This window comes from Aeromonas veronii, from assembly GCF_040215105.1.
Taxonomy (GTDB): Bacteria; Pseudomonadota; Gammaproteobacteria; order Enterobacterales; family Aeromonadaceae; genus Aeromonas; species Aeromonas veronii_G.
In genome coordinates this window covers 2288302-2399846 of record NZ_CP157875.1, presented here as the reverse complement: position 1 = coordinate 2399846, position 111545 = coordinate 2288302, and the positions used below count along the sequence as shown (strand labels likewise).

Sequence of the window (111545 nt, the reverse complement as noted above, 5' to 3'; positions counted from 1 at the left end):
CAAGCGCTCGGCCGCCGAGCTGACGCCCCAAGAGTTGGACAAGGTGCTGGTGGCCATGAAGGTGGCGGGTTTTAAACCAACCGTTAAACGCCCCGTTAAAGAGATTACCAGCAAGCGTTTAAGCCCTGCCCGTGGGACCCAGGTCAAGACGGCAGAGATAGGGGTGATCCGGGCAGTCTGGATCACCATGTATCGCCACGGTCTGCTGCGCGATGGCAGCGAAACTGCGCTCAATCACTATGTGGAGCGTCAGACGGTGCGGCTGAACAAGGGGATCGGGGTGGCCGAGGTGGCCTGGCTCAGCGAAGAGTTGGCTTACCCGGTGCTGGAGTCCCTCAAGAACTGGCACAAGCGGGAGATGGTCGAGGCGCTGCAGGCAGCCAAACGGCCCGTCCCCCTCAGTAGGATCGGGGCGAAGGTAGCAGGCTATCAGGCCGTGCTGGCGGCCTTCGAGCAGATGCAAGCGGAGGTGCAACATGGATAGCAACCAGGAGAATCTGGATCTGTTCGCCGAGGACCACGAATCGCTGGGTCAGTTGGTGGATCGGCTGGATCAGATCCCGACCAGCGAATTGACCGCTAAGTGGCCCAAGGCGCTGGCCGAGCTGGTGGACGTGCTGGCCTGTGAACTGGGTCGAAGTGGTATGTCAACGGAGCAGGCCATGGCCCAGGCCCGTAAGTTGGCGCTGGTGCAGGCCCACTATATGGGTGGGCGTGCCTACTACATTCCGACCGGGGAACACCTCAAGGCGGCGTTGCGTGACCGGGCCATCTGGGACGAGTTCAATGGCCGCAATATCGATGCGCTTGCCCGTAAGCATGGCCTCTCGGTACCGCAGACTTATGCGGTGGTGGCGGAGCAGCGTCAGTTGACGAGGCGACGTCATCAACCGGACTTGTTTGGACTGTAACGAAAGACCCCGCCTTGGCGGGGTCTTTCTATTTCGCCCGAAGGGTTGCGGTATGCCGATCCGATAGTATGTATCTGCTCACCCTCTCAATCAAATTGTTGAGGACTGTTGTTCTGAGGTTATGCACGTAGGCCCGTAATACCAATAACACATTGAGACACTGAATTTTTTTTGTTACAACAAAGGTCAATAATTCAGGCTATGCGGAATACATCCGTCGTAGGTAAACGGTTAGATTGCAGAGGGTGACCTAGTTGGAAATCGCAAAGCTGGTTCTCGAATTTCTAAAGGTTCTTGTGTGGCCCTCCGTCATATTCACCCTAGTACTGCTGTTTCGCCCCAACATTGAGCGAATCCTTAGGCAATTCAGTGAGCGGTTAGGAACCGCCGAAATGTTGAAGTTGGGTGTAATGGGCCAGGAGGTACAAATCTCTGGAACAGCCAAGGAGCTTGCGAAAGAAAGAGCCCTGTTGGCTCAGTCCCAGCCGTCGGATGTGTCACCAGAAAAATTGCAAGCAATCGATCGTGCTGCACGTGAGTTAAACAACTCATTTGCAGACCTTGTTGGGCTGAACTTATTACAGTCAACAACCCCTGTTAGGCTCGAGAACATTGCTCACCGCATTATAGGGGCCATGAGTACGGGTACAGAGCAGCCAAAGCATCCGCCAGTGCTAATCTTGACATTAACTCGCGAGATCGAAAAGTTGCTTACTACGCTGCAGACTATAGGGTATGTAGAAGCAGATGAGGGTGAATACAAACTCAGCCCCGAGGGGCAGCGTTTTTTCCAGCGCGTCGCGGACCAGCAGGGTGAGTTACTGGCTCGATTCTATGCATTGACCTAAGGCGCGTAACACAAAAAACTAAGAAACGAAGATCTAACCCTTCTCTCAGGCGAATGTGCCACTGAGGGTTACCCCACCGCGCCTTCCTATCATGTCAAACATTATATTCATTTGGAGAGAGTCGAGTGTCTGTCAGTACTCTGATATCAAGAATTGGGCAACTTCAAAGGGAACTTGCCGACTTGCAGCGTAAACTTACGCAAGAAACTAAAGCAGAAAATGATAAGTCGAAAAGAATTCTTCAGATTCAGTCGTCGATAACAAAGACAACCAGCGCATCCACGATTCAAAGCAAATTGAAGGATATTCAGCGTTGTTCCGATGAGATTGCAAGGATACAGGGTAAGAAGGCAAATATATCAAGAAGAGTTGCCGATAAAAACAATCAGTTGATGAAGGCCCAGGCTGACCTTCTGCGCGAGCAAGGGGCTGAACGTCGCCGTGTAGAACAAGCACAGCGACGCCGAGAGAGTGAAGCTCTAAGGCATCAGCGGCTTATTACTCAAGAATTGGTTCTTCAGAAAGAGATTGTACGTGAAGTCGAAAGAGTATCTGAGCATCAGGCTTCAGATGTTGAGTTTGACGTTTTCATATCCCATGCCAGTGAAGATAAAGATGATTTTGTTCGTCCGCTGGCAGAGGAGCTCTCAGGGCGTGATGTTCGTGTCTGGTATGACGAATCAACGCTTAAAGTGGGCGATAGTCTTAGGCGTAAAATCGATCAGGGGTTGGCTCGTTCCAGATATGGGATTGTAGTTCTGTCAGGAGCTTTCTTTGTGAAAAACTGGCCTCAGTATGAGTTGGATGGAATGGTCGCCCGCGAAATGGATGGTCATAAAGTAATACTTCCAATTTGGCACAAGGTATCGAAATCAGAAGTCATTCGCTTTAGTCCAACTCTTGCCGACAAGGTTGCAATTAACTCTTCTCTGAGCAGCATTGAAGAAATCGCAGATCAGTTGATGGAAGTTATCGGTACAGTGTGAACAGAATCATTCGTTTTAGCTGTCCCATAGCATTAGCTCAAGCGTTAGGCTTTTGTATTTCAAGTAACCTACCATAAACCCGCCCCATTAAGGCCCCTCGGTACGCTGCGATAACGCAGTTCATCGAGAGGCCTTTTATGTTGCCTGACACCTTTCCTATTGCACTCACCTGGTTGCTTCGTCCCGATGTGGAAGGGGACGAAGTCAACCATCCGGCCGACCGGGGTGGTCACACCAAGTACGGCATCGCCGATGCTGCCGATGGCAAGAAAGATGGCATGACCGATCTCGATCGGGACGGTCAGCCGGATATCGCCATCTCGGCCCTTACTCCTGCTCATGCCGGGCCCTTCTATCGAGCCAACTACTGGTTGCCCGCTCGCTGCGATCGGGTCGAGAGCGTCTGCCCGTTGATCGCCATTGCTCTGTTCGACGGGGCAGTGCATCACGGCCCAGGCCGCTCGGTGCGTCAGCTGCAGCAGGCACTCGGCATCATGGCCGACGGGGTGCTGGGCTCTCAGACCCTGCGGGTGCTGGCCGCCAAGACAGGCCGGGACGGTGGCCGCGCCCTGCTGCTTGCCCTGCTGGAGGTCCGAGCCAGTTTTCTGCTCGGCATCGTGCGCAAAGACCCGAGCCAGTGGGTCAACGCCTGGGGCTGGATCAACCGCCTGCTGCGTCTGCAGAGCTACCTGCTCCCCCAGTTCGAAGAGGTGGCGCCATGAGCAGCGCCAGCCTCACCAACAAGCGCCAGCGGGCGCAGCAGCGGATCCAGGTGGCCGGTTACTTCGGCATCCCCGAGCTCAAGAACCCCCGCTATCTGGTCTGTTTCAAGGATGGGCGCCATGCCCATCTCAAGGCCTGGCTGGCCGACCCACTGACCAGCACCGACCCACAGGCGATCCCGCTTTACAGCCATCACGCCACCCGCCAATCCCTGTTTGCCAAGGGGTGGCAGTCGGTGACCGAGTTGGATCGCCTGCGGGCCCGTGCCCGTCGTTCCCAACCCCAAGAGAAGGAAAACCATCATGCCTGATTCCCTGTTACCTCAAGCAAAGCCGGCACTCAGGAGCCGCACCGTGATCGGCGGCGTCATCGCCGTGGGGGCCGGTATCGCCGGCCTGTTCGGCATCGACGTGGATGCCCAGACCCAGAGCACGATCGCCACTACTGCTATTGATGTGGCCAGTGCGGTGGGCGGCTTGCTGGCTATCTGGGGCCGCCTCAAGGCGACTCACATCATCAAATAACCGGTTCGCAAGGAGACGGCTTTGAGCGATCCCATAGACCGCGCCCAGCAGCTCGACGCCGAGCGAACCGGGCGCCTTATTGCAGCCCATCGGGCGCGAGCAAAACCCATCGGTGATGGCATCTGCTGCGATTGCGATGAGCCCATCCCGGCGGCTCGGCTCAAGGCCGAGCCGGACGCACCGCGCTGTATCGAGTGCCAGACCCTATTCGAGCGCAAGGAGGCTGTCCGTGTGGGAATTCATCGTTAAGAACTGGGGGCCGCTGTACGCCCTGGCCAGTCTGGTGGGGCTGGTGGTCATCATCTTGCTCTCCAAGACCTACGCCAAACGGGAGGATCTCACCGCCCTGGTACAGCGGGTGCAGCGAGTAGAGCAGGTGCTGGCCGATCTGCCGAGTGAGAAGGAGCTGCACAAGCTGCAGCTGGAGATAAGCGAGCTGCGCGGCGAGCTGCGGGAGGTCAAGCCGGAGCTGCGCCAGGCGCGCCGGCTAGCCGACATGCTGCTGGAGAACGAGCTGGCATCGGTACAGAAGGAGAAGGCATGAGCATTCAAGGAATATTGGACGCCCAGCAACGCCTGGTGATCTTGCGCTCCCTGCTCGATATCGGCGGTGCGGCCAACGAGTCGATCCTCAACGATTGCCTGGACCAGCTGGGCACCGGCCGGGTGACCCGGGATCGGGTCAAGACCCTGCTGGCCTGGTTGGAAGAGCAGGGGCTGGTGCGTATCGAGCGCCTCGCCCAGGTGCAGGTGGCTCACCTCACCGGCCGGGGTCAGGACGCGGCCGAGGGGCGCGCCTCGGTGCCTGGCGTCAAGAAGCCCAGGGCGGAGGATTGACCATGGCCGAGAAACCGACCCGGGGTCGTGCCAGCAAGGTGTGGCTGCTGCCCGAGTCTATCCGCAACGCCCTCAACGAGCTGCTGCGCGACAAAGCCAACAGCCAGGCCGCCATCCTGGATGAGATCAACGGCCTCATCGAGGAGGCGGGGCTGCCGGACGATCTCAAGCTCTCCCGCTCGGGTCTCAGTCGTCACGCCAGTCAGGTGGAGCAGGTGGGTCAGCACCTGCGCGACCTGCGGGAGACCACGGCGGCGCTCACCTCCCAGCTCGGTAACAAGCCGATGGGGGAGACCACCAAGCTCATCCTGGAACTCGGCCGCTCCCAGTTGTTCAAGGCGATGCTGGCCCAGGTGCAGAACCCGGAGGAGGCGGTGGATATCGACATGCTGAAAAACGCCATGCTGGCGGCACAGCGCCTCGAATCCACCGCCATGCAGAGCCACAAGCGGGAGAAGGAGATCCGTCAGGCGTTCGCCGAGGAGGTGGCCGCCAAGACCGAGGTCATCGTCACCCAGGCCGGGCTGAGTGGTGAAGCCGCGGCGGCCATTCGTCGTGAAATCCTGGGGATCGCCTGATGACCACGATCGCTCAGCAGTTAGCTCAGGCCCTCGGTACCGAATACAACCCCGATGAGGTACTGCTGCCGTACCAGAAGATTTGGATAGCCGACGAGAGCCCGCTCAAGATCGCCGAGAAGAGCCGCCGAACCGGCATCACCTGGGCGGAAGCGGCCGACGCGACCCTCACTGCCTCCAAGGCCAAGAACGCCGGCGGTGGTCACCACTTCTACGTGGGCAGCAACAAGGAGATGGCGCGCGAGTTTATCGACGCCGTGGCCATGTGGGCCAAGGCGTTCAACAAGGCGGCCGGCGAGATCCTGGAGGAGGTGTTCACCGACGACGAGGACAAGGCGATCCTGACTTTCGTGGTCTATTTCGCCTCGGGCTTCAAGGTGCAGGCGCTTTCCAGCAATCCTTCCAACCTGCGGGGGATGCAGGGCAATGTGACCATCGACGAGGCAGCCTTCCACGACCGGCTGGCCGAGGTGCTCAAGGCCGCGCTGGCGCTCACCATGTGGGGGGCCAGGGTGCGTTTAATCAGCACCCACAACGGCGTCGACAACCTGTTCAACCAGCTGATCGGCGACAGCCGCGCCGGCAAGAAACGCTACTCCATTCACACCATCACCCTGGACGACGCTTGTCGGCAGGGGCTCTACCAACGCATCTGCCAGGTCAAGGGTATGCCTTGGTCACAAGACGCAGAGGACGCCTGGAAGGCGGGCTTGCTCAAGGACACCGCCACCGAAGAGGACGCGCTGGAGGAGTATTTCTGCGTGCCCAAGCAGAGCAGCGGCGTCTATATCAAGCGCACCCTGATCGAGCGGGCCATGCAGCCGGATATCCCCATCCTGCGCTTCACTGCGCCCAAGGATTTCGAGCTCCAGAGCGAGGAGACCCGCAAGGCGGTGGCGGAGCTCTGGTGCGAGGAGCACCTCAAGCCCTGCCTGGAGGCACTCGATCGCACCTGCCGCCACGTGCTCGGCGAGGACTTCGCCCGCAAGGGGGATCTCTCGGTGTTCGTCCCGCTCTCCATCGCAGCCAACCTACGCAAACGGGTGCCCTTCGTAGTGGAGCTGGTCAACGCCCCCTATGAGACCCAGCGCCAGATCCTGTTTTACCTGCTGCAGGGGCTGCACCGCTTCACGGCGGCGGCCTTCGATGCCACCGGCAACGGCGGCTATCTGGCGGAGGCCGCCCGGCTGCGTTGGGGCGCCAGCATGATCGAGTGCGTGATGCTGAGCGACCCCTGGTATCGGGAGTGGATGCCCAAGCTCAAGGCCGAGCTGGAGGATGACAACCTGGTGATCCCACGCCATGCGGACGTGCAGGACGATCTCGGCAAGATCCAGGTCATCAACGGCATCCCCAAGATCGACAAGGGCAAGAACACCGGTCAGGGCGGCCAGCAGCGTCATGGCGACTTTGCGGTGGCGCTGGCCATGGCGGTGCGGGCCAGTTGGATGGAAGGTGGCGCCATCGAGTTCACTCCCTTGCCAGGCAAGCGGGGCGAAGGGCGGCACGACGACTACCACCAATTTGAACGAGGGGGCTGGTAATGGCTGAACTGATTGATATTCATGGCAACTCGCTGCGCCTGCAGAAGGAGCCGCAGACGGAGAACGACGCCAAGCTGGCCCAGTTGCGTCGCCACTACAGTGAGCACCCGACGGTGGGGCTCACCCCAGGCAAGGCGGCCGCCGCGCTCAAAGAGGCGGAGGAGGGGAGCCTCATCGCCCAGTGCGAACTGGCCGAGGACATGGAGGAGAAGGATGCCCACCTGCAGAGCGAGCTCGGCAAGCGCAGGCGCGCCCTGCTCGGGGTGAGCTGGACCATAGAGCCGCCGCGCAACGCCAGCGCGGCCGAGAAGCGCGACAGCGACATGATCCGCGAGCTGCTGGAGGACTTCACCTGGCTGGACGATGCCATTTTTGACGCCACCGATGCGGTGCTCAAGGGGTTCAGTGCCCAGGAGTTCAGCGGCTGGGAATTGGTGGAGGGGCTGCAGCTCCCCAAGGGCATCATCTGGCGCGATCCCGCCTGGTTCCAGACCCACCCGGATGACTGGAACCAGCTGCGACTGCGAGACGGCAGCAAGGAGGGGGCAGGCCTCAATCCGTTCGGCTGGTTGGTTCACAAAGCCAAATCCAAATCGGGGTATCTCGCCCGCACCGGTCTTATCCGCACCCTGATCTGGCCCTTCCTGTTCAAGAACTACAGCGTTCGGGACTTGGCCGAGTTTCTGGAGATCTACGGTCTGCCGGTGCGCCTCGGCAAATACCCGGAAGGAGCCACCGAGAAGGAGAAGGCGACTCTGCTGCAGGCGGTGCTCTCCATCGGCCACAACGCCGGCGGCATCATCCCCAGGGGGATGGAGATCGAGTTCCAGAACGCCGCCAGCGGCCAGGCCGACCCCTTCGTGGTGATGATGGACTGGTGCGAGCGCTCCATCAGCAAGGCCGTCCTAGGCGGTACCCTTACCAGCCAGGCCGACGGCAAGAGCTCGACCAATGCGCTCGGCAATGTCCATAACGAGGTGCGCCAGGAGGTGCGGGACGCAGATCTCCGCCAACTGGCCGCGACCCTGACCCGGGATCTGGTCTATCCGCTGTTTGCCTTGAACGGCAAGAGCTTCCAGGGCCCGCGCCGGGCTCCCCGGCTGGAGTTCGACGTGACCGAGCCGGAGGACATGCGCGATCTGGCCTATCCGCTGCGCGCCCTGGTGGGGATGGGAATGCAGATCCCGGCGCAGTGGGTGCGGGACAAGCTGCAGATCCCGGTCCCCAAGGATGGCGAGGAGGTGCTGGTCATCGTCGACAAGCAGGTGGGGTCAGGAGAGGCAGCGCTCAAGGCGCAGGGCTTGGCGGTGCTGGCAGCAAAGCACCCCACCCAGGGCGATAACAACGACGCCCAGCTGGCCCGGCTGCAGGCCGAGGTGGCCCCCTTGCTGGCGGGCATGACCGACGCCGTTCAGGCACTGGTCATGCAGGCCACTACCCTGGAGGAGATCCGGGATGGCTTGCTGGCACTGGAGCCCAACCTCAGTCATGACGAACTGGGTACCTTGCTGGCCCAGGCCATCGCCGCCAGTGAACTGCTCGGGATGCTGGAGATGGAGGAGGGTAACTGATGCCCGTTCGTTATGGCTCGCTCCCCTTTGCCGAGGCGATCGCCTTCTTTCGCCAGAAGCTCGATATGCCGAGCGAGCGTTGGGCCGATGTGTGGCGGGACGCCCATAACCGCGCCTTTATGGTGGCGGGGGCGACCAAGACGGACTTGCTGGCCGATCTGCGCGGGGCGGTGGACAAGGCGATAAGCGAAGGGCAGTCGCTCGGGTCCTTTCAGAAGGCGTTCCAGGACATCGTAGCCCGCCACGGCTGGGCGCATACCGGCCCGGCGTCGTGGCGCTCCCAGGTGATCTTCGAGACCAACCTGCGCCAGAGCTACAACGCTGGCCGCGAGGAGCAAATAGAGCGTATCAAGCACAAGCGCCCTTATGCCCTCTATCGCCACGGGAACTCGGAGCACCCCAGGGAACTGCACCTCAAATGGAACAACCTGGTGCTGCCGGTGGACCATCCCTGGTGGGGTACCCACAGCCCCAGCAACGGCTATGGCTGCAAGTGCAAGAAGTTCCTGCTCTCCGAGGCGGACCTCAAGGGGCGCGGCCTGACGGTGGGCCAGGCGCCAGACGATGGTGACTATGAGTGGGTGGACAAGGCGACCGGGGAGATACACCGGATCCCCCGTGGCATCGACCCAGGATTTGACTACCTGCCGCAGACGCCGGCCTCCCTGACCGAGGTCATGGCCAAGCGGGAGTCCGCCAAACCCGCGCTGGCCGAGCGTCTGCCCGAGCGCATGGTGGAGAGCGCCTATTCCAGCGCCAAAGGGGTGACGGCCCAGGGACTCAGCGATCTGCTGGCCCAACTGCCGGCTCCACAGCGAGAACCGCTGGCAGCCTTCCTCAAGGCACACCCGGTTAAGACGCTGTTTATCAAGCAGACCGAGATGGGGAAGGGGGCAGCCGGGCTCAAGGTGGCGCCGGCCATCGCGGAATATCTTGGTAAAGATGCTTACCTGGTACGTACCCTGTATCACTCACGCCGGGCCAATATGACCAATGGCTTCACCGCCAAGAGTTGGGATCACCTGGTTATCAAGGTCAAGGCGGGTGATACGTTCAAAACGGTGGATATGCAGGCGGTACGGGCAGCGGCGGCCGAGGTGGTGGCCGATGCCAGGCACAACAGCGGTCCGCGCCAATGGCTGCCGCGAGGCACCAGCGGCGAGACCCTGCGACGTCACTGGAGCGTATCGGCCAACGTCGGCGGCAAGCAGGGGGAATCTGCGCAGCGGCTCTCTACCTGGTTGCACGAGCTGGGCCATCAGGTTCACTTCTGGGCCGGTGAACCGGATCTGACTGGAGTCGGTCTGCTGACGGAGTACGCAGGCAAGACCAGAATGGAGGCCGCCGCCGAGGCCTTTGCTGCCTGGGTGCTAGCAGGTGAAGAAATGGCACTACACTTTCCCGAATTGGCAAAACGAGTGAAAGACATGATAGAACGGGCCACAGCAGTGGCTACCAAAGGAGATAAGCCATGAGAGGGACCTTGCTGGAACAAGCCAGCCAGTTACTGGAGACTGAAGGTGCTTTTACCTTGGCGCAAGCCAAGGCCCTTGATGCCTTGTGTGAACAAGCGACGGAGCATGAGGCTGAGCTGCTGGCTGACTTGTGGGAAGCCGCCATGCTTGCCGCCGATGCGGAGGCCTTGCACTTTATGACCACCTTTGAGGATAAGCACTGATGGCGGGCAGCTTTATCGCCATCAGCCACCATGGGGTGGTCGATGCCTATCAACTGCTCGACCAGCTCTATCGGCGCTCAGGTGATCTCAGCGAACCGCTGGCGGATATCGGCGAGGGGTTGGCGCTCTCCCACCGGGATCGCTGGGATGCTCAGGAGACCCCGGAAGGGGAGGCCTGGACCCCGCTCTCGGATAACTACCGCGCCCGCAAACCGCGCCATGCCGACGAGGTGCTGCGCCTCAACGACGATCTGCGCGATACCCTCAACTACCAAGCCGACCCCCAGACTCTCTACTTCGGTACCCCGCTTGAATATGGCGCGGCCCACCAGTTTGGCCGCCCCGAGATCAACCTGCCCGAGCGCCCCTATCTGGGGCTGTCGGAAGCAGACCAGCAGAGCGTGCTGGAGACCCTGGAAGGCTATCTGACGGCGGGCGCGCCCTAAGCCTCTGAGCGCGTTTACAGGGGGAGGGCCGGTGCGATGGCATGGCCCGTCCGTTTCCCGCACTGCAAAACCGCGTTTAAACACCGTTAAACAGCACCACCCCCTGTTGTTGCAGTAACCCACCATAAACCCGACGCCCCTTCTCGCTCCCTGACACTGGCCGCAGTGATGTTTTGCGCCCAGCGCCGGAGTGAGAGTGATGCCCCAATTTGCCATTGCCCAGGCCATTCTGACCGCCCGCCCCACCGTCCTGGGATTGGCAGTGCTCGATGCTGCGCTGAATCCCGGCGCCGATGGTTGGCACCAACTGCTGCCGATGGGCCCCTTCAAGGCCAGGGATGGTCGCCCCTTCGATGTGCCCGGCGGCCATTGGCAGCTCGACAAGGCCATCGCCACCACCCTGCTTAACCGGGTGCGGGAGCAGGGGCAAGACATCCTCATCGACTACGACCATCAGACCCTCAAGACCGACCAGAACGGCCAGCCCGCCCCGGCGGCCGGCTGGTACAACGCCGACGAGATCGAGTGGCGAGAGGGGCAGGGCCTCTTTATCAAACCGCGCTGGACCGATCGCGCCGCCGCCCTGGTGGCGGCCGGTGAATACCGCTTCCTCTCAGCCGTCTTCCCCTATGACGCCCAGGGCCGCCCTCTGGAGCTGCGCATGACCGCCATCACCAACGATCCCGGGGTGGTGGGCATGCAGGCGCTGGCGGCCTTGAGTGCCCACCCTGTTCAACCCGGCCAGCCGGCCACCCCCGCCCATGTGGCACAGAAGGAGAACTCCATGAATGAACTGCTGAAAAAGCTGCTGGCCAAGCTCGGCATCGAGCTGACCGGCGACCCGACCGACGAGCAACTGCAGAAGGCGCTCACCGAGCTCGACAGCCTGCAGGCCAGTGCCAAGAAGGCGCCGGAGCTGGAGGCCGCGCTCTCGGCTGAAAAGGCCTCGTTGGCTGCTCTCAAGGCGCAGCCGGGTGGTCAGATTGACCTGGCTCAGTACGTGCCGGTGGCGACCTATAACGCCCTGGTCACCCAGGTGGCAGCCCTGACTGCCCAGGTCGACACCACCGACGCCGCGACCCTCATCAAGGAGGCTCGCACCCAGGGCAAGGTGGTGGCGGCCGAGGAGGAGTACCTGACCGCCTATGCCTCCCAGAAGGGGGTGGCAGCCCTCAAGGCGCTGCTGGCCCCGCGTCCGGCCATAGCGGCGCTCGCCGCCAGCCAGACCGCCGCCGTCACCCTGCCGGAGAAGAAGGGCGATGCGGTGCTCTCGGCCGAGGACAAGTACGCCGCCGACCAGCTCGGCATCAGCCACGAGGACTTTGCCAAGGCGAAAGCCTAGGCAAGCGCCTCCCGTTTCACGCGAAGGCAGTTCTGTTTAACCAGAGAAGGAATAAACCATGGCCATTGTTACACCCGCGCTGCTGCAGGCCCTCTTCACCGGCTTCAAGAAGAACTTTGAAGACGCGAAAGGGGAGGCGCCGACTCAGTACACCAAGATCGCCACCGTGATCAAATCGACCACCAAGTCCAACACCTATGGCTGGCTCGGCAAGTTCCCGACCCTGCGCAAGTGGATCGGAGACCGGGTGATCGAGTCGATGAAGGCGCACAGCTACCAGATCGTCAACGAAGACTTCGAGGCCACGGTGGGGGTGGATCGCAACGATATCGAGGACGACGAGCTGGGCATCTACGCACCTCTGTTCGCCGAGATGGGACGCTCGGCCGGGGTGCATCCCGACGAGCTCTGTTTCGGTCTGCTCGGCGCCGGCTTCAGCAGCCCCTGCTATGACGGCCAGTACTTCTTCGACACCGACCACCCGGTCTACCCCAAGGCCGATGGCACCGGCACCGCCGTGGTGGCCGCCAACCTGGTGGTGGATGGCGCCTATGTCGGCGAGCCCTGGTTCTTGCTCGACACCAGTCGCGCCCTCAAGCCGATCATCTTCCAGGATCGCAAGTCGCCACAGCTCATCGCCATGACCAAAGCCGATGACGAGGCGGTGTTCACCTCCAAGCAGTTCCGCTACGGGGTGGATTGCCGGGATGCCGCCGGCTTCGGCTTCTGGCAACTGGCGTTCGCCAACAAGCGCGCCCTGACCCCCGACAACCTGTGGGATGCGATTACCAGGATGCGCGAATTCAAGGCGGATGGTGGCCGTCAGCTTGGCATTAAGCCGACCCTGTTGGTGGTGCCGCCCTCCTTGGAGAAGCTGGCCACCCAGATGCTGGAGCGCGAGCTCTCCGAGAGCTCCAGCAACGAGCTCAAGGGCAAGCTGGAACTGGTGGTGGCGGATTACCTGTAACGCCGAGGGCGGTAACCCCGTGGGCCCGGTGCTACGGCGGGGTTAAACGGCCACAGTCTGACCGTTTAACCCCGTTTAAACCGGCCCCTGGATTGAACGAGATAGAGGGAAACATGAGATGGCTATTCGAGTGCTCGTTATATCGAAACTTCATCAGGGCTATCACCGGGCGGGCCAGGCGATTGCACCTGGCGAGTCTGAGCTGGTTGTCTCGGATGAGCAGTGCTCGGCTTTGGAAGGCGATCCGCGTCTGTCGGTCTTCCGCTTGGCCGTGGAGGTGGAGGAGCCTGCGCCTGTGGCGGATACCAAGCCCGCGCCGGATGCACCGCCGGCGGCGGGGGATCTGGACGATGCAGCATTGGGCGAGCTGAGTCAGGCCCCCGAAAGCCTGGTCCCTGAGGCGGTAGAGCCCGCCGTCAAACCCGATAGCGGCAAGGGTAAGGGCAAATGAGTTACGCCAGCGTCAGCGACATGGTGACCCGCTTTGGTGAGGCGGAGCTGCTGCGCCTCGCCATGACCCCGGCCGGCGAGCTGGACAGTGCGGCCATTGCGCTCGCCCTGAGTGACGCCAGCGCGCTGATCGACGGCTACCTGGCGGGGCGCTACCCGTTGCCGCTGGCCCATGTCCCAAGCGCCCTGGTGCCCATCTGCGCCGATATCGCCCGCCACCGCCTCTATGGCGAGCAGGCGCCGGAGCAGATCGCCAAACGCAACGAGGCGGCCCTGGCCTTCCTCAAATCGGTGGGCAAGGGGGAGCTGGCGCTGGGGCTGGCGGCCGACGGTGAGCAGTTGGAGAGCCAGAACCTGGCCCAGCTGCAGTCCGATGGCCGGGTGTTTGGGCGGGGCAGTGGGGGCTTCCTATGAGTGAGCCTGAACTCGACTACCTGGCTGCAGGGGAAGCCCTCAAGGGGTTGCTGCTGCCGCTCAAGGGGCAGGGAGTCAAGGAGGTGTTTGTGGCTACCGACCTGGAGGCGGTGGCCAACCTGGGCCAGCACCACCCGGCCATCCACATCATCTACCAGGGGGAGCGCCCGCAGGAGGGCAATCAGTCTGGGCGGGTGAGCTACTTCGAGCAGCTCTGGCTGGTGCTGCTGGTGCATCGCGCCACCCCAAACCAGCCGAGTGCCGGGGTGTGGATGGGACGCATCCTGCAGGCCGTGGCAGGTCGGCCCTATGAGAACAGCGTGTTCAGCCGTGGGGCCAGCCCGGCCCGGCCGAGCTACAAGGGCGGGGTGGCCTATCTGCCGCTCGCCTTTACCGTGACCGTGAAATTCAAAGGAGAGCGATGATGAGCGAAACACTGCACCTGGAAGGGGATCTCTATATCGAGACCTTCACCAACAACGTCTCGAACGGGGTGATCGGCCCGGTGGACGTCAACAGCCTGGAGGTCAAACCGGACAGCGAGAAGATCAGCATCCCGAGCAAGCGCAAGGGCAAGCTCGGTCAGGCGCGCGAGACCTACTTCGTACCCAAGCCCGCCACTGTCAGCATCAAGACCAGCGAGATCCCGCCGGTGCTGCTGGCTGCCGCCTTTATGGGGCTGGAGAGCCCCATCAACCAGGGCGCGGGGACGCTCACCGATCTGCCGGTGACGCTGCCGGCGCATCCCAAGTGGGTGAGCCTGGGCAAGACCAATCTGTCGGCCACCGGCCTGGCGGTGAAGGAGGGCACCACCCCCTTGGTGCTGGGTACCGACTTCGAGATCAACTATGCCCTGGGGCTGCTGCGCGCCACCAAGGTGGGGGTGGTAGCAGACGGCGGGCCCGTGACCGTCAGCGCCAGCTATAACGCCGTCACCGGCACGCGCATCGCCGGCAACGTGCAGCCGGAGGTAAAGGCGAAGCTGACCCTGGACGGACGCAGCGTGATCGGCGGGGAGTCCATCGTGCTGACGGTGCCGCGTGCCTCGCTGGCCCCCAAGAAGGCGGTGGACTTCCTCAGCGACAAGCCCATCGAGATCGAGCTGGAGGGGGAGCTGCTGGCCCTGGATGGCGAGACTGCACCCTTCTATGTGGATCGACCAGAAACGGTGTAAGGCACTGGATTGCAGAATGGCGGGGAAGACCCGCCGTTTTTTCTTAGCTATCGCCAATGCTTACTCATAAACGAATCTGTCACATGGATTTGTTATCAAAAACACCTTCACTTGCTAGTTCCCCGAATCGCACAGCAAGTTCAGTAATGTCATAAAAATATTCTACAGCTTCACGCATAGTTGGTGGTTGGCATTCATCCTGATGGGTTAGTTCATTTCGTCTCTTAACAGCAGCCACTAAGCGCTCCAGAAGAGTGTCATCAACAATGCCACGGAACGTCTTTGCTTGCTTAATATTGAATGGGGCTTTGAAAAGAACACATATTTCCTTGAATAATTCGAACTGTTCAATTATCGCCGCCTTGGCAATGTAGGGGGCCACTCTGGAACCATCAACCTCAGGGAGATCTATCCTACGCATACCATTCTCTGGCTCACGTTTAAAAACAACATCTGCTCTTGCAGCAATAACTCTAGATTCGATGCTTGTTTTTACAATGTAAGGAAAACTTCTATCAATTTTAACTTTGTTTGCAGGGGCTTCAATCAATGGCCCTTCAAGCCAAGCGTCATTGTCATTACCTATATTTTTCCATTCACACATTTTTTCAGCAGAACGAGCCAGATCAAACACAATTGCTACTTGGTTCATAGCCATATGGGCTTTTAGTTCGTATTTTATGTATGAATTAAACATTGTTTGTTAACCTATGTGTTTGTTCATTGTAGCCGGGTTCGCAATGTAAATACATTGCTATTCGGATGGTTGTTTGCTGTTTATTTCAACAAGTTCCACAATGAACTCTGCATATTCTTCATAACCTTGAAGGATTTCATCCAACTGTTCTTGAGTTAATTCTCGCACAACCTTTTTGGGGTTTTTAACGTATGGGGTTATCGATGTAAGTCGATACCTTTTTTTATAATAATAGTCATTGGACTGCTCGGGCGTAATTATCTCTTCGAGAACCACAGTTCCGCCAGATGCCTGCATTCTGGCAAGCCAATACAATTCTTCGAGTAAATTTATACCCACATCAACAATTGTTCTTGCACCTTCTTCAGATATGCTTTCGCCATGAATTGCACGGTTGCATAAAGCAATAACTTCTCGTAATGCTTTTCCTATGTCATGGTTGATTATTTCTTGGTTGGTGAGTTGGTTTACGAGAATTCCAAGCGAGAAGTTTTTAACGGTAATCGAATTATAACGAGCAAGTTGCCCAAGGGTTTTTTCAAGCTCAATGCGGATTTTTGCCAAAGCTATTACTGGGTCTGATTCTGCTAATGCCTTGATTGCATCACTAGTAGCATATATTTCAGCTTGTTCTTCACGAGTCTCTTGGGTTTCATTGAGTGTTTTTTCAGTTTCCGATTTTATCTTGCGGATTTCATCAATATCTATTTCAGCTTCAAAGTCCCCGAATTTTATTTTCTTAACTGCGGCCACGAAAGGGCTGAGAAGCATAACGACTAATAAGAGAATTGAAGTCGTATCAACGGTTAGATTTACAATTTTTAAGCTATGGTCAATGAGTAAAATGAAAGCAACCCCAAATGCAATCCACCAGAGATTTCGCAAGACCGTTTCTTTCATAACACCAGAAGCTCATATAATTGAAAAATACAGACGACATTTTGCCATTGGGTTCCAGATTGTGCCATGCAAAGTTATCTTCCTTGTGACATGTATCTGTAATTTGTCGTAAACCCCTCAACTTTGTCATCTCTTTACCATGAGGCATCTCCTACTTGTTCGGAAATGTCCATGTCCACCTCTTCCACCTTAAAACTAGCCCTGGAGCTGGCGGCCAAGGTCACCGGCCGTGAGGATCTGGCCGCGCTGGCGGGGCAGGTGCAGGAGCTGGGGCCCCTTTCTGACGAGACCGCTGCTGAAACGGCACGCCTTGCCACTACCTTGGAAAACCTGAGCCAGCAGCAGGAGCTGATCAATCAGTTCGAGGCCAGCGGCCGCGCCCTGAGCCAGCTGGAGCAGGCCACTGTCCTCTCCCGTGACCGCCTGACCGAACTGCGCCGCGAGCAGCAGGGGGCCGCAGGTAGCGCCCGTCAGTTGACCGACCAGGAGCGGCTACTGGCCTCCGAGGTCAAGCAGCTGGAGCGCCAGCTGATCGCACAGTCTGCCAGTCATAGCCGTCTGCACGCCGGTCTCACCCAAGCCGGGGTGGACACCCGCAACCTTGCTCAGGAGCAGACCCGACTGCAGCGAGAGCTTCGCGAGAGCGCGGTCCAGACCGAGCGGCTGGGTCGCTCTTTGGCTCAGAGTGGCCAGCAATCCAACGGCTTCCAGGATGCCATCGGCAGCCTGACCGGTCGCTTGGTGGCGCTGGCCGGTACCTGGTTCGGTATCCAGACCCTGACGACCCAGCTGATGGCCATGTTCCAGACCGGCGATCAAGCCGAGCGGCTCAGCGTGCAACTCAAGGCGGTGATGGGCTCCATCGAAGGGGGCAAGCAGGCCTCAGCATGGATCCAGGACTTCGCCAAGAACACCCCGCTGCAGCTCGACGAGGTTACCCAGGTCTTCGTGCGCCTCAAGGCCTTTGGCATCGACCCCATGGACGGCGCCATGCAGGGCATCGTCGATCAGGCCTACAAGCTGGGCGGCGGCTTCGAGGAGGTGCAGGGCATCTCCCTGGCGCTCGGTCAGGCCTGGGCCAAGCAGAAGCTGCAGGGGGAGGAGATCCTGCAGTTGATCGAGCGTGGGGTGCCGGTCTGGCAACTGCTGGAACAAGTTACCGGCAAGAACACCGCCGAGCTGCAGAAGCTCTCGGAAGCCGGCAAGCTCGGCCGCGACACCATCCAGGGGCTGATGAACGAGATCGCGGCCCAATCGGGAGGCGCGGCCGCCAACAACATGGGCCTGCTGTCCGGGCTGATTTCCAACGCCCAGGACAACCTGGCCAAGTTCTACCACATGGTGAGCGAATCGGGCGCTCTGGACTGGCTCAAGAATCAGCTGGCCCAGCTCAACGCTGAGTTCGACCTGATGGCCAAGGATGGCCGCCTGCAGGCGTGGGCCAAGCGCGTCTCAGACGGCATAGTCTCGCTCGGTGAAACCCTCAAGTCCTTTATCCAGACCGCCGCCCAGTGGCGCGCCGAGCTGGTCATCATGGCCCAGGCCTGGTTTGGCCTGAAGGTCGCCAACTGGATAGCCGATCTGCGCGGCCTCTATGGCCAGTTCATCGCCCTGCCGGCCGCGACCGCCACGGCGGCGGGGGGCATGACCACGGCAGGCACGGCCGCCGCTGCTGCCTCTATCGGGGTGCGGGCGTTGGGGCTGGCCATCAGGGGGCTGCTGGCCGCCGTGACGGTGGAGGCGGTGAGCCAGATCATCCGCATGAGCGCGGCCCTCAAAGAGTGGATGCAGGCCGAACTGGCCCTGCGGGACTCCCAAGCCCTGCGCTCACAGACCCAGGCCCAGCTCAATGGCCAACTGGCGGCGCTGTCGGCCGAGCTCGGGATCGCCATCACCAGCGTGGAAGACCTGGATCGAGCCGTTCGTGATGGCAAGGTGCATTACGACGAGGCCACCGGCAGCTGGCGCCAAGGGGCGGCAGCCGTCCAGGAGCTCGGTACCGAGGTCAAGCAGACCCGTGACTATCTGGACGAGATCAACGCCGTGGCCAAGAAGACGGCGGCCGAGGGGCCCGCCGCGCTCGCCAAGGCATTCGATGAGCTGGGGCTGGACTTCGAGCGGGCCAATGGCCGCATCGGGGCCGGCTTTCAGAAGACCCTCGGCGCCCTGGATGTGCTGGTGCAGCACACCGGTGCCAGCAGCGCCGCCATCGAGGAGGCGCTGGCCAGCGCCTACAACAGCGCCAAGACCAAGGCCGAGATCGACGCGGTGATCGAGCGCCAGAAGCAGTTGGCCGCCCAGGGCAAGATCACCGGTGAGGCGCTGGCCCGCTCCATATCCATTGCCGCCGCGGCCATGGACAAGGTGAAGGGGGGGAGTGGGGAGGCCAAGCAAGCCGTGGCCGCCATCGGCGATGGCTTCGATGAGGCGGCCGCCAAGGCCAGGAGCGCGACCGATGCCATGCGCTCCGGTCTGCAGGGTGTCAAAGACCAGGCCGACCAGACCGGATCAGCTGTGGCCTCTGCCGGAGGCAGTGGTGCGGGTGGGCGTGGCAGCACCCGCACCGAGACGGTGGGCGGTTTCTTCTACAAGAGCGTGGATATCAACGGGCTGCGCGGCAATGCCGATGCGCTGGCCAACACCTTGGCAGGGGTGGAAGAGGAACTGGCCCGTTACAGCCAGAAGGTCAAAGACATTCCCGCCTACAGCGAGTGGAGCAAGTATTACGGCGAGAAGTTCCAGAAAGAGATGGAAGCCATGCGCGCCCAGCTCAAGGCGGAGCTCAGCAAGGCCCAGGCCAAGGAGGCCGAGAAGGCACAAGCCGCCAGCCCATCGGTGTCAGGGCCGAGTTCGCCTACCACGTCACTAGGCCATCAAACCCCGGGTCAACCCGAGCGGATCATCATCGAGCTGCGCGCATCGAACGGTGCCCGGGCCGAGGTGCAGGCCGACGAGGCCAACGCGCAGGCCTTTATCCGCCTTCTTAAACAGCAGGGATTGCGCTCATGAACGTGACCTTAAACAGCGTGCTGCTGCCCGACGATCTCGTCTGGCGGGACGAGTTCGACTGGGCGCCGGTCGAGCAGGTGGTGACGCCAACTCTCTCCGGTGCGCTCCTGGTGGAGGAGACCGCCAGACCCGAAGGCCGCCCCCTTACCCTGGTGGGCCACTGCAGCCGCGCCACCGTGCTCGCGCTCAAGGAGCTGGAGGCACAGGTGGCCCAGACCCTGACCTTGACTCTGCTTGATGGGGTAGGGCGCACCGTGATTTGGCGGCGGCCCGGGGTGGTGGCTACCCCCCTTATCGAGATGGCGGACCCCGAGGCGGGCTCCCCCTATGCCCTGACCCTTAACCTGACCGAGGTAAGCTGATGACCATTCTCGCGGGCGATATCAAGCTGATGGCCAGTCAGCGCATGACTGACACCACGGACGGCGGGGGTCGCCTCACCGGCCACGAGATCCTGAGTGGCGAGCATAACGCCATGTTCCCCGACATTTCGGATCTGGACCGGGCCTATGGGGTGGTGAACCTGCGCAAGGGGTTCCTGGCCGTCCAGACCGACAACACAGACACCTATTTCGGGGCCAACGTCACCGTGCTGCTGCCGCCGACCGATCCCAACGTCGGCCTGTGCATGATGACTACCAAGGACCACCACGACACCCGTGACGCGGCCCGGGATCGGGTCGAGCGCTATCTGGCCCGTGGTCCCAAGTGGCAGGGCTTCCTCTACGACACCCAGCTGGAAGGGCAGCGGGCGATCCGCTTCTTCCAGCGCAAAGAGCTGCGCATCCCCGAGATCGGTGAGGTGCTGTGTCTGGTGGGGGACGAGGCCAAGTCGACCGAAACCGAGCAGTATGTGCGGGTGCTGTCGGTCAGCACCCAGCTGCGCAAGTTCCTCATCGCCGGCTACGGCAACGAGTTCGAGCGCCTGGTGGTGACCTGCGAGCTGGCCGACCCCCTGCGCTACACCTTCGAGGGGGAACAGCCTACCCCCTATGACACCATCACCAACCCCAAGACCGCCCTGCGCGAGACGGTGGTGGCCGATGGTTCGCAATATTTCGCCACCACCGGGCTGGCCGAGAATGCGGCCTTCGGGGCTATGCAGGTGAAGGCCAACACCATTTTTACCCAGCTGGTGCCGGCGGCGCGCAGCGAAACCCCGGCAGTGGATTTGACCGCTGCCGGGGAGCTGGCCGCCCTGGTGGACTCGGGTCGCCAAAGCGTCACCCTGAGCACGGTGGCCAGCATTGCACCCAGCAAGAGCCTGTTTCTCGGTACCGGCGCCAAGCCGGGCAGCGTGTCGGTCACCATCGGTGCCGCCGTCATCACCGACCGGGGCGGCGAGCTGGTGCTGGGGGGCTCGGTGATCGGTGCCATCGACTACGGCCGGGGGCGGCTGGACTTCAACAATCAGTGCCCTAACTACGGCACCGCAAGCAAGAGCGTGGTGTTCTGGCCGGCGACCAGTCCGGCGCGGATCGCCGATACGGCCCAGATCCCCATCAAGGCCAACAACCGGGGCTATGCCTACGTGACCACCCTGCAGCCGACCCCGGCACCGGGGACGCTCACCATCAGCTTTATGGCTCAGGGCAAATGGTACGACTTGAAGGACAACGGCCGGGGCGAGTGCAAGGGGATGGATAGCAGCTACGGCTCGGCCACCCTCAACTATGCCACCGGCTCTGTGCTGTTGACCCTTGGCGCACTGCCGGATGTGAACACGGCGATTATGTTCAGCTGGGGTACCCCGGTGAACTACACCAACCGCTCTGGCCAGGCGATCTCCATCGGCAAGAGTCGCTGGCAACTGCCCCACACCGGCGTTACCCCCAAGAGCCTGGTGCTGACCTGGGGGGGCAACAAGACCGCCAACGACACCGCCGGTAACGGCACCATCGCCGGGGATATCGTCGGGCGCATCAACTACGCCACCGGCGAGATCGAGCTGGACCATGTGACCTTGCCGGCGCTGGGAGCACAGTTCACGGCGGCTTACCAGTACGGGGAACCGGTGACCGAGCGCCATATCGAACCGGGGCGCCTGAGCACCCCCGGCCAGGTGGGGCACCTCTCCATCACCCTGGACGGGGACGGTGGCGGGGCGCTCAACCTCACCCCGGGTTCGGTGCGGGTCAAGTTCAACGCTCTCTATCACAAGTTTGATGCGGTGGAGGAGCAGCTGGTGATCGAGACCAAGGATCCGATCATCACGCTGCAGGACGATGGCCTGGGCAACCTCAAGGATGCCAGCGGGGTGACACTCGGGGCCATCAACTATGCCGCCGGTACCCTGCACTTTATGCCGGACGGCACGGCCCCCTTGCCGCGTCCCCGTTATGGCTGGGTCACGGTGGGCAGCCAGTGGGTGGGTAACCAGCTCATTGAAACCAAGCGCTGGGCCATGCTGGGTATCGACTACATCACTACCGCCTACACCTTCCCCGATGGGGAAAACGGCTGGGTGGATGTGACCTACCGCAACAACAACAGCGCCCAGGCCATCAATGCCACCCTGACCACCAACGCGCTGCAGATCGACGTCACCCCCGGCTTTGCCGAGGCGATCCTGGAGGGCTCGGCCCGCTTCACCCTCGGCGGCTCTACTTACGTGGACCGGCAGGGGCTGCTCTACCGCGACCCGGATCCGGCGACCGGCAGCGGCATCCAGGCGGGAACGCTCGACTACAGCAACGGCGTGGGCACCCTGTCTGACTGGGCGGCCGGGGCGACTGCCCAGCCGGTGCTGCTGAGTCTGGCCACCTCGTTCACCGCCCAGTCGGTGGACCGGGTGACCTTCCGCACCCCGGGGGCGCCACTGGCGCCGGGCAGTCTCTACATTGCGGCCAACACCGCCACCGGCCGGCGCATCGAGGCGACGGCGGACGGGGATGGCTTCTTTACCACGGTGGACATGGACGGCCAGGTGGATCACCAGACCGGCATCGTCAGCATCCGCTTTGGGCGGCTCATCACGGCGGCGGGCAACGAGAGCCAGCCCTGGTATGACGCCGAACAGGTGGACGCGAACGGCAAGATCTGGAGGCCCATCAGCGCGGTGGCGGACTCCATCCGCTTTAACTGCGTGGTCTATTCCTATCTGCCGCTCGATGCAGACCAGATCGGGCTGGACCCGGTGCGGTTGCCGTCAGACGGGCGGGTGCCCTTCATCCGCAAGGGCAACGTGGTGGTGGTACACAGCACCCTGAAAAGCGCCTTCCCGCTCGGGGTGGTGGCGGGGCAGACCCTCAACACCGGACGCACCCGACTGGCTTACGCCCATGTGGAGGATCACGACGGCAAGCTGCTGGCCGCGAACCTCTACAGCGTGAACCTCGACAGCGGGGTGGTGACCATGGCCAGCCCCCTCTCCTTAACCGGGTACGTGGAGCCGCTGGCGGTGGTGCATCGCATCGAGGACATGAGCCTGGTGACGGACGTGGAGATCTCGGGCCGGCTGACCCTGGCCAGACCGCTCTCTCACGCCTACAGCGCGGCGGATACCCATGTGTCGAGCGCGCTCATCATCGGGGATCTGTGGACGCGCTACACCGGGCTGTTCGACCAGAAAACCTGGACCAACGTCTGGAGCGACACCCTGATCGGCGATGCGGCGAGCCCGACGTTCAACGATACCGACTTTCCTCTGCAGGTGACCAACCGGGCCACCATCGAGGAGCGTTGGGCGATCATCTTCCAGTCCAGCACCTCCTTTGTGCTGGTCGGGGAGCATGTGGGCCAGATAGCCCTCGGCGATGTAAACACCGACTTTGCCCCCATCAACCCCAACAACGGCCAGCCTTACTTCCGGCTGGACAAGCGGGGCTGGGGCTCAGGCTGGGCGGCCGCCAATGTGCTGCGGTTCACCACCAAGGCGGCGAACTATCCGGTGTGGTTTATCCGCACCATCCTGCAGTCGGTTGCGGCCCAGGAGTCGGACAAGTTCGAGATCCAGCTGCGGGGCAACGTGAACCGCTAACCGGGTGGGGCAGATTGCCCCACCCACATTGAATCAACAGGAGATCACCATGGCCTATCCCGTGAAATGGTATGCGAGCCAGATGCAAGGCGCCCCCAGCCTCGGCGACACCGCCGACGGTGCCCTGACTGCGCTGCTCAAGGCAGTGCTGGTGACCGGCTTTGGTACCCTCACCCTCAACAGCCTGGTATGGGACGCCACCGAGGGGGCCGCCAAGGCCACCATCGCCGCCGGCCACGCCTACCTGCCGGATTCGGTGGTCGAGGTGAGCGGGGCCAGCCCGGCCGCCTATAACGGCGAGCACAGGGTTAAGAAGGTGAGCACCACCGAGGTCTGGATCGAACTGGACGGTGGCAACCCAGGCAGCGCGGCCAGCGGCACCATGACCATGAAGGTGGCCCCGCTCGGCTGGACCCAGACCCACGAGAGCAGCGATGGCAAGGTGGCGATCTATCGTCCCACGGACGTCTCGGCTTCTGGCAACGTCAGCCTGCGCATCGACAACACGGCGTTTTCTGGCTGGACCGGCACAAATGGCTATGGCAGTAACCAGTACCTTGCCAAGGTGCAGATGGTCGAGGATGTGGTGGATATCAACACCTACACCCTGATCTACGAACATCGCTGGCCAGCCACCCAACGCTATAGCAACAAGACATGGGATTTTATCGGTGATAGCCAGTTGTTCTATTGGGTGCAAGCCATCAGTGTCGTCAGTTATCCGGCCATCTACTGCTTTGGCTACCTCAAGTCGGTTCGTCCTGGTGATCGCTACCATGCCGTCCTCTGTCACTACAACGTAACCACCACCAACGACAACAGCCACACTTGGTCACAGCGCGATACAGGGGCAAACGTCAACTACTTGGGGACCACCCTGACCACGTTCAGCGAAGGCAGCAACAAGGCGTTAGCGAGGCCATACACCCAGTTGTTTGGCACTACGGGGTGGTCTACCAGAGGGGTGTTTACCCGCTTTGGTCAGGGTCTGAACGTTCCCAATGGGCCAGATAACGCGTTCTACATGAGTGCGGATCCGGTCATGATCATAGAAACCGGTAACCATCTTCGTGGCTACCTCCCCGGTCTCATCGCTCCATTCGGGGATGTGGTTGCGTGGGATCGTAAGAACTTTGCCAACCTGCCCGCCATGCCGGGCAAGACTGTTCGCTTTATCAGGCCTATTTACAACCTGAGTATTTTTGGCGGTGATTACCGCAGCTTGGTTGGCTTCGATCTGACCGGCCCCTGGAGGTAAGCCATGGCAAGTGATCAAGCGCTGCGGGATCTGATCTTGGCCAGCAATCCTGTGGGGTATTACCCCCTGGATACGCCCGCCAGTTTGGGAACCGACATTTCCCCTTATGCCAATCACGGCAGCCAGAGCGGCACCTTTCGCCAGGCTCTGAACACCGTGGCTGGTATGGATATTTTGATGACACAGGGTATCAGTTCACCCTTGGTTGCCATCCCTGACCGGGCCGAGTACAAGGGGCGCACCTTCACCATGGAGTGCATCATCAGCCATAGCGAAAATGCCAATCTGGTGATTGCAGAGCGGGGCGGTGATAACCAGAACTGGTCGTTGCAAAGTGTGGGTTCTGGACTAGGTATGCCAGTGCCCTCCTATCAATTCGCGTTGGGAGCATCAACTCAAGCAGCCAATGGCCGCGCAGGCCCTGCCTTTCTCGGGCATTTGGTCTTTACCAGCGTTTTGGGGATAACCAAGATTTACTGGAATGGTCAGGTGCTACTGGAGGGAAGCAGTGCCACTGGCAACGGCACCCAGGGTAATCAGGGCACCCTGCCTATCCATCTGTTTTCCCGAGGCGGCAGTGCTAATACCTCTGCCTTTTTGGCCCATGTGGCGTTCTATAACCGTGAGCTGTCGGCCGCAGAGCGCAAAGCCCGGGCAGATATGTTTGCCAATCCCTATGAGTTCAAGCTCCAACCCATCAAACCGATCCCCGCCAACCAGGAATCCCGCAGCGCGTTCCAGCCGCAGGATGTGGCTTGGCGAGGCAGTCCTGGTGCAGTCTACTCAGGGCCAGTGTTCAGCAACAAGGTGAAAGCCACCATGCTGTGTGCCGGTTACTCCATGCAGTGGATCCGGGATGGGGTGCAAAACGCCCTGCAGGGCTATATCGAGAGCACTGTGACCATCAGCGGGATCGGGGTGCGCCGCCGGGTGCTCTGCTTCGACCAGGCGGGCAATTTGGAAGGGGAAACTTACAGCCGAGCCTCTGACGGCAAGTACCGGTTCGATCTGCTCTGGCTGAACCGTCGTTACATGCTGGTTGCTCAGGATGAACCGGCATTCAGCCCAGCCGATTACAACGCGGTAGCGGCCGACTACCAGCTGCCCACCGCCTATGCCCCCGGTGAGGGGGTAGGCCTGACCGGAGGTTAACCATGCTGACCTTTGCCAACGCCCTGCGCACGGCCCGCGCCCAGTTGCTGGCCGATGCCATTGACGCCGGCTCGGCCGGCGCCGCCACCCTCAAGCTGTATGGGGGTACCCGCCCGGGCAGCGGGGACAATATCAGCGGTCAGCCGCTGCTGATCACCCTGCCGCTTGCCAACCCCTGCGCCCAGTCGGTGACCGGCGGGGTGCTGACCTTGAAGGCCATCGCCGAGGCCATGGTGACCGGGAACGGGACCATCACCTGGGGGCGCTTATCTAACCGGGACGGCGCCTTTGTAGCGGATCTGGATGTGGGACTGCCGGACAGCGGCGCGGATCTGGAGATCCCGGTGCTGGAGGTGTACCAGGGCGCCTATATCCGCATCAACAGCCCCACCGTGACTGAACCCTGATCCACCCATTGACGGGAGCCTCCCATGGCCAGACCCACCAACGCCAATCTGGAGCTGCGCAAGGCGCGCAAGAACGATGCCGCCCTTGAGCTGAACCAGGCTCAGGTGGTGCGGCTGCTAGGGGTGCTGCGAGGCATCGTGGCCAGCCCGATGCTGACGGCCGAGGTGGCCTTTATCCACCCGGCGACCCTGGCCAGCACCCCACCCCCCAGCCTGCAGGCCGAGGTGATACTGGGGCAGGATGCTGTGCTGGCTGCCACCGCGCCTGCGCCGGTGGCGGTCATGCCAGCCAGGCTGGTGATCGTGGCCAACATGGCCAGCACCCTGCACCCGGTCATCCCGCGCCTTGAGGCCGAGTACGATATCAACGTGTTCAGAGGGCCGAGCCATCAGGTCGAGGATGACTGGCAGCGGGCCAGCCTGTTGACCGACGTGGTAGCAGAAGGGTGGGAGGTCGCGGCCGACCAAGTGGTGACGGTGGCGGCCGATTGGCAGGAAGGGGCGGCCTATCACACTCAATCGGGCTGGGGCATCGACCAGGCGCCGCGCTGCTATCAGCTGACGGCGGCCGACTGGCAGGAGGGGCAGGGGTTCGGTACCGTCCACGGGCAGGGCATGGATAGCCTGCCCCCGGGCCATGCTCGCGTGGTGGGGCTCTGGGTCGAAGGGGCGGCCTGTGGCCAGTGGCACCTCTCTGGTTACACCCACCCACCCCGGGGCGACAAGGAGTGGGCTGCTTGCTGGCGAGAGGGGACCAAGCTGTCGCTGCAGCTGAGCAGCGACTGGGATCTCGGTGCCCTGCTGCTGCTCAGTTGGTTGGATGGCTGGGACGAGGCCATCTGGCCAGCGCTCGGTACCAGCCCACCCCCTAAGCCGCCCATCACCCCGGATAAGCCGGATAAGCGCAAGCTGCGCCTGGCGTTCGGCCGGCCCCGGGGGGATGCCTCCCTAGAGTTCGTCTGGTTCGGCCAGGATGCGGCCTATGTCATCCCAACCCGGAGGGTCTATCTGGTGAGTAACACAGCAAGCGTGGTGCGGGTACGCGATGGGCTCGATATTCCCGCCACCGCCGTCAATATCGAGCTCGACACCGACTCCTGGGCCTGGCAGTTCAGCGCCCAGATCCCGCGCATCGCGGCGGCAGCCCTGACCGATGACGAGGAGGTGAGCATCCATATCAACGGGGAGCAGTGGGACTGCGTGTGCGATGGCTGGCAGTCGAGCGAGAGCTTTGGCCGGCAGTCGGCGACCCTTACCGGGCGCTCGCGCACGGCCTACCTGTCGCCGACCCATGTGCTGCCGCAGGCGGTGGGCGAGGGGGCGGCGGCGACCATGCAGCAGTTGGCGGCCTCCTTGCTGCCATACGGCTGGACGCTGGAGTGGCAGGCGGCGGATTGGTTGGTGCCGGGGGGCTTCTTTAGTCTGGATGGGCAGACTCCGATCGAGGCGATCAAGTACCTGGCCGAGGCGGCCGGAGGATTCGTGTTACCGCACCAGCGCAACCAGCACCTGGTCATCAAGCCGCGCTATCCCACCGTACCCTGGCAACTCGATACTGCCCAAGCCGAGGTAGCCATCCCGCGCGCCATCATCACGACGCTGGGCAGCGACTTCCAACCGGGTCAGGCGGCCAACGGTATCTGGGTCAGTGGTGGCCATCAGGGCATCACCGGGCGGGTGCTGCGCCAAGGGACGGCGGGAGAGCGGCAGGCTGCGACCATCACCCATCCCCTGGTGTGCGACGTGTTGGCCGCCCGCGCCCAAGGTGTGGTGGGGCTGGCCAAGACCATGCCGAGGCGTACCCAGACCATAGAGTTGCCGCTATCCGGCGACACCGGACTTATCCTGCCCGGAGCACTGCTCGCGGTGGACAACTGGAAGGGCTACAACCGGGGTGTGCGGGTCTCTGCTGCGCTGCAGAACAAGGCCATGACAGTGCGCCAGCAACTCAGTGTGGAGCGTTTTGTATGAACCTGTTTAAGCAGTTTCTAGAGCTGGTGCCTGGTGAGGCTCCTCTGCTGGTCGGTACCGTCACGGCTGTGGGGGCGACCAAGACCACATTGCAGACGTTGGGAGGCGGTGTGGTAGTGGTGCGAGGGGGAGGGGTGGCCATCGGCCAGAAGGCATTCTACCGGGCCGGGGCCATCGTGGGGCCTGCCCCGAACCTGCCGACCTATGAGATCGAGGTTTAATCCCCTGTTAAACGTCTTTCAAACTCGGTGATTTCTATGCCGCCGAGTTTGAAAAACATCCACGGGGCTCTGTTAGTCGTTTTCAGCGCAAGGTTTTTTCATTTTTCGCGGCGGGCTACAGGTGCTCGCGTTTGGCGAGCAACAGCTCGGCGCCATCGTGATCCTGTTCGTGCTCTCCAATCTGCTGCACTTCTCGGTGGGGATCTTCCTGCTCTCGGCCAACGCCTCTCGTTGGCTCTGGCTGCGCAGCCCCATGCTGTGGGCGGCGCTGGCGGGGTTGCTGGTGGCCAATCTGCAGATCTCGCTGCCGGCCTATGTGGTGACCAGCGCCTCCCTGCTGGGGCAGCTGTCGGTGCCGCTGATGCTGTTTGCCCTCGGCATCCGGTTGCTGGAAGGGGAACTTGAACACCTGGGACTGGCGCTCAAATGCAACCTGCTCTATCTGCTGGCCGGGGGCCTGTCGCTCTGGTTCGTGGTCTGGCTGTTGCCGCTGGATCCGGCGTGGATCCCATTGCTGACCCTGTCGGTGGCGCTGCCCCCTGCGGTGCTCAACTACATGCTGTGCGAGCAGTACCAGTGTCAGCCCGAGAAGGTGGCCAGCATAGTGCTCGGCGGCAACGCGCTCTCGGTGCTGGTGATCCCGCTGGCGGTCTGGCTGGCGCTGCATCTGGGTGGCTGACGCCCAATGCTGAGAGCATCGAAAATGGAAAAGGCCCACCATCCGGTGGGCCTTTTTCATGGCCGGGCGCTCCTAACGGAGTATCAACCCTGCACGTTGCTCAGTACCAGCTTGCCATCCTTGACCGGAATGGTGTTGCCGGGTTTTTGTTCCATCCGCACCACCCCTTCCTGGCCGGCGAGACGATAGGTCACGTCGTAACCCAGGGTGCGGGTGCTGCTGTCTTGTACTGTCTTGCAGCGCTGCTCGGTGGTGGTGTAGGTATCACCGGCCTGCATGTTGCCCTGCACCTGGTTGCCTGCGTAGCCACCGGCCACGGCTCCCGCTGCGGTGGCGACCTTCTTGCCGCTGCCGCCACCGAACTGGTGGCCGACGACGCCACCCAGGGCTGCACCGACCACGGTCCCCAGGATCTTGTGCTCATCCTGCACCGGCTTGCGGTGGGTGACGGTGACGTTGCGGCACTCCTGACGCGGGGTCTTGATGGTTTCGGTCACCGGCTTGCTGGCCAGCACCTCGGCAAACTGGGGCTCGGATGAGAAGAGGGATCCGCTGGCTGCCGCCGACAATGCCAACGCAGCGGCAATCCCGATCCCGACACCTGCCAACATGGATTTGTTCATCTCTTTACTCCTGTCTACTGTGATTGCCCGCTCTCTGGGCTTGTGGACATTCTTGTCATTTTGTCTCTCCCGCTCAAGCAAAGGAGCCCCTGTCTGCGACAGGGGCTGACTGCGCAAAAAATGACCGCATCAAAAAGGCGTCTGTGTTTGGCGACAAAACGGGGCAGGGCCTTCGCCGAAGGCAACCTACTACGTTTTGCTAATATCTGGGACCCGGCCCCCTTGATACCCTTTGCCAAGAACCGCAACGTCGCCACCGGCATGAGGCCAGGGCGCGTTCCCGGCACGGCTTTGTACCCGACAAGGAAGGATCCGATGACGAGCCAGAACATCTATGAGACAGGTCTTGATAAAAATGGCGCCAACTTCGAGGCGCTCACCCCTTTAAGCTTCCTCGGGCGGGCGGCGCGGGTCTATCCCGACTACCCGGCGCTGATCCATGGCGCATTGCGCCAGAGCTGGGGAGAGACCGAACGGCGCTGTCGCCGTCTCGCCTCGGCCTTGCGCCAGCGTGGCATCGGCGAGGGGGACACGGTGTCCATCGTCGCCCCCAATGTGCCCGCCATGTTCGAGGCCCACTTCGGGGTGCCCATGAGCGGCGCCGTGCTCAATACCATCAATACCCGCCTCGATGCCGAGTCCATCGCCTTCATCCTCCAGCATGCCCAGAGCAAGGTGGTGCTGGTGGATAGAGAGTTTGGCGCCCTGGTCCGCCAGGCACTGACCCTGGTTGAACACAAGCCACTGGTCATCGCCATCGACGATCCCCTCTATCGGGACGGGGAGCTGACGGGGGATCTCGACTACGAGGCCCTGCTCGCCAGCGGTGATGAGCAGGCGTCCGGTTGGCTGCCAAGAGACGAGTGGCAGGCCATCTCCCTCAACTACACCTCCGGTACCACCGGCAACCCCAAGGGGGTGGTCTATCACCACCGTGGCGCCCACCTCAACGCCATCAACAACGTGCTCTCCTGGGAGCTGCCCAAGCATCCCGTCTACCTGTGGACCCTGCCCATGTTCCACTGCAACGGCTGGTGCTTCCCCTGGACCCTGGCCGCCATTGCCGGGGTGAGCGTCTGCCTGCGCCACGTGCAGGCCAAACCTATCTTCGAAGCCATGCACGAGCACAAGGTGAGCCACTTCTGCGGCGCGCCCATCGTGCTGAACATGCTCAACAACGCGGATCCGGCCCTCAAGGTGGGGCTCACCCATCCCATCAAGGCGATGACCGCCGGGGCGGCGCCACCGGCCACCGTGATTGCCGGCATGGAGGCCATGGGCATCGCCGTCACCCACGTTTACGGGCTGACCGAGACCTATGGCCCCTGCGTGGTGTGCGAGCCCCAGCGACATTGGGAGGGGATGGATGCCACGGCGCTGTCCCGTCTCAAGGCGCGTCAGGGGGTGACGGCTCCCCTGCAGGGGGAGATGATCGTGGCCAACCCCGTCAGTGGCGAGCCCGTGCCCCAGGATGGCAAGGCCCTGGGGGAGATCTTCCTGCGCGGCAACGTGGTGATGCGGGGCTATCTCAAGAATGCGGCCGCCAGCGAGGAGGCGATGGCACAGGGGTGGTTCCGAAGCGGGGATCTCGCGGTCTGGCACCCGGACGGCTATGTGGAGATCAAGGACAGATCCAAGGACATCATCATCTCGGGCGGGGAGAACATCTCCAGCCTGGAGGTGGAGGATGTGCTCTATCGCCACCCGGACGTGGAGGAGGCGGCGGTGATCGCCATGCCGGACGAGAAGTGGGGGGAGGTGCCCTGTGCCTTCGTCAAACTCAAAGAGGGCAGGGAGCTCAGCCAGGCGGAGTTGATTGCGTTCTGCCGCGAGCAGATGGCTCACTTCAAGGCGCCCAAGCGGATCATCTTCACCCCGTTGCCCAAGACCTCCACCGGCAAGGTGCAAAAATTCATGCTGCGCCAGCAACTGGTGTGATGGGCAATGCTGGCAATAAAAAAACGGGCGCTGGCCCGTTTTTTTATGGGTTTAACGCAGGGTAACGCGCGGCAACCCTCAGCGTGGGTGACTCGTTCCCTTCAGCCGTTTGCCGATGGACTCGGCAATCCCGGTGAGGAAGTAATAGAGCCCCCCTTCCTCCGTGGCCTTGGTGTACTCGGTGAGGGGCTCAATCATGCCGCTTCTGAACTTGGCGATGGCCTCTTCATCATTTGCCGCGTCGATATAATCCCCCACCACCTCGAAGCCCTGTTCGAGCAGCTGCTCCTTCTCGGACAAGAAGGAAGGGGAGGACATCAGCAGGAAGGTGACGCTGGCCGCATCCTGCTCCTGGCGAAAGAACTGGTATTTGCTCATAGGACCTCTGGCGCTGGGGGTATGTCGCCATTATCGAGGTCGCATGGCCTGCTGGGCACCCCCCATCTGCGGCGTCAAAAGACACTGTTGTGCAGGCCGGTTTCAGCTAGCGCTTGGTGGCTCCCTTCTTGCCAAACAGCCTGGGAGCGTGAAGCAATATGGTCTTGAAGAGGCCTATGGTGCCCGGCCCGCCATAGGGGCGGCTGGGGTCGGCGAGGTTGAGCTGATGCTCGTGGGCCGCGGTGTCGGCATCCTGGGCCAATATGGGTTCGCCTATGACCTCAAAGCCCTGATCGAGCAAGAAGGCCTTCTCCACAAGGAAGTTGTCCGCCCCCATGTCGAGCAGGGTAAAGGCGGCGGGGGCATCCGGGGTGGCAAACACCTGAAACTTGCTCATAGGGTCCTGCAAAAAAATGAGGAAATGTGGGCCATTATCGCGACTCATCCCGCGGAGGCGACTCCCTGAACGGGGGCTTGGCTGTGTTGGATTATGCCGAGGAAGGGTGGCGCCGAGGGCTTGCTGCTGTAAGCGGAACTGCGCTGATTCGTAATGGGATGGACTGCTATCTGACGTGGTTTTGGTAGAATGAATCGCTATCAGTTCCACTTTTCATAGAGCATTGGTAAAGCAACGGGCCATTGGGCCCGTTGTTTATGTCATTGCATGTTATTTGTTGTGCCGCTCATAGAGCCGCTGTACCACGTCTTTCAGCCCCAGTCCCTCGTTTTGCAGCAAGACCGTGAGGTGGTAGAGCAGATCCGCGGACTCGTTGATGAGCTCTTCCCTGTCTTTGGCCATGGCAGCCAGCGCCACCTCGACCCCTTCTTCACCCACCTTCTGGGCGATGCGCTTGGTGCCCCGGCCATAGAGGCTGGCGGTGTAGCTGGTGGCGGGATCGGCGCCCTTGCGCGCCGCCAGGATCTGCTCGAGTTCGGCGAGGAAACCGAGCGGCGGCACCGGGTGGGCGTCGAAGCAGGAGGGGGTACCCAGGTGGCAGGTGGGGCCGACCGGCTCGGCGGCGATCAGCAGGGAGTCCTGATCGCAGTCGGTGCTGATGGCGACGAGTCTGAGCACGTGACCCGAACTCTCTCCCTTGGTCCAGAGCCGTTGCTTGCTGCGACTAAAAAAAGTGACCTGACCGGTTTCCTGGGTCTTGGCCAGGGCTTCCTTGGTCATGAAGCCCTGCATCAGTACCTGACCGCTCGCGGCGTGCTGGACGATGGCGGGGATCATGCCCTCGCACTTGGCCCAGTCCAGGCGTTCGATCAGCGGGATATCGTTGTTTACGGCTTGATTATTCACGGATGGCAACTCCTTCGTTTTTCAGCCAGCGTTTCAATTCGGGAATGGGGATAAGACCCTTGTGGAACACGGACGCCGCCAGGGCGCCGTCCACATCGGCCAGGGTGAAGGCATCGCGAAAGTGTGCCATGGTGCCAGCGCCGCCGGAGGCAATCAGCGGCACCTTGCACAGGGCCCGCACCAGTTTGAGCTGCTCGAGATCATAGCCCTGGCGCATGCCATCCTGGTTCATCACGTTCAGCACTATCTCGCCTGCGCCGCGCTTTTGCACCTCCCTGACCCACTCCATGGTGGTCCAGGGGGTGGTACGGGTGCGACTCTCGTCGCCGGTGAACTGCTTGACCTGATACTCACCGGTTTCGGCGTCGAAGTAGGAGTCGATGCCCACCACCACGCATTGCACGCCGAAGCGCTCCGCCAGCGCCGTGATGAGGGTCGGATCCGCCAGGGCCGGGGAGTTGATGGAGACCTTGTCGGCGCCAAACTCCAGGATCTGGCGGGCGTCCTCCACGCTCTTGATGCCGCCGGCGACACAGAAGGGGATGTCGATGACCTCCGCCACCCGGCTCACCCAGCTCTTGTCCACCACGCGGGCATCGCTCGAGGCGGTGATGTCATAGAACACCAGCTCGTCGGCCCCTTGTTCGGCGTAACGGCGGGCCAACTCGACAATGCCCCCCATTACCTCGTGATTGCGAAACTGTACGCCCTTGACCACGACACCATCTTTGACGTCGAGACAGGGAATAATGCGTCTTGCCAGCATCAGTTGTCCCCTCTTGTCGTCTCGGATGCCGCTTGCGGCTGATCTGCCCAGCAGGCGATGGCGCCCGCCACATCGAACTTGCCCTCAAGCAGTGCGCGGCCGAGGATGATGCCCTTGACGCCGGAGCCCTTGAGAGCCTCGATATCAGCAAGAGCGCCGATGCCGCCGGAGGCCTGGAAGGCCACGGTGGGGAAACGGGCGCACAAGTCCCGATAGAGCTCGACGTTGCTGCCGGACAGGGTCCCGTCACGGCTGATGTCGGTGCAGAGCACGTGCCTGAGGCCCGCGGGGAGGAAGCGCTCGATGAGCGCCTCTATGGTGACGCCGCTGTTCTCCTGCCAGCCCGCTACCGCTATCTGGCGCTGGCCGTCGCTGTCTATGTTCACGTCCAGCGCCAGCACGATGCGCTCCGGACCGTATTTTTCCATCCAGCTCGCTACCAGCTCCGGGGACTTGACCGCGGTGGAGCCGATCACCACCCGGTTGGCACCGGCGGCCAGCAAGTCTGCCACGTCCTGTTCGCTGCGCACCCCGCCGCCCACCTGCACCGGGGCGCCGGTGGCGGCGAGCAACCGGGTGATGAGGGCAAGTTGGCGCGCCTTGGCGTCCTTGGCGCCGTCCAGATCCACCAGGTGCAACTGCGCCGCCCCCTGGGCCACATAGTCATCAAAGCGTGCCTGGGGCGCGTCGCTGTACGCCGTCTTCTGGCCGTAGTCCCCCTGATAGAGGCGCACTACCTGACCGTTAATCAAATCAATGGCTGGAATAATCATTCGCGGTTCCTTGCCTTATAAGTCCAGAAAGTTTTGCAGCAGGCGGGCACCGGCCGGGCCGGAGCGCTCCGGATGGAATTGGGCGCCAAAGAAGTTGTCCCGCCCCACGATGGCGGTGAAGGGACTGCCGTAGTCGCAGGTAGCGAGCGTGGCATCCGTCACCTCCAGGGCGTAGGAGTGGACGAAGTAGAAGTAGCTGCCGCTCGGGATGCCCTTGAGCAGCGGGTGCGTCTCGTCGTGCGCTATCTGGTTCCAGCCCATGTGGGGCAGGCGCAGATTGCCCACCTCCATCAGCCGGATCCTGCCGGGGACTATGCCAAGGCCCTCGATAAGCGCACTACTGTTGTCATCCTCGCCGGTCATGGTCTCCTCGGAGGCCTCGGCCAGCATCTGCATGCCGAGGCAAAAGCCGAGCAGCGGCTGCTTGGCATTGCGAATCAGCGGCACCAGACCCCGTTCGTTGAGGTTCTTCATGGCGGCGACGGCGGTGCCGACGCCGGGCAGGATCAGCTTGTCGGCCTGCTCGATGTCGGCGGCTTCGCGGGAGACCTGCGGCTGCACGCCGAGGCGCTCGAATGCCATCCGCACCGAGGCCAGGTTGGCACAGCCGGTGTCGATAATGACAAGGTTCTGTGCGCTCATCACAACACTCCCTTGTTGCCGACAAAGATGGGCAGTTCGCCCAAGACAAGATTTTGCTTGGCCATCACAACACTCCCTTGCTGGAGGGCAGTTCGCTCCCCTCGACCCGGATGGCCTGGCGCAGGGCGCGGCCGAAGCCCTTGAACAGGGCTTCCACCTGGTGGTGGGTGTTGCCGCTGCCGACCTTCATCTGCAAGGTGATGGCCATGGCGTCCGAGAGCGATCGGAAGAAGTGGGGCACCATCTCGGTGGCCATCTCGCCGACGCTGTCGCGGCCAAAGCCGCTCGGGCAGTCGAACACGAAGTAGGGGCGGCCGCTCAAATCCAGCGCCGTGGCCACGTCCAGTTCGGTGAGGGAGGGCGCCGCGTCGCTCTGGCGCGGACGGCCGTCGATCACCGCCTGCACCTCGTCCATGGCGAGCACGAAGCCGAAGCGGCCGATGCCGCGCTTGTCACCGAGCGCCTGGCGCAGGGCCTGACCCAGGGCCAGCCCCACGTCTTCCACCGTGTGGTGATCGTCGATGTGCAGATCGCCGCTGACTTTCAGCTTCAACCTGAAACCGGCGTGGGTCGCTATCTGATCCAGCATGTGATCGAAGAAACCGATGCCGGTGACGATCTGGTTGCCACCGCTCTTGTCGAGATCCACCGCCACCTGGATGCGGGTCTCCTTGGTGTAGCGCTCCACCTCGGCGATGCGTCCCCGGGAGAGCAGCTGATCACGGATGGCGATCCAGCCGTGATCTTGCGGGTGATAGCGAATGCCGCGGATGCCCATGTTCTCGGCGAGCTGGAGATCGGTCTGGCGATCCCCAATCACGAAGGAGTTGGCAAAGTCGATGCGACCGGAGGCGAGGTACTCCTTCACCAGGCCGAGGTGAGGCTTGCGGCAGCTGCAACCGTCGGTGGGGAAGTGGGGACAGATCAGCACCTGCTCCCACTGCACACCTTGGGATTCGAACAGGTGCATCATCAGATCGTGGGGAGGCTGGAAGTCCTCGAGGGGCAGGCTGGCCGTGCCGAGCCCATCCTGGTTGGTCACCATCACCAGCACGTAACCGGCGGCCTGGAGCTCACGCAGCACTGGGATCACCATGGGCTCGAAGCGCAGCTTGGCGAGGCTGTCCACCTGCTTGTCGGTCACCGGCTCTTCGATCAGGGTGCCGTCACGGTCGATAAACAAAAACGGGGTCTTCATCTGTTACGTCCTTATACGTTGGCGGCGGGCTGGTTGCTGGCCGTCAGGCTGGCGTCCTTTGGCAGGGTGCGCAGCACGGCCAGTACGGCGTCCATCTCTCCCTGATAGCCGATGGTGATGCGAATGCTGTTGTCGAGCCCGGGTTTGCTGGAAAAATCCCGCAAGATGATGCCAGCGGCCTTCATGGCGGCAAAGACGGCGGCGCCATCCTTGAAACGCACCAGCACGAAGTTGCCCTTGTCCTCGAAGATCTCCTGCACGCAGGGGAGGCGGGTGAGCTCGGCCTTGATGAGGGCTTTTTGCCTGTTGAGCTCCAGTACCCGCTCCTGCATCAGTTCCAGCCCGATGGAGGAAAGCGCCAGGCTCGCTATCTGGGCGATGGGGTCGGGAATGGGGTAGGGGGCGATCACCTTGGCCAGCATGGCGATGACCTCCGGATTGCCGAGGGTGAAGCCGCAGCGGATCCCGGCGAGCGCAAAGGCCTTGGAGAGGGTGCGGGTCACCACCAGGTTCGGGAAGCGGGCGAGCAGGTCCACCACCGAAGCCTCGGGGCAGAATTCGATATAGGCCTCGTCCACCACTATGATGGCGCGATCCTGAGCCTTCTCCAGCAGCTTGACGAGCCCCTTGCGGCCCACCAGATCCCCGGTGGGGTTGTTGGGGGAGCAGAGGAACACCAGTTTCACGTCAGAGAGGCGATCCTGGATGGCGGGCCAGTCCGGCTGGCGACTGGCGGTCAGGGGTTGCTCGACGATGCCGACCCCGCAGGTCTCGGCGCTGATGGCGTACATGCCGTAGGTGGGCGGGCAGATGAGGATCTGATCTTCACCGGCCTCGCAGAAGGTGCGAATGAGCAGCTCGATGGCCTCGTCGGCGCCTCGGCTCACCAGTACCTGATCCGGATTGACCCCCGCATAGGCGGCGTAGCTGTTGACGACCTCTGCGGGCTGACACTCGGGGTAGCGGTTGAGGCGGCTGCCCTCGATGGTGAAGGGATAGGCCAGGGGCGCCTCGTTGGCGTTGAGCCAGACGTTGCCCTTGCCACCGATGCGGCGGGCAGACTGATAAGGGGTGAGGGCCCGCACCACGCGGCGAGCCAGATTGGCGATGCTCATGACAAATCCTTCTGCAGTGCTGTGAGTTTCAGGGTGACGGTGCTGTCTGGGCGGGCAGCGAGGCCCGCTGGGGCTGTCATCTTCATGACTGCCCCTGCTGCAGTGCCTTCAGCCTCAGGGTAACGGCATTCTTGTGGGCATCGAGCCCTTCCGCCTCGGCGATGCGCTCAACGATGGGGCCAAGCCCCTTGATCCCCTCCGCGCTCAGCTCCTGCACCGTGTAGCGGCGCTGGTAGTCGGCGAGCCCCAGGCTCGAGCAGGTGCGGGCATAGCCGTAGGTGGGCAGGGTGTGGTTGGTGCCGCTGGCGTAATCTCCCACGGATTCCGGCGTCCACTGCCCGAGGAAGATGGAGCCGGCATTTTCCAGCCTGTCCAGAAGATCCCGCGGCGCCTCGGTCTGCACGATGAGGTGCTCGGGGGCATAGGCGTTGGAGATGGTGCAGGCCTCGTCCAGATCGTCGCACAGGATCACCAGGCTGGCGCCGAGGGCCTTGGCCGCGATGTCGCGGCGGCTGAGCCTGGCCAGCTGGGCCTTGATCTCGCCGCTGATGGCATCGGCCAGACGGGGCGAGGTGGTGACCAGTACCACCTGGCTGTCCGGGCCGTGCTCGGCCTGGGAGAGCAGGTCGGACGCCACGAAGGCGGGGTTGGCGCTGTCGTCGGCGATGACCAGCACCTCGGAGGGGCCGGCCGGCATGTCGATGGCGGCGCCACGCCAGTCCCGGGAGACCTGGCCCTTGGCCTCGGTCACATAGGCGTTGCCCGGGCCGAAGATCTTGTCCACTTTCGGGATGGACTCGGTGCCATAGGCCATGGCGGCGATGGCCTGGGCACCGCCGATGGCAAACACTTGCTTGACGCCGCAGGCGCGGGCGGCAAACAGGATCTCGTCGCTGGCGGGGGACGGGGTGCAGAGCACCACGTCCCGGCAACCGGCTATCGCAGCAGGGATGGCCAGCATCATCACGGTGGAGGGGAGTGGCGCACTGCCCCCCGGCACATAGAGGCCGACCCGGCCGATGGGCTGGGTGCGCAGCTCACAGACGACGCCGGGCTGGGTCTCTACCCGCACAATCTGCTGCTTCTGGGCGCTGTGGAAGGTACGAATGTTGTTGATGGCTGCATTGATGGCATCTTTGATGTCAGCGCCGAGGCGCGCGCAGGCGGCATCCGTCTCGGCCTCGCTCACTCGCAACTGCTCGCGGGGCGCACGTTCGAAACGCTGGCTGAGTTCACGCAGGGCGGCATCTCCCCGGCTGCGGACGGAGGCGATGATGTCTTGCACCACGGCACCGATATCCGCCTCGTCGCCAAGGGCAGGCCGGGTCAGTACGTCGGCTTGCTGGGTGGGGGAGAGGGTCTTCCAGATCAGGGTCTGCATGGCGCTCTCCTTATTCCATCATCTTCTCGATGGGCAGCACCAGGATGGAGCTGGCACCCAGGGCCTTGAGCTGTTCCATGGTTTCCCAGAACAGGGTTTCGCTGGAGACGACGTGCAGGGCCACCTGGTTGGTGTCACCGGCGAGCTGCATGATGGTAGGGCGCTCGGCGCCGGGCAGCAGGGAGGTGATGGCATCGAGTTTCTCTTTCGGGGCGTGCAGCATGATGTACTTGCTTTCGCGCGCCTGCTGCATGCCCTGGATGCGGGGCAGCAGCTTGTCGATGATCTTCTGCTTGGCCTCGTTCAAGGGATTGGGGGCCTGCACCAGCACCGCCTTGGAACGGTAGATGACTTCCACTTCACGCAGACCGTTGGCCTCCAGGGTCGCGCCGGTGGAGACCAGATCGCAGATGGCATCCGCCAATCCTGCGCGGGGGGCGACTTCCACCGAGCCTCCCAGCATCACGCTCTTGAAGCCAAGGCCCTGCTCGTCGAAGAAGCGTTTGAGCAGGCCGGGGTAGGAGGTGGCGATGCGCTTGCCGGCGAGGCTCGCCGGGCCCTGGTATTCCACGTCATCGGGGACGGCAAGCGACAGGCGGCAGCCGCCGAAATCGAGCTGTTTGAGCACCTTGACTGCCGAGGGCTGGCCCTGGGCGGCGCGGATGAGCTGCACCTCTTCCAGCACGTTCTCGCCGATGATGCCAAGGTCGACCACCCCTTCCATCACCAACCCGGGGATATCGTCATCGCGCACCCGCAGGATGTCGATGGGCATGTTCTCGACATGGGCGATGAGGCGCTGTTCCCGCAGGTTGATCTTGAGGCCGCAGCTCTTGAAGAGGGCCTGGGAGTCCTGGCTCAGGCGACCGGACTTTTGCATGGCGATGCGCAGACGTTGTGTTTCCATTGCTCGATTTCCTTCTAGTCAAAAACGAAAAAACCCTCGGAAGTGTGTGCTTCCGAGGGTTTATGAATCTTGCGGTCCTTTTGGAAGTCACCAGTTAAGTGTCTTCCAGCAGTCAACCTCCTGAAAGACTATTCGGGATGATGATGGTGGTGATGAGTCTTCAGTTGGCTGAACTTCATGTATTGAATCCTTTACAAAAAAGATGTCGTAAATGACGCCCGATTTACATTACCGACCTTGACGGAAATTGCAACCCGAGAATGTGTCTTGATGAATTAAAATCAAGAAAGCGATTTATTGGTCGATATCCAATCAATCAACCCAATCGGAGTCGTCCCATGCCAAGCCAGGATCTGCTGTTCCCCATCTTGCCGCGCGCACCAGCGGCCCCGAGCCCCGATGACATCAAGCGGGAGGTGACAGAGATAAGCCAGAAACACAAGCTGCGCAAGACCAGCGCCGATGGTGGTACGGGCGGTGACAGCGGCTCGGAGCAGGCTCCCCATTCCCAGGGAAGTCGTGATCAGAAGGTATCCAAAGATGACGATCACAAGCCCGATCCAGAGCACAAGATTGATATCTTCGTCTGACCCTGTCACGCCGACCGCAGGCCCGGATTGGTGGCATGGGAGGGCGGGGCCAGATTTAGCGATCCCGCTTTGCCTTCAGGTTTGGCATAATGCCCGCTTTTGCGCGGGACTCCCCTTTGACCATACAGACCCTGTTCAAGCCTGACGGCCCGTTGGCCCGTCATATCGATGGCTTCAAGGCCCGTGCGCCCCAGCTGGAGATGGCACAAGCGGTGGCCAGCGCCATCGACAGTGGCGGCCGTCTGCTGGTGGAGGCGGGAACGGGGACCGGCAAGACTTACGCCTACTTGGTGCCGGCGCTGGAATCCGGCAAGCGGGTGGTGATCAGCACCGGCTCCAAGAACCTGCAGGAGCAGCTGTTCTACCGGGATCTGCCCACCATCACCGAGGCGCTCGCCTATACCCCGCCGGTGGCCCTGCTCAAGGGGCGCAGCAATTATCTCTGCATCGAGCGGATGAACCGCCTGCTCAGCGAATCCCACCTGCAAAAGCCTGAGGTATTGAGCGATCTGGTCAAGGTGAAATCCTGGTCCACCGCCACCCTGACTGGCGATGTGGGGGATATTCCGGAGCTGCAGGAGAACGCCGAGATCCTCCCCCAGGTCACCAGCACCAACGACAACTGCCTCGGCCGTGACTGCCCCTATTATGACGACTGCCACCTGGTGGTGGCCCGCCGCAGGGCCATGGAAGCCCAGGTGGTGGTGATCAACCATCACCTCTTCTTCGCCGATATGGCGGTAAAAGACACAGGATTCGGCGAGCTGGTGCCAGAGGCCCAGGTCTATGTGTTCGACGAGGCGCACCAGTTGCCCGAGATCGCCACCAACTACTTCGGCAAGTCGGTGGGCAGTCGCACCATCCAGGATCTGGCTCAAGACATCCAGCTGGCCTATCGAGCCGAGGCCCATGACATGGCCCAGCTTGGCAAGGCGGCGGACCGGCTTGCCATCGCAAGCCAGGACTTGCGTCTGGCCTTCGGGGTGGACGGGGGCCGCGGCAATACCCGCGACATGCTGCGTCTGCCACTGTGGGCCCAGGCGCTGGCCCGCCTCAACGATGCATTGGGTTTGTGTTACGAGGTGCTCAAACTTGCCCTCGGGCGGGGCGAGCAGCTCGATCACTGCTTCGAGCGCATCAGCGAGCTGCGCACTCGCTTGGGCGAGGTGCTCGCCGTCAACCAGAGCGGTTTCTCCTACTGGTATGAGTGCTCGCGCCTGCACTTTACCTTGAGCCTCACCCCGCTATCGGTGGCCGAGCGCTTCGGCGCCGAGGTGCTGCGACCCGAGGTGACCTGGGTCTTTACCTCCGCCACCCTGACGGTGGATATGCGCTTCGACCACTTCAAGACCGAGCTGGGGCTGGCCGGCAGCGCCGAGCTGATCCTCGACAGCCCGTTTGACTATGGCGAGCAGGCACGTCTTTGTGTGCCCCGCTATCTGCCCGAGCCCAATGCCTTCGGGCGGGGTGAGCAGCTCGCGACCTTGATGATCCCGCTCATCAACAAGACTCCGGGAGGCTGTTTCTTCCTCTGTACCAGCCACCAGGTGATGCGCCAGGTGGCGGAGGTGCTGCGCCGGGAGATAGGCCGCACCGTCTTGCTGCAGGGGGAAGACAACAAGCAGCGGCTGCTCAAGACGTTTGTCGAGAACGGCCGCGCCGTGCTGGTGGCCACCAGCAGTTTCTGGGAGGGGATAGACGTGCGAGGGGCCGCCTTGTCCTGTGTTATCATCGACAAGCTGCCGTTTGCGAGCCCTGACGACCCCCTGCTCAAGGCGCGGGTCGACGACTGCAAGCTGAAGGGGGGCGATCCCTTTGCCGATATCCAGCTGCCCAAGGCGGTGATCGCCTTGAAACAGGGGGTGGGACGGCTCATCCGTGATCGCAGTGATCACGGCGTGCTGGTCATCTGTGATCCACGCATGGTCAACAAGCCCTATGGCGCCACCTTCATCAAGAGCTTGCCCGCCATTCCGCGCACCCGCGATCTCAACGGGGTAGGGGCGTTCTTCCAGCGCAGCTGACGCTTGAACGGGGCGAGCTCGCCGCTCTGGCGTGTTGCAAAAACGTGTTGCAGAAAAGAGGGGCGAGGGAGGATCTGTTGGTGATAGATCTCCGGATTGCTGCGAGGGGCCCTGGCGCCTCGCCGAACATGAACAGGGCAGGTGAGACCTGCCGATGACTTAACTGACTGATGTGAAGAGCATAAAAAGAATGGATGAGTTGAAGATCCTGGCCGTTGATACCGCCACCGAAGCCTGCTCCGCCGCCCTGCTGGTGGGGGACAAGGTGTTCTCCCGCTGGGAAGAGGCGCCGCGGGATCACACCCGCAAAATCCTGCCCATGGTTCAGGCTGTGTTAGAGGAGGCCGGTTTATCGTTGGATCAGCTCGATGCCATTGCCTTCGGTCGTGGCCCCGGCTCTTTCACCGGGGTACGGATCGGGATCAGCGTGGCTCAGGGGCTGGCCTTTGGGGCCGGTGTGCCGCTTATCGGTATCTCCACCCTGGCGGCCATGGCCCAGGGCGTGCATCGGCTGGAAGGGGCGGACAAGGTGCTCAGCGCCATCGATGCCCGGATGAACGAGGTTTACTTCGGCCGCTTTGATCTGCAAGAAGATTGCATGGTACTGGTGGGGGACGAGGTGGTGAGCGAACCCCTGGCGCTGGCGGGTGAGTTGACGGCAAACGGGGCGCTCGCGGGCAACTGGTTTGCGGTCGGCACCGGCTTTGAAACCTATGGCGAGGCTCTGGGAACCCTGGCGCAGACACAGGTATCGAGTCAGCAGGTTCGTTTCCCGGCGGCCCTCGACATGTTGCCGCTGGCACGCCGGGCCTGGCTGGAGGGTGAAGCGGTGCCGGTGGAGCAGGCGACCCCTGTCTACCTGCGTGACAAGGTCACCTGGAAGAAGCTGCCCGGTCGCGAGTGATGAATGGGCCTCGCCCAGAGGCACGACATCTATTGCGGCAAGGGGGATTGCCACCTCGGGCATGAAGAGTCAATTCGGGCATGGCCCGGCATGAAGGAGAGCGAATGATGAAACGCATGATAGTGCTGGGTCTGATGGGGCTGCTGCTCAGTGCCTGCAGCTCCGTGCCCAAGGAGCTGGCCTATGAACCCGAGAGTGCCCTGGTGGCCTATCAGCCCGCCCTGGAGGGGATGAACGGCAAGCCCGCCCGCTGGAGCGGGGTGATCGCCGCGGTACACAACGAGCAGGATCAGAGCATCATCGAGGTGGTCTACCTGCCGCTGAAAAGCAACGGGGTACCCACCCAGACCGAGAAAAGCCCTGGGCGCTTCCTCGCCATCATGAAGGGCTTTGCGGATCCCGGCCTTTATGCCAAGGGCCGCAGTCTGACGGTGCTCGGCACCCTGGAGTCACCGGAGGAGAGCGAGATAGGCAAGCACAAGTACCGTTTCTCCGTGCTCAAGGTGAACGCCAGCAAGCTGTGGCCACCGGTCAAAGAGGTGGAGATCCGCTACGCGGATCCGTACTTCTACGACCCCTTCTATGATCCCTTCTGGCCGAGACGGCCCTACCACCGTTACTGGTGATGAGCCAGGCGCCGCTGCAAGCGCGCAGCCTCACCCTGGCAAATGGCCGCCGGGTTGCCCTGCTGGATAATGGTCAGCAGGGCAAGCCCCTGCTGATCGCCCTGCACGGCTGGCTCGACAACGCCGCCTCCTTCCTGCCCCTTGCCCCTCATCTCGAGGGGTTTCACCTGATCTGCATCGACTTGCCGGGACACGGCCATTCGGATCACAAGCCGACCCCCTATGTGTTCGTCGACTGGCTGGACGATCTTCATCAGATTGTCCAGGCGGCTGGCTGGCCGCCGTTCATGCTGCTGGGCCACTCGCTGGGGGCGCTCATCGCCTGCGCCTATGCCGGTGTCTTCCCGGATCAGGTGAGCCGGCTCATCCTGCTGGAAGGGATCGGGCCACTCAGCCAGCCGGACGACGAGGTGCCGGATCAACTGCGCCGGGCCATCCTCAACCGCAGTCGCACCCGGGAGCGGGCTGCGGCCGGCTTTGCTTCCGTCGAGGAGGCGGTGGCGGCTCGCTGCAAGGTGGCGGATATCGGCGTGGATGCCGCACGCCTCATCTGCGAGCGCCAGCTCGTGGTGCGGGAGGGGCGCTGGCACTGGCGCAGTGATCCGCGCCTGCGGGATCTCTCACCCCTACGCATGAGCGAGGGGCAGGCCAGGGCGCTGATCCGCGCCATCCGCTCTCCCGTGCTCTTCATCCGCGGCGAGCAGGGATTTGCTGCCTTGCAGACACAGTGGCAACAGCGGGCCGGGGCATTCAGACAGATAGAAATGGCGGTAGTGGCAGGAAATCATCATTTTCATATGGATAATTCAGCGCAAACCGCCGTTTGTATCGAAAGTTTCTGCCAGATCCGGTAGGATCGGCGGCTTTGAATCCTTTCAGGTTTGCTTTCTCCCTCACACTTTCTCGTTGTTAATATGCTGTTAATCGATGTTGCCTTGTGTAACTATGGCGACGTTAGAGCTTGAGCTTAAAACAACTGATTGAAAAGATGTGGAACAGGGACGGAGGCAACACAGTGAGTGCACAGGTGCGAGTTATGCAGGAGAAGTTCGTGGAAAAAGTCTGGCTGAAGCGTTATCCAAACGGGGTTCCCGCCGAGATCAATCCAGACCAATACGGCTCTCTGGTCGAGATGTTTGAAGAGTCGGTGACCCAGTTCGCCGATCAGCCCGCCTTCGTCAACATGGGGCAGACCATCACCTATCGCCGGCTGGAAGAGCAGTCCCGCGCCTTTGCCGCCTACCTGCAAAACGAGCTGAAACTGGCCAGAGGGGACAGGGTTGCGGTGATGATGCCGAACCTGCTCCAGTATCCCATCGCCGTGTTCGGCATCCTGCGCGCCGGCATGACGGTGGTGAACGTCAATCCGCTCTACACCCCGCGCGAGCTGGAACATCAGCTCAACGACTCCGGCGCCCGTGCCATCATCATCGTCTCCAACTTCGCCCATACCCTGGAGAAGGTGGTCTACAACACGCCGGTCAAGCACGTGATCTTGACCCGGATGGGGGACAACCTGGGACTGGCCAAGGGGACCCTGGTCAACTTCGTGGTGAAATACGTCAAGAAGCTGGTCCCCAAATACAACCTGCCCCACGCCAGCACCATGCGCCAGGCCCTCGCCAAGGGGCGCTACCTGCAGTACATCAAGCCGGAGATCAGCAACCAGGACATCGCCTTCCTGCAATACACCGGTGGCACCACGGGCCTCTCCAAGGGGGCCATGCTGACTCACCGCAACATGATTGCCAACGTCGAACAGTGCCTCGGCGTCTACGGCCCCGTGCTGGAGCGTGGCAAGGAGTTCGTGGTGACCGCGCTGCCGCTCTACCACGTGTTCGCCCTGACCGTGAACTGCCTGCTGTTCATGCGCCTCGGGGGTTACAACCTGCTCATCAGCAACCCCCGCGACATCCCGGGCTTTGTCAAAGAGATCAAGAAATACCCCTTCACCTGCATCACCGGGGTCAACACCCTGTTCAACGCCCTGGTCAACAACGACGAGTTTCGGACCATGGACTTCTCTCGCCTCAAGCTCACCATTGGCGGCGGCATGGCGGTGCAGCGGGCGGTGGCCGAGCAGTGGAAGGGGCTGACCAAGACCCCGCTGCTGGAAGGCTATGGCCTGACCGAGTGCTCACCCCTGGTGAGCGTCTGCCCCTACGATCTGGTGGACTACAACGGTTCCATCGGTCTGCCGGTCTGCTCCACCGACATTCGCCTGGTGGACGATGATGGCCAGGTGATCCACGAACTCGGCAAGCCGGGGGAGATGCAGGTACGCGGCCCCCAGGTGATGACCGGCTACTGGCAGCGCCCGGAGGCCACCGCCGAGGTGATGCAGGATGGCTGGCTCTGTACCGGTGACATCGCGGTGTGCGACGATCAGGGCTTCTTCAAGATCGTGGATCGCAAGAAGGACATGATCCTGGTCTCCGGTTTCAACGTCTATCCGAACGAGATTGAAGACGTGGTGGCCCTCAATCCCAAGGTGCTGGAAGTGGCGGCGGTGGGCGTGCCCCACAAGGTATCCGGCGAACTGGTGAAGATCTTCGTGGTCAAGAAAGACGCAAGCCTGCGGGAGGATGAGATTATTGCCCACTGCCGCAAACATCTGACTGCCTATAAGGTACCGAAACTGGTAGAATTTCGTGACGAACTTCCCAAGACCAATGTGGGCAAGATCCTGCGCCGCGTGTTACGCGACGAGGAGATTGCGAAGCAGTAACGGGCAAGACACGATATCGTGCAAAACCGTGGGTCAACCCACGGTTTTTTCTTTTTGGGGCTCCGGACTTCGACCCTTATCTTCGACCAAGGTGCAGGTAAAGATGCAATATCAACTCATTTCACAGCAAGCCGAACTGGAACAGTATCTCGCCGCCCTGGCAGACGTTCCGTTGGCCATCGATACCGAATTCGTTCGCACCCGTACCTACTACCCCCAGCTCGGTCTGTTCCAGATCTACGACGGTCATCAACTGGCCCTGCTGGATCCCCTGACCCTGGATTTGTCCGGCCTCTGGCAACGTCTGGGCCAGGCAGGGCAGGTCGCCATCCTGCACGCCTCCGGTGAGGATCTGGAACTCATCCAGCATCAGGCGGGGCATCTGCCGAACCTGATGCATGACACCCAGCTGGCGGCGGCCTTCCTCGGCCATGGTGTCTCCGTGGGCTTCGGCGCCCTGGTGAAGGAGTTCCTCGGGGTGGAGCTTGAAAAGGATCAGGCGCGCACCGACTGGCTGGCCCGCCCATTGACCGCCCGTCAGCTCGAATACGCGGCCGCCGACGTCTTCTATCTGCTGCCCCTCTACGACAAGGTGATGGCCCAGTTGCGAGAGAGCGGCAAGCAGGCATGGTTCGAGCAGGAGTGCCAGAACCACTGCGCCCGCAAGACCCAGAGCAGCGATCCCCGTCAGGCTTATCTCGAGATTATCAACGCCTGGCAGCTGGGGCGCCGGGAACTCGCCATCCTGCGGGAACTGGCCGCCTGGCGCCAGCAGGAGGCGGTGCGCCGGGATCTGGCCCTGAACTTCGTGGTCAAGGAGCTGCACCTGTTCAAGGTGGCGGAGCGCAAACCCGTCTCGCTGCGGGATCTCAACGAGCTGGGGCTGGCCCCCATCGAGATCAAGATCCACGGCAAGCGGATGCTGGACATCGTTGCCAATGCCCAGCAGAGCGCGCCGGAGAGCTGGCCCGAGCCCATTCGCCGACTGGTGGATTACCCCCAGTACAAGGCTGAGCTCAAGCGCATCAAGGGCATGGTGGAAGAGAAGGCCAAGGCCAGCAATGTTCCCCCCGAGCTGGTGGCGAGCAAGAAGATCATTCACCAGTACTTCACTTGGAGCTGGCGCATGAGCGACGAGGAGCGGGCCCGGGCCGACAAGCCCATGCTGCTGCAGGGCTGGCGCCATGAACTGGTGGGCCACCTGCTGGCCCAGTGATGCCGGACCGCTGACACAGTCGAGATGACAAGAGGGGAAGCTAATGGCTTCCCTTTTTTATGGTGGCGAGCCTGCCGGGTAGAGAAAGATGCTGCCAGGGTAAAAACAGGCAGACAGAGGTGCTACCCCATGAGGGGCGACGGCGTTATCGGGAAGAGGTGGGGAGGGCTAGGCAAACAGAGAGGGGCACAGGGCGTCCCCTCTTCATAGTTCGTGTGCGTGGAACCCTTTGCGGTAGCGGGTTTCGCAGGACGGGCAGCGTTGCAGGCTGGGATCTTGCGCCAGCTGGGCGAGGGTCAGTGGCTCCTCGCAATCGGAACATAAACCATAGAGGTCGAGATCCATCTGGCAGAGGGCGGCATCGATGCGCTTGAGGCGGGCGATCAGCAAGTCCACCTTGGGTAGCCGCAGGCGGGTGATGAGATCCACCAGCTGGTCGCGTTCACAACCCTCGATCTGCTCTGCCCAGTCGCTGCGCCGGTTGGCCTTCAGTTCGGCAATCAGCTCTTCTCTCATTTGCGCCCAGTCTGCCTGCAAGCGCTCACGCCACTCGGCCAGCTGGGCTGGTGTCATGTCACACACACTCGCCCCCTTAGATACGGTTTATAAAACTCGGCCAGTATAGGGAGACGTGTGGATTGTCGAGATGACATGAGTCAAGTAAAAGTCGGTTAGCTCACAGTTTTTGCGGCTTGCAGCAAGGCTTCCCGAATAGGTCCTGTTTCCTTGTGCAGACGAATATCCCGGAAAAGGTCGTCAGCTTCAGGATATTCGCGTTTTAGGTAACTGAACCACTGCTTGATCCGGCTGGGATAGTAATCCGCCTTCTCGCTCGCCAGATCTTGCTCGGTGTAGCTCACCATCAGTTGCAGCACCTCGGCCCAGCTCATGTGGGCGCACCCGGTTTTCATCACGTTGGCGAGGTTGGGCAGGGAGATGGCCCCGCGCCCCACCATGAGGGACTCGCAGCCGGAGACCTGGGCGCAGCTGAGCGCATCGGCACGATCCCAGATCTCCCCGTTGGCGGTCACCGGAATGGGCAGGGCGCGGCGGATGGCGTCCACGTACTCCCAGTGGGCTGGCGCCTTGTAGCCTTCCTGCTTGGTGCGGGCATGGACCGCCAGCTCGCAGGCCCCGGCCTGATAGACCGCCTGGGCGTTGTCCAGATAGAGGGCCTTGTCATCGTAACCGAGGCGGATCTTGGCGCTGACCGGCAGATGGGCGGGCACCGCTTCACGCACCGCCTTGACGATCCGATAGATGGTCTCGGGCTCCTTGAGCAGCACGGCCCCTCCCTTGCTCTTGTTGACCGTGGGAGCGGGGCAGCCGAAGTTGAGATCCACCCCGGGGGAGCCGAGCTCGATGGCGCGCACCGCGTTTTCGGCCAGCCACTCGGGGTGTTGTCCCAGCAACTGCACCCGCACCGGGGTGCCGGCGCGGGTCTTGCCGTCCTGGCGCAGCTCGGGACAGAGGCGATGGAATACCTTGGCGGGCAGCAACTGATCGACGACGCGGATGAATTCGCTGACACAGAGGTCGTAATCGTTGACGGAGGTGAGCACCTCCCGCATCAGGTGGTCCAGCACCCCCTGCATGGGGGCCAAAATAACGCGCATAACAGCTTCCGCCAGGGTGAAGGAGTCAAAAAGAGGGCAGATTGTAGAGGTATTGGGGGGCGCTGTCAGCGTCGTTTCGCAAGTTAAATGGGGCAATAACGGGAGGCGCTCAGATAACGGGCAGACAGACGCCGGGCCGCTCGCGGCGCTGTCGGTGCCTCGGGCAAGTCTGCTAGGCTAGGGAAAGATGTATTGAACCGGAGTCTGAATGAAGCGTTGGTGTTTGATGGCCCTTGGCTGGTTGGCCTTTGCCACGGGGATTGTCGGGATCGTTCTGCCCCTGCTGCCGACCACCCCCTTCATGTTGCTGGCGGCGGCGCTGTTTGCCCGCTCATCCCCCCGTTTTCACGCCTGGTTGCTGGCGCACCCCTGGTTTGGTCCCCCCATTGCCGATTGGCAGCAATATCGCGGCATTCGTCGCCATGCCAGACGCCGGGCCATCATCTTTATCCTGATCTCCTTCGGGGTATCGCTCTGGGTGGTCCCCATGCCCTGGGTACGGCTCTTGCTGGTTGCTATTATGGTGATCCTGCTCACCTGGTTAATGCGTCTGCCGGTGCTGGCGCCAGTTGCAATGGAGAAGTGAAATCCCTAAGCTATTGCAGCAATAATGCTATGGAGTCGGCCCGTCATTTTTGCGTGACGGGCCTTTTTATTGCCCCAGGCGGCATTCACACAAACCGCCACAGCAGGGCTCAAAAAATAAGCGGTCAAATAATGAATCCGGATACCCTGAAGTTTATCGAAGCGAGCATCAAGACCATTCCCGACTACCCGAAGCCGGGCATCCTGTTTCGCGATATCACCAGCCTGATCGAGAATGCCGAGGCCTTCAAGGCCACCATCGATCTGCTGGCCGACCACTATCGTGATCAAGGGATCACCAAGATCGTCGGCACCGAGGCCCGCGGCTTCATCTTCGGCGCCCCCGTCGCATTCGCCATGGGCCTGGGGTTCGTGCCGGTGCGCAAGCCGGGCAAGCTGCCCCGCGCCGTCATCGAGGAGTCCTATGCCCTGGAATACGGCACCGACACCCTGCAACTGCACACCGACGCCATAGTCCCCGGTGACAAGGTGCTGGTCGTTGACGATCTGCTGGCCACCGGCGGCACCGTCGATGCCACCGTCAAGCTGATCCGCCGCGCCGGCGGGGAAGTGGTCGATGCGGCCTTCATCATCTCCCTGCCGTCCCTCGGCGGTGATGCCCGCCTGACCGCCGCTGGCGTCAAGGTGGTCTCTCTGGTCGAACTCGCAGGCGCATAAACCGCGACTTTGATCGACAGGCAGGCCTCGTCAGCCTGCCTGTTTGCGTTGCAGCCGGCGCCCGAACGGACATCGGTTTGAAAATCCAGCGATCCCTCCCAAGACGACTGTTTGTCCATACAGCCCGTTCCGCATTTGTGTTAGCATCCGGCTCAATGCCTCGTTTTCCAGCATCGAGATCTATGAGCTATCAGGTTCTGGCGCGTAAATGGCGCCCCCATACATTCGAACAAGTGGTTGGCCAGCAACATGTGCTGACCGCCCTGACCAATGCCCTGGATCAGGGACGGCTGCATCACGCCTATCTGCTGAGCGGCACCCGCGGGGTCGGCAAGACCACCATAGCCCGCATCCTGGCCAAGAGTCTCAACTGCGAGCAGGGGATCGGCAGCCACCCGTGCGGCGTCTGCGACACCTGCCGCGAGATCGATCAGGGCAACTTCGTCGATCTGCTGGAGATCGATGCGGCGTCCCGTACCAAGGTGGAGGATACCCGCGAGCTGCTGGACAATGTGCAGTACCGCCCGGCCCGCGGCCGCTTCAAGGTGTACCTCATCGATGAGGTGCACATGCTGTCGCGCCACAGCTTCAACGCGCTGCTCAAGACTCTGGAAGAGCCGCCTCCCTATGTGAAGTTCCTGCTGGCCACCACGGATCCGCAGAAGTTGCCCATCACCATCCTCTCCCGCTGCCTGCAGTTCCATCTCAAGAGTCTGGATCAGAGCCAGATCGCCAAGCAGCTGGAGTGGGTGCTGGATCAGGAAGGCCAGCCGTTCGAGCCCCGCGCCCTGCTGGCGCTCGCCAAGGCGGCGGATGGCAGCATGCGCGATGCCCTGAGCCTCACCGATCAGGCGCTGGCTCACGGCAACGGCAGCGTGCGCCTCGACAGCGTGCTCACCATGCTGGGCACCCTCGACCATCACCACCTGCACCAGTTGCTGGAGGCCGTGCTGCGCCAGGATGCCCCGGCGACCATGGCCAAGATCACCGAGATCGCCACCCTGGGGCCGGATTTCGATCAACTGCACGCCGAGCTGGAAGCCTTGCTGCACCGCGTCGCCATGGCGCAACTGCTGCCGGCCAGCGTGCAGGAGCAGGGGGCGGACGCCGATGCCCTGCTGCAGCTCGCCCAGGCCATGAGCCCGGAAGAGGTGCAGCTCTGCTACCAGATAGTGCTGGGGGGACGCAAGGATCTGCCCTGGGCACCGGATGGGCGCACCGCGCTGGAGATGACCTGCCTGCGCATGCTGGCGTTTTCACCGCGTCGCGAGGTGCTGCATCCTGCCAACCTGAGCGCGGTCCCCCTCTCCATGGTGCCAGCGCAGGCTGCGGGGGGGGCGGCACCCGCCACCCTGGGAAAGCCTCGCGGGGTTGAGCCAGCCCCCGTCGCATCGGTCGATCCCGAGCCGGTAACGGCCATCTCCGGGTCGGCAACAGCAGGCGTCCGTCCGCATGGGAATGCCGAGAGGACGCCAGACACGTCGGCTGAAGCGGGAACTGGCCACGATGTCGATGGGGATGACACGCTGACGCCGCTCTTTGCCGAGCAGGAGGAACTGCTGCAAGCTGCTCACCAGATGGGCTATGCGCAGCCGGAAGCCGTGTCACTAGTCGCCGAGGCGGATCTGCCCGTGACCGCCCAGCCCGGTGCCATGTCTCCTGAGCCGGCTGATGCCATCGCCACGCCAGAGGCGATACCCGCGGAGCAAGCCGCGCCATCCGCCGCGTCCAGCATGCAGAGCCTGCTTGGCAAGCGCAACTTGCTGCGAAGCCGTCTGCGCGGCGACGCCACCACCCCGGCGGCAGCGCAAAGAACGGCGCCGAGCAAGCCGCTCGCGACGGCACAATCTGTGTCGGCCCAAGCTGCGGTGGCCCAAGCTGCGGCGGCTCAGCCGGCTGCGGTGCAAGCCCAGGCACTCTCCCAGGTGCCTGCAACCGACCCCCGTGCGATTGGTGCCCCGGTTCAGCCAGCGACCAACTATGACGATCTGCCCCCCCTCGATGCCTACGAGGAGAGCGGCAGTGATTATGAGGAGTATCTGAGCCAGGGCTTTGGCGATACCTTCAGCGCCCCCGCACCGCAAGCCACTGCGGCCCCTCGCGCTACCGTGCCGGCACCCGTCATGGCACGACCCGCGCCGGACGATCTGCCGCCCTGGGATCTGGACGGGGTAGCGCCTGCGATGGCCCAGGCGCCTGCCGCCGCGGCCCCGTCTGCGTCACCCATGCCTGCCCCCGTGCAAGATGACGTGCCGCTGGTTCCCCTGATGGAGACCATCGACTGGGATGAACTGGAAGGTGAGAGCCAGCCGGAAGAGGAGGGGGAAGTGCCAAGGCTCGTTCCCTCTTCCTTGCTGGTCAACTGCGGTGACCCTTGGGCCGAGCTGATTGCCCGCACCGGTGTGGGCGGGCGTCTGCGTCAGCTCGCCATCAACTCGGTGATGAGCCAGCAGGGAGACAGAGTGCTGCTCACCCTCAAGCCCGAGCAGCGCCACCTGGTGAGCGATCGGGCCCGCGCCGATCTGGCCGAGATCATCGGCCCCGAACTGGGGGGGACGGTGCAGGTGGAGGTGACCCTTGGCACGGATCCCGCCCAGGAAACCCCCCTTGAGATAGAGCACCGCCTCTACCTCGGGGTCCGTGAGCAGGTGAGCCGGGACTTGGCCGAGGATCCCCATGTACAATTTCTGCAGCAGCGCTTTGGCGCCGTGCTTCATCCCGAGAGCATCGAGCCCTTGAGCCGTTGAGAGTGACTGATGAATGGAGACCGGGAGCTGCTCCCGGTTGAAAAACCCGTTGGCTGCCCCCATCTGGGGTAGAACGAGCCCACAGCCCGGCGCGTATGCCGGATTTCAAGACGAGAGACGACCTATGTTTGGTAAAGGTGGAATGGGTAACCTGATGAAACAGGCCCAACAGATGCAAGAGCGCATGCAGAAGATGCAAGAGCAGCTTGCCCAGATGGAAGTAGTCGGTGAAGCCGGTGCTGGCATGGTCAAGGTCACCATGGCCGGCAGCCACAGCGTGCGCCGCATCGAGATCGATCCCAGCCTGATGGACGATGACAAAGAGATGATCGAGGATCTGGTCGCCGCCGCCGTCAATGACGCCGTGCGCCGGGTCGAAGAGCAGAACAAGGCCAAGATGGGCGAGCTGACCGGTGGCATGCAACTGCCCCCGGGCATGAAGCTGCCGTTCTAAGGCATGAGACGGGCACCCGGGTGCCCGCTTCTGAAAAGGCCGGAGCCCTGCTTCGGCCTTTTTGTTTCCGGTTTTTTTAGCGAGCCGACGCTCGGCGGGTGCCTTGCCAGCGGCCGGCACGGGGCAGGACCCGTGTCATGGGGCCGTCCCGGCTCACGGCTTCGCCATGGGGGCAAACCCCTGGGCGAGGTGATCGATCAGGGCCCGCACCGAAGGCAGCAGGCCTCGCCGGCTGGGGAAGACCGCGTGGATCACCTCCTGGCGCGGTGCCCAGCCGGGCAGCAGATGCCGCAAGCTGCCATTGTCGAGCGCCTCCTGCACCATCATGACGGGAAGCTGGACGACGCCTAGCCCCTCGATGGCCGCCTGCCGCAACCCCTGCATGTCGGTCGTGACGAAGCGGGGGCTGTGATGTTGTCGTACCTCGGCCCCCTCCGGTCCCAGCAGCTGCCAGCGATGACCCTCCATGGTGCTGCCATGACCAAGGCTTGGCCAACCCAGCAGATCCGCCGGTCCCCCGGGCTCGCCATGGCGGGCCAGCAGGGCGGGGCTCGCGAGCAGGCACTGGCTTGCATACCCCAGCACCCGCATGGCCAGCTCGCTGTCCTCCAGCGGGAGGGGTCTCACCCTGATGGCGACATCCAGCCCCTCGCTCACCAGATCCACCGCCCGGTTCACCCCGACAAGCTGCACGCTGATCCTGGGGTATTGCAGGGCGAAGGCCACCAGTAGCTTGCTCACCTTGGTGTGGAGCAGATCGATGGGGCAGGAGAGGCGCACCACGCCGCAAGGTTCGGTGCGGGTCGAGTCGATAAGAGACTGGGCGGCCTCGGCCTCCACCAGCATGGCCCGGCAGCGGGCCAGATAGGCCAGCCCCAGCTCGGTGACCTGAAAACTGCGGCTGGAGCGCTGGATGAGGCGTACCCCCAGCCGCTCCTCCAGCAGGGCGATGCGACGGCTGAGTTTGGACTTGGGGATGCCAAGGGCCCGACCTGCCTGGGCAAAGCCGCCGTTGTCCACCACCTGGACGTAGTAATAGAGGTCGTTGAGATCGGGAGTCATGACTTCATCGTTCACCATATAGGACGCTGAGGCCTGATCTTACGCCTACCGCCGTAGTCGTTCCATCCACATAATGATCCCAAGCATCATCATCGTATTGGAGTGGATCATGAAAAGCGTCATCGGTATCTACAGTGCACCGCGTCCCCACTGGGTTGGCGACGGCTTCCCGGTGCGTTCCCTGTTCTCCTACCAGAGCCATGGCAAGGCCATGAGCCCCTTCCTGTTGCTCGACAGGGCGGGCCCAATGGAGTTTGCCCCGTCCCCGTCACCACGGGGGGTGGGTGAACATCCTCATCGGGGCTTCGAGACGGTCACTATCGTCTACAAGGGGGAGGTGGCCCACCGCGATTCTACCGGGCAGGGCGGGATCATCGGCCCCGGGGATGTGCAGTGGATGACGGCGGCGTCCGGCATCATGCACGACGAGTTCCACGCCGAGGGGTTCAGCCAGCAGGGGGGCACCCTCGACATGGTGCAGCTCTGGGTCAATCTGCCCGCCAGAGAGAAGATGTCGTCCCCCGGCTATCAGGCCATCGGCAGCGACAGTATACCGGTGCATTCCCTCGCAGACGGAACCGGAGTGGTGCGCATCATCGCCGGCGAGCTGGCCGGGCAGACGGGGCCGGCACGTACCTTTACCCCCATGAATGTCTGGGATCTGCGATTGAACGGCGGCGCCAGTACCCTGCTGCCGTTGGTGGATGGCTGGAACAGCGCCCTGGTCGTGCTCAAGGGGCGGGTGCGGTTCAATGGTCTGGAGGAGGCGGGGGAGGCGCAGCTGGTGCTGCTGGAGCCCAGTGGCAACCAGGTGCAGATAGAGGCCAGTGAGGACGCCGTGCTGTTGCTGCTGAGCGGTGAACCCATCGATGAGCCCATCGTCGGCTATGGCCCCTTCGTGATGAACACCGAGGCCGAGATCGTGCAGGCCATCGATGACTTCAACAGCGGGCGATTCGCCCAGATCCCCCAATAATCCCCGACCATCTCTCACCCTTTCGCAACCTGGTGCCTCAGGTACCGGGTTGGTCAGCGCTCTCCCTGTGTCATGAAACGCCGCTTTTTCACCCAGCCCCCGCCATGGACGCCGAGTCGATAGGTGAACCCGGACAAGTTTGGGAAACATCGGCATTTTCTGCGGATCCGGGATGTGACAAAATAGCCCTCTTTTTTCCCGGCATCCCCTTGCGTGCGCCCAGCTGGCGAGCCAACGGCAGGGTGGCAGAAGACGAGTGCTCTCTTGAAGCAAGATCAGAGTTTCGACGGGCGGGCCGACAAGTTCGCCCGCAACATTTATGACTCCACCAAGGGGCGCATCCGCACCACTGTGGTGTGGAGCGACATCGAGGCCTGTCTGGCCCGGCTTGGCAACCGACCCCTGCGCATCCTGGATGCGGGCGGCGGGTTTGGCTACTTCGCCCAGAAGCTGGCGGCCATGGGCCATCGGGTGGAGCTATGCGATCTCTCGGCCGAGATGCTGGATCTGGCCCGGACCCAGATCGCCGAGCAGGGGCTGGAAGACAGAATTCGTCTCATCCATTGCCCCATCCAGGAGCTCAAGTCCCATGTGAGCGGCACCTTTGATCTCGTGCTCTGCCACGCCGTGCTGGAGTGGCTCGCCGAGCCTCGCCAGACCCTGCTCGGTCTGTTCCCTTTCGTCAATGCAGGGGGCATACTGTCGCTGCTTTTCTATAACCGCCACGGCTTGCTGTTCCAGAGCCTGGTGGTGGGCAACTTTGACTATGTGCGCCAGGGGCTGAACAAGAAGCGCCAGACTGCGCTGACCCCCACCAATCCGCAGCTGCCCGAGCAGGTGTATGACTGGATCGGGCGAGGGGGGCTCAAGATCATCGGCAAGACCGGGGTGCGCGTCATCCACGACTACATGCGCCACAAGCAGGATCAGCACGAGAAGTTCGATGATCTGCTGGCCATGGAGCTGCACTATTGTCGACAGGAACCCTTTGTCTCCCTTGGGCGCTACATCCATGTGATGGCCCAGAAACCGGCTGGCTGAATACGGCGTTACCGGCACTCTTTTTGCGGGATATTATCGCCGGGGCACAGTGACCCCGGCCTGTACCACCACGGCGGACGTGACGCGCACATGAGGTGTGCGTCGGCCCGCCAGCCATAACAACGAGATGATAACGTCATGATGAGTACATCCCGTACCCTGCCCGAGACGGTAGGATGGGTCAGACAGGAGGGTCTGGCCTTGAACCTGCCCACCGATCGGCTGGCCTTTCTGATTGCGATCAAGACCCTCTCCGAAGAGGAGTCCGATCTCTCGGAGGCCGCGCTGCACGACGCCTTCGGTTATGTCAGCAGCGCCTTTGGCCAGATGGACGAGACCCTGAGCGGTCGCGCCAACAACGCCATCAACGACCTCATTCGCCAGCAGCTGCTGTCGCGCTTCACCACCGACATGGTGGCGGGGGAGAGTCTCTATCGCCTGTCGCGCCTCGGCGTTGGCATCGTCGATTTCTTCCTGGAGAGCCGTCAGGTCGACTCCATCAAGCTCTCCATCCTGCTGGAGCACCTGGCTGCCGAGCTCGACACCGCCCGCAAGGCGGCGCTGGAGCTGGATACCCGGGAGCAGTGGGATGCCGAAGTGCTGCCCCGCCTCAGTTTCTCCCTGGAAGAGACGCTTGGGCGCATCGATCTCACCCAGCGCGCCATGGATGAGCAGCAAAATCAGGTCAAGAGCGAGATTGCGGCCCTGCTGACCCAGAACTGGGTCGATGCCATCCACAGCTGCGAGAAGCTGCTCCACGAAACCGGCCAGACCCTGCGCGAGCTGCAAGATACCCTGGACGCCGCCGGCCATCGCCTGCAGGCCGGGCTGCTCAACATTCAGGAGGCGGCGCAGGGCCGTGACGATCTGTTCCACGTCGAGGAGCTGACCCATGCCCTGCAGGGGCGTCTGGATGTCATCACCTCCTGGGGCCAGCAGTGCATCGAGCTCTGGTCCCGCTACGATAGGCACGTCCACAAGTTCATCCGCAACGCCATCGATATGGACAAGAACCGCGCCTTCAGCCAGCGGCTGCGCGAGTCCATCCGCAACTTCGAGCAGCACAACTGGCTGCTCAGGGTGGCCGAAGAGCCCCGTTTGCTGGAGCTGCGCGATGAAACCATCGCCATCCATGACGAGGAGGTGACCGGCGAGGTGCCCCTCGAGATGGAGTATCTGGAGATGGTAGACATCAACCAGGAGCTGGCGGAGCGCATCGAGCGCTACCTCGCCCGCTATCCCGAGAGCGAGTCCCAGCTGGATTTGGCTGACGTGTTGCGCGAATACCTGCTGGATTACCCGGCCCATGCCCACTTCGATGTGGCGCGCCTCCTGATCGATCAGGCGGTGCGTCTCGGCCATGCCAGCGGTGAGCGCGAGCTGCACCGTCAACCCGCATGGAAACCCATCAACCAAGCAGGATCCAAGGTTCAGGCCTATGTCATCGATCAATACTGAGTTTCCTCTGCCGCTGCGCCTCGCCGAGGCCATCGCCAACCCCTTGTTTCCGCGCATCGACACCGCTCTGCGCGCCGGCCGCCACATCAGTGCCGACGATTTCGAACCCCACTCTGCGCTGGTGGAGTATCACGGCGAGCTGGAGATCTTCTACGGCCGTTACCAGGTCGAGCTCATCAAGGCGCCGGAAGGCTTCTTCTACCTGCGTCCGCGCCCGAGCGCCGACATTGGCACCACAGTCCTGTCCGAGCTCGACATGCTGGTGGGCAAGGTACTCTGCTACCTCTATCTGAGCCCGGACAGACTTGCCTCGGAAGGGGTGTTTGCCACCAGCGAGCTGCAAGAAGAGGTACTGAGCCTTGCCGACGAGAAGCAGCTGCTGCGCATGGTCAATAGCCGCTCCGGTGGCACGGATCTGGACAAGAAGAAGCTGCTGGAGAAGATCCGCACCTCCATGCGCCGGCTGCGGCGTTTGGGGATGATCACGGCCCTTGGCAACGGCGACAAGTTCCGGGTCAACGAGTCCGTGTTCCGCTTCGCTGCCGACGTGCGCTCCGACGAGGATCCCCGCGCCGTGCAACTGCGGATGATCCAGGAAGGGGAAGCCATCTTCCACGACGACGAGATGCCGAGCAGCGATTCCCTGTTCGAGGACATCGAATCGGATCTGGACGAAGAACAGCTGGAGCTGGAGGTGGAAGATGATCTGCAACGTTAAATTTTTGGCCCCGACGGGGATGATGGCTGTGATGGAGAGTGCGGTGTGAGAGGCAAATTCAAATCCCTGACCATGGTCAACTGGAACGGCTTCTTCGCCCGCACCTTCGATCTCGACCAGCTGGTCACCACGCTGTCCGGCGGTAACGGGGCAGGCAAGTCCACCACCATGGCGGCCTTCATCGCGGCCCTGATCCCCGATCAGTCCCTGCTCCATTTCCGCAACACCACGGAGGCGGGCTCCAGCAGTGCATCCCGTGACAAGGGGCTCTACGGCAAGCTGCAGCGCGGCCACTGCTACTCGGTGCTGGAGGTGATGAACAGCCGCGAGCAGCGGATCTGGGTCGGTGTTCACCTCGAGCAGGTGGCGAACCGGGACAACAAGGTCAACATCACCCCCTTCGCGCTGGTGGATGTGCCCCAGGAGCTGTCTCCCACGGATCTCCTGCTGGAAAAACTCGAGGGCGGCAAGGGGCGGGTACGCGCCTTCACCGACCTGAAGGGGGCGGCCGCCGAACTCGGTGCCATGAAGCTCGCCAAGTTCAATACGGTGACCGATTATCACAACTTCATGTTCGAGTTCGGCATCACCCCCAAGAAGCTGCGTGATCAAAAAGATCGCGGCAAGTTCTACCGCCTGATCGAGGCCTCCCTCTACGGCGGCATCTCTTCGTCCATCAGCCGCTCCCTGCGCGAATACCTGCTGCCGGAAAACTCCGGGGTGCGCAAGGCGTTCCAGGACATGGAGGCGGCCATCTACGAGAACCGCCGTACCCTGGAGGCCATCAAGGAGACGCAAGGCCAGCGGGATCTGTTCAAGAACCTCATCACCGAAACCACCCATTACGTGGCGGCTGAGTATGTGCGGGGCAGCGCCGAGAAGAGTCGCCTCTCCGAGCTGGCCCTGAAGGCCCGGGCGGAGCTGGCGGGCAAGCGCCGTCTGCTTGCCGAAGAGAAGCAGCGAGCCATCTATCTGGCGGACGAGGTGGATCAGCTCACCGGCCGCGAGAAGCTTTTGACCGACGAGCTGGAATCCGCCGCCGAACATCTGGCCAGGGTGCTGGCTGCGGTGGCCCTGCAGAAGAAGATCGCGCTCTATCGCGCCGATCTGCGCGATCTCAATGACAAACTGGAGCAGCAGCAGGCGGTGGTGGAGGAGATCCACGTCCAGTTGCTGGAAGTGGAAGAGCGCCGGGAACTGGCGATCGCCGAGGTCGACAGCCTCAAGACCCAACTTGCCGACTATCAGCAGGCGCTGGATATCCAGCAGACCCGCGCCATCCAGTACCGCCAGGCGGTGCAGGCCCTCGATGCGGCCCGCGAGCAGTGCGAGCTGCCGGGGTTGACTACCGAGCAGGCGAGCGAGACCCTGCATCAACTGCGCAGCGCCGAGCAGAGCCTCACCAGCCGGGTGCTGGGGGCCGAGCAGCAGCTCGCCCTGGCGAAAGCCGCGGTGGCCGAACACGAAGCGGCCCTGGCGCTGCTCCTTGGCATCGCCCCCGAAACCGCTCGTGAGGCCGCCTGGCCCACTGCCCAGGCCCTGCTCAAGCGTCATATCGAAGACAAGGCTCGCGTCAATCAGGGGCAGGGGCTGCGCGTCACCCTGGCCCGCCTGGAAAAAGAGAGCGAGAGCCAGAAGACCCTGTTCAAGCTGCGGGATGAACTGACCGAGGCGTCAGGCCAGCAGATCGGCAGCAGCGACGAGCTGGAGCTCTTCCTCGAAGCCCAGCGCACCCGCCAGGAGGAGCTGGCCGAGCAACAGGCCGAGACAGCGCAGCGCCGTGCCAGCCTGGAGCACCAGGGTGCCCAGCTTGGCCGTGACATTGGCGAGCTAACCAAACTGGCGCCGCGCTGGCTGAAATCCTTTGAAAAACTCGAGCAACTGCGCGAGCAGAGCGGCTTGCCGCTGACCAGCGCCGAAGCACTCTCCGCCGGCATGCAGACCGTGCTCGACAAGGAGCGGGAGTTCGAGCAGGAGAGCAACCGCATCCAGGCCCAGAAGCAGGCGCTGGAGCTGCAAATTCGCAACCTCCAGCTGGGGGCCGGGGAGGCGGATCCGCGCCTTGCCCGCATCGCCGAGCAGGTGGGGGGCGTGCTGCTCTCCGATGTCTATGACGACATCTCCATCGACGATGCCCCTTACTACTCCGCTCTCTACGGCCCGGCTCGCAGCGCCCTGGTGGTGCTCGACCTTGAAGGCGCCATCGAGCGGCTCAAGAAGCTGGAAGATTGCCCGGAAGATATCTACCTCATTCAGGGCAACCCGGATTCGTTCGATGAGGATCTGGTGGAGGCGGACGAGCTCGGCGACGCCGTGCTGGTGCGCAGCAGCAAACGCCAGGTGCGTTTCTCCCGCTACCCCGAATTGCCGCTCTTTGGCCGCGCCGCCCGCGAGAAGCGCATCGAGCAGCTCGATTTTGAGCGTGAAAACCTCATCGAAGGCTACGCCAAGGCCGCCTTCGAGCAGCAGAAGTATCACCGCCTCTATGGTCACTTCCGCGACTTCATCGGCCAGCATCTGGACATCGCATTCCGTCCGGATCCGGAAGCCGAAGTGGACGCCAAGCAGAGCGAGCTGCGCAAGTTGCAAGGAGCCATGGGCGAGTGCGACAAGCAGCTCGCCGAGGCCAAGGCCGCCGGTGCCCAGCTGACCCGCCACATCCAGCTGGTGCAGGCCATGCTGCCCTATGCCCATCTGTTTGAGGAAGGGGATCTGGCGGCGCGTCTCGAAGGTGCCCGCGCCGATGTGGAGAGCCTGAAACAGGCGGAGGCCTTTATCGCCCAGCACGGCAAGGCGCTGGAGATGCTCGAGGGCAAGGTGCAGGTATTGCGCCAGGATCCGCAGGATCTCGCCGCCCTGCAGGCCGCCTACGACGAGGTGAACGCGTTGCTGGCGGAGCAGAAACGCCGTGTCTATGCCCTGGATCAGCTGGTGGCCCGCCTGCCGCATTTCGCCTATCAGGACGCACAAGACTTGCTCGGCAAGGCGTCCGAGATGAGTGAACGCCTGAAAGAGAAGCTCAAAGCAGCGGAATTGACTGCCAGAACCAAGGGTGAGCAGCACAAACAGATCGCCCAGCGCCACACGGAGGCGTTGCAACTGCGCACCGCGCTCGATTCCAGTGCGTCGGCCAAGGGGCAGACCCTGGCGGAGTTCGAGCAGGAACTGGGGGCCATGGGGCTGACTCTTTCCGAAGACATGGAAGAGAAGTCCCGCGCCCACAAGAAAGAGATCGAAGAGCTGCTCATCCGCACCCGCTCCCGTCGCACCAGCGCCGAGGCCCAGTTGCAGGTGACCAAGCGGGAGATCGAATCCCTCGGCGGCCGTCTGAAACTCGAAGGCAAAGACTACTTCGGTGCCCGCAAATCCCTGGTGGGCCACAAGGCGAGCTGGTCGCGGGTGGTGCGTCTGGCACGCGACACCGACGTGGAGAAGCGTCTGAACAAGCGCGAGCTGGCGTATCTTGACAGCGACGAGCTGCGTTCCATGTCGGACAAGGCATTGGGAGCCCTTCGCGTCGCCGTCGCGCACGACGAGGCCCTGCGCGATGCGCTGCGTCTGTCCGAGGGCAACCGCAACACCGAGCAGAAGGTCGCCTTCTACGTGCAGGTGTACCGTTACTTGAAGGATCGCATTCGCAACGACATCATCCGCTCGGACGATCCGGTGGAGGCCATCGAGGAGATGGAGATCGAGTTGGCGCGCCTTGCCGATGAGCTCAAGCAGCGGGAGACCCACTTGTCGCTTTCCTCCCACGAGGTGGCGGCCAAGATCACCAACATCATCCGCCGGGAGCAGAACCGTATCCGGGTGCTGAACCAGGGCCTGCAGAATATCGCCTTCGGTCTGGTGCGCGGGGTGCGTCTGAACGTCAATATCCGCGAGGCTCACACCCGACTGCTGACCGCGCTCGCGGATCAGACCGCCATGCACAACGATCTGTTCGCCGACAAGGAGCTCAGCTTCTCCGAGGCCATGGCCAAGCTGTTCCAGCGCCTCAACCCGCAGATTGAACAGGGGGAGCGCAGCTATCAGGTGATGGGGGATATCCTGCTGGACTATCGCAACTACCTGGAGCTGGAGATCGAGGTGCAGCGTGGGGCAGACGGCTGGCTGCGGGCGGAGAGCGGTGCGCTCTCCACCGGCGAGGCCATCGGTACCGGTCAGGCCATCTTGCTGATGGTGCTCATCAGCTGGGAGGAGGAGTCCCGCCGTCTGCGCGGCAAGGACATCGCCCCCTGCCGTTTGCTGTTCCTGGACGAGGCGGCGCGCCTCGATGGCAAGTCCATCGCCACCCTGTTCGAGCTGTGCGAGCGTCAGGACATGCAACTGCTCATCGCGGCGCCGGAGAACATCAGCCCCGAGAAGGGCACCACCTACAAGCTCATCCGCAAGGTGCAGGGCAAGCACGAGCACGTGCACGTGGTGGGGCTGCGCGGCTTTGGTTTTGCCGATGACAAGCTCATTGCCTGATCCGGGTTCCCCTGACAGGGGCTGACGGAGCAATACGCAAAACGGGGGGCCAGGGCCTCCCGTTTTCCATGGCAAATGTGAGAGAGTAGGCCTCTGTTGGCAGGGGCCAGATTGGTGCAAAAAGTGGTGATGAGAGTGGCGATGGAAGAGCGCATGAGAGGCAGGGTACAAAAAGGGCTGCTGGTCTCCTTCAGCCTGCTGCTGGCGGCCTGCAGCAGCCAGCCGGAGGCGGGCAAGGGGGGGGACTGGCGCGGTTATACCCAGACCGGGCTTGCCTCCTATTATGCGGACCGCTATCACAACCGGAAGACGGCGAGCGGCGAGCGATACAATAACGGTGCCAACACAGCGGCCCACATGACACTGCCGTTCGGCTCCCTGGTGAAGGTGACCAACGTGGCGAACGGCAAGAGCGTGGTGGTGCGGGTCAACGACAGGGGCAACTTCCCCAGGGGGAGAGTGATCGATCTCTCCAAGGCCGCCTTCAGCAGCATCGGCAACCTCAGATCCGGCCTGGTCAGGGTCAATCTCGAGGTGGTCAACTAGTTCGCATGAGAGAACACGCAGGCGGCTTGTCCTGTGGGTTCGGAAGGTGGCAGTTTTACTGGGAGGCTCCCCTTGGCATGCAGCCCGCCGGAGGGCGGGCTGCAACAGTGTCACCCTCTGTGGGTCGTGACGGATGTTCCCATCACCACATCATTTTTTTGGTTCACATCCAGGGTTGCCTGGTAGCTCTCCTTATAAAAGACCAGACCATTGTCGTCGTCCTGTTGCCATCCGGCACCCAGCAGAATTGTCACCGCCGCATCCAGCGGTTTGTTGCTGACAGCACGGTCAAGGATTTCGGCCACCTTGTTGGTGGAGAGGGTCGCAGGGGCCGATGGGTGCACCGCTGCCGCCGCGTGGTTTTGGGCGCGGGTCTTGTGGATGTCGCACCCATTGCCATCCGTCATCTGGGTACAACCGCTGCGCTCCAGCTTCTGCCGATAGGCGTCGCTGATCGCGTGGGCAGGGGCAATGGCGCCAAGGGTGGTGCCGAGGAGGAGTGACAGGCTCAGGATCATCTGTTTGTGTTTCATGGTATCTATCCAGTTAATGAGAAATAAAAAGCCAAACCGGGTTTCTGGGAGATGAGTCTACGTCAGTGCTGGTCAGGGGGAGGGGAGATCAACACTGCCAATGTCCCTCGTAGTCGTAACATTGCTCGCGCTGGTCACTGTGATGTCGGTGGGCATGATAGGTATTTTCCTTGTGGCGGTTATCTTCATCCTTTTCATGTTTCGCCTTGTCGGCTTCATGTTTTTTGTGGATGCCGTATGCGATCCCGCCTGCCGCAGCGGCGGCACTGCCGACCAGCAAGGCTTTCTGGGTTGTCGTCATATTGTCCATGGCACAGCCGGTCAGACTGACCGTGACCACCAATATGCCGACGCATTGCCTGATGAATACCATTTTCATAGCAAACACCTTCCATATATTAATGTTGAACTGTTTCCAATGTGACCATAGCCGTAGTCTGTGGTCCGTTTTGTTGTTATGTTGCAAGCAAAAAAAATAACAGGCAGTGAGATATTCTCAGCCAAATGGATGGCTGTTATTTATTGTCAGGGGATATATGTTGAACCTGTCGTTTGCTGCCAAATAAAAAATAATGATTGTGTATATCGGTATGAGTGAATGACAGCGACTAATTGATCGTGACGCCGGCTATTCTGCCCGAGGGCGACATATCAAACTCCACAATGACGCCGGACTTTCGCCAGCGGGTATGTTCGTCGTTCATGGCATGCCAACCACTGTCTTCCATATAGTCCACGGCTTCTCCCTGATAATCACCCGCGATGTGTGAATCAAGATCTTGCAGGATCTCATGGGTGGCATCGCGATGGTCGCGGTATGACGCCACATCCTCTCCGTGTCGATGCCGAGCGGGTTTGATGTCACAGGTGCCATTGGCCTCACTGACCTGGGTACAACCGGATTGTTCCAATTGCGCGCGATAGGCTTCACTGATGGCAAAGGCCGGTTGGGCACAGACTCCTGTCATCGCGATCATCAATATCATGTTCCGCTTTTTCATGGCGTTGACCCTCTCCTGTTAACGGTACCAGCAGCGTGAGCCATTATCGGCCTGGCTGGCATCCGGCAGCGTCTCGCAGTCCGGGAGTGCGATGCCATCTCGGGTGATCATATCGTTATCCTGACGATATTGTTGACTGCCAGAGGTGGTGACACAGCCAGCCAGAAACAGATTGGCTCCGATGATGATTAATGCCATCAAGGTGGTTCTCATATAATTACTCCTATGGATTGGTAAAACGTTTTCTGTTTTCGGGGGCGACATCTGATAATTCAGATCCTGTTTTCCAATCGGCTAATGACAATGTTCCTCCTGGAATGTGATGAACATCATAGTTTTTCTAAATAGTAAAAATAAAGAGGTCAGACCTGGCATTTTATATTGTTTTATCTATTTGATTTTAATGGATAAAAGCAAAAATACCTCTTAAGTGTTAATTTTTGGTTGGGTATGGTGAGTGCAACTGTTATTGAATGTGTGAATAGATATTGGCATTTGAGATGTCATAAATAAAATTGATTACAATTAATCACCTTGGCGTTAAACAAAGCCAATGACTCCATTTATTTAATCATCTGTTATTGCCACAGCGTCATATCACGCAGCAATAACGATAGGTGGGCTCCCCCATAAGGGATCTCCCTGGGAAGTCATCGACGCGGCTCACCGATGAGCACGACATGGAGACATGAATAGCCGGCTGACCCAATGCCTGGGTGTTGCTGTGGCGCCTATCCGGCACCACAGCCTGATCTGCCCGATTTTTGCTGTTTGGCGGTGGACAGGTCGGTCGATGTTTCTGTCAGAAGTCTTCATTTTTAAACATTTAAATGTTGATAAATGAAAAGTTGTTTAAAAATGTCGAGGCGGAGTGCTATCTTGTGACCATCAGGTACAACCCAAGGGTATGAGACCCATGACTATCGAACGTTATGCCACCAGCAAGCCTTTCCCGTTTGCCGATGCGGTGAAAGCGAACGGTTTTGTTTTTTTATCGGGCCAGGTATCCATGAGTACCACGGGTGAGCCTTTGCAGGGGTCGGTCACGGAGCAAACCCGGCGGATCATGGAGTCTATCGCGGCGACGCTGACTCGTGCCGGTGTGGATATCGACCATGTGGTCAGGGTGCAGGTGTGGCTGAGCGACATGAAGCACTTCGCCGAATTCAATACCGAATATCGCAACTGGTTTACGAGCGGCTTTCCGGCCCGTTCGGTGACCAGCAGCACCTTGGCATTTGGGTTGGATGTGGAGATCGAAGTCCAGGCAATAGCGGCAACGAGAGGGGCGGCATGAACCTGGATCGCGAGAGCCTGCTCACCGTGTTGATGGCATCCCTCGAAACCCTCAAGACCACCATCCCCGCCAATACCGAAGCCGTATTGCATGATCTGACCCGGCCTGAAGAGTCCGTCATCGGTATCGTCAATGGGCACGTGAGTGGCCGGTGCGAAGGGGATGCCCTCCTGTCCGGCCCGGATGATGACATGGGATTCTTGGGGCTGCTCGATGGGGCATCCGATACCCGATACCGCACCTTCAGCGGTTATGTGTCGAGAACGGCGACCGGGAAGCGCTTGAATAGCGCATCGACCATCTATTACGGCGAGGGGGGCGTGCCTTTGGTTGCCTTCTGCCTCAACGTCGATATGGAGGCGGTCAATCAGCTGAAACGCGACCTGGATTATCTGTTCCAGCCCGCCAGCATGGAGGAGGAGACGGATGGCAAATCGGGCACGATTTCCCTCCAGACGCTCGATGACGTGTTGCAGCGATACCGGCAGACCGGGGCTGAGAGCAAGATTGATTTCAGACGGCGTGTCGTGTCCGAGATTCATGGGCTGGGCTTTTTCAAGATAAAAGGCAGTGTCAATCATGTCGCCAGGGCGCTGGGGGTGACGCGATACACGATTTACAACTATCTGGAGAGATTTGATGAAAAATAGTGGCTCGACAAGGATCCCCTTCTATCAAGTGGATGCCTTTACCTCCCAGCCCTTTGGTGGCAATCCGGCCGGGGTGTGTCCCCTGGAGACCTGGCTGGAGGATGAGGTGCTCCAGTCCATCGCCATTGAAAACAATCTGTCAGAGACGGCTTTCTTCATCCCGACGAATGATGGCTATCACCTGCGCTGGTTTACCCCCGGGGTTGAAGTGGATCTGTGTGGCCACGCGACCCTGGCCGCCGCCTGGGTACTGTTCAACAAGCTGGGCCATGCCGATGAGCAGATCCGGTTTCACACCCGCAGCGGGCTGCTCACGGTGACTCGCTCGGGTCATGAATACTGCATGGATTTCCCGGCCAAGGTGGCGACACCGATAGAGACACCCGCCGGTCTGCTGGCCGCTCTGGGTATTGATGGCGAGGTGGTCGGGGTATGGCGGTCCGATGACTTGATCGTGCTGGTGAATGACAAAGAAGTCATTGAAGGGCTGGCCCCGGATTTCAATACCCTGGTGCAGTTTGATACCCGTGGTGTCATCGTGACGGCGGCCGATGATCGCTTCGACTTTGTCTCCCGCTGGTTCGGGCCTCAGGTCGGCGTCAACGAGGATCCGGTGACCGGCTCTGCACACACCTTCCTCGCACCGTTCTGGGCCGCTCGCACAGGCAAGCGGGAGTTGATTGCCCAGCAAGGGGGGGCACGCAAGGGGACACTCCGCTGCCTGGTGCGTGATGATGGTCGCGTGGAGCTATATGGCGAGGCCCGCATGACCATTGAAGGTACCTTCCTGCTGTAACCCATAGGCCGCACCAGATGTGCCTGCACCATCAAGCATGTATCAACCAGAGTGAGCACATGATTGGCGGCGCCATCAGCAGGATCTCGCCTTTGGGTCGCCCTGCTAGCCGAGATGTCGGGAGCCGATACCCGACTTGATGCCCGCCAGGATCCGAAGAGGCTCCGCAAGGAGCGATAGGAATAAGGAACGATAGGAGTATGGAAAACAACGTCTGGCTGGTGATCAGCGCCCATCGCAGCGAATACCCGGAGCCCATCACCTTCGTCAAGGGCACCCCGCTTATGGTGGGTGAGCGGTATGAAGGGGCAGAGGATTGGCAGGATTGGTTCTTCTGCCAGTGTGCGGGCCAACAAGGGGGCTGGGTGCCGGCTCAACTTATCGAGTGGCTGGACAAGGGCCAGGCCCGTGCCCAGGAGGACTACACGGCCCGGGAGCTGAACGTGCAGCCGGGTGATCAGCTGATTGGCCATCGGATGATCAACGGCTGGATCTGGTGTGACAACGCCGAGGGAACGGCCTCTGGCTGGGTGCCACTGGCCAATCTACAAGCGCTGCGGGAGCCATAAACCCTTAGTGGCGCCACGGACGCTCTGCTGTGCTCCTTCGTCTGCTGTTCAATAGGATGAACAGTTTGTCCATATTGTCCGTCTATATCCATCAATAACCTGTTCTTACACTGCCTCTCATCTTGAAGGATGTGTCCATGATCCGCTGGCAAGTCGCGGCGAGGGGCATCCTTGGTCCATGTGTCTCTTGATAGGGGAGTGTGATGATGAAAGCAGACAAGCTGGTGTCGATAGCGGTACTCAAGGCCAAAGCGGGCATGGGAGAGGCGCTGCGGCGCGAGTTGCAAAAGCTCGTCGCGCCGACCCGGCGCGAGCCGGGCAACCTTGATTACGTGTTGTTCGAGCTCAAGGATGAACCGGGCACCTTCTATATGCGGGAAGCCTTCGTCAGTCAGGCGGCGCTCGATGATCATTGTGCCACCGACTATTTCCAGGGCTTTGCCAGCCGGGCCGATGTGCTGCTGGCCGAGCCCCTGCGTCTCATCTTCCTGGAGGAGGTGGGCCCCTTGGCCTGATGAACACACCGCTTTTGAGAGGCGATGTCCCGGCGATGCGGACCCTGGCTTCGCTATCCTTGCCAAGGGGATTGGCGATGTGAACAGAGACCCGAGCGGTGGATGCGTGAAACACCCGTCTGCCGTGCTGGGGAGGGAAGGCGATGAGCCGGGCTCATGGGAGGTGACATGAAGAGGACCCTGGTGCTGGTACGTCACGGCAAGTCCAGCTGGGCAGATGCAGATCTGCCGGATAGAGAGCGGCGACTGGCCGAGCGCGGCCAGCGCGACGCCCCCATGATGGGCAGGCGCCTGGCGCAGGAGGGGGTGATACCGGATCTGATCCTCTCAAGCCCCGCTTGTCGGGCACGGGAGACGGCGCGCCTGCTTGCCGTTGCGCTTCAATATCTTGGGGAGATAGCCCTGGATGAGCGGATATACGAGGGAGAGGTTTGCACCCTGCTGGCGCTGATAGGGACGCTTGCAGACGACAAGAAGTGCGTGATGCTGGTGGGGCATGATCCCGAATTTACTGCTCTGGCCCACCGCTTATCCCGGGGGATCACCCGGATGCCCACCTGCGCCGTGGCCCGCTTTCTCTTCGAGGGGGCGCCCTGGTCGGTCATCCCTGGCCGCGTTCCAGTTCGTGTCTGGTTTGATTGCCCCAAGCAGCCGTAAGCCCGTGTCATCGGGCACCTCGCCTTCATGACAGCAGGGGCCTTCGCCCCTGCCTGTTTTTCCCGATTTCCCTAGCTCACCGTGAAGGAGAGCATCATGCCGGTATCCTCGTGCTCCAGCAGGTGGCAGTGGGCCATGTAGGCGCGCTCTTTGGGGGCCGGGTGATCGAACTGAATGAGCACCTCGCTCTCACCCCCCTCGATCCTGACCATGTCCTTCCAGCCGCTGCGATGGGGCAGGGGCGTGAGGCCGTTCTCTTTCAGGATGCGAAAACGGGCGCCATGGATATGGAAGGGGTGCAGCATCATGTCCCCCTTGCCGGAGAGGGTCCAGTGTTCCAGTTTGCCCCGCTTGGCCTCAAAGGCCGGCACGCCCATCTCGAAGGCCTGATTGTTGATGCGATTTGCACTGAAGAGGCGCTCTCCCAGCGGCGTCATGCCTGCGTCCGCACCCTGGGACATCCCCGCCATGGCGCCGTGATCCATGCCTTTCATGTCCTTCATTCCTTTCATGGCTGGCATGGGCTTGTCGGCCGGGGCACCGTGCTCGGCCATGCTCATGCCGCTCATGGCCGCCGGTCCATATTGCTCCATCAGTCGTTGCATGCCGATCCTGTCGAGCGCCGGATCCATGGAGAGTTGGAAGTGACGACGAGTCCAGCTCCCATCCTCGGTGGGCAGGGGTGGGAGGCTTCTCAGCTGATCCGGCAGGCTCGATGTGATGCCCTGGGAGGCGGGAGTCAGGGTGAGCAGCGGCAGCGGCTGATCGAAGGGGGGCAAGGCCATACCCATCTGGCTGACGGGTAGGGCGAGCAACTCGACGCGCTTGTCCTGGAGTTCTACCAGCACTTCGAAGCGCTCCCCCATCAGCACCTCCAGTTCGGTGAGTTTGACGGGCTCGGACAGGAAGCCGCCGTCCGAGGCGATCACATAGAAGGGTTGGTTGTCACCGAGGGCCAGGCGCAGGGAGCGGGCGTTGCAGCCATTGAGGATCCGCAGCCGCACCCAGCCGCGGGGTGCCTGATGCTGGGGGGCCAGGGCGCCGTTGACCAGGGGCAAGTCCCCGAACCAGCCCACGGCGGCGCTCATCTCATCGAGCCGATAATCGATCTGTCCCTTGCCGTCGAGCCGCTTGTCCTGAATGACCACGGGCAGATCGTTGATGCCCCAGCGGGCGGGGAGCGGCCAGCGGGCGCTCTCCTCGTCATCGATGAGAATGAGGCCGGCGAGCCCCATGGCCACCTGACGTCCGGTCTTGCCGTGGGCATGGGGGTGGTACCAGCAAGTGGCGGCGGGTTGGGTCAGGGTGAAGCGGCTGGTGAGGGTCTCTCCCGGTCCTATCATGGCCTGGGGGCCGCCGTCGGCATCGCCCGGGATCTCCAGGCCGTGCAGATGCACTGTGGTGGTTTCCGGCAGCTGGTTCAGGGTATGGAGCTGGACGGCCTGGCCGGTGCGCAGTTTCAGGGTCGGGCCGAGCAGGGCACCGTTGTATCCCCAGGTCACCGCCTCCTTGCCGCGCCAGGCGGTGACACCCGCCTTGGCGGTCAGGGCGATATTGCCCTGGGCATCCGGGGAGAGCAGGGGCGGGATGGGCAGGCTGGGGGCTTCGGCGGCGGAGAGAAAACGGGTGTAGGAGAGGGGCAGTGCACCGGCGAGGCCGAGCAGGGCGCTTCGGATCAAAAAGTCACGTCTGTTCATCGCATTCATCTCCTGGGAATTCATGATCAAGGTCACCTTGGCTCTTCCCCCTGATGGAAGGTCAAGCCGACCACAGGTACCCGGGCACCCTGTTCGTTCATCGAGGGTCAGGGTTCATCTGCTGGCTCATGGTGTCGATGAAGTCGCGAAGCACAGGCGCGATGGGCTTCCCGGCCTCCTCGGGGGCATAGAGTACGCAGACATCGGCCGGGATCGGCTGCTCTAGGCGCACGAAACGCACGTGTGGCCATTTTTGGTGAGCATAGCTGGCAGGCGCCAGGGCTACCTGCTGACTGGTGGCGACCACGGCCATCAGGGTATTGGGTTCAACCACCTCCTGATTGAGCTGGGGATAGAAGCCCTCCATCAGGCAGGCGTTGATGATGAGATCGGTGGAGGCCGAGTTGGCCCGGCTCATCAGTACGAAGCGCTCGCCCGTCAGCTCGGTGAGGGAGACCCGCTTGCGATCCCGCAGCGGGTGTTCATCCGATACTGCCAGCATCATGGACTCGGGATAGACGCTCTCGGCCTGCAAGGGGTGGATGTTGAAGGTGTCGGCAAAGCGGGCAAGGCCCAGGTCTATCTCCTTGTTGGCCAGCGCCAGCTTCTGTTTCTCCGGCGACAGCTCGGTAAAGGTGATCTCGTACTCGGGATGCAACCGATGGCACTGCCTGATCACCTCGCCAAAACCGGCCCAGAAGATGGAGCTGACCAGCCCGATGCGGATCTGGTTGTGCTCCATCCGTCCCGCCTGCACCACCTTGTTGAGGCCGCTTTCCAGTACATCGAACAGCAGGGCGCACTCCTCCATCAACCGTCGCCCCGTGGGGGTGAGGCTGACCTGGCGGGTGTGGCGCTCGAACAGGGTCAGCCCGAGCACGGTTTCCAGCTCCTTGATCTGGGCGCTCAGCGGTGACTTGGAGACGTTCAGTTGCTCGGCGGCCCGACTGAAGTGACCACAGCGCGCCACTTCGTGGAAGTAGCGCAGCATCTTGAGTGTGACGCGCTCGCGCCAGTGACTGTCCAGGGACAAAATAACCTCCGATGGATTGATGAGGCGGGGTGAGATCCCCGTCAAACATTGGGCATTCGCCGCCACGGGCAGGCCTCTGCCTGCGGGGGGCGCAGGAGATCCGGTTCACACTTTGACCTCCGCTCGTGGGGCCCACTTACCCCTCATGCTCTCTTCATGGCAACAAAATGGCGTCAATTGGCGTCATTTTTGCCGGTTTTCCCTCCCGGCTCGCCATGCTGATGGGTTTATTGTGCCGAAAATCAGGATAAAAGAACCGATTTTAATGATTTTTTTAGCTATGTGTCTTCCCTAGAGTGAGCCCATCAGTCATCACTCACGAGGTTCATCCCATGCAACAAGATCCCGTTCTGAATGCCGTCGCCACCATTTTGTCCCGCAAGCCGGGCTTCTCCCCCCGGGCCGCCATGATCCTGGGATCGGGTCTCGGGGTGTTGGCCGATGCGCTGGAAGAGAGAGTCAGCATCCCCTACGAAGAGCTGGACGGCTTCCCGGTCAGTACCGTGGCCGGTCACAGCGGCGAGCTGGTGCTCGGCAAACTGCATGGCGTCGACGTCATCTGCATGAAGGGGCGTGGTCACTACTATGAGCACGAAACCATGAAGGTGATGACTACCCCGGTGCGCACCTTCAAGCGCCTGGGCTGCGAGCTGCTGCTGGTGACCAATGCGGCGGGCTCATTGCGCCCCGAGCGGATCGGGGTCGGCTCCCTGGTCATCTTCAACGATCACATCAACACCATGCCGGGGACGCCCATGACGGGGGCCAACGACGAGGCCTACGGCCCGCGCTTCTTCAGCCTGGCCAACGCCTATGACAAGACATTGCGGCAAGAGGCGCAGGCGATTGCCGACGCAGAGGGGATCGCCGTCAATCAGGGGGTTTTTGTCTCCTACAGCGGCCCCTGCTTCGAGACCGCCGCCGAGATCCGCATGATGCAGATCATCGGCGGTGACGTGGTGGGCATGTCGGTGGTGCCCGAGGTGATCAGCGCCGCCCATTGCGGTCTGCCGGTGCTGGCCGTCTGCGCCATCACCAACATGGCCGAGGGGCTGGGTGACGTGCAGCTCTCCCACGAGCAGACCCTCAAGTGTGCCAAGTTGGCGGAAGCGGACTTCATCCGCCTCATCAACGCCTTCGTGCAGCGCCACTTCCAGTAACGGCTGACCAGGAGGTCATATGTTTGCAGCAGGATTTCTCGGCATGGCGGCCCTCGTGCTCATCGCCGTGCTCGCCTCGACCAATCGCAGGGCCATTCGCCTGCGCACCGTCGGGCTGGCGCTGGCCTTGCAAGTGGCTATTGGCGCGCTGGTGCTCTACGTGCCGCTGGGACGGCGGGCACTGGAGGGGATGGCCCACGGGGTGGATGCCGTGCTGGCGAGCGGCAAGGCGGGTATCCACTTCCTGTTTGGCAACCTGGTCAACTTCTCGGTGGACGGCATCGGTTTCGTGTTCGCCCTCAACGTGTTGCCGCTGGTGGTCTTCTTCTCGGCGCTGATCGCCGTGCTCTACTACCTCGGCATCATGCAGGCGGTGATCCGCGTCATCGGTGGTGGCATGGCCAGGCTGCTCGGCACCTCCCAGACCGAGTCCATGTCGGCGGTGGCCAACGTCTTCGTCGGCCAGAGCGAGGCCCCCCTGGTGGTCAAGCCCTACATGCCGAAGATGAGCGACTCCGAGTTCTTCGCCGTCATGTGTGGCGGCATGGCGTCGGTCTCCGGCACCGTGCTCGCGGGCTACGCCATGATGGGGGTGGACATGCAATACCTGCTGGCGGCCTCCTTCATGGCAGCGCCAGGGGGCATACTGTTTGCCAAGCTGATCATCCCCGAAACCAGCCAGCCGGACTATGTGTTCGACAACAGCATCCAGTTCGATGGCAAGAAACCGGAAAACGTGCTGGCTGCCGCCGGGGAGGGGGCCAGCAGTGGCCTCAAGCTGGCCGCCGCCATCGGTGCCATGTTGATCGCCATGATAGGGCTGGTGACCCTGGTCAATACTTTGCTCGGCGGGATAGGGGACATGATGGGCATGTCCCTCTCCCTTGAGCTCATCCTGGGCTGGATCTTCTCGCCGCTTGCCTTCCTGCTGGGGGTGCCGCTCGCGGATATCGGTGTTGCCGGTGCCATGATCGGCAAGAAGCTGGTGGTGAATGAATTCGTCGCCTACAGCGATCTCGCTCCCTACCTGAAAGACGCGAGCACCGTGAGCGCGGCCGGTCTGCAGGTGCTGGAGGAAAAATCCAAGGTAATCATCAGCTTCGCGTTGTGCGGTTTTGCGAACCTGGCCTCCATGGGGATCCTGATCGGTGGCCTCGGTACCCTCTGCCCCTCACGGACCGATTTCATCGCCCGCCACGGCCTGCGCACCGTGCTGGCGGCCACCTGTTCCAATTTGATGAGTGCTGCCATCGCCGGGATCTTCTTCTCCCTGGCGCTCTGACGCTCACTTCTCTGTGCGGGGCGCTGCGGCGCCCCTTTTTATGACCCTGATCCCAACCATGTCGGAGCTTCTTATGTCCCCAGCCAATCCTCTGGATATCAAACAGGCCGCCCGCCTGGCCATCAGCCTGATGGATCTCACCAGCCTCAACGACGACGACACCGATGCCCGTATCCTGGCGCTCTGCCAACAGGCGGCGACCCCGCATGGCCATACGGCTGCGGTCTGTGTCTATCCCCGTTTTGTCGCCCTGGCACGCCAGGCCCTCGCTACCCAGCACACCCCTGCGATCAAGGTTGCGACCGTGGTGAACTTCCCCGGTGGGGATCAGGATCCGGACGCCGTGCTGGCCGAGACTCGCGCAGCACTCGCTGACGGCGCCGACGAAGTTGATCTGGTGATCCCCTGGCGCGCCCTGATGGCCGGGGACGAGGCGCCCGCCCGAGCACTGGTAAGCCGCTGCAAAGCACTCTGCGGTGATAGGGTGCTCAAGGCGATCATCGAGTCCGGCGAGTTGAAGACGCCCGCACTCATTCGCGCCGCCTCTCTGCTCGCTATCGAGGAGGGCGCCGATTTTATCAAGACCTCCACCGGCAAAGTGCCGGTTAATGCCACCTCGGAAGCCGCTCGCACCATGCTGGCGGCCATCGCCGACTCGGGAGCCCGGCAGCGGGTCGGTTTCAAGGCTGCGGGCGGGGTGCGCAGTGCACAAGAGGCCGCCGATTATCTGGGCATGGCGCAGGAGCTGCTTGGCGAGCGCTGGCCGGATGCGGCCCATTTTCGCTTCGGCGCCTCCAGCCTGCTCACGCAGTTGCTGGCGGTGTTGAATGAAGAGGAAGAGGGGGTGGCGTCCGCATCCACCTATTGAGTCCCGGCAATCCCATGGCGCCTCCCGGGGCGCCTTCATCAGAGATCCATTCCATGTTCCATCATCGTTTCCCTCTCGCCCTGGCCCACGGCAAGGTGCTGCTGTTCACCCTGCTCATCAGCCTCTCTTTCCCCATCGGCAGCGCCCTGACGGCGGCGCTGGATCCCCTGGTGGTCACCTGGGTACGCTACCTGTTGGCAGCGCTCTGCTTCGTGGTGTTGCTGACGGGTCAGCGCAAGCTGGTACTGCCCTCATGGCGGGATCTGGGGCGCTATACCCTGATCTGCTTGCCGGCGCTTTGTTACTTCGTCGCCATGTTCATAGCCTTGCAGGAGACCAGCGCCCTGGATGCCAGTGCACTCTATACCACAGTGCCGTTGATTAGCGCGCTGGCCGGCATGGTGATCATGAGAAGACCCATCGGCCTGTGGACGGGGCTGGCCCTGATGGGAGGCATGGTCGCCGCGGCCCTCATCATCTTTCGGGGCGATCTCGGCCAGCTGGCATCGCTGAAGCTGACCGCCAGCAACCGCCTCTATCTGCTCGGCTGCGTGGCCATGGCCCTCAACCCCATTGTGGTCAAGTGCTGCTATCGGGGGGAATCCTTCGTTCACCTCACCTGCTGGACCCTGATCTGCGCCAGTGTCCTGCTCACGCTGGTGACGGCCCCTCGCTTGCTGGCCGCAGACTGGCAGGCCGTCACCCTGCCGCTCTGGCTGGGCATGGGTTATCTGGCGCTCTTCGCCACGGCCCTGAGTTTTTTCCTGTTCCAGCAAGGTAGCGTGGCGCTGCGGCCGGAGCAGGTATCGGCCTACACCTTCCTCATTCCGGTGCTGGTGCTGCTCTGCGATCGGTGGCTGGGCAGTGCCATTCCCTGGCAACAGGTGGGTGGGGGAATAGCCGGGGTTCTGGTCGCCATGGGGGTGATGGTGTGGGCGCCAGCCCGCGGCAGCGTCCGAACTCAGACCGGCACGGGCTGACATCGCCGTTGCCGGCGGGCCTTGTCAGCTCTGGGGTATCCTCACTCCCTTGTCGAGATAGAGGCTGCTGTAGTGGGCGCGGTGGGTGACCAGCATCACCTGATGGCGACTGCCGTCGGAGAGGATGATGAAATCCCCGGCCTGGGCGGGGCTTTGCAGGGCGATTTCGTGCTCGGGGGCCGTCAGTTTGTCGGCTTCTTCGCGAAAACTGAGGGTGTAAGAAAACATATGGTGCTCCACGACAGGCACATATACAGACACGTATTCACAACTTTAGCCGTCAGCGCCGGGATCCGCGGCGCCCGAGCGGCACCGATGGCGCAGATAGTTCATCAAAGGGGGAGGGGCTGGGAGTTCAAGGTCGCCCACTCAGCAGGATGGCGCCGCCCAAGGTGATAAAGAGCCCGCCAGTGATGCGACCAAACAGACGCTGGCTGCGCCCGGGATGGAAGTAGCGACCGGCGCGCCTTGCCAGGGCGACATAGCAGAGGTGCACCAGGCTGACGATGATGCAGATGGTGAGATACATGGTGATGAACTGCAGGGGAAGCGGGCTCTGGTGATCGAGAAACTGGGGCAGCAGGGCACAGAGGAAGATGATGGTCTTGGGGTTGCTGGCCGAGACTAAAAAGGCCTCCCGCAAGAAAGAGAGGGTCGTCCTGGTGCGCTGCTGGCCGGTTGAGGGGTTCATACCCGGAGCGTTTTCCCTGGCCGCCCGCAGCGCCTTGAATCCGAGATAGACCAGATAGCCACCCCCTGCCAGCTTGAGGGCGATGAAGAGGGGGGGCAGGGTTTGCAGCAGGGCACCCACCCCCATGGCGACCAGGGTAATGAGCATGGCCTGGCAGCAAAGATTGCCGAGAATACTGATGATGGCGGCACGCCAGCCGTGCTGAAGGCCGTTTTTCACCACCAGCAGCACGTTGGGGCCCGGGGTCAGCGTCGCCAGCAGATAGGCCAGCAGGAACAACATCCATGTGTGCGGATCCATGAGCACTTCCTTGATGCCAAAGCAGCATGATGCCAGCGAATTTGACGCCCCGTCCAGCGGCTTGTCGGTTCCTTTTCGGACAACTTGCAGCCGCCATGTCGGGATAGCACAGCCTGCTGTTCATGAGATATCTGGTAGCCATAGATATAAAAAAACCGCCATCAGGCGGTTTTTATTGCTGCCAAGTTCTATTTCAGGGCTTTTTTGAGCTTCTTGATCTTGCTCTCCTGCTTGGCGATCTTCGCTTCGCGGGATTTGATCTGCTTCTTGATCTCTTTTTTGGACGCTTTGGCCATGGTATTTCTCCTTGTTTGAAGGGCGGCGCGTTGCCCTTGGGGGTCTTTCCATCGACATCGCACTGATGGTTGGGTGAATGGTGTTGTGGCCCGATGCGCCTTGTCCCGAGTTGTGGCTCTGGCGTCCGGCCGAGGGAGAAACAGACTCATTCTGCCTGTTTTCCCCTGTCACCAGCGTCTCTACAACCTAGTGTTATTTGTCCACAAAGCAAGCAAAAAATCCGCATCAAGAGTCAAGTGATGATGCTTTTGATGGGAAAAGCCTGGCCCAGGAAGGCGAAGAAAACAGACTTTGCATCAATAGCTTGGCAATAAAAAAGCGCCCATTGGGCGCTTTGATGGCAATGCCGTCAAGGAGGGGATCAGGCCTTCTTGAGGTAGGCGGCGACCAGCACGATCTGCACGCCATTGACCTTGCCTTCGATGTGAAGGGGGTTGTTGGTCAGGCGGATCCCTTTGACCAGGGTGCCGCGCTTGGCGGTGAAACCGCCGCCCTTGACCTCCAGATCCTTGATCAGGGTGACCGAGTCTCCTTCCACCAGCACGGCGCCGTTGGAGTCAACGGTCGGCACGCTGTCGTCATCATCGGCAGCCATGCCCGCTTCGGCCCAGGCCTTGGTCTCTTCTTCCATGTACATCATGTCCAGCATGTCCTGCGCCCAGATCTCGCCACGAGCAGCCAGCGCCTTGAGCTGACGCCATGCCATCACCTGCACCGCAGGGACCTGGCTCCACATGCTGTCACCCAGGCAACGCCAGTGGTTGACCACTGTGGTGTCCGGCTGCTCCAGCTGACCATGACAGGTGGCACAGAGCGCCACGCTATGATCGTCGTCGCTGGCGGGGGAGTGGGGCACCGGGAAGGCAGTCAGGACGTGTTCTGCTCCACAGAGTTCACACTTGGCGCCCGCGCGCGCTTGCAGGATGGCATTGATGGTCATGTTTCGATTCCGTTTATAGGGGGAAAACGGCCCGCCAGAGCGTGCCGTGCTAACAAGGGGGCGGAATATAGCACAAATCCACGTTGTTTGTCAGGCTACCCGGGTCATTGGGGTTGCGTGGCTACCAGACAAGGGACCTTGGTGAGCGGCGTCGCGTCTTTGCCGGAGTGGCCGATACAGGCTGGACGGTGGCCGTGTATCGAGGTGGGCAAGGGATGCATTTTGGCGGCAGATCGCTAGAATGAGCCTCCTTTTTATTGCAGGACAAGCTTGCCGTGCTCGCTCATCGCTTTCAACAACTGGACGGCTTGCTGACGCAGACCCGGCGCTGGTGGCAATACCAGCCCTACCACCACCTGAGCCTCGCCTTCGCCGAGGAGGCGCCAGCCCTGGCCGATTGCCTCAATGCACTCAGTCTGGATGAGGTCATGGCGCTCGACGCCGACATGGGGGCGCTGTGCGACCTGCTCGCCCCCTGGATCCCGCAAGGGGCCGAGCTGCATGCCCTGAGTGATCTTGCTCCCTTCATCCCCGAGCCCATCACCTGCGGCAAGGGGATGGCGATGTATATGCCGGGACGCAAGCAGGCCCAGATTGAGGCCTTCGTCGGTACTCTGCCAGCCCATCAGGGGCCCTACTTGGAGTGGTGTGCCGGCAAGGGACACCTTGGACGCCTGGTCTCCCTGCATCGGGGGGCGGAGGTGACCAGCCTGGAGCTGCAGGGTCAGCTGTGCGAGGAGGGCCGCGCGCTGGCGGCCCGGGACGGCGCCAGGATGCAGTTTGTGAAGGCCGACGCCTTCGCCCCCGAGTCGGGAGCCCTCATCGGCGCGGAGCATCATGCCATGGCCCTGCACGCCTGTGGCGAATTGCATACCCATCTGCTGGAGCTGGTCGCCGAGCGGGGGGCGAGGGGAGTGACGCTTTCTCCCTGCTGCTATCACCTTATTCGCGGCGATCACTATCGGCCCCTGTCCGAGGCGGCGAAGGCCAGCCGTTTGCACCTTGGCAAGAGCGATCTCAAGTTGCCGCTGCAGGAGACGGTGACCGGCGGTGCCCGCATCGCCCGTCTGCGCGAGCAGGAGGTGGTGTGGCGCCTGGCGTTTGATTGCCTGCAGCGGGCGGTGCGCGGGGTGGATGCCTATATGCCGGTACCCAATATGCAAAAGAGTCTGCTCGCCGACGGTTTCGAGGCATTCTGTGGCTGGGCCGCCGAGCGCAAGGGACTGGCGCTGCCTGCCGGGCTCGACTATGCCGCCTTCCTGGCAAAGGGAGAGCAGCGCTACGGGGATATCGCCCGCATGGAGCTGGTACGCCACCTGTTTCGCCGCCCGCTGGAGATCTGGCTCATGCTCGATCGCGCCCTCTTCCTGCAAGAGCAGGGCTATCGGGTGGAGGTGGGGGTGTTTTGCGACAAACCGGTGACACCGCGCAACATTCTTATCCGGGCGGTACTCCCCTGATCGCCAGCCCTATTGCGGCCCGGCAGAACAAGCCATAGCAGGTCACTGGCATCAATCTTGGCCGTATCAGCGGATATTGAGGGGAAAGCAGGCCTGGCTCATGGGACCGGGCAACCTATTTTTGCCAGCGCACCGTCGTTAAATGTATATATCCCTCTTATCGATGCTGGAATATCGCCGCAGGCAATAATCCAGGGGGCTCGTTATCACAAAGTGAAATAGCTCACAGAATCATCAGATTCTTAATTCTCGTCGTGAATTTAGTAATTCAAACGCCTATGCTCGGCCTGTCCATTATTTCACGACAAGGATTGCCATCATGTTCCAACCCAAGTTCTTCGCCTGGCTGGTGACGGCGCTGTGCGCCTCCTCGGCGCAGGCCGCCATGAATATTCAGCCCGATCCACAAAATAGCGGTGGCTATGTGATTGCCGCTGCCGATATAACGGCCGTTGAAAAATCCAAGACGGCCAATCCCATGTATGGCGTCTGGTCAAAGGCCTTGGCCACGCGCCCCAATGTCATCGTGGATGCCATAGTGCCTCGCCTTGCCAGCAATCCGGAAAACGTGAAACGGGTCGAGCGGGTATTTACGGAATCGGATTGGGACTTTCTCACCCAGATGGCCGCCCCCGAATATACCTATGAGCGTTTCTTGCGCGCCGTCGGTAAATTCCCCGCCTTCTGTGGTGAATATACCGATGGTCGCAATGCGGATGCCATCTGCAAGAAATCCATCGTGACCGCCTTTGCCCATTTCGCCCAGGAGACCGGTGGTCACATCGCCAAGAATAACAGCTCGGATAATCCCCTCGGCCTGGAAGAGTGGCAGCAGGCGCTGGTACATGTGCGGGAGATGGGGTGGTCGGAAGGGCAGACTGGCTACACCACGGGTTGTGGCCAGAATGACTGGCAAAACAAGAAATGGCCTTGTGCCAACGGCCAGGGCTATTTTGGCCGCGGGGCCAAGCAGCTCTCCTATCACTTCAACTACGGCGCCTTCTCCGAGGCGATGTTCGACGGGGATGCCAGCGTACTGCTCAACGATCCCGGCCGGGTTGCCGACTCCTGGCTGAACCTGGCCTCGGCCATCTGGTTCTTCCTGACCCCGCAGGCCCCCAAGCCCGCCATGCTGCATGTGATTGATCGTACCTGGGTTCCCTCCCAGCGCGAGATTGCCGCCGGAATTGGCTATGGCTTTGGCACCACCATCAACGTCATCAATGGTGGTATCGAATGTGGCGAGCAGAATAAAGACAAGGGGCAACCGGTCAACCGCATTCGTTATTGGGAAGGGCTGGCAGCCCATTACGGGATCCCCCTGCTGGCGGATGAAAAAAATACCTGCTGGCAGCAGACCCCTTACGGCAGTCTGAATTTGAACGGTGCCACCGACGTGCTTTATACCAACTGGGATGGCAACTGGAAATATTACGCCGACAGACCCGGTGGTTATTCCTTCGAGTGCGATCTGGTGGGCTTTCAGACCGCTTATTCGGCACTGGTGCCGGGGGATTATGAGAAGTGTGTGACCAATGCCTATGGCTCTCATGCCAGTTGGCCCAAGGTCAGAATTGTCGCCAAGCTGGATCCCGCCCCGGTCGTTCCTTCCCATCCGCCCGTTGGCGATATTCCAGCCTGGGTGGCCAGCAAGGTATATACCGCCGGCAACAAGGTGAGCCATCAAGGCGTCATTTATCAGGCCAAGTGGTGGACGCAAGGCGACGATCCCACCAAGGGGGGACCCTGGGCACCGGCTGCCTGATCAATAATAAGGTTCTCATGTGCAAAGCCTGATCAACAATAAAAATGCCGGGTCTATTCCCGGCACTTTTATTCATGAGGGAGGCGCCAAGATATCGTTGGTGCGGGTACCGCCATCATATGGGGAGTTGATTTGAAATCATGGCTGCTTTATTGATAGCGGCTCCTTTTCATTTCGAGTCCAATATGATCTTCTCTTCAGTGCGACTCTGCCCGGTTTGCCAGCAGCGACTATTTCCATTCAAGGCGACGCTGATCAGCCCCAAACTTAAATTCAATTGCAAGCACTGTGATACCCGGCTTGAGATGTATTAGGTGCGCCGCAGTCCGCTTGTTAATGGGTTGCTGATGAGCGGCTTTCTTATGGTTGCGTTACGGGAAAGCGATGACCTGTTGAGCCTGGCGTTTGGCATCAAGGCGGTGCCCATCTTGCTGCTGATGACCAGTGTGTCGCTGAAAACCAGTGCCCTGAGAGTGTGGCAAGGGGCCCCCGGATCGGCACCGTAGGTCGCGTCTTGGGGCACATCCGCTCATTGCACAGATAAAAAGCGGCCATGGCAGCGTCAGCTGGCGGCCATCAACAGGAGGAGTCGGTCATGAATATCGCCATCCATTTCGAGATCCCGGTACGGGATCTCGCGCGGGCCATCCGTTTCTACGAACGGGTGTTTGGACTCGGACTCGAGCGAGTCAATATCGATGGCAACGACATGGCCCTGTTCCCTCTGGACAACGCGGCTCCCGGTTGCTCGGGAGCTCTGGCCATGGGGGAGAGCTATGTGCCGAGCCTCGATGGCACCCGCATCTATCTGAGGGTGGCGGATATCGAACTGGCCATGGGCCGCGCCCTCGCGGCGGGGGCTCTGGTGCTCTACCCTGTCACTCGGGTGAGCGAGACTATCCGGGTGGCGGAGTGTCGGGACTCCGAGGGCAATCGCATCGCCCTGCAGGAGATGACGGCGGGCTGAGCCTTCACTATCAATCGACAAGGCCAAGGGGCCGGAACCCATATGATGACGATACGTATTGCCACCCCGGCGGATGTCGCCGGGATGTTCGAGGTGCGCACCCAGGTACGCGAGAACCATCTGTCCCTCGCCGAGCTGGCAGAGCTTGGGATCACCCCACAGAGCCTGCCCGCCATGCTGTGCGGTAGCGGATGCGGCTGGGTTGCCTGCGATGAGGGCAGGGTGGTGGCTTTTGCCATGGCGGATGCCGGTGAGGCGACTCTGTTTGCCCTGTTTGTGCGTCAGAGTCATGAGGGCAAGGGGCTGGGACGCCAGCTGATGCAGGCGGCCGAGCACTGGCTGGCGGCACAGGGTTGCCGCGAGGTATGGCTGCTGACGGACGCCGACAGGGCCGTCAGGGCGAATGGGTTTTATCGTCATCTCGGCTGGCGGGATGACGGCATTCAGGACGATGGGCAGGTCCGCTTCACGAAGCCCTTGCCGGAAGTCGTCTGACGAAGCGGAACGGGCGGAACCCGCTCAAGTGAGAGGGAGCAGGCCGAGGCATCGGTCTCTATTTTCAGGAGGCGTTATGGAAGGTCATTGTCTGTGTGGCGGGATCGTCGTCTCGAGCGGCGATCACAAGGAAATCAACCTGTGTCACTGCGCCATGTGTCGGCGCTGGTCCGGTGGGCCCATGTTCGCGGTGCATGGCGGTACCCAGGTCAGCTTCAGGGGACTCACTCCGGTGGCCTACCGCTCCTCCGAGTGGGCGGAGCGCGGCTTCTGCCCGACCTGCGGTACCCATCTCTTCTACCACCTGCTGCCGACGGATGAATACATCCTCTCCGCTGGCCTGTTCCAAGGGGAGGCGTTCGAACTGGCGAGCCAGATCTTCATCGACGAGAAGCCGGACTTTTATGCGCTCGAGAACGACACCCCGACCCTGACCGGTCATCAGGTGTTCGAGCAGTTTGCCCCCAAGCCTTAAAGCAACCCATCGGCTCAGGCCGTGTCACAAGCACGGGAGCCGCGGCCAAGGAGACTGTCATGGATGAACAACCCAAGGTGAAGGGACCCGCCTCTTATTTTCCCTCCATCGAGCAGAAATATGGCCAGCCCATCGCGCATTGGCTGGGGCTGCTGGCAAGCCGGGAAGAGCGAAAACACATGGCACTGGTGGCCTGGTTGAAAGAGGAGCACGGCATGGTGGCTTACTTCCTGGCGCAGGGGTAGCGCATTTTGCTTGCCACTCGAAAAGAAGCGTCGAGGGCAGCGCCCCCTCACTGGTGCCTGCGAGTGAATGTCATAGCAGCGGCAAGCGGGTTGGAGGGGCGCTAGCCTCTAAGGCGAGGCAATGAGAGGAGCAGCAGGATGAAGATAAGCGTCAGCGTCTGGGTGAAGCGCCCCCTTGCCACCGTGTGGCAGTGCTGGAACACCCCCGCCAGCATCATGGCGTGGAACGCCGCCTCCGAGGATTGGCACACCGACAGCAGCCGGGTGGATCTGCGCGTCGGTGGGCGTTTCTGCCACCATATGGCGGCCCGGGATGGCAGCATCGGCTTCGACTTCGAGGGGACCTTCACCGCCGTGGATCCGCCCGGGCTGCTGGATTACGTCATGGACGATGGTCGTGAGGTCCAGGTGCGGTTCAGGGAGGGGGCGGGGGGAACCCGGGTGGAGGAGGTGTTCGACGCCGAATCCGAGCATAGCGAAGGGATGCAACGAGCCGGCTGGCAGAGCATCCTCAACAACTTCAAGCGGTATATGGAAAGCGCGCCCTGAGGCGCGCTTTTTCTGTTTGCCGTTCGGTATGCTTACTCTTCCACGTCCAGCAGCACCAGGATGGCGCTGTCGCCCCCCCACTCGCGGGGGGCCTGGTGAAAGGCGCGCACATTGGGGTGCTGGGCCAGCCAGCTCGGAATGCGCTGCTTGAGGATGTGTTTGCCGATGCCGTGCATCACCGAGGCGACGTGGATGTTCTCTTTTTGACACAGGGTCAGCAGGGCGGCCAACTCCTGTTTCGCCTGGTGCTGGTTCATGCCGTGCAGATCGAGGTAAATTTCCGGCGGATAGCTGCCCCGTTTGAGCTTTTTCAGTTCGAAGGCCGACACATCTTCACGCACGAAACGGGTCGGGCCATCCTCCTCCAGATGGGGCTGGTATTCATCGCTGAAAAAGTGGTCAACCCCAAGCTTTTCGCGGCTCTCACGCAGTTCGCGTTTCTGCTTGACCGGGCGCAAGTCGGCCCTTATGGTATCTTGCTTTATTTTCCGGGTACCTTTGACCGCATCGCGAAACAGCAGGCTTTCCTCGTCTGTGGGTGAGGGCGTTTTTTTCATCAGGTACTCGTCTTGCTCGCTATATAAGAATGCTCGGGCCGGATATTACTCGACTTGGAGGTGGATTTGGACAAGATATTTATCGACGAGGTGGTTGCCGAGATGCACACCATCCAGGACATGTTGCGCTGGGCCATGAGTCGTTTCAACGACGCCGGGATCTTCTACGGACATGGAACCGACAACGCCTGGGATGAGGCCGTGCAACTGGTGCTGCCCGCGTTACATCTGCCGCCGGACGTGGATCCCGGCATGCGCCACTCCCGCCTGACCACCAGCGAGCGCCACCGCATCGCCGAGCTCATCATCCGCCGGGTGCAGGAGCGCGTGCCCGCCGCCTACCTGACCAACAAGGCCTGGTACGCCGGTTGGGAGTTCTATGTGGACGAGCGGGTGCTCATTCCGCGCTCTCCCATCGCCGAGCTGGTGGTGAACCGCTTCGCGCCCTTCCTCAAAGAGGAGCCGACCCGGATCATGGATCTTTGCACCGGCTCCGGCTGCATCGCCATCATCATGGCCCATGAATTCCCCCATGCGGAAGTGGATGCCATCGACATCAGCGTCGATGCCCTGAACGTCGCCGAGCGCAACATCAACGATCACGGCCTCGAGCAGCAGGTGATCCCCATCCGCTCCGACCTGTTCCGCGACCTGCCGGCCGGTGACAAGTACGATCTCATCGTCTCCAACCCGCCCTACGTGGATTCCGAGGACATGTCGGATCTGCCGGACGAGTTCCGCCACGAGCCGGAACTGGCATTGGCCTCCGGCTCCGATGGCCTCAAGCTGACCAAGCGTCTGCTGGCCAACGCTGCCGACTTCCTCAAAGAGGACGGTGTGCTGGTGGTCGAGGTGGGCAACAGCATGATCCACCTGGAAGAGCAGTTCCCCGAGGTGCCCTTCACCTGGGTCGAGTTCGAGAATGGCGGCCACGGTGTCTTCGTGATGACTCGTGCAGAACTCGAGCAATACCAGTCTCATTTCGCGATTTACAAGAGCTAAGCAGGAGCACGCATGGCAGGGAACAGTTTTGGCCAACTCTTTCGGGTCACCACCTTCGGCGAGAGCCATGGTCTCGCCCTTGGCGCCGTGGTCGACGGCTGCCCGCCGGGGCTGGAGATAAGCGAAGCGGATCTGCAAGTCGATCTGGACCGCCGCAAGCCCGGCACCTCCCGCTATACCACCCAGCGCCGCGAGGATGACGAGGTGAAGATCCTGGCAGGGGTGTTCGAGGGCAAGACCACCGGTACCTCCATCGGCCTCTTGATCGAGAACCAGGATCAGCGCTCCAAGGATTACTCCGACATCAAGGACTTGTTCCGCCCGGGCCACGCCGATTACACCTATCACCAGAAGTTCGGCCAGCGCGACTATCGTGGCGGTGGTCGCTCCTCTGCGCGGGAAACCGCCATGCGGGTGGCGGCAGGGGCCATCGCCAAGAAGTACCTCAAGCAGATGCACGGCATCGAGATCGTGGGGTTCCTCTCCCAGCTCGGCCCCATCAAGGCCGAGGCGTTCGATGCATCCCAGATTGAGCAGAACCCCTTCTTCTTCCCGGATGCGGGCAAGCTGGAGGCCCTCGACGAGTACATGCGGGCGCTCAAGAAAGAGGGCAACAGCATCGGTGCCAAGGTGCAGGTCATTGCCCGCAATGTGCCGGTCGGCCTCGGCGAGCCGGTGTTTGACAGGCTGGATGCGGATATCGCCCACGCCATGATGGGGATCAACGCGGTGAAGGGGGTGGAGATCGGTGACGGCTTCGCGGTGGTGGAGCAAAAGGGCTCGGAGCATCGCGACGAGATGACCCCGACCGGCTTTGCCAGCAACCATGCGGGCGGCATCCTGGGGGGGATCTCTTCTGGTCAGGAGATAGTAGTGAGCATGGCGCTCAAGCCCACCTCCAGTATCACGGTACCGGGCAAGACCATCACCACCAGCGGTGAGGCCACCGAGATGATCACCAAGGGTCGCCACGATCCTTGTGTCGGCATCCGCGCCGTGCCCATCGCCGAGGCCATGCTGGCCCTGGTGTTGATGGATCACCTGCTGCGCCACCGTGCCCAGAATCAGGGCGTGCTGACCCAGACCCCCCAGCTGCGTTGAGCGTCCCGCCGGCGTACCGGCTGATCGTTGCAGTGAAAGAAAGAAGGCGGCCCCAGGGCCGCCTTCTTGTTGTTGCATCATATCTTGCAAAGGATCAGACATCCGAGTCGGGGAAACGGGTATTGTCGAAGCGGCAACGAGGGGCGCTCAGGGTGGGGACAAGATGGCGCTGCGTGTTGATGGCCATATCGATGCGGGCCAGGGCTGCCGTGCTGAGGGCCCCTTTGGCGATGATCAGGCTGACCGGTTGCCGATGCAGCAGCAACTGGCACTGGATCTGCTCCTGTACCCCCAGCTGGGTCAACCGGTGCTGGGCGTGCTGCCACTCCATGATGACCCCATCGAGGCGCCGGGCCAGCAGCAGCTCGAGGAGTTTGTCATCCGAATTGTATTCCCGCGCCAGTTTGAGTGAGGGGCACGCCTCGGTCAGCGGGGTAGGGCGGGTGCCACGCAGCTTGCCAAGGCGCAGTCTCGTCTGCTGGCAGAGATCGGCGAAACGGGCAATTCCCTGCCAGCGATCGGGGGCTTCCTGCGTTCCCTGATGGCTCAGCAGCACGAAGCTGGCATGCCGATAAGGGACGGAAAAGTGGGCAAACTGGCGCCGCTCCGGGGTATCCATCGCCCCCATAGCCATGTCCAGTTGCTGGCGTTCGATCAGGTGCAAGGCCCGCGCCCAGGGGATGTCCCGAAACTCGGGAGAGAGGCCCGCCTCCTGCAGGATCTGGCGGGTCAGCCGAATGTCCACGCCATCGAGATGTCCATCGGCCTCGCGCTGGCTGAAGGGGGGCCAGTGGCTCCAGGCCACCGACAGCGTCTCCTGGGCGGAAAGAGGCAAACTCAGGCCTAGCCAGATCAGCGTCGACACCAGTGCCCGTGGCATGGCGCGCCTTGTATTGATGCCAGTCAACCAGAACCTCCTGTTCCGTTGGATGTCGAGACCCTTGTCAGCGAGGCAGGTGTCAGACCTGGCTCACACAGGTAACTGCGTCGTCATTCTGCCCGTGGCCACGGGCTTTTTCCAGTCGTGCTGGGAGGGGGGTCACATTTTTCTCGTGTAACTGTGACAACTCCGTTAAACTGCGCCTCTATTCTTTCCCCTTTGCTCTGCTCCCCGGGGAAATCGTGTTTTCTTCATAGGCCCGGACCCTGTGAGATGGCATCGGCTCAGCAGAGGAGCCCCACCACAACTTCCCGGCGCCACTATCCCTAGCAGGTAATTATGAGTTTTACTTCCCTCGGTCTGGCCGAACCCTTGTTGCGTGCCGTTGCCGAGCAAGGCTATGACACTCCTTCTCCCATCCAGCAGCAAGCGATCCCCGCCGTATTGGCCGGTCGTGACCTGATGGCCGCCGCCCAGACCGGGACCGGCAAGACAGCGGGCTTCACCCTGCCCATGCTGCAGCGTTTGACCGAGAGCAAGCGCAAGGTTTCCCCGAACCGCATCCGTGCCCTGGTGCTGACACCGACCCGCGAGCTGGCCGCCCAGGTGGGCGAGAGCGTGCGCAACTACGGCAAGCACCTGCCAATTCGCAGCCATGTCGTCTTTGGCGGCGTGAGCATCAACCCGCAGATGATGGCGACCCGCCGTGGTCTGGACGTACTGGTGGCCTGCCCGGGTCGCCTGATGGATCTTTACAACCAGAACGCCGTGAAGTTCGACGAAGTCGAGATCCTGGTGCTGGACGAAGCGGATCGCATGCTCGACATGGGCTTTATCCGCGACATCCGCCGCATCCTGGCCCTGCTGCCGAAGAAGCGTCAGAACCTGCTGTTCTCCGCCACCTTCGCCGACGAGATCCGCGAGCTGGCTACCGGCCTCTTGGACAACCCGGCGGTGATCGAAGTGACCCCGCGCAACAGCACCGCCGAGCGTATCGAGCAGCTGGTACACCCCTGCGACAAGGCCAACAAGATTGCACTGCTGAGCCACCTGGTCACCAGCAACAACTGGCAGCAGGTGCTGGTGTTCACCCGCACCAAACACATGGCCAACCGGGTAGCCGAGACCTTGGACAAGAACGGCGTCAGCGCCGCCGCCATCCATGGCAACAAGAGCCAGGGTGCCCGTACCCGCGCCCTTGCCGGTTTCAAGGATGGCAGCGTCAAGGTGCTGGTGGCGACCGACATCGCCGCTCGTGGTCTTGACATCGACAAGTTGCCACAAGTGGTCAACTTCGAGCTGCCGAACGTGGCGGAAGACTATGTGCACCGCATCGGCCGTACCGGTCGTGCTGGCGCCGCCGGTCACGCCATCTCTCTGGTGGCGGCCGATGAGGGCAAACTCATCAAGGCCATCGAGCGCCTGACCAAGCAGAACATCCCCTGCGAGCAGGTGGCGGGTTTTGAAGCGTCCCGCGAGACCCTGGACAACATCGCCCGTGGCATCGGTGCGCCTCTTCGCAAAGAGCCCCGCGATCCGAGTGAGCAGCGCCGTGCGCCGCGCCCGCAGGGTCAAGGCCAGCGCCAGGGTGCCGGCCGTTCCGGCAATGGTGGCAACGGCGGCGGTGCCCGCTCCGGTAACGGTGGCAAGCCCAAGCCCCAGGGCGGCCAGCGCCCGGCTGACGGTGCCGCCAAACCGGCTCAGGCCCGTCGCCCTCGTCGCGCCAGCCACAACCAGTAAGAACCGGGTGGGGATGCTTTCTCCCCTCGATAAGGTTGTCAACGTGCGCTGATGCAAAGCCCTGCCAGATCTGGCAGGGCTTTTTCATTGTCTGACCGGGCGCCAGGCGCCCCGCCTCGCAGTGGTTCTCTCATCAATGTTTCACCGTTCGGTCATCCCGGTGTCATCTGGCCGGGGCAGGCTGCCCCTATCGACAGGCGGCCAAAATCCGCCGGTCACCATGGGCCAACGCCTCGTCAAAGGAGCATCTTATGACCAGCTGGGTAATGTGGGAGATCTGGTGGAGCCGGATGTGGGGTGGGTCTGCGCTGGGGCAGACAACCGAATATGAGTACGACGCCGAGGTGGCCCATGAGCCATCCCGCCTGCCGGTGGAGCTGATTGCCGAGGGCAGGGCGACACGTCCCTATCCGCCAAGGCCGCGGGGCTAGCCGTCACAGCGTAAAGGCAACGTTAAAATAGCCGCAACTGCTCGTTGGGGCGGATAAAACGCTCCGTATTGAGTGGAATGTGGCGCTTTCCAAGGGCGAGGCGCCTGCTGACAAGCTTGAAACGCTGGGACAGCAGGTCTGCAAATTGCCCCTCACCGCGCATGCGGGTGCCGAAGGCGGGGCTGTTGAGGGAGCCGCCCCGGCTTGCCCGCAACTGATTCAGGATGGCCTCTTTCTGCCCGGGATAGTACTCATCCAGCCAGTCACTGAACAGGGTGGTGAGCTCGTGGGGCAGGCGCAGCAGTATGTAGTCGGCGCAGCCAGCCCCCGCGGCCACGGCGGACTTGATGATCTGTTCGAGCTCGGGTTCGTTGAGGCGGGGGATCATGGGGGCGGCCAGCACCCCGACCGGTACGCCGGCCCCGGCCAGCTTCTCGATCACCTTCAGACGCCCGGCACCGCTACTGGCCCTGGGCTCCAGCTGTCTCCTCAGGGTGTCGTTGAGGGTGGTGACCGATACCATCACCTGGCAGAGTCCCTCCTTCGCCAGTTCCCCCAGCAGATCGAGATCCCGCAATATCATGGCGCTCTTGGTAATGATCCCCACCGGATGGCGGTGGGCCAGCATCACCTCCAGTAGCGCGCGGGTGAGGCGATAGTGTTGCTCGATGGGTTGGTAGGGATCGGTGTTGGCGCCGAGCACTATGGTCTGAGGCTGATAGCTCGGCTTGGCAAATTCCCGGCGCAGCAGGGCGGCGGCATTGAGCTTGGCAAACAACTTGGTCTCAAAGTCGAGGCCCGGCGAGAGTTCCAGATAGGCGTGGCTGGGTCTCGCGTAACAGTAGATGCAGCCGTGCTCACAGCCCTGATAGGGGTTGATGGAGCGCCCGAAAGGCACATCCGGTGAGAGGTTGTGGCTGATGATGCTCTTGGCCTCGATCTCCTGCACCTGGGTCTGGATGGCCTGGGTGCCAAACGCCGGCTCCCACTCCTGGGTCTGCCAGCCATCGTCGACGGCGTCTACCCGAGGGCCGCTGAATCTGTGATCGACATTGTGGCTGCTGCCGCGTCCCGCCATCTCGTCATACCAATACTGTTTATATATACAGTTATTGTGGCGGCAATGGGGCGAGAGTGCAAGCCACGCTGATCGGGCGCTATCTAAAACTGCATCGCAAATAAATCTCCTGCTTGATCTGTCGCTACATTTCGTTTACATAGACGAAATGCGAACTGGATCACGGAAATCATCATGAAACCCACTGCCTCACGCTGGCTCTTTATCGGTGTCATCGGCCTGGTCATCTGGCGCCTGATCCCGCTCTCCACCGAGCAGGAGATGGCGGCGGCGAACCGTGCCTGGCGAGTGGGCCATCTCGAGGAAGCGACCCGGATCTGGCAGCCGCTGGCGGAGCAGGGCCAGCCCAGGGCCCAGGCCCTGATGGGCTGGAGCTTCGAGGTGGGGCAGGGGAGCGAGCAGGATCTGGATCGCGCCCTTGCACTCTATCGCCAGTCCGCCGAGGCGGGGGATGCCTTTGGCCAATACCGGCTTGGGGAGCTTTACCTGCGCGGGGTCGGGGTGCCGCGGGATCTGCACCTCGCGTTTCAGTGGATGGAGCGGGCTGCCCGCAACGGGGACGTGCCCGCCATGCTGAAAGTAGGGGTTCTGCACCTGATGGGGGTCAATGGCCGGGTGGAGATGGGAGAGGCCAAGCAGTGGCTCTATCAGGCCTCCCAGAGAGGCAACAAGCTGGCACTCAAGGTATTGCAGGAGCTGGCCCTGGCCGAGGAGGGGCGCAGCGAATTTGACTTCAACTGGCAACCCTTGCTCGGCACCTCCTGAGTCAAACTCCTCGACATCACCTTCTTACCTGGATGCGGCAAGAGCAGGGAGTATTCATGCCGTTAGTGGGTCGTGGTACTGAAACGAGAAGCTGTGCAGCCGCGTTTTCAATCCGGCGGGATCCCGGATGACGATGGTGCCCCTTTCCGTCCTGATGGCCCCCTGCTCTGACAGGACATGCAAAATTTCGTTCAGTCTGGGGCGGCTGATGCCCACGATGTGGCTGAGAGTTTGCTGGGTGATCTTGATGCGGCTTTCGACGTCATTGGGCGGGGCCGCCTTGTTGGCCAGTTCCAGCAGCACATAAATGATCCTGGAGCTCAACGACAGCAGTGTATTGCTGCCAGTCTGCACCAGGATCCGCCCTATGTGCTGGGCGATGAAGAATAGGAGCTGGTATCCCTCGGGATGGCGGTTCAGCCATGACTCCACCTTTTTCTTGGGGAATAGCACCAGTTCGGTGGGGGTGATGGCCTCGTAGATACCCGGGGTGGAGATCGCATGGATTGACTGGATACCAAACCAGCAGCCATGACCATGGAGCATGCCAAGGGAGGCATCCATGTTTTCACTGAAGGTATAGCCGGTGAGACAGCCGGAGCGGATATACACGATACCGGGTAATCCATCATTCAATCTCTTGAGGTCCAGCGGCTCAGCCATATCGATGAAGTCATCGCGAAGCTGAGGGGGCAAGGGGCAGGGCCATCGAATGTCGGTCGCCAACTCCCCACGCCAGTCACGTTGTTTCGTACTCATCCACGCTTTCCTTGTTCTATCGAGATAACCGACAGCGTTATTCATCCGGGATATTATCGCCAATGTTCTTCAAAGAACAGAGCTTCCCTTTATGGATTGTTAATATATGAAAGTGCCATCATGTAAAACAATAAAATAAACCTAATCCTTATGCCGGAGCATTTAATAAAGAAACATGGAGTGTTCATTGTTTTGCCAGATGGAACGTTCTGATGTCAGACCATTCTGGAGTAGCGATGCAACCCAAAAAAACATTCATTATTAGTCAGCAACAAGACAGTCTCGTACATTATTGTTCTACATTCACCGATGATATTAATTGTTTCGATGACTGCCTGGCGGCATATATGTCCATGGCTGATATGGGCTGGCCTGATATCGTCATGTGTGACTTTAACACCAGGGACAGCCATGTCGTGAAATTCCTTCATGCATTCTCTGAGGTAAAGAAATGGACTGGCGTTATTTTATTGTCAGAGACTCACCATGACATTTTGCCGTCGATAATCGACATGCTGCGATTGAATCAGGTGGATGTCCGGTTGTTATCCGGCCACATGGCGGATGATGGAGTGCTGGTTTGCACGCTGCAGAGCCTGCTGATGATGCAAGGGATGAATGTGGACAAGCCGGTGTTGGCGTTTGAACCGACGAGAGTGCAACTGCTCGAGGCGTTATCCTGCGGGCACATTCAACCCTATTTTCAGCCCCAGATAACCATTCACAATGGACGATTGATGGGGGCTGAGGCCCTTGCCCGCTGGGAACATGCCGATCTCGGCCTGCTGGCTCCGGCGCAGTTCATGGATGCAATACGTCGCCATGATTTGTTGAATCGGCTGAGCGAGGTCATCCTGGATGCCTCACTGCAATTTGCGAAAAAATGGTGTGATGCCAACCATGAGATCCGGGTGTCGGTCAATGTCTCGGCGGATCAGATCGCCGATGAACATTATCCGGAACGGGTCGTCTCGTTGCTGGCAAAGTACCGATTGCCTTCATCTTGCCTGTGCATCGAGATCACTGAGGATGAGCGCCATCAATATGCTTCCCGCACGCTGGCAGGCGCTGCCCGCCTGCGCCTGCATGGCATAGCGCTCTCGCTCGACGACTTCGGGAAGGGGCATGCATCCCTATTCAACCTGATCCGCAATCCGGTGACCGAGTTGAAGATTGATCGCGCCTTTATCAGTCGAATGCTGGACGATCCTCGCCACTATGCAGCGGTGAAAACCTCCATCTCGATAGCCCAAAGCCTGGGGCTGCAGACAGTCGCGGAGGGGGTTGAAAACATCGATCAGATCCATGCACTCAAAGCACTGGGCTGTCACTGCATGCAAGGGTTTTATTTTTCACCCGCCATATCATCACGCCATTTCTACAATTGCTGGAGTTAGCCTGATGAGAGAGAAAATTATCGATGCCATCGCCACGGGTGATGAGACATTTGTATCATCGGTCCTGACTACCGAAGACGCTGAACTGCAATACAATGACTTTTTGGGTACCCGGCTGGCTAAATTGAGCAAGTTCTGCATGCTCTCTTTTATCATCGCCAATCTGTTCTTTCTCGCCTTGGCAGGGGCAAGGTTGTCTTATTTACATGCCAATGACATGCTGATATTAAATCCCGCAGCATGGATACCATTTGAGCAAAGCAAGGTCGATATATTCTCTTTTTTGTTGGCCTCGGTTGCATATGTGGTCTTTTTATTCAGACCGGGTGGAGTGACGTCCCGGGAAGGCCATTTGACCTGCATCATCATACCTCACCAAAAACTATTCACATCACTCGTCTATGTTGTCGGCCTGGCCTGGATGTGGGTGCTGCACCTGCATCACAACATGGTGTCTGTCGCCCCGATGGGATATTCATTGCTGCCCGTATTGAGTGTGGTGCTGCCATTATCGTTTATCTGTGCCATGGTCACGTTGCCTTTTTATAGCGTCGCAATGTTGGCCGCGCTGCTGGTAGCCAATATGCGCCCTGTGGTTGAGCTGGATATCGGGTTGTTTGTCATCAACCTCGCATTCTTGATGCTGTTCGTCATCGGCGTTGTGGCCTTGGCGTATTACGTCCTCACCGTCATTGTGAGGCTCGAGTATCAACATTTTCTGCTGACCAAGAAGGTCGTGGGGCGACTCAATCTCGATCCCTTGCTGGCGATCAGCAACCGGCGGATGTTTTTCACCCGGCTTGAGAAACGGTTATCCAGAAAGCGGGCGGGGGAGAGGCCAGGGTGTCTCATGATGATCGATGTGGATCACTTCAAAAAGTACAACGACAGCTATGGTCATGCCGAGGGGGACACCTGTTTGCAACTCATCAGTCAGGGTCTGTTGGAGTGTACGCGGGATGACATGGATCTGGTGGCGCGTTATGGGGGGGAAGAGTTCTGCGTCTACCTCGACGGGGCGTCTTGCGTTGAAGCTGAGATCGTTGCAGCCAGGATTGGCCGCTGGATGCGAGAACAGGCCATTCCCCACCGATCATCGACCGTGTCTGAGCATGTTACGTTGAGTATCGGGATTGCCGAATGCCGCCTCGATGAGCCTCCGGCGGCAAGCTGCGAGCGAGCGGACAAGGCCCTCTATCAGGTGAAAGCGCGGGGCCGCAATGGCTTTCTCATCTCGCTAGGGTGAATCATGTCTGCCATGGGCGCGAACGCCTCATGGCAGAGGCTCAGGCCTGTTTGATCTCGCCGGGCTCGCTCTCTTGCTGCGGGTTCCAGGCCAGCGCCTCTTCCAGCGGCATGGGTTTGGCATAGACATAACCCTGGATGAGATAGACGCCGTGTTTGGTGAGGTAATCGAGCTGCGCCTGATTCTCCACTCCTTCTGCAATCATCTCCATCTTGGATTCGTGGCCGAAGGCGATGATGGCATCCAGCACGGTGCGCTTGAAATCCTGGGTGCCTATGGTGTCGACGAACATCTTGTCGATCTTGATGCTGCGGATCCCCAACTGCTGCAGATAGGCGAATCCCCCGTAACCGGTGCCAAAGTCGTCGATCTTGAAGTGATATCCCCGCAGTCCCAGCTTGGCTATCTCGCGTGCTGCGACCTTGATATTGGTGATGGGAAGGCGTTCGGTGAGCTCGAACGTCAACCTGTCCGGGCTTGGCCACTTCACTTTGGCCAGCATATCCAGCAGATAGCGCTGTTCAAGATGGTCAGCGACCAGGTTGACACTGACCCAGCGAGGCGGGGGCAGGTGCGCCAGATCGTCCACCACCTTGAGCACGAGCTGTTCGGTAATGGGGACGATCAATCCCTGTTGCTCCGCATAATCGATGAACATGGCGGGGGAGATGAACCCCTTGCCTCGCTGCCAGCGAATGAGTGCCTCATAGCCCACCACTTCTTGGGTGCGAGAGTCGACGATCGGTTGATAGAAGGGAATGAATTCTCTTCGCTGGAGCCCAAGTTTGAGCAGGCCGCTCAGGGAATTGCGATAGTTGCGCAGCAACCAGTAGGCGAGGGTCAACAACAGGCCGAGGAGGATGGCGCTAGGCAACCCGTAGCCGCGCAACTTCATGGCGACATAGTGGCGCAGTTCATTGCCGGCCGACAGGGTTTGATCCACCTTGTTGCGTTGGTCGAATGAGGAGACCGACAGTCGGTCCGGTTGCGTCTTGATGGCGGCATTGCCACGGGGGAAGTAGAGGTGCTCGCGCGCGGGATCCATGTGGGAGAATTCGAGGTAGAAGCAGTCGGGGCAGGGGCTTTGCATCAACTCATGGGCCCAGCTGCTGTCGAGTGCCCAGTAGGCCAGATTACCGCTACGTTTGGAGTAGATCAGCGTCTCCTGCTCGGTGTCAAAGGCTCCAGTGGTGGCTGTGACACTGTAATTCTGCCCATTGGGTAGATCCTTGATGTCTTCCAAAATGGCCAATCCGGGTCCCATGGTGGAGCAGCTCTTGCCATTGGCCGTATAAATGCCGGCGAAGCGGATATGACGACTGTAGTAGGCCGGGTCCCGCAGCAGTGCCATGTCGGTGGGTCCGCAGTCAAACTTGAAACTTGCAAGCTGGGTTCGCACGCTCTCGTTCAATAGTTGAGTACGTTCGTTTTGATAGGCCCGCAGCTCCTGCTCTTTATCGATAAGCAGATAGCGGCTGATAGGGGTAATGAGGAGCGGGCTCAGGGCAACGACCAGCAGCAGGGGGGTCAGCAACAGCGCCAACGAGATCCAGAAGGAAGAGTATTTCGACATGCAGATCGTCCTTATGCGCGATGTCAGGGTCAATTGAACACTATTTTTGGCTACCCATTTGTAGCACCATACCCTGTCAATGGCTGCCAATTTTTGACCAGCATGCATCATCACCCTTGTCCGTGTTGTGACGTCTGATACAATCCCCCACTGTTCCTATGAATGACGGGCCTAGCACGGCCACGACCGTGCGTATCACCCTTGTACTAACCGTATTGTGAACGGTGAAACACCGTGGTGAGTTGCCACTCATTCGAGGACTCTCCCAATCTGCATGTGACCTTTGGTACGGGTCACCACTGTATAAGGAAACTCACGATGCCAATCATTACTCTGCCTGACGGCAGTCAACGTCAATTTGCCCAGGCCGTTTCCGTCATGGACGTCGCCGCGGACATCGGTCCCGGTCTCGCCAAGGCGTGCATTGCCGGTCGGGTGAACGGTGAACTGGTGGATGCCTGCGAGTTGATCGAAACCGATTCCTCCCTCGCCATCATCACCGCCAAAGACGAAGAGGGTCTGGACATCCTGCGCCACTCCTGTGCGCACCTGCTCGGCCATGCCATCAAGCAGCTCTGGCCCCAGACCAAGATGGCCATCGGTCCCGTCATCGACAACGGTTTTTATTACGACATCGATCTTGACCGCACCCTGACCGACGAAGATCTGGCAGCCCTGGAAGAGCGCATGCTGGCGCTGGCTGCCAAGGATTACGACGTCATCAAGAAGAAGGTCTCCTGGCAGGAAGCGCGCGACGTGTTCGAAACCCGCGGCGAGACCTACAAGGTCGAGATCCTGGATCAGAACATCGCTCGTGATGACCAGCCTGGTCTGTATCATCACGAAGAGTACATCGACATGTGCCGCGGCCCCCACGTGCCGAACATGCGTCACTGCCACCACTTCAAGTTGCAGAAGATGTCCGGTGCCTACTGGCGCGGCGACTCCAACAACAAGATGCTGCAGCGCATCTACGGTACCGCCTGGGCCGACAAGAAACAGCTCAAGGCCTACCTGCAGCGTCTGGAAGAGGCCGCCAAGCGGGATCACCGCAAGATTGGCAAGCAGCTTGACCTCTACCACATGCAGGAAGAAGCCCCCGGCATGGTGTTCTGGCACAACGACGGCTGGACCATCTTCCGCGAGCTGGAGACCTTCATCCGCGGCAAGCTCAAGGAGTACGACTATCAGGAGGTGAAAGGCCCCTTCATGATGGATCGCGTGCTGTGGGAGCGTTCCGGTCACTGGGAGAAATACGCCCAGGCCATGTTCACTACCCAGTCCGAAAACCGCGAGTACGCCATCAAGCCGATGAACTGCCCGGGTCACGTGCAGATCTTCAACCAGGGTCTGAAGTCCTACCGCGATCTGCCCCTGCGCATGGCCGAGTTCGGCTCCTGCCACCGCAACGAGCCGTCCGGTTCTCTGCACGGCCTGATGCGGGTGCGCGGCTTCACCCAGGATGACGCTCACATCTTCTGTACCGAAGATCAGATCATGGAAGAGGTCTCGGCCTGTATCCGCATGGTCTACGACGTCTATGGCACCTTCGGCTTCGAGAACATCGTGGTCAAGCTCTCCACCCGTCCCGAGCAGCGCATCGGCTCCGATGAAGCCTGGGATCGCGCCGAAGCCGCCCTGGCAGAAGCCCTGGTGCTGAACGGTCTGAAATACGATCTGCAGCCGGGTGAGGGGGCCTTCTACGGTCCCAAGATCGAATTCACCCTGCACGATTGTCTTGATCGTGCGTGGCAGTGTGGTACCGTGCAGCTCGATTTTGCCTTGCCGGGCCGTCTTGGCGCCACTTATGTGGGCGAAGACAACGAGCGCCACGTCCCCGTGATGATCCACCGTGCCATTCTGGGCTCCCTCGAGCGCTTCATCGGGATCCTGACCGAAGAGTACGCCGGTCTGTTCCCGACCTGGTTGGCGCCGACCCAGGCGGTGGTGATGAATATCACGGATGCTCAGGCCGATTATGCGGTGAAAGTAGCCAAGGCATTGAATGATGCGGGCCTTCGCGCAAAAGCGGACTTGAGAAATGAGAAGATTGGCTTTAAAATCCGCGAGCATACTTTGAAGCGAGTACCTTTCATGCTGGTCTGCGGCGATAAAGAAGTAGAAGCCGGTAAGATTGCAGTACGGACTCGTAAAGGGGCTGACCTGGGGACTTATCCTGTTGAAGAGCTGATTGCTCTGTTGACCCAGGAAGTTCAGACCCGCGGACAAAAGAAAGTGGAGGAATAAGCTATAAAAGGCGGAAAAAAACTGGGCAAGCAACCGCAAGCCCGCGCTCACCGGATCAATGAAGAGATCCGTCTGAAAGAAGTTCGTCTGACCGGTCTGGATGGTGAAGCCATTGGCATCACCTCCATCCAGGATGCACTGAACTTGGCCCTTGAGGCCGGAGTGGATCTGGTCGAGATCAGTCCTAACGCTGAGCCGCCCGTTTGCCGGATCATGGATTACGGCAAATTCCTCTACGAAAAGAGCAAGACCACCAAAGAACAGAAGAAAAAGCAGAAAGTCGTCCAGGTCAAGGAGATCAAATTCCGTCCTGGCACTGACGAAGGCGACTATCAGGTAAAACTACGCAACCTGGTTCGCTTTCTGGAAGACGGGGACAAGGCGAAGGTCACCCTGCGCTTCCGTGGTCGTGAGATGGCCCACCAGGATCTTGGTATCAAGGTACTGGAGCGAGTCAAAACCGATCTGGAAGAGTTGGCCGTAGTCGAATCGTTCCCGAAAGTCGAAGGCCGTCAAGCTGTGATGGTTCTCGCACCTAAGAAGAAATCTTAAGGCCCACAAGAAATTGACTCATGGGGCCCGCCTCATGAGTCGGTTCGCCTTGCGATTTTGTTGTCACTCACAATGCGGAGTATGAAATGCCGAAGATGAAAACCAACCGGGGCGCCGCAAAGCGCTTCAAGAAGACTGGCTCAGGTCGCTTCAAGTGCAAGCACAACCACCTGCGTCACATCCTGACCAAGAAGAGCAGTAAGCGTAAGCGTAAGCTGGGGCCGAAGTTCATGGTTTCTGCTGCCGACCACAAACGTGTTGTCGCTTGTCTGCCGTACGCATAAGGGGGATGTGAAAAATGCCAAGAGTTAAACGTGGTGTGACCGCTCGCGCTCGTCACAAGAAAGTAATGAAAGCCGCCAAGGGTTACTACGGCGCCCGTTCCCGTGTCTACCGCGTAGCGGTACAAGCGGTAACCAAAGCTGGTCAGTATGCCTACCGTGACCGTCGTCAGAAGAAGCGTCAGTTCCGTCAGCTGTGGATCGCGCGTATCAACGCTGCTGCCCGTCAGAACGGTCTGTCCTACAGCCGTCTGATCAACGGTCTGAAGAAGGCTTCTATCGAGATCGATCGCAAGATCCTGTCCGATATCGCCGTTCACGACAAGTTGGCTTTCACCGCCCTGGTTGAAAAGGCTAAAGCAGCGCTGGTTTAATCCGGTTCTGTTATGAAAGATAAAAGGAGGCTTCGGCCTCCTTTTTTGTTGGGCGCCTCCCTGCGTGGGAGTCACCTGTGGTCATCGCTTGTCGCGTCGATACCAGGCTGCCGACTCGTGAATTTGGCGGCCTGCGCTTCCTGCCTTCATCCTGGACTCATCATTTATGCTGCCTGTCGCGCAGTTAAATAGTCGATTTACCCACTCCTTTCTGTTCCGCTGTTTGTTTCCGTTGTTTTTCCGTTCTGTAGTGGCATTGTCATCCATTCTTTACATTCTTGATGTGTCAATCGCTGTTATTGTTTCTGTAAACAGTTGATTGAAAAACAATATTAAGTAACTGTATGTCGACTAGAATGTGTGGGCGAGAAAAACAAGCGTTTGCAACAAGGAGTGTCTATGAAATACACGCAACGAAAAATGAAACCTCTTTTCATCAAGTTGGTGCTGGCCGGTCTGGTCACGAGCTTGTCCTTGCCGAGCCTGGCCGCCGAGGATCTGCGCAAGGAGGCCGCGGCCGCCACCCAGGCCGCCAACGACAAGCTGTTGACCGAGCTGCCATTTGCCGACAAGACCGACTTCGAGAATGCCAACAAGGGCTTCATCGCCGCCCTGCCGTCAGCCCCCATCAAGGGGGAGGCGGGCAACCTCATCTGGGATCCGCAGAAGTACGGTTTCATCAAGGAGGGGCAGAAGGCCCCCGCGACCGTCAACCCCAGCCTCTGGCGCCAGTCCCAATTGATCAACATCAGCGGCCTGTTCAAGGTCACCGATGGGATTTATCAGGTGCGTAACTTGGATTTGTCCAACATGACCATCATCGAGGGCAAGGAGGGGCTTACCCTGGTTGATCCCCTGGTTTCTGCCGAAACCGCCAAGATAGCCCTGGATCTCTACTACGAGCATCAGGGCAAGAAGCCGGTCAAGGCCGTGATCTATACCCACAGCCACGTGGATCACTACGGCGGCGTGCGCGGCGTAGTTGACGAGGCCGATGTGAAGACCGGCAAGGTGAAGATCTACGCACCGGATGGTTTCATGGAGGCGGCGGTCGCCGAGAACATCATGGCGGGCAACGTCATGAGTCGCCGTGCCAGCTACATGTATGGCAACCTGCTGCCGGCGGACGAGAAGGGCCAGGTCGGGGCCGGTCTTGGGACCACCACCTCGGCGGGGACCGTGACCCTGATCGCCCCCACCAACATCATCACCAAGACGGGCCAGAAAGAGGTCATCGACGGGTTGACCTATGAGTTCATGATGGCGCCGGGCTCGGAAGCGCCGTCCGAGATGCTCTGGTTCATCGAGGAGAAGAAGGCCATCTCCGCCGCCGAGGATGCGACCCACACCCTGCACAACACCTACTCCCTGCGCGGCGCCAAGATCCGTGAGCCGCTGCCCTGGTCCAAGTACCTGAACCAGGCGCTCTCCATGTGGGGTGACAAGGCCGAGGTCATGTTCGCCCAGCACCACTGGCCTACCTGGGGCAACAAGGAGGTCACCACCCTGCTCAAATCCCAGCGTGATCTCTATCGCTACATCAACGATGAGACCCTGCGTCTGGCCAACATGGGCTACACCCGCGACGAGATCGCCGAGCAGTTCAAGCTGCCGGATACCCTGGCCAACACCTGGGCCAACCGCGGTTACTACGGTTCCATCAGTCACAACGTGAAGGCGACCTATGTGCTCTATCTCGGCTGGTTTGACGGCAACCCGGCGACCCTGAACGAGCTGAGCCCGACCGAGTCGGCCAAGAAGTACGTGGAGTTCATGGGCGGTGCCGACGAGGTGCTGAAGAAAGCCAAGGCCTCCTACGACAAGGGTGAGTACCGCTGGGTGGCTCAGGTGGTGAAACACGTGGTGTTCGCCGATCCGAGCAACAAGGCGGCCAAGGAGCTCGAAGCCGATGCCCTTGAGCAGATGGGTTATCAGGCCGAGTCCGGCCCGTGGCGCAACTTCTACCTGACCGGTGCCAAGGAGCTGCGCAGCGGCGTCACGCCGCTGCCGACCCCGAACACCGCGAGCCCGGATACGGTACGCGCCATGTCGCTCGACATGTTCTTCGATTACCTGGCGGTGCGCCTGAACGGGCCCAAGTCCGGCGCAGCCAAGGCGGTACTGAACTTCGACTTCGGCGATACCGGTGGCAAGTACAAGGTGGAACTGGAGAACGGGGTGCTGAACCACACCGCCAACAGCGAGGCCAGCAACGCCGATACCACGATCGCCCTGTCACGGGATACCCTGAACAACCTGATCTTGAAGCAAACCACCCTGGAAAAAGCCGTCGCGGCAGGGGATGTGAAGATCAGCGGCAATGCCGACAAACTCAAGGAAGTGCTGGGTTATCTGGACAACTTCGAGTTCTGGTTCAACATTGTGACGCCTTGATAAGGCTTGAGCGTCCGCTCGTCACACCAGGCGTGGTCATCAGGACCACGCCTTTTTTGTCTCTGGGGTCATGGTTTGGCCGAGCGTGAAGGGAACAGGGGCGGCGGCGTACCTTTATGTCGCGCCAGCGCCGGGCGACGGTGCCCTTGTGCCGATAACATGATCGCCATCACATTGATTTGGCTTTAAATTTTGAGTCATGTCGGCGACAGCCCGGAGAAGGGATACCGAGCCTTGCCGGATCAGGGGGAGGGGATGGTGTTGTTCTGGGTCATAACAAAATGATTTCTCGGGAGAAAAGCCCACCTTAACTATGGTCAGCCGAGGCCATTTTTTTGTATTATCGCCCTCTTGACCTTATTTAGCCTAAAGGCTCCTGTTCCGGGAGTGGTGACGAGGAAGACATGCAACAGCTTGAAGAAGTAGTCGGCCAGGCCAAGGCCGAAATTGAGGGCGTGAGCGACATTGCGACCCTCGACGAGATCCGGGTCAAATATCTGGGTAAAAAAGGCTTTTTTACCGAGCAGATGAAGGGCCTCGGGGCACTCACTGCCGAGGAGCGTCCCGCCGCGGGGGCCGTGATCAACCAGGCCAAGCAGCAGGTTCAGGATGCCCTGAACGCGCGCCGTGAAGCTCTGGAAGTCGCCGTGCTGAACCAGAAGCTGGCTGCCGAGACCATCGACATCAGCCTGCCGGGCCGTCGTATCGAAAACGGCGGTCTGCACCCGGTGACCCGCACCATCGAGCGCATCGAGCGCCTGTTTGGCGAGATGGGCTTCAAAGTGGAGCGCGGTCCCGAAATCGAAGATGGCTTCCACAACTTCGATGCCCTGAACATCCCGGCTCATCACCCGGCCCGCACCGATCACGATACCTTCTACTTCAATCCGGACCTGATGCTGCGCACCCACACCTCTGGCGTGCAGATCCGCACCATGGAGCATCAGCAGCCGCCGATCCGCATCATTGCCCCGGGCCGGGTCTATCGTAACGATTACGACATGACCCACACCCCCATGTTCCACCAGGTCGAAGGGCTGTTGGTAGACGAACATGCCAGCTTTACCGAGCTCAAAGGCATATTGCACGACTTCTTGCGCAATTACTTCGAAGAAGATCTCACCATCCGCTTCCGTCCCTCTTACTTCCCGTTCACCGAGCCGAGCGCCGAAGTGGACGTGATGGGCAAGAATGGCAAGTGGCTGGAAGTGCTGGGCTGCGGCATGGTGCACCCGAACGTGCTGCGTTCGGTGGGCATCGATCCGGAAAAATACTCCGGCTTTGCCTTCGGCATGGGCGTCGAACGTCTGACCATGCTGCGCTACGGGGTCAACGACCTGCGTGCCTTCTTCGAAAACGACCTGCGCTTCCTCAAGCAGTTCAAGTAAGGGCGAGAGAACATGAAATTCAGTAAATCCTGGGTGATGGAGTGGGTCCGCACCGAGTTGAGTGACAACGCACTGGCCGAGCAGATCACCATGGCCGGTCTGGAAGTCGATGCCATCGAGGCCGTGGCAGGCCAGTTCAACAACGTGGTGGTCGGTGAAGTGGTCGAGTGCGCCCAGCACCCGGACGCCGACAAACTGCGGGTGACCAAGGTCAACGTCGGCGACGCCGAGCTGCTGGACATCGTCTGCGGCGCGCCGAACTGCCGCCAAGGCCTTAAAGTGTGCGTGGCCAAGGTGGGCGCGACCCTGCCGGGCGATTTCACCATCAAGAAAGCCAAGCTGCGCGGCCAGCCGTCCCACGGCATGCTCTGCTCCTTCAGCGAGCTCGGCATCGACGTGGAAGCGGATGGCATCATCGAGCTGCCAGGGGATGCCCCCATCGGCACCGATATTCGTGAATACCTGAACCTGAACGATGTCGCCATCGACGTGGATCTTACCCCGAACCGCGCCGATTGCCTCGGCATCGCGGGTCTGGCCCGCGAGATCGGTGTGCTCAACAGCGTCGACGTGGTCGAGCCGAGCTGGGTGCCGGCCGTGGCTACCCTGGACGCATCCTTCCCGATCCGGGTCGAGGCACCGGCGGATTGCCCCCGTTACCTCGGCCGTGTCATCAAGGGGCTGAACCTCAAGGCTCAGAGCCCGCTCTGGATGCAGGAGAAGCTGCGCCGGGGGGGCATTCGCTCCATCGACGCCATCGTCGACATCACCAACTTCCTGCTGCTGGAATACGGTCAGCCGATGCACGCCTTCGACCTGGCCAAGCTGGAAGGGGAACTGGTGGTGCGCCGTGCCAAGGCCGACGAGCCCATGACCCTGCTCGACGGCACCGAGGTGAAGCTCAAAGAGACCACGCTCGTGATCGCGGATAGCAAAAGCCCGGCCTGCATGGCGGGGATCTTCGGCGGCGATCGCACCGGCGTGTCCGACACCACCACCGACATCCTGCTGGAGTGCGCCTTCTTCGCGCCGCTCTCCATCACCGGTCGTGCCCGCGCCTATGGCCTGCACACCGACTCCTCCCACCGCTTCGAGCGCGGGGTGGACCCCGAGCTGCAAGCCAAGGTGATGGATCGTGCCTCCCGTCTGCTGCTGGATATCTGCGGCGGTGAGGCGGGTCCGGTTGTCGAGGTCAAATCCGACGCCCACCTGCCCAAGGCTGCCCCGATCCGCCTGCGCCGCGCCAAGCTCGACAAGGTGATCGGCATCAACGTGCCGGACGCCCAGGTGCTCGAGATCCTGACTCGCCTCGGCATGCAGGTGAGCGTCGACGCCGATGGCTGGACTGCCCTGGCACCTTCCTGGCGTTTCGACATCGCCATCGAGGAAGATCTCATCGAGGAAGTGGCTCGCATCTACGGCTACAACAACATCCCGAACCTGAAACCGGCGGCCTCGCTCGCCATGGTGGAACAGGCGGAAGGGCAGGTGACCCTCAAGAGGGTGCGTGACCTGTTGGTGGATCGCGGCTTCCAGGAAGCCATCACCTACAGCTTCGTCGATCCCAAGGCCCAGCAGACGCTGTTCCCGCAAAGCGACGCCATCGTGCTGCCAAACCCCATCTCGGTCGAGATGTCCGCCATGCGGGTCTCCCTGTTCCCGGGTCTGGTGCAGGCCGTGGTCTACAACCAGAACCGTCAACAGGGCCGCGTGCGTCTGTTCGAGCAGGGCCTGCGCTTCATCAAGGACGCCAGTGCCGAGAACGGCATCCGTCAGGAGCCCATGCTGGCCGGCATCATCACCGGCAACCAGAGCGACGAGCACTGGGACATCAAGAGCCGCGGCGCCGACTTCTTTGATTTGAAAGGGGATCTGGAAGCGGTACTGGATCTGACCGCCGAAGGCGCCAGTTTCAGCTTCGAGCGTACCGAGCACAGCGCCCTGCATCCGGGCCAGAGTGCCGCCATCCTGCGTGATGGTGTCGTCATCGGTCACATCGGTGTCATCCACCCGAGCCTCGACAAGAAGCTGGGCCTCAAGTCCCGGGCCATCATGTTCGAGCTGGAACTGGACAAGCTGATCCCGGCCAAGGTGCCGGTTGCGACCGAGGTTTCCCGCTTCCCGGCAAACCGCCGCGACATCGCCGTGGTGGTTGACAGTCAGGTTCTGGCCGGTGACGTCCTGGCAGTAATTAAAAAAGTTGGCGGAAATCAGTTAGTTGGAATAAACTTGTTCGACGTATATCAGGGTGCTGGTATGGCCGAGAACAAGAAGAGTCTGGCTATCAGCCTGGTGTTGCAAGACGCACAACGCACCCTGGAGGAGAAAGAGATCGCCGAGACCGTGGACAATGTCGTGCGGGCCCTCGGTGAAGAGTTGAATGCATCCTTGAGGGATTGATCTATGGCGCTTACCAAAGCCGACATTGCAGAGCACCTGTTCACCCAGCTCGGGATGAGCAAGCGTGAAGCCAAAGATATGGTGGAAGCCTTCTTTGAGGAAATCAGACAAGCGCTCGAGCGCGGTGAACAAGTCAAGATTTCAGGCTTCGGTAATTTTGACCTTCGTGAGAAGAATCAGCGTCCCGGACGTAACCCCAAGACGGGCGAGGATATTCCTATCAGCGCCCGTCGCGTGGTGACCTTCCGGCCTGGCCAGAAGCTCAAGGCCAGAGTAGAAAATGTTGAACCCAATGAGTAATAAAAAGCCAGGCAGATGCCTGGCTTTTGCATTTCGATGACAAAAATATACCTGCTGTTGGGTGCGTTGCTGGCTTTGCCGCTGCGTGCCGCCGTACTTCCCCTGCCGCCCGCCGCCCAGGCTTATGCCGATGACATCGGTCAGCTGACCTTCTGCTACCCGAGTCTGGAGCGTCCTCCCTATCTCGAAGATCAGGGAGGACTGCTTATCGATCAGATGACCCGCCTGGCCCGGCAACTGCCGGTGCCCCTGCATTTCAAGACGTTGCCCAACTGGCCGGCGGTGGAGCAGGGCCTGCGTGATGGCCAGTGCGACCTCATTCCTCACATCGGTCCTTCCGTCGAGACCCGCTCAGGCACAGTACTGAGCCGGGCCATGCTGGAGGCGGAATCCGCCATCCTCTATCGGGGGGATCTCGAGCATGCGGCTTTTCTGGTCTCGCCGGTCTGGCAGGCGGGCGAGGTGCTGAAACGTCTCTATCCCCACTCCACCCAGTTGCAGCTGACCGATGCGGACAATTGGTATCTGGCGCTGTTTGCAGAAAAGGGCAGCGCCTATCTCGGGGATTACCTGCAACTGCGCTACCTGATGCGGGAGTACCCGGATGAGGGGTTGAGATTGCGCCGCCTGCGCAGTGACGAACTGGTGGTGAGCTATCGGCTGATGATGCGAGACATCCCGGGCTTGCTGCAACTGGTGGATACGGCGATCCGCTTCTTGCCGCCGGGCAGTCTCTATCGGGATCTGGGACGCTATCTGCCCCAGAGCGAGCAAGATATCAATCCCCTGCATTTTACCGACAAGGAGCAGGCCTGGCTCATTGGCTCGGCCCGTACCATCAAGATGGTGGCGGCGCCTGGCCTGATGCCCTACAGCGGTATCAATCCGCAAGGGGAGCTGATCGGCTGGAGTGACGATGTGTTGCGGCGGGTGAGCCGACAGACCGGGCTCAACTTTGAACTCATTCCCACGGCCAGCAAGGAGGAGGCGCTGGCCAAGCTTCGCAGTGGCGAAGCGGCGATGATGGCGGGTTTGCCGGAGTCGCCGGCGCTGGGGCAGGAGTTTAACTTCACCCGGGTCATTGCCATGAGTCGCTACGCCCTGGTCAGCCGCAAACGGGCGGAGTATCAGGCCCTGGATAGCGTTTCGGGCAGCATAGTGGTTCCCAAAGCCCTCTATGATGGCAGCCAGCTGTCGCTGCTGGGCCCGCATCACTGGGTACAGGTGCAGGACTTGCAGCAGGGGATCCAGGCGGTGCAGGATGGCAAGGCTGATGCCATGCTGGCGGAGCTTTATCAGCTGCAATACCCCATGCGCAACAACCTGCTGGCGGATCTCGCCATCCGGGAGCTCCCCCAGAATCTGGGTCTGAGTTTTGCCATCCGGCACGATCAGCCAAGACTTTCCGGCGTGATGGAGCAGAGCCTGATGACCATCAACGATCGGCAGGTGGATGAGCTGGTACAGCGCTGGCATCGTCTGATCCTGAATCAGCAGGAGGGGGTCAGCTATGGTTTATGGCTCACCTCCTTGCTGCTGGCCATGCTGATCAGCGGTGCGGTCATCTGGCTGATCTGGCGCTCGCGCCAGCAGCTCGCCCAGGCGGCCCGCGAGCGTCACCAGGCAGAGCAGGCGCTGGCGCTGGAGAGCAAGTTCCGGGAGTCGCTCTTCCAGACATTACCGGTCCCCGTGTTCCTGCGCAATGATCGGGGCGAGATCATCAAGCGCAACAAGCGAGCCAAGCAACTGGAGGCCCGCTATCTGGCGGATCTGGTGCTGCCATCACCCCAGCTGCAGGGGGGAGAGGGGGAGTTGGCCCTGCGGGATCAGGTCTACTCCTATGCCCAAATCCCGTTGCAACTGGGCAGCCAGACGCCAGCGGGCGACCTCATCGCACTCTCCGACATCAGCGCCCTGCGCGAACGAACCCGTCTGCTGCGTCAGGCCGAACGGCGGCTGCGGGCACTGACCAATACGGTGCCCGGCGTGGTGCTGCAGTTTACCCTCAAGGAGGGAGCCATCGGGCGGGTTGAATTTGTCAGCCGAGGCAGTCATGAACTGCTCGGCCTGGCCAGCCAGCAGATCCGCCTCAACCCCAACGAAACCCTCGTCAGGCTGGCGCGCCAGGACAGGCGAGAGATGCGCGCCCCCATGCTGACCATGTTGCTGGCGGGGCGTCCTTTCACCTACCTGCTGCGCTATCGCCACCCGAGCAAGGGGAGTCGCTGGTTGCAGTTCTCCGGCCGGGGGCGCCGCCAGGGGGAGGGTTGGCGCATCTACGGGGTGGTTCAGGATGTCACTACCCGGGTCGAGCAGGAGAAGGCCCTGCAGATCTCCCACGAGGAGGCCCAGCAGGCGGTGCTCGCCAAGGGACGCTTCCTCGCGGCCGTGAGCCATGAGATCCGCACTCCCATGAACGCCATGCTGGGGCTGCTGGAGTGGCTCGATCAGACCGAACTCTCGGCAGAGCAGTCCTCGGTACTGACCCACATCAGGCAGGCGGGCAACGAACTGCTGGGGCTGCTCAACGACGTGCTGGATTTCAGTCGCAACGAAACGCGCCAGTTGCGCCTTTCTCCCCAACCGACGGATCTGGTAGAGCTGTGTGAGCATGTGGCCGCCGTGCACTGGTCCAAGGCTCGTGCCAAGGGGCTGCAGCTTCGCCTCCATCTCGATCCCGCCTTGCCTGCATTGCTGGAGCTGGATCCCCACAGGGTGCAGCAGGTGCTGCACAACCTTATCTCCAACGCAATCAAGTTCAGCGAGCAGGGGCAGGTGGTCATCTGGGCACAACGTCAGGGGGACATGCTCTGCTGCGGCGTGGATGATGAAGGCCCCGGGATCAGTGCCGAGCTCTTGCCCCGGCTGTTTCTTCCTTTCGAGCAGGGGGAGGAGCCCGGCCAGCTGAGGGCTCAGGGCACCGGGCTTGGTCTTGCCATCTGCCACCAACTGATGGAACAGATGGGTGGCGACATTGATGTGGAACCTCTGTCCGCCGGCGGCAGTCGCTTCCGCTGCCGCTTCCCCTTGCACGCCCTGCAGGAGCGGGCTCCCTGGAAGCCGAGCGTCGACACTGTCTACCTGCAACTGATGGGGGAGGATGGCGACTACATGCGTACCTGGCTG

Annotated in this window: 112 protein-coding genes, 1 pseudogene and 1 other annotated feature (2 of these 114 only partly in view); of the genes and pseudogenes, 83 read left to right on the top strand and 30 right to left on the bottom strand. The window is 61.1% G+C overall.

The window, feature by feature from the left end:
* The 22 genes from ABNP46_RS11110 to ABNP46_RS11005 form a co-directional block, all read left to right on the top strand.
* Positions 1–484, top strand: partial view of a gp16 family protein gene (locus ABNP46_RS11110; protein WP_349917753.1) — the 3' portion only. It extends 110 nt beyond the left edge of the window; the window shows 484 of its 594 coding nt (coding positions 111–594); its start codon lies off the left edge, out of view; its stop codon occupies positions 482–484.
* Entirely contained in the window at positions 477–911 is a 435-nt protein-coding gene (locus tag ABNP46_RS11105; RefSeq protein WP_349917751.1) for a Mor transcription activator family protein, read from the top strand. Before ABNP46_RS11110 ends, ABNP46_RS11105 begins: the two co-directional genes overlap by 8 nt.
* A 254-nt stretch (positions 912–1165) precedes the next feature.
* Positions 1166–1759, top strand: a complete 594-nt coding sequence (locus ABNP46_RS11100; protein ID WP_349917748.1) for a hypothetical protein — start codon at positions 1166–1168, stop codon at positions 1757–1759.
* 125 nt (positions 1760–1884) lie between these two features.
* Complete coding sequence (locus tag ABNP46_RS11095) at positions 1885–2745, top strand: toll/interleukin-1 receptor domain-containing protein (protein WP_349917746.1); 861 nt, start codon at positions 1885–1887, stop codon at positions 2743–2745.
* Positions 2746–2882: 137 nt separating this feature from the next.
* Positions 2883–3467, top strand: coding sequence for a glycoside hydrolase family 108 protein (locus ABNP46_RS11090; protein WP_349917744.1), 585 nt, complete (start codon positions 2883–2885; stop codon positions 3465–3467).
* Complete coding sequence (locus ABNP46_RS11085; RefSeq protein WP_349917742.1) at positions 3464–3778, top strand: hypothetical protein; 315 nt, start codon at positions 3464–3466, stop codon at positions 3776–3778. Before ABNP46_RS11090 ends, ABNP46_RS11085 begins: the two co-directional genes overlap by 4 nt.
* Entirely contained in the window at positions 3771–3992 is a 222-nt protein-coding gene (locus ABNP46_RS11080) for a hypothetical protein (protein ID WP_349917740.1), read from the top strand. The genes ABNP46_RS11085 and ABNP46_RS11080 overlap by 8 nt, the downstream gene beginning before the upstream one ends.
* Before the next feature lie 21 nt (positions 3993–4013).
* On the top strand, positions 4014–4241 hold the full coding sequence (locus tag ABNP46_RS11075; RefSeq protein ID WP_349917739.1) for a TraR/DksA family transcriptional regulator: 228 nt from the start codon (positions 4014–4016) through the stop codon (positions 4239–4241).
* Positions 4222–4536 carry a DUF2730 family protein gene (locus ABNP46_RS11070; protein WP_171283028.1) on the top strand — a complete coding sequence of 105 codons (315 nt, stop codon included), beginning with the start codon at positions 4222–4224 and terminating at the stop codon, positions 4534–4536. The genes ABNP46_RS11075 and ABNP46_RS11070 overlap by 20 nt, the downstream gene beginning before the upstream one ends.
* Positions 4533–4829 carry a VpaChn25_0724 family phage protein gene (locus ABNP46_RS11065; protein WP_042008320.1) on the top strand — a complete coding sequence of 99 codons (297 nt, stop codon included), beginning with the start codon at positions 4533–4535 and terminating at the stop codon, positions 4827–4829. Before ABNP46_RS11070 ends, ABNP46_RS11065 begins: the two co-directional genes overlap by 4 nt.
* Positions 4830–4831: 2 nt before the next feature.
* On the top strand, positions 4832–5407 hold the full coding sequence (locus ABNP46_RS11060) for a DUF3486 family protein (RefSeq protein ID WP_349917737.1): 576 nt from the start codon (positions 4832–4834) through the stop codon (positions 5405–5407).
* Positions 5407–6951: a hypothetical protein gene (locus ABNP46_RS11055; protein ID WP_349917734.1), complete on the top strand. Its 1545-nt coding sequence runs from the start codon at positions 5407–5409 to the stop codon at positions 6949–6951. Before ABNP46_RS11060 ends, ABNP46_RS11055 begins: the two co-directional genes overlap by 1 nt.
* Positions 6951–8522 (top strand): DUF935 domain-containing protein, encoded by a 1572-nt coding sequence (locus ABNP46_RS11050; protein ID WP_349917732.1) that lies wholly within the window; start codon positions 6951–6953, stop codon positions 8520–8522. Before ABNP46_RS11055 ends, ABNP46_RS11050 begins: the two co-directional genes overlap by 1 nt.
* Positions 8522–9997: a phage head morphogenesis protein gene (locus ABNP46_RS11045; protein WP_349917729.1), complete on the top strand. Its 1476-nt coding sequence runs from the start codon at positions 8522–8524 to the stop codon at positions 9995–9997. The genes ABNP46_RS11050 and ABNP46_RS11045 overlap by 1 nt, the downstream gene beginning before the upstream one ends.
* On the top strand, positions 9994–10200 hold the full coding sequence (locus tag ABNP46_RS11040) for a hypothetical protein (RefSeq protein ID WP_349917728.1): 207 nt from the start codon (positions 9994–9996) through the stop codon (positions 10198–10200). The genes ABNP46_RS11045 and ABNP46_RS11040 overlap by 4 nt, the downstream gene beginning before the upstream one ends.
* Positions 10200–10646, top strand: a complete 447-nt coding sequence (locus tag ABNP46_RS11035; RefSeq protein ID WP_349917725.1) for a phage virion morphogenesis protein — start codon at positions 10200–10202, stop codon at positions 10644–10646. Before ABNP46_RS11040 ends, ABNP46_RS11035 begins: the two co-directional genes overlap by 1 nt.
* Positions 10647–10845: 199 nt before the next feature.
* Positions 10846–11988, top strand: a complete 1143-nt coding sequence (locus ABNP46_RS11030) for a phage protease (protein WP_349917724.1) — start codon at positions 10846–10848, stop codon at positions 11986–11988.
* A gap of 58 nt (positions 11989–12046) precedes the next feature.
* Positions 12047–12955, top strand: a complete 909-nt coding sequence (locus tag ABNP46_RS11025) for a Mu-like prophage major head subunit gpT family protein (RefSeq protein WP_349917722.1) — start codon at positions 12047–12049, stop codon at positions 12953–12955.
* A gap of 130 nt (positions 12956–13085) precedes the next feature.
* A complete protein-coding gene (locus ABNP46_RS11020; RefSeq protein ID WP_349917721.1) occupies positions 13086–13406 on the top strand; it encodes an HI1506-related protein in 321 nt (106 codons plus the stop codon).
* The gene (locus tag ABNP46_RS11015) at positions 13403–13819 is read left to right on the top strand and encodes a gp436 family protein (RefSeq protein ID WP_242798537.1); all 417 of its coding nucleotides are present in this window, start codon (positions 13403–13405) and stop codon (positions 13817–13819) included. Before ABNP46_RS11020 ends, ABNP46_RS11015 begins: the two co-directional genes overlap by 4 nt.
* Positions 13816–14244 carry a phage tail terminator protein gene (locus tag ABNP46_RS11010; protein ID WP_349917718.1) on the top strand — a complete coding sequence of 143 codons (429 nt, stop codon included), beginning with the start codon at positions 13816–13818 and terminating at the stop codon, positions 14242–14244. Before ABNP46_RS11015 ends, ABNP46_RS11010 begins: the two co-directional genes overlap by 4 nt.
* Complete coding sequence (locus ABNP46_RS11005) at positions 14244–14993, top strand: hypothetical protein (protein ID WP_349917716.1); 750 nt, start codon at positions 14244–14246, stop codon at positions 14991–14993. The genes ABNP46_RS11010 and ABNP46_RS11005 overlap by 1 nt, the downstream gene beginning before the upstream one ends.
* A 79-nt stretch (positions 14994–15072) precedes the next feature.
* Here the strand turns inward: ABNP46_RS11005 and ABNP46_RS11000 are convergent, their stop codons facing one another.
* Positions 15073–15690 (bottom strand): hypothetical protein, encoded by a 618-nt coding sequence (locus ABNP46_RS11000; RefSeq protein ID WP_349917714.1) that lies wholly within the window; start codon positions 15688–15690, stop codon positions 15073–15075.
* Positions 15691–15747: 57 nt separating this feature from the next.
* On the bottom strand, positions 15748–16590 hold the full coding sequence (locus ABNP46_RS10995) for a hypothetical protein (RefSeq protein WP_349917713.1): 843 nt from the start codon (positions 16588–16590) through the stop codon (positions 15748–15750).
* Positions 16591–16761: 171 nt separating this feature from the next.
* On the opposite strand from ABNP46_RS10995, the gene ABNP46_RS10990 reads away from it, so the two are divergent.
* From ABNP46_RS10990 to ABNP46_RS10950, 9 genes and pseudogenes are all read left to right on the top strand, one after another.
* Positions 16762–19599 carry a tape measure protein gene (locus tag ABNP46_RS10990; protein ID WP_349917710.1) on the top strand — a complete coding sequence of 946 codons (2838 nt, stop codon included), beginning with the start codon at positions 16762–16764 and terminating at the stop codon, positions 19597–19599.
* Positions 19596–19961 carry a hypothetical protein gene (locus ABNP46_RS10985; protein ID WP_349917708.1) on the top strand — a complete coding sequence of 122 codons (366 nt, stop codon included), beginning with the start codon at positions 19596–19598 and terminating at the stop codon, positions 19959–19961. Before ABNP46_RS10990 ends, ABNP46_RS10985 begins: the two co-directional genes overlap by 4 nt.
* Positions 19961–23578 carry a curculin (mannose-binding) lectin protein gene (locus tag ABNP46_RS10980; protein ID WP_349917705.1) on the top strand — a complete coding sequence of 1206 codons (3618 nt, stop codon included), beginning with the start codon at positions 19961–19963 and terminating at the stop codon, positions 23576–23578. The genes ABNP46_RS10985 and ABNP46_RS10980 overlap by 1 nt, the downstream gene beginning before the upstream one ends.
* A 49-nt stretch (positions 23579–23627) precedes the next feature.
* Positions 23628–24836 carry a hypothetical protein gene (locus tag ABNP46_RS10975; RefSeq protein ID WP_349917702.1) on the top strand — a complete coding sequence of 403 codons (1209 nt, stop codon included), beginning with the start codon at positions 23628–23630 and terminating at the stop codon, positions 24834–24836.
* 3 nt (positions 24837–24839) lie between these two features.
* Positions 24840–25988, top strand: a complete 1149-nt coding sequence (locus ABNP46_RS10970) for a hypothetical protein (protein ID WP_349917699.1) — start codon at positions 24840–24842, stop codon at positions 25986–25988.
* 2 nt (positions 25989–25990) lie between these two features.
* The gene (locus ABNP46_RS10965; RefSeq protein WP_349917696.1) at positions 25991–26395 is read left to right on the top strand and encodes a hypothetical protein; all 405 of its coding nucleotides are present in this window, start codon (positions 25991–25993) and stop codon (positions 26393–26395) included.
* Between the two features lie 24 nt (positions 26396–26419).
* Positions 26420–28366: a hypothetical protein gene (locus ABNP46_RS10960; protein ID WP_349917693.1), complete on the top strand. Its 1947-nt coding sequence runs from the start codon at positions 26420–26422 to the stop codon at positions 28364–28366.
* Positions 28363–28587 (top strand): hypothetical protein, encoded by a 225-nt coding sequence (locus ABNP46_RS10955; protein WP_349917691.1) that lies wholly within the window; start codon positions 28363–28365, stop codon positions 28585–28587. Before ABNP46_RS10960 ends, ABNP46_RS10955 begins: the two co-directional genes overlap by 4 nt.
* Positions 28588–28702: 115 nt before the next feature.
* A pseudogene (locus tag ABNP46_RS10950) lies at positions 28703–29266 on the top strand (AEC family transporter); the annotation flags it as partial.
* A gap of 83 nt (positions 29267–29349) precedes the next feature.
* On the opposite strand, the gene ABNP46_RS10945 reads toward ABNP46_RS10950, so the two are convergent.
* Positions 29350–29889, bottom strand: a complete 540-nt coding sequence (locus ABNP46_RS10945; RefSeq protein WP_349917689.1) for a glycine zipper 2TM domain-containing protein — start codon at positions 29887–29889, stop codon at positions 29350–29352.
* A gap of 315 nt (positions 29890–30204) precedes the next feature.
* On the opposite strand from ABNP46_RS10945, the gene ABNP46_RS10940 reads away from it, so the two are divergent.
* Complete coding sequence (locus ABNP46_RS10940; protein WP_349917688.1) at positions 30205–31827, top strand: acyl-CoA synthetase; 1623 nt, start codon at positions 30205–30207, stop codon at positions 31825–31827.
* Between the two features lie 78 nt (positions 31828–31905).
* Here the strand turns inward: ABNP46_RS10940 and ABNP46_RS10935 are convergent, their stop codons facing one another.
* The 10 genes from ABNP46_RS10935 to hisG form a co-directional block, all read right to left on the bottom strand.
* Complete coding sequence (locus tag ABNP46_RS10935) at positions 31906–32205, bottom strand: hypothetical protein (protein ID WP_349917685.1); 300 nt, start codon at positions 32203–32205, stop codon at positions 31906–31908.
* 106 nt (positions 32206–32311) lie between these two features.
* The gene (locus ABNP46_RS10930) at positions 32312–32602 is read right to left on the bottom strand and encodes a hypothetical protein (protein WP_349917682.1); all 291 of its coding nucleotides are present in this window, start codon (positions 32600–32602) and stop codon (positions 32312–32314) included.
* 270 nt (positions 32603–32872) lie between these two features.
* Positions 32873–33508, bottom strand: a complete 636-nt coding sequence (hisIE, locus tag ABNP46_RS10925; protein ID WP_349917681.1) for a bifunctional phosphoribosyl-AMP cyclohydrolase/phosphoribosyl-ATP diphosphatase HisIE — start codon at positions 33506–33508, stop codon at positions 32873–32875.
* On the bottom strand, positions 33501–34274 hold the full coding sequence (gene hisF / locus ABNP46_RS10920; protein WP_349917679.1) for an imidazole glycerol phosphate synthase subunit HisF: 774 nt from the start codon (positions 34272–34274) through the stop codon (positions 33501–33503). Before hisF ends, hisIE begins: the two co-directional genes overlap by 8 nt.
* Positions 34274–35047 carry a 1-(5-phosphoribosyl)-5-[(5-phosphoribosylamino)methylideneamino]imidazole-4-carboxamide isomerase gene (gene hisA, locus ABNP46_RS10915; protein WP_349917677.1) on the bottom strand — a complete coding sequence of 258 codons (774 nt, stop codon included), beginning with the start codon at positions 35045–35047 and terminating at the stop codon, positions 34274–34276. The genes hisF and hisA overlap by 1 nt, the downstream gene beginning before the upstream one ends.
* A gap of 15 nt (positions 35048–35062) precedes the next feature.
* A complete protein-coding gene (gene hisH / locus ABNP46_RS10910) occupies positions 35063–35689 on the bottom strand; it encodes an imidazole glycerol phosphate synthase subunit HisH (protein ID WP_349917675.1) in 627 nt (208 codons plus the stop codon).
* A 64-nt stretch (positions 35690–35753) separates the two neighbouring features.
* Positions 35754–36887, bottom strand: a complete 1134-nt coding sequence (gene hisB / locus ABNP46_RS10905) for a bifunctional histidinol-phosphatase/imidazoleglycerol-phosphate dehydratase HisB (RefSeq protein ID WP_349917672.1) — start codon at positions 36885–36887, stop codon at positions 35754–35756.
* Between the two features lie 11 nt (positions 36888–36898).
* On the bottom strand, positions 36899–38002 hold the full coding sequence (gene hisC, locus ABNP46_RS10900) for a histidinol-phosphate transaminase (RefSeq protein WP_349917671.1): 1104 nt from the start codon (positions 38000–38002) through the stop codon (positions 36899–36901).
* An 82-nt stretch (positions 38003–38084) separates the two neighbouring features.
* Positions 38085–39383: a histidinol dehydrogenase gene (gene hisD / locus ABNP46_RS10895; RefSeq protein ID WP_349917669.1), complete on the bottom strand. Its 1299-nt coding sequence runs from the start codon at positions 39381–39383 to the stop codon at positions 38085–38087.
* Positions 39384–39393: 10 nt separating this feature from the next.
* The gene (gene hisG, locus ABNP46_RS10890) at positions 39394–40290 is read right to left on the bottom strand and encodes an ATP phosphoribosyltransferase (RefSeq protein WP_349917667.1); all 897 of its coding nucleotides are present in this window, start codon (positions 40288–40290) and stop codon (positions 39394–39396) included.
* Between the two features lie 24 nt (positions 40291–40314).
* Positions 40315–40443 (bottom strand) — a sequence feature (His leader region).
* A gap of 185 nt (positions 40444–40628) precedes the next feature.
* On the opposite strand from hisG, the gene ABNP46_RS10885 reads away from it, so the two are divergent.
* The 7 genes from ABNP46_RS10885 to rnd all read left to right on the top strand — a co-directional run bounded on the left by ABNP46_RS10885 (position 40629) and on the right by rnd (position 48378).
* Positions 40629–40880 carry a hypothetical protein gene (locus ABNP46_RS10885; protein WP_349917666.1) on the top strand — a complete coding sequence of 84 codons (252 nt, stop codon included), beginning with the start codon at positions 40629–40631 and terminating at the stop codon, positions 40878–40880.
* A 116-nt stretch (positions 40881–40996) separates the two neighbouring features.
* Positions 40997–42904, top strand: a complete 1908-nt coding sequence (locus tag ABNP46_RS10880) for an ATP-dependent DNA helicase (protein WP_349917665.1) — start codon at positions 40997–40999, stop codon at positions 42902–42904.
* Between the two features lie 190 nt (positions 42905–43094).
* Positions 43095–43808, top strand: coding sequence for a tRNA (adenosine(37)-N6)-threonylcarbamoyltransferase complex dimerization subunit type 1 TsaB (gene tsaB, locus ABNP46_RS10875; protein WP_349917662.1), 714 nt, complete (start codon positions 43095–43097; stop codon positions 43806–43808).
* 104 nt (positions 43809–43912) lie between these two features.
* Positions 43913–44434: a Slp family lipoprotein gene (locus tag ABNP46_RS10870; RefSeq protein ID WP_349917660.1), complete on the top strand. Its 522-nt coding sequence runs from the start codon at positions 43913–43915 to the stop codon at positions 44432–44434.
* Positions 44434–45288 carry an alpha/beta fold hydrolase gene (locus ABNP46_RS10865; protein ID WP_349917659.1) on the top strand — a complete coding sequence of 285 codons (855 nt, stop codon included), beginning with the start codon at positions 44434–44436 and terminating at the stop codon, positions 45286–45288. The genes ABNP46_RS10870 and ABNP46_RS10865 overlap by 1 nt, the downstream gene beginning before the upstream one ends.
* Positions 45289–45485: 197 nt before the next feature.
* Entirely contained in the window at positions 45486–47162 is a 1677-nt protein-coding gene (gene fadD, locus ABNP46_RS10860; protein ID WP_349922463.1) for a long-chain-fatty-acid--CoA ligase FadD, read from the top strand.
* A gap of 103 nt (positions 47163–47265) precedes the next feature.
* Positions 47266–48378: a ribonuclease D gene (gene rnd / locus ABNP46_RS10855; RefSeq protein ID WP_349917656.1), complete on the top strand. Its 1113-nt coding sequence runs from the start codon at positions 47266–47268 to the stop codon at positions 48376–48378.
* Positions 48379–48582: 204 nt separating this feature from the next.
* Here rnd and ABNP46_RS10850 read toward each other — a convergent pair whose 3' ends face one another.
* A complete protein-coding gene (locus tag ABNP46_RS10850; protein WP_349917654.1) occupies positions 48583–48951 on the bottom strand; it encodes a TraR/DksA family transcriptional regulator in 369 nt (122 codons plus the stop codon).
* A gap of 98 nt (positions 48952–49049) precedes the next feature.
* Positions 49050–49994: a tRNA dihydrouridine(16) synthase DusC gene (dusC, locus tag ABNP46_RS10845; RefSeq protein WP_349917652.1), complete on the bottom strand. Its 945-nt coding sequence runs from the start codon at positions 49992–49994 to the stop codon at positions 49050–49052.
* 208 nt (positions 49995–50202) lie between these two features.
* On the opposite strand from dusC, the gene ABNP46_RS10840 reads away from it, so the two are divergent.
* The 4 genes from ABNP46_RS10840 (at position 50203) to ABNP46_RS10825 (ending at position 54458) form a co-directional block, all read left to right on the top strand.
* Positions 50203–50580 (top strand): YbaN family protein, encoded by a 378-nt coding sequence (locus ABNP46_RS10840; protein WP_349917650.1) that lies wholly within the window; start codon positions 50203–50205, stop codon positions 50578–50580.
* A gap of 131 nt (positions 50581–50711) precedes the next feature.
* Positions 50712–51257, top strand: coding sequence for an adenine phosphoribosyltransferase (apt, locus tag ABNP46_RS10835; protein WP_349917648.1), 546 nt, complete (start codon positions 50712–50714; stop codon positions 51255–51257).
* Between the two features lie 182 nt (positions 51258–51439).
* Positions 51440–54004, top strand: coding sequence for a DNA polymerase III subunit gamma/tau (gene dnaX / locus ABNP46_RS10830; RefSeq protein WP_349917647.1), 2565 nt, complete (start codon positions 51440–51442; stop codon positions 54002–54004).
* A 124-nt stretch (positions 54005–54128) separates the two neighbouring features.
* The gene (locus tag ABNP46_RS10825) at positions 54129–54458 is read left to right on the top strand and encodes a YbaB/EbfC family nucleoid-associated protein (RefSeq protein WP_349917646.1); all 330 of its coding nucleotides are present in this window, start codon (positions 54129–54131) and stop codon (positions 54456–54458) included.
* A gap of 153 nt (positions 54459–54611) precedes the next feature.
* Here ABNP46_RS10825 and ABNP46_RS10820 read toward each other — a convergent pair whose 3' ends face one another.
* Positions 54612–55520 (bottom strand): LysR family transcriptional regulator, encoded by a 909-nt coding sequence (locus tag ABNP46_RS10820; RefSeq protein WP_349917645.1) that lies wholly within the window; start codon positions 55518–55520, stop codon positions 54612–54614.
* Positions 55521–55629: 109 nt separating this feature from the next.
* Between ABNP46_RS10820 and ABNP46_RS10815 the strand changes: the two genes are divergently transcribed.
* From ABNP46_RS10815 to ABNP46_RS10790, 6 genes are all read left to right on the top strand, one after another.
* Entirely contained in the window at positions 55630–56496 is an 867-nt protein-coding gene (locus ABNP46_RS10815) for a pirin family protein (protein WP_349917643.1), read from the top strand.
* A gap of 264 nt (positions 56497–56760) precedes the next feature.
* Entirely contained in the window at positions 56761–57537 is a 777-nt protein-coding gene (gene cmoM / locus ABNP46_RS10810; protein ID WP_349917642.1) for a tRNA uridine 5-oxyacetic acid(34) methyltransferase CmoM, read from the top strand.
* Between the two features lie 138 nt (positions 57538–57675).
* Complete coding sequence (gene mukF, locus ABNP46_RS10805; protein ID WP_349917640.1) at positions 57676–58995, top strand: chromosome partition protein MukF; 1320 nt, start codon at positions 57676–57678, stop codon at positions 58993–58995.
* On the top strand, positions 58976–59713 hold the full coding sequence (gene mukE / locus ABNP46_RS10800; RefSeq protein ID WP_349917639.1) for a chromosome partition protein MukE: 738 nt from the start codon (positions 58976–58978) through the stop codon (positions 59711–59713). Before mukF ends, mukE begins: the two co-directional genes overlap by 20 nt.
* Positions 59714–59758: 45 nt before the next feature.
* Positions 59759–64186 carry a chromosome partition protein MukB gene (gene mukB / locus ABNP46_RS10795; RefSeq protein WP_349917636.1) on the top strand — a complete coding sequence of 1476 codons (4428 nt, stop codon included), beginning with the start codon at positions 59759–59761 and terminating at the stop codon, positions 64184–64186.
* Between the two features lie 153 nt (positions 64187–64339).
* Positions 64340–64732, top strand: a complete 393-nt coding sequence (locus tag ABNP46_RS10790) for a septal ring lytic transglycosylase RlpA family protein (RefSeq protein WP_434476145.1) — start codon at positions 64340–64342, stop codon at positions 64730–64732.
* Positions 64733–64842: 110 nt separating this feature from the next.
* Here the strand turns inward: ABNP46_RS10790 and ABNP46_RS10785 are convergent, their stop codons facing one another.
* The 4 genes from ABNP46_RS10785 to ABNP46_RS10770 form a co-directional block, all read right to left on the bottom strand.
* Positions 64843–65265 (bottom strand): hypothetical protein, encoded by a 423-nt coding sequence (locus tag ABNP46_RS10785; protein ID WP_349917631.1) that lies wholly within the window; start codon positions 65263–65265, stop codon positions 64843–64845.
* 88 nt (positions 65266–65353) lie between these two features.
* A complete protein-coding gene (locus tag ABNP46_RS10780) occupies positions 65354–65644 on the bottom strand; it encodes a hypothetical protein (RefSeq protein WP_349917630.1) in 291 nt (96 codons plus the stop codon).
* Between the two features lie 229 nt (positions 65645–65873).
* On the bottom strand, positions 65874–66266 hold the full coding sequence (locus ABNP46_RS10775) for a hypothetical protein (protein ID WP_349917629.1): 393 nt from the start codon (positions 66264–66266) through the stop codon (positions 65874–65876).
* Between the two features lie 18 nt (positions 66267–66284).
* Positions 66285–66479, bottom strand: a complete 195-nt coding sequence (locus ABNP46_RS10770) for a hypothetical protein (protein WP_349917628.1) — start codon at positions 66477–66479, stop codon at positions 66285–66287.
* A gap of 703 nt (positions 66480–67182) precedes the next feature.
* Here ABNP46_RS10770 and ABNP46_RS10765 point away from each other — a divergent pair.
* The 6 genes from ABNP46_RS10765 to ABNP46_RS10740 all read left to right on the top strand — a co-directional run bounded on the left by ABNP46_RS10765 (position 67183) and on the right by ABNP46_RS10740 (position 70750).
* The gene (locus ABNP46_RS10765) at positions 67183–67563 is read left to right on the top strand and encodes a RidA family protein (RefSeq protein ID WP_349917625.1); all 381 of its coding nucleotides are present in this window, start codon (positions 67183–67185) and stop codon (positions 67561–67563) included.
* Positions 67560–68213, top strand: a complete 654-nt coding sequence (locus tag ABNP46_RS10760; RefSeq protein WP_349917622.1) for a helix-turn-helix transcriptional regulator — start codon at positions 67560–67562, stop codon at positions 68211–68213. The genes ABNP46_RS10765 and ABNP46_RS10760 overlap by 4 nt, the downstream gene beginning before the upstream one ends.
* Positions 68203–69009: a PhzF family phenazine biosynthesis protein gene (locus ABNP46_RS10755; protein ID WP_349917620.1), complete on the top strand. Its 807-nt coding sequence runs from the start codon at positions 68203–68205 to the stop codon at positions 69007–69009. The genes ABNP46_RS10760 and ABNP46_RS10755 overlap by 11 nt, the downstream gene beginning before the upstream one ends.
* A gap of 200 nt (positions 69010–69209) precedes the next feature.
* Positions 69210–69578: an SH3 domain-containing protein gene (locus ABNP46_RS10750; protein ID WP_349917618.1), complete on the top strand. Its 369-nt coding sequence runs from the start codon at positions 69210–69212 to the stop codon at positions 69576–69578.
* Between the two features lie 206 nt (positions 69579–69784).
* Entirely contained in the window at positions 69785–70093 is a 309-nt protein-coding gene (locus ABNP46_RS10745) for a putative quinol monooxygenase (protein ID WP_434476144.1), read from the top strand.
* Between the two features lie 168 nt (positions 70094–70261).
* Positions 70262–70750, top strand: a complete 489-nt coding sequence (locus ABNP46_RS10740; protein ID WP_349917613.1) for a SixA phosphatase family protein — start codon at positions 70262–70264, stop codon at positions 70748–70750.
* A 71-nt stretch (positions 70751–70821) separates the two neighbouring features.
* On the opposite strand, the gene cueO is transcribed toward ABNP46_RS10740, so the two are convergent.
* Entirely contained in the window at positions 70822–72447 is a 1626-nt protein-coding gene (gene cueO / locus ABNP46_RS10735; RefSeq protein ID WP_349917611.1) for a multicopper oxidase CueO, read from the bottom strand.
* Positions 72448–72544: 97 nt separating this feature from the next.
* Complete coding sequence (locus tag ABNP46_RS10730) at positions 72545–73480, bottom strand: LysR family transcriptional regulator (RefSeq protein WP_349917608.1); 936 nt, start codon at positions 73478–73480, stop codon at positions 72545–72547.
* 332 nt (positions 73481–73812) lie between these two features.
* On the opposite strand from ABNP46_RS10730, the gene xapA reads away from it, so the two are divergent.
* The 4 genes from xapA (at position 73813) to ABNP46_RS10710 (ending at position 77770) form a co-directional block, all read left to right on the top strand.
* On the top strand, positions 73813–74640 hold the full coding sequence (gene xapA, locus ABNP46_RS10725) for a xanthosine phosphorylase (protein ID WP_349917606.1): 828 nt from the start codon (positions 73813–73815) through the stop codon (positions 74638–74640).
* A 19-nt stretch (positions 74641–74659) separates the two neighbouring features.
* Positions 74660–75922, top strand: a complete 1263-nt coding sequence (locus ABNP46_RS10720) for a NupC/NupG family nucleoside CNT transporter (protein WP_349917605.1) — start codon at positions 74660–74662, stop codon at positions 75920–75922.
* A 73-nt stretch (positions 75923–75995) separates the two neighbouring features.
* Positions 75996–76790 carry a deoxyribose-phosphate aldolase gene (gene deoC, locus ABNP46_RS10715; protein WP_349917603.1) on the top strand — a complete coding sequence of 265 codons (795 nt, stop codon included), beginning with the start codon at positions 75996–75998 and terminating at the stop codon, positions 76788–76790.
* A gap of 53 nt (positions 76791–76843) precedes the next feature.
* The gene (locus ABNP46_RS10710; protein ID WP_349917602.1) at positions 76844–77770 is read left to right on the top strand and encodes a DMT family transporter; all 927 of its coding nucleotides are present in this window, start codon (positions 76844–76846) and stop codon (positions 77768–77770) included.
* Between the two features lie 24 nt (positions 77771–77794).
* On the opposite strand, the gene ABNP46_RS10705 is transcribed toward ABNP46_RS10710, so the two are convergent.
* From ABNP46_RS10705 to ABNP46_RS10695, 3 genes are all read right to left on the bottom strand, one after another.
* Entirely contained in the window at positions 77795–77998 is a 204-nt protein-coding gene (locus ABNP46_RS10705) for a hypothetical protein (RefSeq protein WP_349917601.1), read from the bottom strand.
* A 127-nt stretch (positions 77999–78125) separates the two neighbouring features.
* Entirely contained in the window at positions 78126–78761 is a 636-nt protein-coding gene (locus ABNP46_RS10700) for a LysE family translocator (protein ID WP_349917599.1), read from the bottom strand.
* Between the two features lie 658 nt (positions 78762–79419).
* On the bottom strand, positions 79420–79998 hold the full coding sequence (locus ABNP46_RS10695; RefSeq protein WP_349917598.1) for a PhnA domain-containing protein: 579 nt from the start codon (positions 79996–79998) through the stop codon (positions 79420–79422).
* A 257-nt stretch (positions 79999–80255) separates the two neighbouring features.
* Here ABNP46_RS10695 and ABNP46_RS10690 point away from each other — a divergent pair, with 257 nt between their 5' ends.
* From ABNP46_RS10690 to ABNP46_RS10655, 8 genes are all read left to right on the top strand, one after another.
* Positions 80256–81458, top strand: coding sequence for a methyltransferase (locus tag ABNP46_RS10690; protein ID WP_349917597.1), 1203 nt, complete (start codon positions 80256–80258; stop codon positions 81456–81458).
* A gap of 319 nt (positions 81459–81777) precedes the next feature.
* A complete protein-coding gene (locus ABNP46_RS10685) occupies positions 81778–83223 on the top strand; it encodes a chitinase (protein WP_349917596.1) in 1446 nt (481 codons plus the stop codon).
* A gap of 362 nt (positions 83224–83585) precedes the next feature.
* Positions 83586–83729, top strand: coding sequence for a hypothetical protein (locus tag ABNP46_RS10680; RefSeq protein WP_349917594.1), 144 nt, complete (start codon positions 83586–83588; stop codon positions 83727–83729).
* Positions 83730–83818: 89 nt separating this feature from the next.
* Complete coding sequence (locus ABNP46_RS10675; RefSeq protein ID WP_349917593.1) at positions 83819–84190, top strand: VOC family protein; 372 nt, start codon at positions 83819–83821, stop codon at positions 84188–84190.
* Positions 84191–84232: 42 nt separating this feature from the next.
* Entirely contained in the window at positions 84233–84685 is a 453-nt protein-coding gene (locus ABNP46_RS10670; protein ID WP_349917591.1) for a GNAT family N-acetyltransferase, read from the top strand.
* A 76-nt stretch (positions 84686–84761) separates the two neighbouring features.
* Positions 84762–85160 (top strand): GFA family protein, encoded by a 399-nt coding sequence (locus ABNP46_RS10665; RefSeq protein WP_349917589.1) that lies wholly within the window; start codon positions 84762–84764, stop codon positions 85158–85160.
* 59 nt (positions 85161–85219) lie between these two features.
* Complete coding sequence (locus ABNP46_RS10660; RefSeq protein WP_349917587.1) at positions 85220–85405, top strand: DUF4287 domain-containing protein; 186 nt, start codon at positions 85220–85222, stop codon at positions 85403–85405.
* A 138-nt stretch (positions 85406–85543) separates the two neighbouring features.
* Positions 85544–85954: an SRPBCC domain-containing protein gene (locus ABNP46_RS10655; protein WP_349917586.1), complete on the top strand. Its 411-nt coding sequence runs from the start codon at positions 85544–85546 to the stop codon at positions 85952–85954.
* Positions 85955–85986: 32 nt separating this feature from the next.
* On the opposite strand, the gene smrB is transcribed toward ABNP46_RS10655, so the two are convergent.
* Positions 85987–86511: an endonuclease SmrB gene (smrB, locus tag ABNP46_RS10650; protein ID WP_349917585.1), complete on the bottom strand. Its 525-nt coding sequence runs from the start codon at positions 86509–86511 to the stop codon at positions 85987–85989.
* A gap of 66 nt (positions 86512–86577) precedes the next feature.
* Between smrB and prmB the strand changes: the two genes are divergently transcribed.
* Together prmB and aroC are read left to right on the top strand one after the other, a co-directional pair.
* A complete protein-coding gene (gene prmB / locus ABNP46_RS10645; protein ID WP_349917584.1) occupies positions 86578–87513 on the top strand; it encodes a 50S ribosomal protein L3 N(5)-glutamine methyltransferase in 936 nt (311 codons plus the stop codon).
* A 12-nt stretch (positions 87514–87525) separates the two neighbouring features.
* Positions 87526–88614, top strand: a complete 1089-nt coding sequence (gene aroC / locus ABNP46_RS10640) for a chorismate synthase (RefSeq protein ID WP_349917582.1) — start codon at positions 87526–87528, stop codon at positions 88612–88614.
* A 94-nt stretch (positions 88615–88708) separates the two neighbouring features.
* On the opposite strand, the gene ABNP46_RS10635 is transcribed toward aroC, so the two are convergent.
* Positions 88709–89494: a substrate-binding periplasmic protein gene (locus ABNP46_RS10635; RefSeq protein WP_349922461.1), complete on the bottom strand. Its 786-nt coding sequence runs from the start codon at positions 89492–89494 to the stop codon at positions 88709–88711.
* Between the two features lie 339 nt (positions 89495–89833).
* Here ABNP46_RS10635 and ABNP46_RS10630 point away from each other — a divergent pair, with 339 nt between their 5' ends.
* Both ABNP46_RS10630 and ABNP46_RS10625 read left to right on the top strand, forming a co-directional pair.
* Complete coding sequence (locus ABNP46_RS10630; RefSeq protein WP_349917580.1) at positions 89834–91234, top strand: DEAD/DEAH box helicase; 1401 nt, start codon at positions 89834–89836, stop codon at positions 91232–91234.
* A 251-nt stretch (positions 91235–91485) separates the two neighbouring features.
* Positions 91486–91665, top strand: a complete 180-nt coding sequence (locus ABNP46_RS10625; protein WP_349917579.1) for a hypothetical protein — start codon at positions 91486–91488, stop codon at positions 91663–91665.
* A 22-nt stretch (positions 91666–91687) separates the two neighbouring features.
* On the opposite strand, the gene ABNP46_RS10620 is transcribed toward ABNP46_RS10625, so the two are convergent.
* Entirely contained in the window at positions 91688–92743 is a 1056-nt protein-coding gene (locus ABNP46_RS10620; protein ID WP_349917578.1) for a PA0069 family radical SAM protein, read from the bottom strand.
* A 174-nt stretch (positions 92744–92917) separates the two neighbouring features.
* Between ABNP46_RS10620 and ABNP46_RS10615 the strand changes: the two genes are divergently transcribed.
* Complete coding sequence (locus tag ABNP46_RS10615) at positions 92918–93508, top strand: tetratricopeptide repeat protein (protein WP_349917577.1); 591 nt, start codon at positions 92918–92920, stop codon at positions 93506–93508.
* A gap of 54 nt (positions 93509–93562) precedes the next feature.
* Here ABNP46_RS10615 and ABNP46_RS10610 read toward each other — a convergent pair whose 3' ends face one another.
* Complete coding sequence (locus ABNP46_RS10610; protein WP_349917576.1) at positions 93563–94267, bottom strand: Crp/Fnr family transcriptional regulator; 705 nt, start codon at positions 94265–94267, stop codon at positions 93563–93565.
* A gap of 236 nt (positions 94268–94503) precedes the next feature.
* Here ABNP46_RS10610 and ABNP46_RS10605 point away from each other — a divergent pair, with 236 nt between their 5' ends.
* Entirely contained in the window at positions 94504–95664 is a 1161-nt protein-coding gene (locus tag ABNP46_RS10605; protein ID WP_349917575.1) for an EAL domain-containing protein, read from the top strand.
* A gap of 4 nt (positions 95665–95668) precedes the next feature.
* Positions 95669–96910, top strand: a complete 1242-nt coding sequence (locus tag ABNP46_RS10600; protein ID WP_349917574.1) for a GGDEF domain-containing protein — start codon at positions 95669–95671, stop codon at positions 96908–96910.
* A 40-nt stretch (positions 96911–96950) separates the two neighbouring features.
* Here ABNP46_RS10600 and ABNP46_RS10595 read toward each other — a convergent pair whose 3' ends face one another.
* Positions 96951–98483, bottom strand: a complete 1533-nt coding sequence (locus ABNP46_RS10595; protein ID WP_349917573.1) for an EAL domain-containing protein — start codon at positions 98481–98483, stop codon at positions 96951–96953.
* Between the two features lie 318 nt (positions 98484–98801).
* Between ABNP46_RS10595 and thrS the strand changes: the two genes are divergently transcribed.
* From thrS to ABNP46_RS10550, 9 genes are all read left to right on the top strand, one after another.
* Positions 98802–100730, top strand: coding sequence for a threonine--tRNA ligase (thrS, locus tag ABNP46_RS10590; RefSeq protein ID WP_349917572.1), 1929 nt, complete (start codon positions 98802–98804; stop codon positions 100728–100730).
* 3 nt (positions 100731–100733) lie between these two features.
* Positions 100734–101282: a translation initiation factor IF-3 gene (gene infC, locus ABNP46_RS10585; protein ID WP_434476195.1), complete on the top strand. Its 549-nt coding sequence runs from the start codon at positions 100734–100736 to the stop codon at positions 101280–101282.
* Positions 101283–101368: 86 nt separating this feature from the next.
* Positions 101369–101566 carry a 50S ribosomal protein L35 gene (gene rpmI, locus ABNP46_RS10580; RefSeq protein WP_005315535.1) on the top strand — a complete coding sequence of 66 codons (198 nt, stop codon included), beginning with the start codon at positions 101369–101371 and terminating at the stop codon, positions 101564–101566.
* Between the two features lie 14 nt (positions 101567–101580).
* A complete protein-coding gene (gene rplT / locus ABNP46_RS10575) occupies positions 101581–101937 on the top strand; it encodes a 50S ribosomal protein L20 (RefSeq protein ID WP_005300683.1) in 357 nt (118 codons plus the stop codon).
* A 399-nt stretch (positions 101938–102336) separates the two neighbouring features.
* Positions 102337–104331 carry an alkyl/aryl-sulfatase gene (locus ABNP46_RS10570; protein WP_349917571.1) on the top strand — a complete coding sequence of 665 codons (1995 nt, stop codon included), beginning with the start codon at positions 102337–102339 and terminating at the stop codon, positions 104329–104331.
* Positions 104332–104735: 404 nt separating this feature from the next.
* On the top strand, positions 104736–105719 hold the full coding sequence (gene pheS / locus ABNP46_RS10565) for a phenylalanine--tRNA ligase subunit alpha (RefSeq protein WP_349917570.1): 984 nt from the start codon (positions 104736–104738) through the stop codon (positions 105717–105719).
* 12 nt (positions 105720–105731) lie between these two features.
* Positions 105732–108119 (top strand): phenylalanine--tRNA ligase subunit beta, encoded by a 2388-nt coding sequence (gene pheT / locus ABNP46_RS10560; RefSeq protein WP_349917569.1) that lies wholly within the window; start codon positions 105732–105734, stop codon positions 108117–108119.
* Between the two features lie 3 nt (positions 108120–108122).
* Entirely contained in the window at positions 108123–108419 is a 297-nt protein-coding gene (gene ihfA, locus ABNP46_RS10555; RefSeq protein WP_005300715.1) for an integration host factor subunit alpha, read from the top strand.
* A gap of 36 nt (positions 108420–108455) precedes the next feature.
* A protein-coding gene (locus ABNP46_RS10550) for an ATP-binding protein (protein ID WP_349922325.1) crosses the window boundary here: on the top strand, positions 108456–111545 show its 5' portion. It continues 864 nt past the right edge of the window; only the first 3090 of its 3954 coding nucleotides appear in the window; its start codon is at positions 108456–108458; the stop codon falls past the right edge of the window.

Coding starts and splice junctions, on each gene's coding strand:
- ABNP46_RS11105 (WP_349917751.1), top strand. CDS start 477: ATGGATAGCAACCAGGAGAATCTGGATCTGTTCGCCGAGGACCACGAA.
- ABNP46_RS11090 (WP_349917744.1), top strand. CDS start 2,883: ATGTTGCCTGACACCTTTCCTATTGCACTCACCTGGTTGCTTCGTCCC.
- ABNP46_RS11085 (WP_349917742.1), top strand. CDS start 3,464: ATGAGCAGCGCCAGCCTCACCAACAAGCGCCAGCGGGCGCAGCAGCGG.
- ABNP46_RS11080 (WP_349917740.1), top strand. CDS start 3,771: ATGCCTGATTCCCTGTTACCTCAAGCAAAGCCGGCACTCAGGAGCCGC.
- ABNP46_RS11065 (WP_042008320.1), top strand. CDS start 4,533: ATGAGCATTCAAGGAATATTGGACGCCCAGCAACGCCTGGTGATCTTG.
- ABNP46_RS11060 (WP_349917737.1), top strand. CDS start 4,832: ATGGCCGAGAAACCGACCCGGGGTCGTGCCAGCAAGGTGTGGCTGCTG.
- ABNP46_RS11055 (WP_349917734.1), top strand. CDS start 5,407: ATGACCACGATCGCTCAGCAGTTAGCTCAGGCCCTCGGTACCGAATAC.
- ABNP46_RS11050 (WP_349917732.1), top strand. CDS start 6,951: ATGGCTGAACTGATTGATATTCATGGCAACTCGCTGCGCCTGCAGAAG.
- ABNP46_RS11045 (WP_349917729.1), top strand. CDS start 8,522: ATGCCCGTTCGTTATGGCTCGCTCCCCTTTGCCGAGGCGATCGCCTTC.
- ABNP46_RS11040 (WP_349917728.1), top strand. CDS start 9,994: ATGAGAGGGACCTTGCTGGAACAAGCCAGCCAGTTACTGGAGACTGAA.
- ABNP46_RS11035 (WP_349917725.1), top strand. CDS start 10,200: ATGGCGGGCAGCTTTATCGCCATCAGCCACCATGGGGTGGTCGATGCC.
- ABNP46_RS11030 (WP_349917724.1), top strand. CDS start 10,846: ATGCCCCAATTTGCCATTGCCCAGGCCATTCTGACCGCCCGCCCCACC.
- ABNP46_RS11025 (WP_349917722.1), top strand. CDS start 12,047: ATGGCCATTGTTACACCCGCGCTGCTGCAGGCCCTCTTCACCGGCTTC.
- ABNP46_RS11015 (WP_242798537.1), top strand. CDS start 13,403: ATGAGTTACGCCAGCGTCAGCGACATGGTGACCCGCTTTGGTGAGGCG.
- ABNP46_RS11010 (WP_349917718.1), top strand. CDS start 13,816: ATGAGTGAGCCTGAACTCGACTACCTGGCTGCAGGGGAAGCCCTCAAG.
- ABNP46_RS11005 (WP_349917716.1), top strand. CDS start 14,244: ATGAGCGAAACACTGCACCTGGAAGGGGATCTCTATATCGAGACCTTC.
- ABNP46_RS11000 (WP_349917714.1), bottom strand. CDS start 15,690: ATGTTTAATTCATACATAAAATACGAACTAAAAGCCCATATGGCTATG.
- ABNP46_RS10995 (WP_349917713.1), bottom strand. CDS start 16,590: ATGAAAGAAACGGTCTTGCGAAATCTCTGGTGGATTGCATTTGGGGTT.
- ABNP46_RS10990 (WP_349917710.1), top strand. CDS start 16,762: ATGTCCACCTCTTCCACCTTAAAACTAGCCCTGGAGCTGGCGGCCAAG.
- ABNP46_RS10985 (WP_349917708.1), top strand. CDS start 19,596: ATGAACGTGACCTTAAACAGCGTGCTGCTGCCCGACGATCTCGTCTGG.
- ABNP46_RS10980 (WP_349917705.1), top strand. CDS start 19,961: ATGACCATTCTCGCGGGCGATATCAAGCTGATGGCCAGTCAGCGCATG.
- ABNP46_RS10975 (WP_349917702.1), top strand. CDS start 23,628: ATGGCCTATCCCGTGAAATGGTATGCGAGCCAGATGCAAGGCGCCCCC.
- ABNP46_RS10970 (WP_349917699.1), top strand. CDS start 24,840: ATGGCAAGTGATCAAGCGCTGCGGGATCTGATCTTGGCCAGCAATCCT.
- ABNP46_RS10965 (WP_349917696.1), top strand. CDS start 25,991: ATGCTGACCTTTGCCAACGCCCTGCGCACGGCCCGCGCCCAGTTGCTG.
- ABNP46_RS10960 (WP_349917693.1), top strand. CDS start 26,420: ATGGCCAGACCCACCAACGCCAATCTGGAGCTGCGCAAGGCGCGCAAG.
- ABNP46_RS10955 (WP_349917691.1), top strand. CDS start 28,363: ATGAACCTGTTTAAGCAGTTTCTAGAGCTGGTGCCTGGTGAGGCTCCT.
- ABNP46_RS10945 (WP_349917689.1), bottom strand. CDS start 29,889: ATGAACAAATCCATGTTGGCAGGTGTCGGGATCGGGATTGCCGCTGCG.
- ABNP46_RS10940 (WP_349917688.1), top strand. CDS start 30,205: ATGACGAGCCAGAACATCTATGAGACAGGTCTTGATAAAAATGGCGCC.
- ABNP46_RS10935 (WP_349917685.1), bottom strand. CDS start 32,205: ATGAGCAAATACCAGTTCTTTCGCCAGGAGCAGGATGCGGCCAGCGTC.
- ABNP46_RS10930 (WP_349917682.1), bottom strand. CDS start 32,602: ATGAGCAAGTTTCAGGTGTTTGCCACCCCGGATGCCCCCGCCGCCTTT.
- hisF (WP_349917679.1), bottom strand. CDS start 34,274: ATGCTGGCAAGACGCATTATTCCCTGTCTCGACGTCAAAGATGGTGTC.
- hisA (WP_349917677.1), bottom strand. CDS start 35,047: ATGATTATTCCAGCCATTGATTTGATTAACGGTCAGGTAGTGCGCCTC.
- hisH (WP_349917675.1), bottom strand. CDS start 35,689: ATGAGCGCACAGAACCTTGTCATTATCGACACCGGCTGTGCCAACCTG.
- hisB (WP_349917672.1), bottom strand. CDS start 36,887: ATGAAGACCCCGTTTTTGTTTATCGACCGTGACGGCACCCTGATCGAA.
- hisC (WP_349917671.1), bottom strand. CDS start 38,002: ATGAGCATCGCCAATCTGGCTCGCCGCGTGGTGCGGGCCCTCACCCCT.
- hisD (WP_349917669.1), bottom strand. CDS start 39,383: ATGCAGACCCTGATCTGGAAGACCCTCTCCCCCACCCAGCAAGCCGAC.
- hisG (WP_349917667.1), bottom strand. CDS start 40,290: ATGGAAACACAACGTCTGCGCATCGCCATGCAAAAGTCCGGTCGCCTG.
- ABNP46_RS10885 (WP_349917666.1), top strand. CDS start 40,629: ATGCCAAGCCAGGATCTGCTGTTCCCCATCTTGCCGCGCGCACCAGCG.
- tsaB (WP_349917662.1), top strand. CDS start 43,095: ATGGATGAGTTGAAGATCCTGGCCGTTGATACCGCCACCGAAGCCTGC.
- ABNP46_RS10870 (WP_349917660.1), top strand. CDS start 43,913: ATGATGAAACGCATGATAGTGCTGGGTCTGATGGGGCTGCTGCTCAGT.
- ABNP46_RS10865 (WP_349917659.1), top strand. CDS start 44,434: ATGAGCCAGGCGCCGCTGCAAGCGCGCAGCCTCACCCTGGCAAATGGC.
- rnd (WP_349917656.1), top strand. CDS start 47,266: ATGCAATATCAACTCATTTCACAGCAAGCCGAACTGGAACAGTATCTC.
- ABNP46_RS10850 (WP_349917654.1), bottom strand. CDS start 48,951: ATGACACCAGCCCAGCTGGCCGAGTGGCGTGAGCGCTTGCAGGCAGAC.
- dusC (WP_349917652.1), bottom strand. CDS start 49,994: ATGCGCGTTATTTTGGCCCCCATGCAGGGGGTGCTGGACCACCTGATG.
- ABNP46_RS10840 (WP_349917650.1), top strand. CDS start 50,203: ATGAAGCGTTGGTGTTTGATGGCCCTTGGCTGGTTGGCCTTTGCCACG.
- apt (WP_349917648.1), top strand. CDS start 50,712: ATGAATCCGGATACCCTGAAGTTTATCGAAGCGAGCATCAAGACCATT.
- dnaX (WP_349917647.1), top strand. CDS start 51,440: ATGAGCTATCAGGTTCTGGCGCGTAAATGGCGCCCCCATACATTCGAA.
- ABNP46_RS10825 (WP_349917646.1), top strand. CDS start 54,129: ATGTTTGGTAAAGGTGGAATGGGTAACCTGATGAAACAGGCCCAACAG.
- ABNP46_RS10820 (WP_349917645.1), bottom strand. CDS start 55,520: ATGACTCCCGATCTCAACGACCTCTATTACTACGTCCAGGTGGTGGAC.
- ABNP46_RS10815 (WP_349917643.1), top strand. CDS start 55,630: ATGAAAAGCGTCATCGGTATCTACAGTGCACCGCGTCCCCACTGGGTT.
- mukF (WP_349917640.1), top strand. CDS start 57,676: ATGATGAGTACATCCCGTACCCTGCCCGAGACGGTAGGATGGGTCAGA.
- mukE (WP_349917639.1), top strand. CDS start 58,976: ATGTCATCGATCAATACTGAGTTTCCTCTGCCGCTGCGCCTCGCCGAG.
- ABNP46_RS10790 (WP_434476145.1), top strand. CDS start 64,340: ATGAGAGGCAGGGTACAAAAAGGGCTGCTGGTCTCCTTCAGCCTGCTG.
- ABNP46_RS10785 (WP_349917631.1), bottom strand. CDS start 65,265: ATGAAACACAAACAGATGATCCTGAGCCTGTCACTCCTCCTCGGCACC.
- ABNP46_RS10780 (WP_349917630.1), bottom strand. CDS start 65,644: ATGAAAATGGTATTCATCAGGCAATGCGTCGGCATATTGGTGGTCACG.
- ABNP46_RS10775 (WP_349917629.1), bottom strand. CDS start 66,266: ATGAAAAAGCGGAACATGATATTGATGATCGCGATGACAGGAGTCTGT.
- ABNP46_RS10770 (WP_349917628.1), bottom strand. CDS start 66,479: ATGAGAACCACCTTGATGGCATTAATCATCATCGGAGCCAATCTGTTT.
- ABNP46_RS10765 (WP_349917625.1), top strand. CDS start 67,183: ATGACTATCGAACGTTATGCCACCAGCAAGCCTTTCCCGTTTGCCGAT.
- ABNP46_RS10760 (WP_349917622.1), top strand. CDS start 67,560: ATGAACCTGGATCGCGAGAGCCTGCTCACCGTGTTGATGGCATCCCTC.
- ABNP46_RS10755 (WP_349917620.1), top strand. CDS start 68,203: ATGAAAAATAGTGGCTCGACAAGGATCCCCTTCTATCAAGTGGATGCC.
- ABNP46_RS10750 (WP_349917618.1), top strand. CDS start 69,210: ATGGAAAACAACGTCTGGCTGGTGATCAGCGCCCATCGCAGCGAATAC.
- ABNP46_RS10745 (WP_434476144.1), top strand. CDS start 69,785: ATGAAAGCAGACAAGCTGGTGTCGATAGCGGTACTCAAGGCCAAAGCG.
- ABNP46_RS10740 (WP_349917613.1), top strand. CDS start 70,262: ATGAAGAGGACCCTGGTGCTGGTACGTCACGGCAAGTCCAGCTGGGCA.
- cueO (WP_349917611.1), bottom strand. CDS start 72,447: ATGAACAGACGTGACTTTTTGATCCGAAGCGCCCTGCTCGGCCTCGCC.
- xapA (WP_349917606.1), top strand. CDS start 73,813: ATGCAACAAGATCCCGTTCTGAATGCCGTCGCCACCATTTTGTCCCGC.
- ABNP46_RS10720 (WP_349917605.1), top strand. CDS start 74,660: ATGTTTGCAGCAGGATTTCTCGGCATGGCGGCCCTCGTGCTCATCGCC.
- deoC (WP_349917603.1), top strand. CDS start 75,996: ATGTCCCCAGCCAATCCTCTGGATATCAAACAGGCCGCCCGCCTGGCC.
- ABNP46_RS10710 (WP_349917602.1), top strand. CDS start 76,844: ATGTTCCATCATCGTTTCCCTCTCGCCCTGGCCCACGGCAAGGTGCTG.
- ABNP46_RS10705 (WP_349917601.1), bottom strand. CDS start 77,998: ATGTTTTCTTACACCCTCAGTTTTCGCGAAGAAGCCGACAAACTGACG.
- ABNP46_RS10700 (WP_349917599.1), bottom strand. CDS start 78,761: ATGGATCCGCACACATGGATGTTGTTCCTGCTGGCCTATCTGCTGGCG.
- ABNP46_RS10695 (WP_349917598.1), bottom strand. CDS start 79,998: ATGACCATCAATGCCATCCTGCAAGCGCGCGCGGGCGCCAAGTGTGAA.
- ABNP46_RS10685 (WP_349917596.1), top strand. CDS start 81,778: ATGTTCCAACCCAAGTTCTTCGCCTGGCTGGTGACGGCGCTGTGCGCC.
- ABNP46_RS10680 (WP_349917594.1), top strand. CDS start 83,586: ATGGTTGCGTTACGGGAAAGCGATGACCTGTTGAGCCTGGCGTTTGGC.
- ABNP46_RS10675 (WP_349917593.1), top strand. CDS start 83,819: ATGAATATCGCCATCCATTTCGAGATCCCGGTACGGGATCTCGCGCGG.
- ABNP46_RS10670 (WP_349917591.1), top strand. CDS start 84,233: ATGATGACGATACGTATTGCCACCCCGGCGGATGTCGCCGGGATGTTC.
- ABNP46_RS10665 (WP_349917589.1), top strand. CDS start 84,762: ATGGAAGGTCATTGTCTGTGTGGCGGGATCGTCGTCTCGAGCGGCGAT.
- ABNP46_RS10660 (WP_349917587.1), top strand. CDS start 85,220: ATGGATGAACAACCCAAGGTGAAGGGACCCGCCTCTTATTTTCCCTCC.
- ABNP46_RS10655 (WP_349917586.1), top strand. CDS start 85,544: ATGAAGATAAGCGTCAGCGTCTGGGTGAAGCGCCCCCTTGCCACCGTG.
- smrB (WP_349917585.1), bottom strand. CDS start 86,511: ATGAAAAAAACGCCCTCACCCACAGACGAGGAAAGCCTGCTGTTTCGC.
- aroC (WP_349917582.1), top strand. CDS start 87,526: ATGGCAGGGAACAGTTTTGGCCAACTCTTTCGGGTCACCACCTTCGGC.
- ABNP46_RS10635 (WP_349922461.1), bottom strand. CDS start 89,494: ATGCCACGGGCACTGGTGTCGACGCTGATCTGGCTAGGCCTGAGTTTG.
- ABNP46_RS10630 (WP_349917580.1), top strand. CDS start 89,834: ATGAGTTTTACTTCCCTCGGTCTGGCCGAACCCTTGTTGCGTGCCGTT.
- ABNP46_RS10625 (WP_349917579.1), top strand. CDS start 91,486: ATGACCAGCTGGGTAATGTGGGAGATCTGGTGGAGCCGGATGTGGGGT.
- ABNP46_RS10620 (WP_349917578.1), bottom strand. CDS start 92,743: ATGGCGGGACGCGGCAGCAGCCACAATGTCGATCACAGATTCAGCGGC.
- ABNP46_RS10615 (WP_349917577.1), top strand. CDS start 92,918: ATGAAACCCACTGCCTCACGCTGGCTCTTTATCGGTGTCATCGGCCTG.
- ABNP46_RS10610 (WP_349917576.1), bottom strand. CDS start 94,267: ATGAGTACGAAACAACGTGACTGGCGTGGGGAGTTGGCGACCGACATT.
- ABNP46_RS10605 (WP_349917575.1), top strand. CDS start 94,504: ATGCAACCCAAAAAAACATTCATTATTAGTCAGCAACAAGACAGTCTC.
- ABNP46_RS10600 (WP_349917574.1), top strand. CDS start 95,669: ATGAGAGAGAAAATTATCGATGCCATCGCCACGGGTGATGAGACATTT.
- ABNP46_RS10595 (WP_349917573.1), bottom strand. CDS start 98,483: ATGTCGAAATACTCTTCCTTCTGGATCTCGTTGGCGCTGTTGCTGACC.
- thrS (WP_349917572.1), top strand. CDS start 98,802: ATGCCAATCATTACTCTGCCTGACGGCAGTCAACGTCAATTTGCCCAG.
- rpmI (WP_005315535.1), top strand. CDS start 101,369: ATGCCGAAGATGAAAACCAACCGGGGCGCCGCAAAGCGCTTCAAGAAG.
- rplT (WP_005300683.1), top strand. CDS start 101,581: ATGCCAAGAGTTAAACGTGGTGTGACCGCTCGCGCTCGTCACAAGAAA.
- ABNP46_RS10570 (WP_349917571.1), top strand. CDS start 102,337: ATGAAATACACGCAACGAAAAATGAAACCTCTTTTCATCAAGTTGGTG.
- pheS (WP_349917570.1), top strand. CDS start 104,736: ATGCAACAGCTTGAAGAAGTAGTCGGCCAGGCCAAGGCCGAAATTGAG.
- pheT (WP_349917569.1), top strand. CDS start 105,732: ATGAAATTCAGTAAATCCTGGGTGATGGAGTGGGTCCGCACCGAGTTG.
- ihfA (WP_005300715.1), top strand. CDS start 108,123: ATGGCGCTTACCAAAGCCGACATTGCAGAGCACCTGTTCACCCAGCTC.